At 68.8% G+C, this 114,263-nt stretch carries 101 protein-coding genes and 2 pseudogenes (2 of these 103 only partly in view); 55 read left to right on the forward strand and 48 right to left on the reverse strand.

Annotation, left to right across the window (positions count from 1 at the left end):
* From RGE_RS12350 to RGE_RS12425, 16 genes are all read left to right on the forward strand, one after another.
* Positions 1 to 414, forward strand: the end of a protein-coding gene (locus tag RGE_RS12350; RefSeq protein WP_014428739.1) for an aliphatic sulfonate ABC transporter substrate-binding protein. Its footprint begins 546 nt before the window's first position; only the last 414 of its 960 coding nucleotides appear in the window; its start codon lies beyond the left edge, outside the window; the stop codon is at positions 412 to 414.
* 109 nt (positions 415 to 523) lie between these two features.
* Entirely contained in the window at positions 524 to 742 is a 219-nt protein-coding gene (locus RGE_RS12355) for a TOBE domain-containing protein (protein WP_014428740.1), read from the forward strand.
* 1 nt (position 743) lies between these two features.
* Complete coding sequence (locus RGE_RS12360) at positions 744 to 1,397, forward strand: RBBP9/YdeN family alpha/beta hydrolase (protein ID WP_014428741.1); 654 nt, start codon at positions 744 to 746, stop codon at positions 1,395 to 1,397.
* Between the two features lie 87 nt (positions 1,398 to 1,484).
* A complete protein-coding gene (locus tag RGE_RS12365) occupies positions 1,485 to 2,477 on the forward strand; it encodes a sulfonate ABC transporter substrate-binding protein (RefSeq protein ID WP_014428742.1) in 993 nt (330 codons plus the stop codon).
* A gap of 10 nt (positions 2,478 to 2,487) precedes the next feature.
* Positions 2,488 to 3,657, forward strand: a complete 1,170-nt coding sequence (ssuD, locus tag RGE_RS12370) for an FMNH2-dependent alkanesulfonate monooxygenase (RefSeq protein WP_014428743.1) — start codon at positions 2,488 to 2,490, stop codon at positions 3,655 to 3,657.
* Positions 3,654 to 4,448 (forward strand): aliphatic sulfonate ABC transporter permease SsuC, encoded by a 795-nt coding sequence (ssuC, locus tag RGE_RS12375; protein WP_014428744.1) that lies wholly within the window; start codon positions 3,654 to 3,656, stop codon positions 4,446 to 4,448. The genes ssuD and ssuC overlap by 4 nt, the downstream gene beginning before the upstream one ends.
* Positions 4,449 to 4,457: 9 nt before the next feature.
* Positions 4,458 to 5,342, forward strand: a complete 885-nt coding sequence (locus RGE_RS12380; RefSeq protein ID WP_014428745.1) for an ATP-binding cassette domain-containing protein — start codon at positions 4,458 to 4,460, stop codon at positions 5,340 to 5,342.
* Positions 5,343 to 5,462: 120 nt separating this feature from the next.
* Entirely contained in the window at positions 5,463 to 6,332 is an 870-nt protein-coding gene (locus RGE_RS12385; protein WP_014428746.1) for a nucleotide-binding protein, read from the forward strand.
* Positions 6,333 to 6,341: 9 nt separating this feature from the next.
* Positions 6,342 to 7,742 (forward strand): nitrogenase component 1, encoded by a 1,401-nt coding sequence (locus RGE_RS12390; protein WP_014428747.1) that lies wholly within the window; start codon positions 6,342 to 6,344, stop codon positions 7,740 to 7,742.
* Positions 7,742 to 8,968 carry a nitrogenase component 1 gene (locus RGE_RS12395; protein WP_014428748.1) on the forward strand — a complete coding sequence of 409 codons (1,227 nt, stop codon included), beginning with the start codon at positions 7,742 to 7,744 and terminating at the stop codon, positions 8,966 to 8,968. The genes RGE_RS12390 and RGE_RS12395 overlap by 1 nt, the downstream gene beginning before the upstream one ends.
* Positions 8,969 to 8,999: 31 nt before the next feature.
* A complete protein-coding gene (locus RGE_RS12400) occupies positions 9,000 to 10,211 on the forward strand; it encodes a radical SAM protein (protein ID WP_014428749.1) in 1,212 nt (403 codons plus the stop codon).
* 113 nt (positions 10,212 to 10,324) lie between these two features.
* A complete protein-coding gene (locus RGE_RS12405; RefSeq protein ID WP_014428750.1) occupies positions 10,325 to 11,158 on the forward strand; it encodes an ABC transporter substrate-binding protein in 834 nt (277 codons plus the stop codon).
* Between the two features lie 102 nt (positions 11,159 to 11,260).
* Entirely contained in the window at positions 11,261 to 11,950 is a 690-nt protein-coding gene (locus tag RGE_RS12410; protein WP_014428751.1) for an amino acid ABC transporter permease, read from the forward strand.
* A gap of 13 nt (positions 11,951 to 11,963) precedes the next feature.
* Positions 11,964 to 12,665: an amino acid ABC transporter permease gene (locus RGE_RS12415; RefSeq protein ID WP_014428752.1), complete on the forward strand. Its 702-nt coding sequence runs from the start codon at positions 11,964 to 11,966 to the stop codon at positions 12,663 to 12,665.
* Positions 12,662 to 13,411: an amino acid ABC transporter ATP-binding protein gene (locus RGE_RS12420; protein WP_014428753.1), complete on the forward strand. Its 750-nt coding sequence runs from the start codon at positions 12,662 to 12,664 to the stop codon at positions 13,409 to 13,411. Before RGE_RS12415 ends, RGE_RS12420 begins: the two co-directional genes overlap by 4 nt.
* 104 nt (positions 13,412 to 13,515) lie before the next feature.
* Positions 13,516 to 15,489, forward strand: a complete 1,974-nt coding sequence (locus tag RGE_RS12425) for an alpha/beta hydrolase domain-containing protein (RefSeq protein ID WP_198408825.1) — start codon at positions 13,516 to 13,518, stop codon at positions 15,487 to 15,489.
* A gap of 76 nt (positions 15,490 to 15,565) precedes the next feature.
* Here RGE_RS12425 and RGE_RS12430 read toward each other — a convergent pair whose 3' ends face one another.
* From RGE_RS12430 to RGE_RS12450, 5 genes are all read right to left on the reverse strand, one after another.
* Positions 15,566 to 16,012 (reverse strand): GNAT family N-acetyltransferase, encoded by a 447-nt coding sequence (locus tag RGE_RS12430; protein WP_014428755.1) that lies wholly within the window; start codon positions 16,010 to 16,012, stop codon positions 15,566 to 15,568.
* A gap of 19 nt (positions 16,013 to 16,031) precedes the next feature.
* A complete protein-coding gene (gene hisC / locus RGE_RS12435; protein ID WP_014428756.1) occupies positions 16,032 to 17,123 on the reverse strand; it encodes a histidinol-phosphate transaminase in 1,092 nt (363 codons plus the stop codon).
* Positions 17,124 to 17,140: 17 nt separating this feature from the next.
* Entirely contained in the window at positions 17,141 to 18,169 is a 1,029-nt protein-coding gene (locus tag RGE_RS12440; RefSeq protein ID WP_014428757.1) for a glutathione S-transferase C-terminal domain-containing protein, read from the reverse strand.
* A 65-nt stretch (positions 18,170 to 18,234) separates the two neighbouring features.
* Complete coding sequence (locus RGE_RS12445; RefSeq protein WP_014428758.1) at positions 18,235 to 20,535, reverse strand: TonB-dependent receptor; 2,301 nt, start codon at positions 20,533 to 20,535, stop codon at positions 18,235 to 18,237.
* A gap of 50 nt (positions 20,536 to 20,585) precedes the next feature.
* Complete coding sequence (locus RGE_RS12450; RefSeq protein ID WP_070099455.1) at positions 20,586 to 21,911, reverse strand: MFS transporter; 1,326 nt, start codon at positions 21,909 to 21,911, stop codon at positions 20,586 to 20,588.
* Positions 21,912 to 22,165: 254 nt separating this feature from the next.
* On the opposite strand from RGE_RS12450, the gene RGE_RS23225 reads away from it, so the two are divergent.
* Together RGE_RS23225 and RGE_RS12460 are read left to right on the forward strand one after the other, a co-directional pair.
* Positions 22,166 to 23,188 carry an AraC family transcriptional regulator gene (locus tag RGE_RS23225; RefSeq protein WP_014428760.1) on the forward strand — a complete coding sequence of 341 codons (1,023 nt, stop codon included), beginning with the start codon at positions 22,166 to 22,168 and terminating at the stop codon, positions 23,186 to 23,188.
* Positions 23,189 to 23,477: 289 nt separating this feature from the next.
* A pseudogene (locus RGE_RS12460) lies at positions 23,478 to 24,428 on the forward strand (IS481 family transposase).
* A gap of 63 nt (positions 24,429 to 24,491) precedes the next feature.
* On the opposite strand, the pseudogene RGE_RS23710 reads toward RGE_RS12460, so the two are convergent.
* The 18 genes and pseudogenes from RGE_RS23710 to RGE_RS12535 form a co-directional block, all read right to left on the reverse strand.
* Positions 24,492 to 24,944, reverse strand: a pseudogene (locus RGE_RS23710) (phage baseplate assembly protein V); the annotation flags it as partial.
* Positions 24,945 to 24,982: 38 nt separating this feature from the next.
* Positions 24,983 to 25,729, reverse strand: a complete 747-nt coding sequence (locus RGE_RS12465) for a hypothetical protein (RefSeq protein WP_148280179.1) — start codon at positions 25,727 to 25,729, stop codon at positions 24,983 to 24,985.
* A gap of 4 nt (positions 25,730 to 25,733) precedes the next feature.
* On the reverse strand, positions 25,734 to 26,681 hold the full coding sequence (locus tag RGE_RS12470; protein WP_052310996.1) for a LysM peptidoglycan-binding domain-containing protein: 948 nt from the start codon (positions 26,679 to 26,681) through the stop codon (positions 25,734 to 25,736).
* On the reverse strand, positions 26,674 to 27,852 hold the full coding sequence (locus RGE_RS12475; protein ID WP_014428764.1) for a type VI secretion system Vgr family protein: 1,179 nt from the start codon (positions 27,850 to 27,852) through the stop codon (positions 26,674 to 26,676). Before RGE_RS12475 ends, RGE_RS12470 begins: the two co-directional genes overlap by 8 nt.
* Before the next feature lie 401 nt (positions 27,853 to 28,253).
* Positions 28,254 to 29,213: an IS5 family transposase gene (locus RGE_RS12480; protein WP_014428765.1), complete on the reverse strand. Its 960-nt coding sequence runs from the start codon at positions 29,211 to 29,213 to the stop codon at positions 28,254 to 28,256.
* Positions 29,214 to 29,614: 401 nt separating this feature from the next.
* Positions 29,615 to 30,247 (reverse strand): hypothetical protein, encoded by a 633-nt coding sequence (locus RGE_RS24080; RefSeq protein WP_148280180.1) that lies wholly within the window; start codon positions 30,245 to 30,247, stop codon positions 29,615 to 29,617.
* 194 nt (positions 30,248 to 30,441) lie between these two features.
* Positions 30,442 to 31,257, reverse strand: a complete 816-nt coding sequence (locus RGE_RS12485; RefSeq protein WP_014428767.1) for a hypothetical protein — start codon at positions 31,255 to 31,257, stop codon at positions 30,442 to 30,444.
* A complete protein-coding gene (locus tag RGE_RS23715) occupies positions 31,244 to 32,635 on the reverse strand; it encodes a LysM peptidoglycan-binding domain-containing protein (RefSeq protein WP_081528246.1) in 1,392 nt (463 codons plus the stop codon). Before RGE_RS23715 ends, RGE_RS12485 begins: the two co-directional genes overlap by 14 nt.
* A complete protein-coding gene (locus RGE_RS12490) occupies positions 32,625 to 35,675 on the reverse strand; it encodes a type VI secretion system Vgr family protein (RefSeq protein ID WP_014428769.1) in 3,051 nt (1,016 codons plus the stop codon). The genes RGE_RS23715 and RGE_RS12490 overlap by 11 nt, the downstream gene beginning before the upstream one ends.
* Positions 35,672 to 35,995: a hypothetical protein gene (locus RGE_RS23230; RefSeq protein WP_014428770.1), complete on the reverse strand. Its 324-nt coding sequence runs from the start codon at positions 35,993 to 35,995 to the stop codon at positions 35,672 to 35,674. Before RGE_RS23230 ends, RGE_RS12490 begins: the two co-directional genes overlap by 4 nt.
* Before the next feature lie 29 nt (positions 35,996 to 36,024).
* Positions 36,025 to 38,688 (reverse strand): type VI secretion system ATPase TssH, encoded by a 2,664-nt coding sequence (gene tssH / locus RGE_RS12500; RefSeq protein WP_014428771.1) that lies wholly within the window; start codon positions 38,686 to 38,688, stop codon positions 36,025 to 36,027.
* Between the two features lie 9 nt (positions 38,689 to 38,697).
* Complete coding sequence (gene tssG, locus RGE_RS12505; RefSeq protein ID WP_014428772.1) at positions 38,698 to 39,768, reverse strand: type VI secretion system baseplate subunit TssG; 1,071 nt, start codon at positions 39,766 to 39,768, stop codon at positions 38,698 to 38,700.
* A complete protein-coding gene (gene tssF, locus RGE_RS12510; protein WP_014428773.1) occupies positions 39,732 to 41,579 on the reverse strand; it encodes a type VI secretion system baseplate subunit TssF in 1,848 nt (615 codons plus the stop codon). Before tssF ends, tssG begins: the two co-directional genes overlap by 37 nt.
* On the reverse strand, positions 41,576 to 42,061 hold the full coding sequence (gene tssE, locus RGE_RS12515) for a type VI secretion system baseplate subunit TssE (protein WP_014428774.1): 486 nt from the start codon (positions 42,059 to 42,061) through the stop codon (positions 41,576 to 41,578). The genes tssF and tssE overlap by 4 nt, the downstream gene beginning before the upstream one ends.
* A 71-nt stretch (positions 42,062 to 42,132) precedes the next feature.
* A complete protein-coding gene (locus tag RGE_RS12520; RefSeq protein WP_014428775.1) occupies positions 42,133 to 42,672 on the reverse strand; it encodes an Hcp family type VI secretion system effector in 540 nt (179 codons plus the stop codon).
* 51 nt (positions 42,673 to 42,723) lie between these two features.
* Positions 42,724 to 44,202: a type VI secretion system contractile sheath large subunit gene (gene tssC, locus RGE_RS12525; RefSeq protein WP_014428776.1), complete on the reverse strand. Its 1,479-nt coding sequence runs from the start codon at positions 44,200 to 44,202 to the stop codon at positions 42,724 to 42,726.
* A 5-nt stretch (positions 44,203 to 44,207) separates the two neighbouring features.
* Positions 44,208 to 44,723, reverse strand: a complete 516-nt coding sequence (gene tssB / locus RGE_RS12530) for a type VI secretion system contractile sheath small subunit (RefSeq protein ID WP_014428777.1) — start codon at positions 44,721 to 44,723, stop codon at positions 44,208 to 44,210.
* A gap of 53 nt (positions 44,724 to 44,776) precedes the next feature.
* Complete coding sequence (locus RGE_RS12535; protein WP_014428778.1) at positions 44,777 to 45,349, reverse strand: hypothetical protein; 573 nt, start codon at positions 45,347 to 45,349, stop codon at positions 44,777 to 44,779.
* Between the two features lie 393 nt (positions 45,350 to 45,742).
* Here RGE_RS12535 and tssJ point away from each other — a divergent pair, with 393 nt between their 5' ends.
* From tssJ to tssA, 9 genes are all read left to right on the forward strand, one after another.
* A complete protein-coding gene (tssJ, locus tag RGE_RS12540) occupies positions 45,743 to 46,345 on the forward strand; it encodes a type VI secretion system lipoprotein TssJ (protein ID WP_014428779.1) in 603 nt (200 codons plus the stop codon).
* Positions 46,346 to 46,365: 20 nt separating this feature from the next.
* Positions 46,366 to 47,715 carry a type VI secretion system baseplate subunit TssK gene (gene tssK / locus RGE_RS12545; RefSeq protein ID WP_014428780.1) on the forward strand — a complete coding sequence of 450 codons (1,350 nt, stop codon included), beginning with the start codon at positions 46,366 to 46,368 and terminating at the stop codon, positions 47,713 to 47,715.
* A 6-nt stretch (positions 47,716 to 47,721) separates the two neighbouring features.
* The gene (locus RGE_RS12550) at positions 47,722 to 48,519 is read left to right on the forward strand and encodes a DotU family type IV/VI secretion system protein (RefSeq protein WP_014428781.1); all 798 of its coding nucleotides are present in this window, start codon (positions 47,722 to 47,724) and stop codon (positions 48,517 to 48,519) included.
* Between the two features lie 31 nt (positions 48,520 to 48,550).
* Entirely contained in the window at positions 48,551 to 51,346 is a 2,796-nt protein-coding gene (locus RGE_RS12555) for a type VI secretion system Vgr family protein (RefSeq protein WP_014428782.1), read from the forward strand.
* 1 nt (position 51,347) lies between these two features.
* A complete protein-coding gene (locus RGE_RS24580) occupies positions 51,348 to 52,715 on the forward strand; it encodes a hypothetical protein (RefSeq protein WP_052310998.1) in 1,368 nt (455 codons plus the stop codon).
* Positions 52,712 to 53,650, forward strand: a complete 939-nt coding sequence (locus RGE_RS24090; protein WP_014428784.1) for a hypothetical protein — start codon at positions 52,712 to 52,714, stop codon at positions 53,648 to 53,650. Before RGE_RS24580 ends, RGE_RS24090 begins: the two co-directional genes overlap by 4 nt.
* A gap of 69 nt (positions 53,651 to 53,719) precedes the next feature.
* Complete coding sequence (locus tag RGE_RS23725; protein ID WP_014428785.1) at positions 53,720 to 53,959, forward strand: VRR-NUC domain-containing protein; 240 nt, start codon at positions 53,720 to 53,722, stop codon at positions 53,957 to 53,959.
* A gap of 5 nt (positions 53,960 to 53,964) precedes the next feature.
* The gene (locus RGE_RS23240; protein WP_232505025.1) at positions 53,965 to 55,179 is read left to right on the forward strand and encodes a type VI immunity family protein; all 1,215 of its coding nucleotides are present in this window, start codon (positions 53,965 to 53,967) and stop codon (positions 55,177 to 55,179) included.
* The gene (gene tssA, locus RGE_RS12575; RefSeq protein WP_014428787.1) at positions 55,179 to 56,225 is read left to right on the forward strand and encodes a type VI secretion system protein TssA; all 1,047 of its coding nucleotides are present in this window, start codon (positions 55,179 to 55,181) and stop codon (positions 56,223 to 56,225) included. The genes RGE_RS23240 and tssA overlap by 1 nt, the downstream gene beginning before the upstream one ends.
* Positions 56,226 to 56,243: 18 nt before the next feature.
* Here tssA and RGE_RS12580 read toward each other — a convergent pair whose 3' ends face one another.
* Genes RGE_RS12580 through RGE_RS12605 form a run of 6 tightly spaced genes read right to left on the reverse strand, consistent with a single transcriptional unit; the run spans position 56,244 to position 64,542 of the window.
* Positions 56,244 to 57,023, reverse strand: coding sequence for an OmpA family protein (locus RGE_RS12580; RefSeq protein ID WP_158443093.1), 780 nt, complete (start codon positions 57,021 to 57,023; stop codon positions 56,244 to 56,246).
* Between the two features lie 5 nt (positions 57,024 to 57,028).
* The gene (gene tagF, locus RGE_RS12585) at positions 57,029 to 58,018 is read right to left on the reverse strand and encodes a type VI secretion system-associated protein TagF (protein WP_014428789.1); all 990 of its coding nucleotides are present in this window, start codon (positions 58,016 to 58,018) and stop codon (positions 57,029 to 57,031) included.
* A complete protein-coding gene (gene tssM, locus RGE_RS12590) occupies positions 58,015 to 61,824 on the reverse strand; it encodes a type VI secretion system membrane subunit TssM (protein ID WP_014428790.1) in 3,810 nt (1,269 codons plus the stop codon). The genes tagF and tssM overlap by 4 nt, the downstream gene beginning before the upstream one ends.
* Positions 61,825 to 61,849: 25 nt before the next feature.
* Positions 61,850 to 63,301, reverse strand: coding sequence for a hypothetical protein (locus RGE_RS12595; RefSeq protein ID WP_148280181.1), 1,452 nt, complete (start codon positions 63,299 to 63,301; stop codon positions 61,850 to 61,852).
* A gap of 37 nt (positions 63,302 to 63,338) precedes the next feature.
* A complete protein-coding gene (locus tag RGE_RS12600) occupies positions 63,339 to 63,605 on the reverse strand; it encodes a PAAR domain-containing protein (protein WP_014428792.1) in 267 nt (88 codons plus the stop codon).
* 31 nt (positions 63,606 to 63,636) lie between these two features.
* Positions 63,637 to 64,542, reverse strand: coding sequence for a M15 family metallopeptidase (locus RGE_RS12605; protein ID WP_232504926.1), 906 nt, complete (start codon positions 64,540 to 64,542; stop codon positions 63,637 to 63,639).
* Positions 64,543 to 64,642: 100 nt separating this feature from the next.
* Here RGE_RS12605 and RGE_RS24095 point away from each other — a divergent pair, with 100 nt between their 5' ends.
* The 6 genes from RGE_RS24095 to RGE_RS12630 all read left to right on the forward strand — a co-directional run bounded on the left by RGE_RS24095 (position 64,643) and on the right by RGE_RS12630 (position 74,187).
* The gene (locus tag RGE_RS24095; protein WP_148280182.1) at positions 64,643 to 65,473 is read left to right on the forward strand and encodes a hypothetical protein; all 831 of its coding nucleotides are present in this window, start codon (positions 64,643 to 64,645) and stop codon (positions 65,471 to 65,473) included.
* Positions 65,470 to 68,475 carry a type VI secretion system Vgr family protein gene (locus tag RGE_RS12610; RefSeq protein ID WP_014428795.1) on the forward strand — a complete coding sequence of 1,002 codons (3,006 nt, stop codon included), beginning with the start codon at positions 65,470 to 65,472 and terminating at the stop codon, positions 68,473 to 68,475. The genes RGE_RS24095 and RGE_RS12610 overlap by 4 nt, the downstream gene beginning before the upstream one ends.
* 3 nt (positions 68,476 to 68,478) lie before the next feature.
* Positions 68,479 to 70,551 (forward strand): T6SS effector phospholipase Tle3 domain-containing protein, encoded by a 2,073-nt coding sequence (locus RGE_RS12615; RefSeq protein ID WP_014428796.1) that lies wholly within the window; start codon positions 68,479 to 68,481, stop codon positions 70,549 to 70,551.
* 54 nt (positions 70,552 to 70,605) lie between these two features.
* A complete protein-coding gene (locus tag RGE_RS12620) occupies positions 70,606 to 71,808 on the forward strand; it encodes a hypothetical protein (RefSeq protein ID WP_081528248.1) in 1,203 nt (400 codons plus the stop codon).
* Positions 71,809 to 71,893: 85 nt separating this feature from the next.
* Positions 71,894 to 72,952, forward strand: coding sequence for a T6SS effector phospholipase Tle3 domain-containing protein (locus RGE_RS12625; RefSeq protein ID WP_014428798.1), 1,059 nt, complete (start codon positions 71,894 to 71,896; stop codon positions 72,950 to 72,952).
* 32 nt (positions 72,953 to 72,984) lie between these two features.
* A complete protein-coding gene (locus RGE_RS12630; RefSeq protein ID WP_014428799.1) occupies positions 72,985 to 74,187 on the forward strand; it encodes a hypothetical protein in 1,203 nt (400 codons plus the stop codon).
* A 169-nt stretch (positions 74,188 to 74,356) separates the two neighbouring features.
* Here the strand turns inward: RGE_RS12630 and RGE_RS12635 are convergent, their stop codons facing one another.
* Positions 74,357 to 75,415 (reverse strand): site-specific integrase, encoded by a 1,059-nt coding sequence (locus tag RGE_RS12635; protein ID WP_014428800.1) that lies wholly within the window; start codon positions 75,413 to 75,415, stop codon positions 74,357 to 74,359.
* 189 nt (positions 75,416 to 75,604) lie between these two features.
* On the opposite strand from RGE_RS12635, the gene RGE_RS23245 reads away from it, so the two are divergent.
* The 4 genes from RGE_RS23245 (at position 75,605) to RGE_RS24100 (ending at position 80,076) form a co-directional block, all read left to right on the forward strand.
* On the forward strand, positions 75,605 to 76,591 hold the full coding sequence (locus tag RGE_RS23245; RefSeq protein WP_014428801.1) for a DNA-binding protein: 987 nt from the start codon (positions 75,605 to 75,607) through the stop codon (positions 76,589 to 76,591).
* 531 nt (positions 76,592 to 77,122) lie between these two features.
* Positions 77,123 to 77,764, forward strand: a complete 642-nt coding sequence (locus RGE_RS12645) for a hypothetical protein (RefSeq protein WP_052311000.1) — start codon at positions 77,123 to 77,125, stop codon at positions 77,762 to 77,764.
* An 18-nt stretch (positions 77,765 to 77,782) separates the two neighbouring features.
* Positions 77,783 to 78,862, forward strand: a complete 1,080-nt coding sequence (locus RGE_RS12650) for a helix-turn-helix domain-containing protein (protein ID WP_014428803.1) — start codon at positions 77,783 to 77,785, stop codon at positions 78,860 to 78,862.
* Positions 78,863 to 79,437: 575 nt separating this feature from the next.
* Positions 79,438 to 80,076 (forward strand): hypothetical protein, encoded by a 639-nt coding sequence (locus RGE_RS24100; protein WP_014428804.1) that lies wholly within the window; start codon positions 79,438 to 79,440, stop codon positions 80,074 to 80,076.
* On the opposite strand, the gene RGE_RS12660 is transcribed toward RGE_RS24100, so the two are convergent.
* The 7 genes from RGE_RS12660 to mltG form a co-directional block, all read right to left on the reverse strand.
* Entirely contained in the window at positions 80,015 to 80,221 is a 207-nt protein-coding gene (locus tag RGE_RS12660) for a hypothetical protein (RefSeq protein WP_014428805.1), read from the reverse strand. The two genes, RGE_RS24100 and RGE_RS12660, sit on opposite strands and share 62 nt — an antisense overlap.
* 116 nt (positions 80,222 to 80,337) lie before the next feature.
* On the reverse strand, positions 80,338 to 80,919 hold the full coding sequence (locus RGE_RS12665; RefSeq protein WP_232504927.1) for an ankyrin repeat domain-containing protein: 582 nt from the start codon (positions 80,917 to 80,919) through the stop codon (positions 80,338 to 80,340).
* Positions 80,920 to 81,070: 151 nt separating this feature from the next.
* Positions 81,071 to 81,865 carry a TatD family hydrolase gene (locus RGE_RS12670; protein WP_014428807.1) on the reverse strand — a complete coding sequence of 265 codons (795 nt, stop codon included), beginning with the start codon at positions 81,863 to 81,865 and terminating at the stop codon, positions 81,071 to 81,073.
* Positions 81,866 to 81,916: 51 nt separating this feature from the next.
* A complete protein-coding gene (locus RGE_RS12675; protein WP_014428808.1) occupies positions 81,917 to 82,321 on the reverse strand; it encodes a PilZ domain-containing protein in 405 nt (134 codons plus the stop codon).
* Positions 82,318 to 83,337, reverse strand: coding sequence for a DNA polymerase III subunit delta' (locus RGE_RS12680; RefSeq protein WP_014428809.1), 1,020 nt, complete (start codon positions 83,335 to 83,337; stop codon positions 82,318 to 82,320). Before RGE_RS12680 ends, RGE_RS12675 begins: the two co-directional genes overlap by 4 nt.
* Positions 83,331 to 83,948: a dTMP kinase gene (tmk, locus tag RGE_RS12685; RefSeq protein ID WP_014428810.1), complete on the reverse strand. Its 618-nt coding sequence runs from the start codon at positions 83,946 to 83,948 to the stop codon at positions 83,331 to 83,333. The genes RGE_RS12680 and tmk overlap by 7 nt, the downstream gene beginning before the upstream one ends.
* Positions 83,945 to 84,961, reverse strand: coding sequence for an endolytic transglycosylase MltG (gene mltG, locus RGE_RS12690; protein WP_409077214.1), 1,017 nt, complete (start codon positions 84,959 to 84,961; stop codon positions 83,945 to 83,947). The genes tmk and mltG overlap by 4 nt, the downstream gene beginning before the upstream one ends.
* 44 nt (positions 84,962 to 85,005) lie before the next feature.
* On the opposite strand from mltG, the gene ygfZ reads away from it, so the two are divergent.
* On the forward strand, positions 85,006 to 85,932 hold the full coding sequence (ygfZ, locus tag RGE_RS12695) for a CAF17-like 4Fe-4S cluster assembly/insertion protein YgfZ (protein WP_043784067.1): 927 nt from the start codon (positions 85,006 to 85,008) through the stop codon (positions 85,930 to 85,932).
* Positions 85,933 to 85,944: 12 nt separating this feature from the next.
* On the forward strand, positions 85,945 to 86,205 hold the full coding sequence (locus tag RGE_RS12700; protein WP_014428813.1) for a DUF4936 family protein: 261 nt from the start codon (positions 85,945 to 85,947) through the stop codon (positions 86,203 to 86,205).
* 9 nt (positions 86,206 to 86,214) lie between these two features.
* Here RGE_RS12700 and RGE_RS12705 read toward each other — a convergent pair whose 3' ends face one another.
* Both RGE_RS12705 and RGE_RS12710 read right to left on the reverse strand, forming a co-directional pair.
* A complete protein-coding gene (locus tag RGE_RS12705; protein WP_043785370.1) occupies positions 86,215 to 87,075 on the reverse strand; it encodes a YbgC/FadM family acyl-CoA thioesterase in 861 nt (286 codons plus the stop codon).
* A 5-nt stretch (positions 87,076 to 87,080) separates the two neighbouring features.
* Positions 87,081 to 87,992 carry an alpha/beta hydrolase gene (locus RGE_RS12710; protein WP_014428815.1) on the reverse strand — a complete coding sequence of 304 codons (912 nt, stop codon included), beginning with the start codon at positions 87,990 to 87,992 and terminating at the stop codon, positions 87,081 to 87,083.
* A 51-nt stretch (positions 87,993 to 88,043) separates the two neighbouring features.
* Between RGE_RS12710 and RGE_RS12715 the strand changes: the two genes are divergently transcribed.
* Positions 88,044 to 89,192: an iron-containing alcohol dehydrogenase gene (locus RGE_RS12715; RefSeq protein WP_014428816.1), complete on the forward strand. Its 1,149-nt coding sequence runs from the start codon at positions 88,044 to 88,046 to the stop codon at positions 89,190 to 89,192.
* A gap of 1 nt (position 89,193) precedes the next feature.
* Here the strand turns inward: RGE_RS12715 and RGE_RS12720 are convergent, their stop codons facing one another.
* The 3 genes from RGE_RS12720 to RGE_RS12730 all read right to left on the reverse strand — a co-directional run bounded on the left by RGE_RS12720 (position 89,194) and on the right by RGE_RS12730 (position 92,506).
* Positions 89,194 to 90,105 carry an L-lactate dehydrogenase gene (locus tag RGE_RS12720; RefSeq protein ID WP_014428817.1) on the reverse strand — a complete coding sequence of 304 codons (912 nt, stop codon included), beginning with the start codon at positions 90,103 to 90,105 and terminating at the stop codon, positions 89,194 to 89,196.
* A gap of 169 nt (positions 90,106 to 90,274) precedes the next feature.
* Positions 90,275 to 91,570, reverse strand: coding sequence for an isocitrate lyase (aceA, locus tag RGE_RS12725; protein ID WP_014428818.1), 1,296 nt, complete (start codon positions 91,568 to 91,570; stop codon positions 90,275 to 90,277).
* 228 nt (positions 91,571 to 91,798) lie between these two features.
* Positions 91,799 to 92,506 (reverse strand): type 1 glutamine amidotransferase, encoded by a 708-nt coding sequence (locus RGE_RS12730; RefSeq protein WP_014428819.1) that lies wholly within the window; start codon positions 92,504 to 92,506, stop codon positions 91,799 to 91,801.
* A gap of 62 nt (positions 92,507 to 92,568) precedes the next feature.
* On the opposite strand from RGE_RS12730, the gene RGE_RS12735 reads away from it, so the two are divergent.
* Both RGE_RS12735 and RGE_RS12740 read left to right on the forward strand, forming a co-directional pair.
* A complete protein-coding gene (locus RGE_RS12735) occupies positions 92,569 to 93,525 on the forward strand; it encodes an agmatinase (protein ID WP_043785374.1) in 957 nt (318 codons plus the stop codon).
* Between the two features lie 78 nt (positions 93,526 to 93,603).
* Positions 93,604 to 94,128: a hemerythrin domain-containing protein gene (locus RGE_RS12740; RefSeq protein ID WP_014428821.1), complete on the forward strand. Its 525-nt coding sequence runs from the start codon at positions 93,604 to 93,606 to the stop codon at positions 94,126 to 94,128.
* A gap of 58 nt (positions 94,129 to 94,186) precedes the next feature.
* Here RGE_RS12740 and RGE_RS12745 read toward each other — a convergent pair whose 3' ends face one another.
* Entirely contained in the window at positions 94,187 to 94,678 is a 492-nt protein-coding gene (locus RGE_RS12745; protein WP_014428822.1) for an Lrp/AsnC family transcriptional regulator, read from the reverse strand.
* Between the two features lie 177 nt (positions 94,679 to 94,855).
* Here RGE_RS12745 and RGE_RS12750 point away from each other — a divergent pair, with 177 nt between their 5' ends.
* The 13 genes from RGE_RS12750 to RGE_RS12810 all read left to right on the forward strand — a co-directional run bounded on the left by RGE_RS12750 (position 94,856) and on the right by RGE_RS12810 (position 110,455).
* The gene (locus RGE_RS12750) at positions 94,856 to 96,163 is read left to right on the forward strand and encodes an aspartate aminotransferase family protein (protein WP_014428823.1); all 1,308 of its coding nucleotides are present in this window, start codon (positions 94,856 to 94,858) and stop codon (positions 96,161 to 96,163) included.
* 19 nt (positions 96,164 to 96,182) lie between these two features.
* Positions 96,183 to 97,484: an NAD(P)/FAD-dependent oxidoreductase gene (locus RGE_RS12755; RefSeq protein WP_014428824.1), complete on the forward strand. Its 1,302-nt coding sequence runs from the start codon at positions 96,183 to 96,185 to the stop codon at positions 97,482 to 97,484.
* A 12-nt stretch (positions 97,485 to 97,496) separates the two neighbouring features.
* Positions 97,497 to 98,276: a gamma-glutamyl-gamma-aminobutyrate hydrolase family protein gene (locus tag RGE_RS12760; protein WP_014428825.1), complete on the forward strand. Its 780-nt coding sequence runs from the start codon at positions 97,497 to 97,499 to the stop codon at positions 98,274 to 98,276.
* A 61-nt stretch (positions 98,277 to 98,337) separates the two neighbouring features.
* Positions 98,338 to 99,705: a glutamine synthetase family protein gene (locus RGE_RS12765; RefSeq protein ID WP_014428826.1), complete on the forward strand. Its 1,368-nt coding sequence runs from the start codon at positions 98,338 to 98,340 to the stop codon at positions 99,703 to 99,705.
* A gap of 14 nt (positions 99,706 to 99,719) precedes the next feature.
* Positions 99,720 to 101,102 (forward strand): aspartate aminotransferase family protein, encoded by a 1,383-nt coding sequence (locus RGE_RS12770; RefSeq protein WP_014428827.1) that lies wholly within the window; start codon positions 99,720 to 99,722, stop codon positions 101,100 to 101,102.
* Between the two features lie 47 nt (positions 101,103 to 101,149).
* Positions 101,150 to 102,250 carry a polyamine ABC transporter substrate-binding protein gene (locus tag RGE_RS12775; RefSeq protein ID WP_014428828.1) on the forward strand — a complete coding sequence of 367 codons (1,101 nt, stop codon included), beginning with the start codon at positions 101,150 to 101,152 and terminating at the stop codon, positions 102,248 to 102,250.
* Positions 102,251 to 102,401: 151 nt separating this feature from the next.
* Complete coding sequence (locus RGE_RS12780; protein ID WP_014428829.1) at positions 102,402 to 103,505, forward strand: ABC transporter ATP-binding protein; 1,104 nt, start codon at positions 102,402 to 102,404, stop codon at positions 103,503 to 103,505.
* Between the two features lie 8 nt (positions 103,506 to 103,513).
* On the forward strand, positions 103,514 to 104,434 hold the full coding sequence (locus tag RGE_RS12785; protein WP_014428830.1) for an ABC transporter permease subunit: 921 nt from the start codon (positions 103,514 to 103,516) through the stop codon (positions 104,432 to 104,434).
* Positions 104,431 to 105,270 carry an ABC transporter permease subunit gene (locus tag RGE_RS12790; protein ID WP_014428831.1) on the forward strand — a complete coding sequence of 280 codons (840 nt, stop codon included), beginning with the start codon at positions 104,431 to 104,433 and terminating at the stop codon, positions 105,268 to 105,270. The genes RGE_RS12785 and RGE_RS12790 overlap by 4 nt, the downstream gene beginning before the upstream one ends.
* 41 nt (positions 105,271 to 105,311) lie before the next feature.
* The gene (locus RGE_RS12795) at positions 105,312 to 106,712 is read left to right on the forward strand and encodes a DUF3138 family protein (RefSeq protein WP_014428832.1); all 1,401 of its coding nucleotides are present in this window, start codon (positions 105,312 to 105,314) and stop codon (positions 106,710 to 106,712) included.
* 55 nt (positions 106,713 to 106,767) lie between these two features.
* Positions 106,768 to 108,264 carry an aldehyde dehydrogenase gene (locus RGE_RS12800; protein ID WP_014428833.1) on the forward strand — a complete coding sequence of 499 codons (1,497 nt, stop codon included), beginning with the start codon at positions 106,768 to 106,770 and terminating at the stop codon, positions 108,262 to 108,264.
* Complete coding sequence (locus tag RGE_RS12805) at positions 108,261 to 109,556, forward strand: glutamine synthetase (RefSeq protein WP_014428834.1); 1,296 nt, start codon at positions 108,261 to 108,263, stop codon at positions 109,554 to 109,556. The genes RGE_RS12800 and RGE_RS12805 overlap by 4 nt, the downstream gene beginning before the upstream one ends.
* Positions 109,556 to 110,455, forward strand: coding sequence for a DMT family transporter (locus RGE_RS12810; RefSeq protein ID WP_014428835.1), 900 nt, complete (start codon positions 109,556 to 109,558; stop codon positions 110,453 to 110,455). The genes RGE_RS12805 and RGE_RS12810 overlap by 1 nt, the downstream gene beginning before the upstream one ends.
* 6 nt (positions 110,456 to 110,461) lie before the next feature.
* On the opposite strand, the gene RGE_RS12815 is transcribed toward RGE_RS12810, so the two are convergent.
* From RGE_RS12815 to dusA, 5 genes are all read right to left on the reverse strand, one after another.
* Positions 110,462 to 110,680, reverse strand: coding sequence for a glycine zipper 2TM domain-containing protein (locus RGE_RS12815; protein ID WP_014428836.1), 219 nt, complete (start codon positions 110,678 to 110,680; stop codon positions 110,462 to 110,464).
* Between the two features lie 107 nt (positions 110,681 to 110,787).
* Complete coding sequence (locus RGE_RS12820) at positions 110,788 to 111,450, reverse strand: class II aldolase/adducin family protein (protein WP_014428837.1); 663 nt, start codon at positions 111,448 to 111,450, stop codon at positions 110,788 to 110,790.
* Complete coding sequence (gene mtnA, locus RGE_RS12825; protein WP_014428838.1) at positions 111,447 to 112,538, reverse strand: S-methyl-5-thioribose-1-phosphate isomerase; 1,092 nt, start codon at positions 112,536 to 112,538, stop codon at positions 111,447 to 111,449. The genes RGE_RS12820 and mtnA overlap by 4 nt, the downstream gene beginning before the upstream one ends.
* On the reverse strand, positions 112,535 to 113,404 hold the full coding sequence (locus tag RGE_RS12830) for an S-methyl-5'-thioadenosine phosphorylase (protein ID WP_014428839.1): 870 nt from the start codon (positions 113,402 to 113,404) through the stop codon (positions 112,535 to 112,537). Before RGE_RS12830 ends, mtnA begins: the two co-directional genes overlap by 4 nt.
* 147 nt (positions 113,405 to 113,551) lie before the next feature.
* Positions 113,552 to 114,263, reverse strand: the 3' portion of a protein-coding gene (gene dusA, locus RGE_RS12835; protein WP_014428840.1) for a tRNA dihydrouridine(20/20a) synthase DusA. It continues 317 nt past the right edge of the window; 712 of the gene's 1,029 nt are visible here — the last part of the coding sequence; the start codon falls outside the window, past its right edge; its stop codon occupies positions 113,552 to 113,554.

Below are 114,263 nucleotides of genomic sequence, written 5' to 3' on the forward strand. Positions count from 1 at the left end.
GACGCCTGGGTGGTCTGGGATCCCTACGTCGCGATCGCCGAACGCCACTACGGCGCACGCGCCATCGCCGACACCTCGGACAAGCGCCTGGCCAGCGCCTCGTACTACCTGGCCTCGCGCGACTTCGCGACGCGCTACCCGCAGCTGCTGCAGGCCGTGCTCGACGAGATCGGCAAGCTGACGCAGCGGTCGACACAGCGCCGCGACGAGCTGGCCGCGGTGGCCGCCGAGGCCACCGGCATCGACCGCGCGACCTGGCAGACCGTCTTCGCCCGTGCCGAGGTCAGCTTCGGCCCGGTGACGCCGGCCAACGTGTTGCAGCAGCAGGAGCTGGCCGACAGCTTCTTCGCCCAGGGCGTGATCCCGCGGCGCATCAAGGTCGCCGACGCCGTCTGGACACCGCCGGCGCCTTGAGCGGGTGGCGACATTCGGCCGGCGCATGACCTATCGCGCTTTGATTCGTTTCGCGAGCACCGTGCGCCTTGCACAGTGAAGGCATCGCAGCAGTCAACCGCCTTCCGCCATGAGCGTCCAGTCGATCAACGTGCGCAACCAGTTCCGCGGCCAGGTGCGGGAGATCATCGAAGGCCCGGTGGTCTCGGAGATCGACGTAGAGACGCCGTCCGGCCTCGTCGTCACCTCGGTGATCACGACACGCTCGGTGAAGGAGCTGGGCCTGGCCGTCGGCCAGGAGGTCATCGCCCTGGTCAAGTCGACCGAAGTCGCCATCGCGGTGCCCTGAAATGAGCTGCACGGCCGCCGAACCCCCGATCCGGCTGCTCGTCGTGCCGGGCCTGCACGACAGCGGGCCGGCGCACTGGCAGACCTGGCTGGAATCGCTGCATCGCGATGCGCTGCGTGTGCGCCAGGACGACTGGAGCCGCGGCGAGGTCGAACGCTGGGCGCAGCGGCTGCTGCAGACCCTCGAGGGGCAGCCCCCGGCACGCTGGGCCGTGGCGGCGCACAGCTTCGGCTGCCTGACGCTGGCCCGTGTGGCGCAGTTGCGGCCCGAACTGCCGATCGTCGCGGCGCTGCTGGTGGCGCCCGCGTCGCCCGAGCGCTTCGGCATCGCCGGGCGGCTGCCGCACGAGGCGCTGCCGTTTCGCAGCACGCTGGTCGCGAGCCGCAACGACCCGTGGCTCGGCTTCGCCGAAGCCGAGCGCTGGGCGCTGCGCTGGGGTTCGCGCTTCGTCGACCTTGGCTACGCCGGCCACATCAACGCCGAGTCGGGCTTCGGGCCGCTGCCGCTGGCGCAGCGCTGGCTGTCCGCGGTGCGCCGCCACGCCGTGACGCCGCGAGCGCACGAGGCCGATGCCTGCGTCGCGCCGCGCTGGTGGCGGCTGACCGCGTCGTCACGCTCGGCGCTGGCCGAGGCGCGCCTCGCCCAGGACGCATGACTATCCCGGGGCACGCCCCGGCCACCATGCCCGCCGCGCCATCGGCGCCGGAGTGACGGGCCGACCACCCCACGAACGGAGCGCCGCATGAACCGTCCCCCGTCCTACACCCGCCGCCGCTGGCTCGGCCACGGCAGCGCGCTGCTCGCCGCCGCCACGGCGGGCGCGCCCTGGCGCCCGGCTTTCGCCGAGGGCCGCCCCGAGCAGCTGCGCATCGGCTACCAGAAGTCGGCCAGCCTGTTCGTGCACCAGAAGTCGGTCGGCTCGCTGGAGAAGCGCCTGGCGCCGCTGGGTGTCGCGGTGAAGTGGTTCGAGTTCCCGGCCGGCCCGCAGCTGCTGGAGGGGCTGAACGTCGGCGCGATCGACGTCGGCTACGTCGGCGAGGCGCCGCCGATCTTCGCCCAGGCCGCCGGCGCCAGGTTCGTCTACATCGGCTACGACCCGGCCGCGCCGCAGGCCGAGGCCGTCGTCGTGCCCAAGGACTCGGCGCTGAAGACCGTCGCCGACCTGAAGGGCCGCAAGGTCGCGCTGAACAAGGGCAGCAACGTGCACTACCTGCTCGTCAAGCTGCTGGAGAAACACGGCCTGAGCTATGCCGACGTGCAGCCGGTCTTCCTGCCGCCGGCCGACGCGCGTGCCGCCTTCGAGCGCGGCGCCGTCGACGCCTGGGCGATCTGGGACCCGTTCCTGGCTGCCGTCGAGAAGCAGACCGGCGCGCGCCAGCTGGCCGACGGCCGCGGCGTCGTCAACAACTACCTCTTCTACCTCGCCGAACGCGGCTACGCCGAGCGCTGGCCGCAGGTCGTCAAGGCGCTGTTCGACGACCTCGGCGAGCAGGGCCGCTGGGTCACGGCCAACGTGCGCCAGGCGGCCGAGAAGATCGCGCCGCTGCAGGGCCTGGACGTCGACGTCGTCGAGCGCAGCCTGCGCCGCTACCCGCTGGGCGTGCAGCCGTTGACGCCGGCCATCGCCGCCGAGCAGCAGAAGATCGCCGACGCCTTTCTCGAGCTGAAGCTGCTGCCGCGGCCGGTGCGCATCCTCGACGCGCTGCCGGCGGCCCGCTTAGCGGGCGCCGCCTGAGGAGCCGACGATGAAGATCCTCTGGTTCATCCCGACCCACGGCGACTCGCGCTACCTCGGCACGAGCAAGGGCGCACGCGTCGCCGACTTCGACTACTTCCGCCAGATCGCCATCGCCGCCGACAGCCTGGGCTACGAAGGCGTGCTGATCCCCACCGGGCGTTCCTGCGAGGACTCGTGGGTCGTCGCCTCCAGCCTCATCGAGGTGACGCGGCGGCTCAAGTTCCTGGTCGCGCTGCGCCCGGGGCTGGTGCAGCCGGCCCAGTCGGCGCGCATGGCCGCGACGCTGGACCGGCTCTCCGGCGGCCGCCTGCTGGTCAACCTCGTCACCGGCGGCGACGCCGAGGAGCTGGCCGGCGACGGCCAGTTCCTGTCGCATGCCGAGCGTTATGCCGAGTCGGCCGAGTTCATCCGCATCTGGCGCGAGATCCTGGCGCGCAGCCACGGCGGCGAGCCGCTGGACTTCGAGGGCCGCTACCTGCGTGTGCGCGGCGCCAAGCTGCTGTTCCCGCCGGTGCAATCGCCGTATCCGCCGGTGTTCTTCGGCGGTTCGTCCGAAGCCGCCCACGAACTGGCCGCCGAGCAGGTCGACACCTATCTCACCTGGGGCGAGCCGCCCGAGGCGGTGGCCGCCAAGGTGGCCGACGTGCGTGCCCGCGCCGCGCGCCACGGCCGCACGCTGCGCTACGGCATCCGGCTGCACGTCATCGTGCGCGAGACCGAGGACGAGGCCTGGCGCGCCGCCGCCGAGCTGGTGTCCGAACTCGACGAAGCGACGGTCGCCGCAGCCCAGGCACGCTTCGCGCAGATGGACTCCGTGGGCCAGCGCCGCATGGCCGAGCTGCACCGCGGCCGCTTCGACAAGAAGGACGTGCGCGCCGGGCTGGAGATCTCGCCCAACCTCTGGGCCGGGGTCGGCCTGGTGCGCGGCGGCGCCGGCACGGCGCTCGTCGGCAACCCGCGCCAGGTCGCCGACCGGCTGCAGGAGTACGCGGCGCTCGGGCTGGACCACTTCGTGCTGTCGGGCTACCCGCATCTCGAGGAGGCGCACCGCTTCGCGGAGCTCGTCTTCCCGTTGCTGCCGCTGGCGACGCGCCAGAAGCTGCCCGGGCAGACGCTGACCGGCCCGTTCGGCGAGATCGTCGCCAACAGCTTCGCGCCGAAGGCGGCCGCACGATGAGCGCCGCGCCCTCCTCGTGGCAGCGTTGGGGCCGGCGCGCCTTGCCCTGGGCGCTGCCGGTGGCCCTCGTGCTGGCCTGGGAGATCGCCTCGCGCGCCGGCTGGCTGTCCAGCCGCGTGCTGCCCGAGCCCTGGGCGGTGGTCACGGCGCTCGTCGGCCTGTTGAAGTCGGGCGAGCTGCTGCACCACGTCGCGATCAGCACCGGGCGCGCGCTCGCCGGGCTGGCGATCGGCGGCGGCCTGGGGCTGGCGCTGGGCCTGCTGACCGGCACCTTCCGCGTCTTCGAGACGCTGCTGGACACCAGCTTCCAGATGGTGCGCAACATCCCGGCGCTGGCGCTGATCCCGCTGGTCATCCTGTGGTTCGGCATCGACGAGACGGCCAAGCTGTTCCTCGTCGCGGTCGGCGTCTTCTTCCCGATCTACCTCAACACCTTCCACGGCATCCGCTCGGTGGACCGCGGGCTGATCGAGATGGCGCGCAGCTACGGGCTGTCGGGCTGGGCCTTGTACCGCCACGTCGTGCTGCCGGGCGCCTTGCCGTCGATTCTGGTCGGGCTGCGCTTCTCGCTCGGGCTGATGTGGGTGCTGCTGATCGTCGCCGAGACGATCTCGGCGCAGTCGGGCATCGGCTACCTGACGATGAACGCGCGCGAGTTCCTGCAGACCGACGTGGTGCTGGTCGGCATCCTGCTGTATGCGCTGCTGGGCAAGCTGGCCGACGTGCTGGCCAAGGGGCTGGAACGCTGGTGGCTGCGCTGGCACCCGGGCTACCAGGCGGCCGCGGCCTGAGGAGGGGAGATGATGCTGTCGGAACTGGACGTGCAGGCGGTGCACCACCTGGCGCAGGACGGCCTGCAGCGCCGCGCGCACGAGGCCGCCGAGCCGCCGCCGCGCCCGGCGCTGCCGGGCCTGGCGGTCGAGCTGCGCGGGCTGCAGAAGGCCTACGGCGAGCGCCGCGTGCTGGAGAGCCTGGACCTGCGCCTGGCGCCGGGCGAGTTCGTCGCCGTCGTCGGCCGCAGCGGCTGCGGCAAGAGCACGCTGTTGCGCCTGCTCGCCGGGCTGGAGCCGGCCTCGGCCGGCACGCTGCAGCTCGGCGGCGCGCCGCTGGTGTCGGGGCGCGACGACCTGCGCATCATGTTCCAGGACGCCCGGCTGCTGCCCTGGAAACGTGTGCTGGACAACATCGCGCTCGGCCTCGACGGGCCTGACGCGCGCGAACGTGCCCGCCAGGCGCTGGCCCAGGTCGGCCTGGCCGAACGCGGCGGCGACTGGCCGGCGGTGCTCTCGGGCGGCCAGCGCCAGCGCGTCGCGCTGGCACGCGCGCTGGTGCACCGGCCGCGGCTGCTGCTGCTGGACGAGCCGCTGGGCGCGCTGGACGCGCTGACGCGCATCGAGATGCAGCAGCTGATCGAACGCGTCTGGCGCGAGCACGGCTTCACCGCGCTGCTGGTCACGCACGACGTCTCCGAAGCCGTGGCGATGGCCGACCGCGTGATCCTGATCGAAGAGGGCGCCATCGCGCTGGACGAACGCATCGCCCTGCCACGCCCGCGCTCGCGTGGCGACGCCGCCTTCGGCGCGCTGGAAGAGCGGGTGCTGCAGCGGGTGCTGGGCGGGCCCTTGCCGGCCGAGGCACCGGCCGCGCCCGTCGTCGCCGGGAGGCCCTGGCGCTGGGCCGTGTAGCGCCGCCGGCGGGCATTCGCGCAAACGGGATGCTCATGCCGTTTGCTTCGTTCTCCGTGCTGGCGACATTGACCACGATGGCGTCATGGCGGTGCCCCGGCGCCGCGCGGAGAACCTCTGATGAGCACGCGTCCCCAGCACCTGGCCATCTACGGCAAAGGCGGCATCGGCAAGTCGACCACCACCTCCAACATCGCCGCGGCGCTGGCCGAAGCCGGCTACAAGGTCGTGCAGATCGGCTGCGACCCGAAGAGCGATTCGACGAACACGCTGCGCGGCGGCGCCTGGCTCAACACGGTGCTCGACCGCACGCGTGACGGTTCCGCACCGCGGCTGGAGGACATCGCCGCGGTCGGCTACCGCGGCGTCATCTGCGTCGAAGCCGGCGGCCCGGTGCCGGGCGTGGGCTGCGCCGGCCGCGGCATCAACGCCGCGATCTCGCTGCTGCACGAGCTGCACCTGTTCGAGGAGGCCAAGCCCGACGTCGTGCTCTACGACGTGCTCGGCGACGTCGTCTGCGGCGGCTTCGCGGTGCCGATCCGTGAAGGCCTGACCGACCGCGTCTACGTCGTTTCCTCGGCCGACTTCATGGCCGTCTACGCCGCCAACAACCTGTTCCGCGCGATCAACAAGTACGCGCCCTCGGGCGGCGCCCGGCTGGGCGGGCTGATCGCCAACAGCATCCAGCCCGGCTTCTCGCGGCCGCTGATCGACGACTTCGCCGCGCGCACCGGCACCCGTGCCGTCGAGTACGTGCCGCGCTCGCCGACCGTCGCCCAGTCCGAGCTCTGCGGCCGCACCGTCATCGAGGCCGCGCCGGCGTCGCCGCAGGCCGACGTCTACCGCGCGCTGGCGCGCACGATCGTCGAGGACACGAGTTCGGTGATCCCCAAGCCGCTGGCGCCGGCCGAGCTGCGCCAGTGGGCGCGCGACTGGGGCGACCTGCTGCTGCGCGACGGCGCCCCCCAGCCGGCCGCGGTGGCGGCCTGAGCGGCGGCGATGGCCGAACTCTTTCGCGCCCGCGTGGCGCCGACACGCGAGAAACGCAGCGCCGCGCTCGCCGCCTTCCACGGCACGCTGGCAGCGCTGGCGCGCGAGGCCGAGGCCCCGGTGCCGCGCCTGCGCAGCTTCGTGCACGACCACCCGAGCGACCTGCAGGCGGCGCTGGCGCTGCTGTCCGGCGTCGCCGGGCTGGGCGCCGTCGTGCACGGCCCGGCCGGCTGCGCCGCCGCGCTGCGCGGCGCGCGCGGCCCCTGGGCCTCGACCGGGCTGGACCAGCGCGACTCCATCCTCGGCGGCGAAGCCCGGTTGGCGCAGACCGTGCGGGCGCTGCACGCGGCGCACGCGCCGCAGGCGATCGCCGTCGTCGCGACGCCGGTGGTGGCGATCAACAACGACGACATCGAGACCACCGCCGTGGAGCTGCGCGAGGAGCTCGGCATCCCGGTGTTCGCGGTCGGCTGCGACGGCTTTCGCTCCCGGCTCGCAGGCACCGGCACCGACGTCGCGCTGCAGGCCCTGCTGCGCCAACTGTTGCCGCCGCGGCCGCGCGAGCGCGGCAACCAGCTGCTGCTGCTGACCACCGGCTCGTCGACTGCCGACGTGGCCGCGGCCGGGGCGCTGCTGGCCGAACTGGGGCTGGGCTGGAGCGCGCTGCCGCAGGGGCTGGCTGTCGGTACGCTGGAGGCCGTGGCGAGCGCACGCCTGGCCGTCGCGCTGGACGGCGAGGACGACGGCCATGCCGCGGCGCTGCTGCAGGAGGGCTACGGCGTGCCGGCCATCGCGCCGCCGCCGCCGATCGGCCGCGCCGCCAGCTCGCGCTGGCTGGCCGCCGTCGGCGACGCCACCGGGCACGGCGCCCAGGCCCGGCTGCTGGCCACGCGCCACGAACAGCGCCTGGCCGAGGCTGCGGCGCCGCTGGCGCGATTCGCCGGCGCCAGGGTGGCCGTCGCGCTGCCGGCGGCGCAGGCCGCGGCTTTCGACGGGCTGCTGAACGAACTCGGGCTGCGCGGTGCCGGTTTCGTGCTGCCCTCGGTGGCCGCCGGCGACCGGGCGGCCGTGGCCGCGCTGGCCCAGGCCGGCGGCGAGCGGCCGGTGATCGTCGGCGAGGGCCAGGGCTTCGAGGAAACGCACCTGCTGCGCCGCCTGGCGCCCGATCTGCTGGTCACGCGCGGCCAGCCGGCGGCGCACGCGCTGGCGCTGGGCATCCCGGTGCTGGACCTGCAGACGACGCCGATCACCGGCTACGACGGCTTCGCGGCCGTCGCCCGGGCCATCGAACGCCGCCTGGCGCGGCCGGCGCTGGCCGCCTTCCTCGGCGCCGGCCCGGCCCGCGAGGACTACACGCCGGGCTGGCTGGGCCGCAGCCCGAACTGGTACGTCAAGCAGGAGGCGCGCTGATGGCCGCGCTGCACGAACGCAACGGCTGCGCGCTGCAAGGCGCGGTGGCGCTGCTGCAGGCGGTGGACGGGGTCGTGCCGGTGCTGCACGCCAACGCCGGCTGCGGCGCTGCGCTGGGCCGCGGCCGGCCGCTGCCGTCGACGGCGCTGCTGGAGAAGCAGGTCGTCTTCGGCGGCACCTCGCGGCTGCGCGAGCAGCTGAAGAACGCCGTCCAGGTGCAGGCCGGCACGCTGTTCGGCGTGCTCGCCGGCTGCGTGCCCGAGGTCATCGGCGACGACGTGCCGGCGATGCTGAAGGAAGCACGCGAGCAGCGTTTCCCGGCTTTCTCGGTCGCGGTGCCGGGCTTCGGCGGCCACGGCTGGAGCGGCCACGCGGCAGCGGCGCGTGCCTTGCTCGAACACTCGACGCTCGCCGCGCCGTCGCCCGAGGCGGTGCCGGCGGACGTCAACCTGCTGGGCCTGGTGCCCGGGCTGGACCCGGACTGGGAGGCCGACCTCGACGAGGTTGCCGCCGTGCTGGCCGAAGCCGGCCTGGCGGCGCGGCGCCTGGCGGGCGAGGGCACGGCGGCCTGGCAGGCCGCGGCGCGCTCGCGGGCCAGCCTGGTGCTGTCGCCCTGGGGCGAGACGGCCGCCGACTGGCTAGAACGCGAACACCGCGTGCTGCGCGTGGACCTGGGCTGGCGCCCGGTCGGCAGTGCCGACGCAGCGCTGCTGCTGGAGCGCCTGGGCGAGGCCCTGGCGCTCGACGACGCCCGGGTGCAGGCGGCCGCAGCGCGGCTGCACGCCCGCCAGCGCCGCGCGCTGCAGGCCGCGGCCGAACGCGGCTGGCTGGCGGCGCTGCCCGAACGTTTCGCCGTCGCCGCGCCCTCGGCCACCGCCGTCGGTCTGGTGCGTTTTCTCGCCGGCACGCTGGGCCTGGAGCCCGCGGCCGTCGTCGTCACCGACCAGCCGCCGCCCGAGCGCCGGCCGGCGCTCGAAGCCGCCGCCGGCGTGCCGCTGCACTACGGCGCCGGCAGCGACGAGGTGGCCGCACTGCTGGCCGCGGCCGGCTTCGACGTCCTGCTGGCCAGCGCGCTGGAGGCCCCGGTGGCCGCGGCCGCCGGCGTGCCGCTGGTCGAGGTCGCGACGCCGCTCGCGCGCCGCCCGCTGGTGCGCAGCCATGCCGGCGTGCGCGGCGCGCTGGCGCTGGTCGAGGACCTACTCGCCGCGCCGGCGTCCCGGCGCTGATCCCCTGATTTTCGAACCCGAGGAGCCATCGATGCCGACCTTGAAGGAACGCCTGTACGACGAATGGGCGCTGAAAGCCGAGCTGACCCAGGACGGCGTGTCCGTGCACCCCGAGGTGCTGCGCCGCATCGCGCTGGGCAGCGCGGCGCAGGAGACCGTCAACTGCCTGTTCTCGTACAACCGCGACCTGGCCGCCGAGATCGACGTGCCGCCGTACTTCATCCTGCCGCACGGGCTGATCGCGCTGTTCCACGTCGACCGGCGCTCGGACTGGCGCCTGGAGCACGACGGCCGCGGCTTCTTCGTCGTCGACAGCGACGGCCGCGCGGTGCCGGTGCGTTTCCCCGAGCGCCCCGGCTACTACGCGCGCCAGACCTCCGACGGCACGCCGATGCGCACGGTGGCCGTGCACAACTCCGACGACGTGATCTTCGTCGCCTACAGCAACGAGTGCTCGCTGCAGGCCACCAGCCGCGACTGCCTGTTCTGCAACATCAACGCCACGGCGCGCAAGTACGGTGATGTCCAGGGCGTGAAGTGGAAGTACCCGCGCCAGATCGGCGAGACCGTCGCCGCCGCCTATGCCGAGGGCGCGCGCCACCTGACCATCAGCGGCGGCTTCGTGCCCGAGCGGCGCGAGGTCGAGTACTACCTCGACGTCGCCGACGAGATCCGCGCCGCCACCGGGCTGGACGACTTCAACGGCACGGCCTGCATCGGCGCGCCGCGCGACCTGGACGTCATCGCCAAGTACCGCGAAGCCGGCTACCGCACGCTGGCGATCAACATCGAGGTCTGGGACGAGCACTTCTTCCGCGCCTACTGCCCCGGCAAGGAGCAGGAGTGCGGCGGGCGCGACCACTGGGTGCGGGCGCTGGAGCACGCCGTCGGCGTCTTCGGCCGCGGCCGCGTGCGCTCGAACATGGTCGGCGGCCTGGAGAGCAAGGCGACGACGCTCGAAGGCATCGAGATCCTGTCGCGCAAAGGCGTGGTGGCGATGTCGCCGGGCTGGATCCCGAACCCCGGCTCGGCGCTGGAAGGCCACCGCTCGCCCGAGCCCGCCTGGCACCTGGACGTGGCGCGCAAGACCTACCAGATCTATCGCCAGGTCGGCTTCACGTTCGAGCAGGTCTACGACGCCACCGCGGTGCCGCAGACGCTGGTGCACGACCTCTACCGCATCGAGGAGGAGCGCCTGCCGGTCTTCGCCGAGGAGCGGGCGAAGGAGGCGGTGGCGGCCTGAGGCGGTGTTCCGCGGCGTTCAGCGGCGGCGCAAGCTCATGCGCATTGCTTCGTTGGGTTCGCCCCCGGCCGCCGCGACGATGGCTCATCTCCACTCCGAACCGGCATCCGTCCATGGCCCTGTCGCTTCCTCATCGCCTGCTGGCCCTCGTGGCCGCCACCGCCGCGTTCGCGGCACCCGTCGTGCATGCCGACCAGCTCGACGACATCAAGAAGAAGGGCGAGCTGGTTGTCGGCGTCCTGGGCACCGACGAGCCCAACAGCTTCGTCGACCCGAAATCGCGCGAGATCGTCGGCTACGAGGTCGACATCGCCAAGGCCATCGCGGCCAAGATCGGCGTCAAGCCGATCTTCAAGCAGCTGGCCGTGGCCGCCCGCATCCCCGAGCTGCAGCAGGGCAGGGTGGACATCCTGGCGGCCTCGCTGACGCACAACAAGGAGCGCGAGCAGCTCGTCGACTTCTCGCTGACGACCTTCGTCACCGGCCAGAAGGTGCTGGTGAAGAAGGCCAGCGGCATCGCCGACGTGCCGCAGCTGGCCGGCAAGAAGGTGCTGACGGTCAAGGGCGGCACGCAGGAGCCCAACATCCGCAAGGCCGTGCCCTCGGTCGAGGTCGTCACCTTCGAGACCACGCAGCAGGCCTTCCTCGCGCTGCAGCAGGGCAAGGGCGTGGGCTACGTCAACGACGAGTCCTCGCTGATCAACGACTTCGCCAAGCTCGGCCCGGCGAAGAAGGACTACGCCATCCTGCCGACCAACATCAGCGTCGAGCCGCTGGCGCTGGGGCTGAAGAAGGGCGAGACGCGCGTCAAGGCCGCGGTCGACGGCGTGCTGCGCGAGCTCGAGTCCTCGGGCGAAGCCGACAAGCTGTTCATCAAGTGGTACGGCCCGGACACGCGCCTGCAGTTCGACAAGCGCAGCTTCAAGATCGACAGCGACCGCATCTGAGCGTCGCCCTGCACCGTTCATTCACGGGGCTCCGGGGCCGCGAGGTCCCCCCTTCCAGCCCTGCCGCCGCTCGCGACGGCAGGGCTCTTTTGCGTTCCCCAGGTGTTCGACGCTGATCTGCTGCTGCACGGGCAGTACCACGACTGGCTGCTGCACGGCCTGGCCGTGTCGCTGAAGCTGACCGGGCTGGTCTTCGTGCTCGCGCTGCCGCTGGCGGTGCTGGTGGCGCTGCTGCGCCTGGCGCCGGTGGCGCCGCTGCGCGCGGCGGGCTGGTTCTACGTCGAAGGCATCCGCGGCGTGCCGCTGCTGGCGCACCTGCTGTTCTGGTACTTCGGCGCCCCGGAGCTGCTGCCCGACGGGCCCAAGGAGTGGCTGTACGCGCACGACGTCGAGTTCGCCAGCGCCGCCGTCGCGCTGACGCTGTACACCGCCGCCTACATGGCCGAAGACATCCGCAGCGGCATCCGCGCCGTGCCGGCGGTGCAGTTCGAGGCCGGGCGCTCGCTGGGTTTCGGCTTCCTGGCGACGATGCGCCTGGTGGTGCTGCCGCAGGCGCTGCGCATCACCGTGCCGCCGCTGCTGTCGCAGACGCTCAACCTCTGGAAGGACACCAGCATCGCCACCGTCGTCGGCGTCGGCGAGCTGATGTACCAGGCCGCACGCGTCGAGAGCGCGAGCTTTCGCAGCCTGGAAGCCTTCGCCTTCGCGTCGGCGGCCTACCTGACGGTGTCGCTGGTGCTGACGGCGCTGGCCGCGGTCGTGCAGCGCCGCTGGCCGGCGCGCCAGGCCTGAAGGGAAGGGCGCGATGCTGGACCTGATCCGCGACTACTGGCTGTACTTCCTGATCGGCCAGTACCCCCAGGGCCCGCTCGGCGGCCTGGCGCTGACGCTGGCGCTCGCGGCGCTGGCGCTCGTGCTGGCGCTGCCGCTGGGCGTGGTGCTCGGCGTCGCGCGCGTGAGCCCGCTGCGCTGGCTGCGCTGGCCGGTCACGGCGCTGGTGCACACGGTGCGCGGGCTGCCGCTGCTGATGGTGATCTTCTGGGCCTACTTCTTCCTGCCGGCCGTCACCGGGCACAAGACCGAGCAGTTCGGCACGATGCTCGCCGCGCTGGTGATCTTCGACGCCGTCTACCTCGCCGAGGTCGTGCGCGCCGGGCTGCAGGGCGTGCCGCACGGGCAGTTCGAGGCGGCGCGCTCGCTGGGTTTCGGCTACCTCGGCGCGATGCGGCTCGTCGTGCTACCGCAGGCGCTGCGCGCGATGCTGCCTTCGCTGGTCAACCAGTTCGTCGCGACGATCAAGGAGACCTCGCTGGGCTACATCATCGGCTTGAACGAGATCTCGTTCATCGCCGCACAGGTCAACGCCCAGGTCTTCACGCGCGCGGCCGAGGTCTACGGCCTGCTCGCCGCCACCTACTTCGTCCTCTGCTTCGGCCTGTCGCGGCTGGCCTGGGCGCTCGAGCGACGGCTCGCGCGCGGCCGTGCCCCGGGCCGCGTCACGCCATGATCCGCATCGAGAAGGTCAACAAGTGGTACGGCCGCTACCGCGCGCTCGTCGACGTCGACGAGCAGGTGGCGCGCGGCGAGGTCGTCGTCGTCTGCGGCCCTTCGGGCTCGGGCAAGTCGACGCTGATCCGCACGCTCAACCGCCTGGAGCCGATCGCCAGCGGCCGCATCCTCATCGACGGCCAGGACGTGCACCGGCGCGGCCAGGACGTCAACACGCTGCGCTCGCGCATCGGCTTCGTCTTCCAGCAGTTCAACCTGTTCCCGCACCTGACGGCGCTGCAGAACTGCACGCTGGCGCCGGTGAAGCTGCTCGGGCGCACGCCGGCCGAGGCGCGCGACGAGGCGCTGGCGCTGCTGGCGCGCGTGGGCGTCGCGCACAAGGCCGAGGCCTACCCGGCCCAGCTCTCGGGCGGCCAGCAGCAGCGCGTGGCGATCGCGCGGGCGCTGGCGATGCGCCCGCCGCTGATGCTGTTCGACGAGCCGACCAGCGCACTCGACCCGGAGATGGTCGGCGAGGTGCTGGCCGTGATGCGCGGCCTGGCGCGCGACGGCATGACCATGGTCTGCGTGACCCACGAGATGGGCTTCGCGCGCGAGGTTGCCGACCGGGTGCTGTTCATGAACGAAGGCCAGGTGCTGGAGCGCTCGAGGCCCGAGGAGTTCTTCAGCCAGCCGCGGCATCCGCGGGCGCGCAAGTTCATCGCCGACCTGCGGGCGCCGAACGAGCTGCGCGCCGTCGACTGAGCCTGCCGGCGCGGGGGCATTTGTTCATCTGAAGACCGTCGTTCCGCACGGCGCAGCTCGCCGCTAGCGTGCACGCGTCCCATCACCCGACCCTGGACGATTTCATGTCTTTTGCTTCCCGACGCCGACCGCGACTGCAGAACGTGGCGGCGCGCATCTCTCTGGCCTTCGCCGGCCTCGTGCTCGCCGCCGGCGCCGACGCCCGCGTCACGCGGCTCGAACTGGTCTCGGTTCAGCCGGCCTTCGAAGGCCGCAGTTTCGGCTCCGCCGGCCGCTACGAACACGTCGTGGCACGCGCGTATTACGCGGTGGCGCCCGGCGACGCGAAGAACGCCGGCATCGTCGACCTCGACGCGGCGCCGCGCAACGCGCAGGGCGAAGTCGAGTTCAGCGCCGACGTCGAGATCCTGCGCCCGCGCGAAGGCGCGCGCGGCAACGGCCGCCTGCTCTACGACGTGCCCAACCGCGGCGGCAAGCTCGGCCTGGCGCTGTTCAACGACGCGCCGTACACGAACAGCGTCGCCAAGGCCGCCGACGCAGGCAACGGCCATGTGTTCGAGCAGGGCTACACCGTCGTCTGGAGCGCCTGGCAGCCCGACGTGCAGGCCGGCAACGGCCGCTTGCTGCTGCGGCTGCCGGTGGTGCCCGACAGCCGCGGCCTCAGCCGCGAGGAAGCCATCTTCGACGGCACGGCGAACCCGGTCACGGTGGATCTGACTTACCCCGCCGCGAACCCGGACCCGTCCGCGGCGCGCCTGAGCGTGCGCAACAACGAGGCCGACCCGCGCAGCGCGCCGGCCGACCTGCGCTGGCGCTACCTGTCGCCGACGCGCATCGAGATCACGCGGCCCGAAGGCTTCCATCTCGGCGCGATCTACGAGTTCGTCTACCCGGCGCGCGACAGCACCGTCGCCGGCCTGGGCTTCGCCGCGGTGCGGGACCTGGTGTCCTACCTGCGCGAGGGTGGCGCCGCCGGCAACGCGCCGGCCGCCGGGCAGCCGATCCGCCGGGCCTATGCCTTCGGCTTCTCGCAGAGCGGCCGCTTCCTGCGCAGCTTCGTGCACGAGGGCTTCAACGTCGACGAGTCCGAGCGCAGCGTGTTCGACGGCGTGTTCGTGCACGCCGCCGGCGCCCGCGGCGTGATCCTGAACCAGCGCTTCGCGCAGCCGGGCCGCTACTCCCGCGAGCACGAGGATCACCTCTACCCGGCCGACCAGTTCCCCTTCGCCTGGGCCGAGACGCAAGACCCGGTCAGCGGGCGCCGCGACGGCCTGCTGCGCAGCCAGGGCGGCCTGCCCAAGGTGGTCCAGACCGACACGGCGCTGGAGGTCTGGCAGGGGCGCGCCTCGCTGCTGGCGAGCGACGGCGCCGGGCAGCCGGTGCCCATCCCGGCCGACGTGCGCCACTACCTGCTGGCCGGCCTGCCGCACTTCCCGGTGGTCGGCCAGGCTTCGACCATCAGCCCGGTCTGCCAGTACCCGACCAACACCGTGTTCCCCGGCGCAACGCTGCGTGCGCTGCTGCGCGACCTCGACGAGTGGGTCGCCGGCGTGCAGGCCCCGCCGGCCAGCCGCTTCCCGGACGCCGCCAAGGGCCAGTGGCGTTCGCCCGACGAGGTCCCGCCGGCCCTGTCGGCGGTACCGGGCTTCACCTGGACCGGCGTCATCAACCGCCTCACGGCCGTCGACCAGAGCGTCGTGCCGCCGCGGGAGGGCCAGCCGTACGCGGTGCGCGTGCCGCGTGTCGACGACGCCGGCCACGAGATCGACGCCATCCGCCTGCCGATCGTCGAGGCGCCGCGTGCGACCTACCTGGGCTGGAACACGCGCCGCTACGGCTACGGCGCGCCCCACCTCTGCGGCCTGGCCGGCAGCCGGCTGCCGCTGGCGGCCACCCGTGCCGAACGGGAGAAAAGCGGCGACCGGCGACCCTCCATCGAGGAGCGCTACCCGACGCCGGCCGACTACCTGAACCGGGTGCGCGCTTCGGCGGAGAAGCTGGTGCAGCAGCGCCTGCTGCTGCCGGCGGATGCCGAACGCTTCGTGAAGGAGGCGCAGGCCCGGGGCGCGCTGGACTGAGCCTGCAGGACGGGCCCGGAGCGGCGCGGCGTCTGCGCGCCGTTCCCGGGCTTGGGGCCGCCGAAGCCGAGAAGCTTCAGGCGGCGGGCGCCGCCGGCGTGCCGAGCGCCTTGCTCACGCGCACCAGCGAGAAGCGCCCGCCGTGAACGACATCGCCGTCGCGCACGTAACCCAGGCGCAGGTAGAAGTCCTCGGCTTCGGCCTTGCTGGTGATCACCGCCTCGCGGTAGCCAAGTTCGTGCGCCCAGTCCTCCAGCGCCAGGATCAGCCGGCTGCCGTGGCCCTGGCGCTGCTGCGTGCTGGCGACGGTGATGCGCTCGAACTTGGCTTGGCCGTCCAGGTGGCGCAGGCGCCCGGTGGCCAGCGGCCGGCCACCGTCGGTGATCAGCAGGTAGTCGACGCGGTCGCCTTCCTTCTCGTCGATCTCGCCGTCCAACGGGATGCCCAGGCTGAGCGCCACCTCGACGCGCAGGTAGTGCACCGCCGCCAGTTCCCAACGCTGCGTGACGCGCCGGATCTCCATGTCCTCGTCTCCTTCGGGATCAGTGCGCCGCGCCGTCGCGGCGGGCGGCCAGCAGGGTGTCGATCAGCTCGAACACCCGGCGGTTCTCGTGCTCCAGCCCCAGCGTCACGCGGATCCAGCTCGGCAGCCCGATCTCGCTGCCCGAGCGGATGACGATGCCCTGGCGCAGGAACTCCGTGGCCGCGGCGTCGCCGTCCTGGCCGAGGTCGATCATCACGAAGTTGGCGTGCGTCGGCACGTAGCCCAGCCCGCGCGAGGCGCAGAAGCCGGGGTAGGCGCGCGCCGCCTCGTGCACCGTGGCGACCGAGCGGCGCAGGAAGTCCTCGTCGCCCAGCGCCGCCAGCGCCGCCACCTGGGCCAGGCTGTTGACGTTGGGCGGGCTCTTCAGCTTGCCCAGTTCACGCACCGCCGGCGGCGAGGCGATCGCGTAGCCCACGCGCAGCCCGGCCAGGCCGAAGGCCTTGGAGAAGGTGCGCAGCACGATCAGGTTGGGATGTTCGTCGATCCAGTGCGCGCTGTCGGGCAGGTCCGCGGGCCGGGCGTATTCGGCATAGGCCTCGTCGAGCACGACGGCGACGTCGGCCGGCAGGCGTTCGAGCAGGCGGCGTATCGCGCCGGCGGCCACCAGGCTGCCCATCGGGTTGTGCGGGTTGCACAGCCACACCAGGCGCGTGGCCGGCGTCACCGCGGCGGCCACGGCGTCGAGGTCGATCGCGTGCGCGGCCAGCGGCACGGCGACGATGCGCGCGCCGGCGGCACGCGCCGAGATCGCGTACCAGCCAAAGGACGGCGTCGGGATCACGACCTCGTCGCCCTCGGCGACGAAGGCCTGGGTGATCAGGCCGAGCAGCTCGAAGATGCCGTTGCCGACGAGAAATCGGTCGGCAGCGACGCCGTGGCGGCGTGCCAGCGCCTGGCGCAGCGCGTCGCTGAAGGTGGGCGGGTAGCGGTGCAGCTGCGGCAGCGCGGCGGCCACCGCGGCGGCCACCGCCGGCGAGCTGCCCAGGCTGTTCTCGTTGAGCGCCAGGTTGAGCAGCGGTCGCGTCGTGTCGCGCAGCGCCGCCGGCGGGTCGAAGGCGCGCAGCTGCGCGAGCGTGGAGCGGAACTTCATCGTCGTGCGTCCCGGCCTCAGGCGGCCGTGCCCCAGCGCCACAGGTCCACCGTGCCGGCGCCGCCGGGGCCCGAGCTCACCGGCGAGCCGCCCAGCGCCTCGCGGCCGTGCGGCGCGAGCCATGGCGACAGCGGGTCGGCCGGCTGCTCCTCGCCTTCGGCGAAACCGCGCCGATAGCGCCCGTCGGGGCCTGGGCGCAGGCCGACGCCGACCTGCTCGCGCTCGTCGATGAAGCCCGGCGTGGCGAACAGGTCGCGGGCGTAGGCCCAGAGATGCGGGAAGTCGCTGATGCGCACCACCGGCCCCAGCTCGCGCGGGAAGCGCGGGCGGTAGTTGGTGTCGAACGAGGCCAGCGTGACGAACAGGCGCACGTCGGCGTCGGTGAGGCGCTCGCCGAACAGGTAGCGCCGCGACGCGAGGCGGAAGTCCAGGTCGGCCAGGCGAGCCTCGAACACGCGCTTGGCGGCTGCCGCGGCCTGCAGCGACTGCGCGAACAGCACCTTGTACGGGCCGTTGTTGACGTCGTCGAAGAGCTGCTGGTTGAGCAGGTCGATCGCCGGGCGCAGCGCCTCGGGGTAGAGATCGGGCGCGCCGGGGCGGTGCAGCGGCTTCCAGGCGGTCTCGAAGTCGATGCTCAGCGTGTGGTAATCGTTGCTGACGACGCGGCCGGTGTGCACGTCGGCCACCGTCGGCACGGTGCCGCGGCCTTGATAACCGGGCTCGGTGCGGCGGTACAACTCGTTCAGGCGCGGCACCTGGAACACGGCGTCGACGCCGCCGGGCTGGTCGCCGAACTCCCAGCCGTCGTCGCCGCGGTGCGAGGCGTAGCCGACCGAGATCGCGTTCTCCAGGCCGAGCAGGCGGCGCACGATGAGCTGGCGCCGCGACCAGCCGCAGCCCACCGAGACCAGCAGGCGGTAGCGCCCGGCAGCCACCGGCAGCTGGCCGGGGCCGCTGCCGAAGCGGGTGCGGAAACGGTTGGACTGGCGCACGAAGGCGCCGTCGGGGCTTTGTTCGACGGTCTTCTCGGGAAACACGGTGGCCACGGGGCTCTCCTCGGGATTGGGGGCCGCCGGCCGGGCCGGCGGCGGGCTGTGCGTCGCGGCGGCGCTCAGAAGCGGTAGGTGAGGTTGGCGCCGAAGGTGCGCGGGTCGCCGTAGGCAGTCGGGTAATGGCCGCCGCTGCCGTCGCTCAGGCCGCCCTGGTAAAGCATGGCCTGCACCTTGTAGCGCTTGTCGGCGACGTTGTTGACGTAGGCGCCGACGACCAGGCGCTCGTGGTCGAAGGCGTAGGACGCGTGCAGGCTGCCCAGCGAGTAGCCGGTCTGCAGCGCGTAGGGGTCGGTCTTGTCGGTGACGTTGAAGTTGACCTTGCTGGTGTAGGTCCAGTCGGCGCCCAGCGTCAGCAGGCCGCTGCCGACGGCCAGGCGGTAGTCGGCGCCGACCAGCGCGGTGGTCTGCGGCACGCGCGCGAAGTTGAAGCCGGCGTAGCTGCGGCCGTTGGCCACCAGCTCGTTGAAGCGTGTCTTCAAGCGGCTGAGGTTCAGGCGCAGCTTGAGGTCGCGCGTGGCGCGCCAGGCGGTCTCGAGCTCGACGCCGTCGACCTTGCCGCGGCCGGCGTTGGCCAGCGTCGGGTAGAAGACGCCGCCGTAGACCTGGTTGACCACCAGCTGCATGTCGCGGTAGTCGTAGTGGTAGGCGCTGGCGTTGAGCACCAGGCGCTTGTCCAGCCAGCTGCTCTTGTAGCCCAGCTCGTAGGACTTGAGCTTCTCCGGGCGCACCAGCGCGAACTGCGACACCGTCGCCAGCGCCGAGGCCGGGTTGATGTAGGTGTTGTAGTTGCCCGAGCGGAAGCCGCTGGCGTGGCGGAAGTACAGCAGCTGGTTGTCGTCGATCGTGTACTCGGGCGTCAGGTCGTAGCCCAGGTTGGACCAGGTGTTGGCGACGCGGCCGTTGGTGCTGAAGTAGGTCGCCAGCGGCGACTCCAGGTTCTGGGGCTGCCACCAGTGGCCGCTGAAGGCATAGGCGCTGGACGCTGCCGTCGCGCTGCGCGTGACGAGGTCGATGCCGACGGTCTCGCGCGTGTAGCGCGCGCCGCCGTTGAGCTTGAAGCGCTCGGCCACCGCGTAGGTCGCGTTGCCGAACAGCGCCGCGCTGCGCGTGTCCTGCTTGAAGCGCGTGTAGTAGTACTTCTGCGTCGCCGCGTTGCCGGTCAGGCTGGCGGTCGTGCCCAGCGAGCGGTTGGAGTCCTGGAAGTAGTACAGGCCGCTCTGCCAGCTGAGGTCGGCGTTGCGCGGCGAGGCGATGCGCAGTTCCTGGCTCACCTGGTCGACCGAGTTCTTGGCGTAGGCGCGGCCGCTGCCGCTGTACCACTCCACCGGCGTGTAGTCGGAGTCGACCGTGCTGCTGCGGCTGCCGCTGTCGAAGGCGGTGATCGAGGTCAGCGTGTAGCCGTCGAAGCGGTGGTGCACGACGGCGCGCACGCCGCTGGACTCGACCTCGATCGGCAGGTCGACGTTGTAGGCGACGTGGTCCAGGTCGCCGCTGCCGTCGCCCACCGGTGCGGTGTAGCCGTAGCGGTCGGGCGCGCCGCGGCGCGTCACCGAGTACCAGGGCCGCTGCGTGCCGTCGAGGTGGCGGAAGTGCGCCTCGACGAGCGCGTCGGTGTCGGCCGAGGTCACGGCCAGCAGCTGCACGCGGCCGGCCAGGTCGCTGTAGTCGCCGACCTCGTGGCCGGTGACGGTGTTGGTGGCCAGGCCGCCGCGCTTCTCGTAGTGCAGTGCGGCGCGGCCGGCGAGCACCTCGTCCTTCAGCGCGCCGCCCCAGGCGCCTTCGGCGACGCGGCTGCCCAGGTTGCCGGCCTCCAGGCGCAGGTAGCCGTCGGGGTCGAACTCGGGGGCGCGCGAGACGAAGTGGAAGGCGCCGCCGGTGGTGTTCTTGCCCCACAGCGTGCCTTGCGGGCCGCGCAGCACCTCCACGCGGTCGAGGTCGAACAGCGGCGCGCCGGCGAACAGCGTGTTGCCGTAATAGACCTCGTCGGCGTAGTAGGCGATCGGGTTGACGGCGTTGTTGGTCGCCTCGTTGGAGCCGACGCCGCGGATGAAGAAACGCGGCCGCGCCCGGCTCTCGGTGTTCCAGCCCTGCGCCGCCGGCACGAACTTGGCGACGTCCTTGGTCGTGCGCAGCGCGCCGTCTTCGAGGTCGCGGGCGGAGACCACGGTCACCGCGGTCGGCACCTTCTGCAGCGGCTCCTCGCGCCGGGTGGCGGTGACGACGATGCTCTCCAGGCCGGTGTCGGCGGAGGCGTCGGTCTCGGCATCGGCGGCATGCGCCGGCGCGACTGTCAGGCAGGCCAGGGCGCTGGCGATCGCCGTGGCTCGGGTGGCGGGACGGAATGTCGTTCTCGGGTTCAAGGTCCGCTCCAGGAGGAAGTGCTGGGTGAGAGGGAAGGGGAGGAGGGCGCTCAGCGGCGAGCCGCGTCGGCCTCTGGCGCCGGGGCGAAGGCACCGAGCGCGGCGGCGACGGCGTAGGCCAGCCAGACGACGCCGGCGATCAGGTAGCAGGCCGGGCCGACGAAGATCGCGCGCTGCAGGGTGTGCGCGTCCGACAGCAGGCCGACCAGCTCGGGGCCGACGATGCCGGCGATGCCCGAGGTCAGCACGATCTGCAGCGCGGTGGCGGCGCTGCGCAGCGGCGCCGGCACGGTCTCGACGACCAGCGTGGTCAGCGTGCCGGCGCTGAAGCCGAAGGCCGCGGTGCCCAGCGCGACGAAGAGCTGGGCGCGGCCCAGGTCGGCGGCCGAGTAGGCCTCGAAAAACGCGGCCGCGGCGAGCATCGAGGTCGCGGCCAGGAAGGCCGGGTAGCCCCAGCGGCGCTGCTGCAGCACCAGGCTGGCCAGCAGGCCGCCGACGATGCCCACCGGCAGCGTGAACAGCAGCACCTGGGCGAGGAAGGCCGAGGCCTGCTGGTTGGACAGCGCGTGCGCCCGGTGCAGGAAGGCCGGGATCCAGATCTGCAGCGACATCGCGGTGTAGAAGAACACCAGCGCCAGCACGTGCAGCAGGTAGCCGCGGTAGCGCAAGACGGCCAGGCTCTCGCGCAGGCCGATGCGCCGTGCCGCCGGTGCGGCGCCGCCGGCAGGCGCGTCGGTCGCGCCGATGGCCGGTTCGCGCACGCGGCCGAGCAGCAGCGCCAGCACGATGCCCGGCACCCCGGCGACGAAGAACGCGGTGCGCCAGCCGTACTCGGCCGCCAGCCAGCCGCCCAGCGCCAGGGCCAGCGCCGTACCGATCTTGTTCTTGACCATGTACAGCGAGAACACGAAGTTGCGCCAGCGCGGCCGGTACAGGTCGGCCAGCCAGCCCGGGGCGATGCTGTTGTAGGCCGCCTCGCCGAAGCCGGTGAGCGCGCGCCACAGCAGCAGGGCGGCCAGGCCGCCGGCGGTGCCGGTGAGCAGCGAGGCCACGCTCCACAGCAGCACGCCTGCCAGCAGCACCGGCTTGCGCCCCCAGCGGCCGGCCAGCAGGCCGAAGACCGGCGCTCCGGCGATGCCGGCCAGCGTGAAGAGCGAACTCATGCGGCCCAGCTGCTCGTCGCTGAAGCCGAACTCGGCCTTGATCGGCGTGATCAGCGCGCCGACGATCATCGCGTCCATCATCGAGACCACGCCCAGCGCCAGCATCAGCAGCAGCGACAGGTGGTGGGCGTAGGCGGGCACGGGACCGGCGGCGGCCGCAGGGGCTGCCGCGATCAGGGGTTCGCCGGCCGAGGGCTGGAACGGTCTGGACATGGATTCGCTCGGTGAGTGCGTCTGGGGCCGTCTGAAACGGTGGACGCATCGTCCGGGATGCCCCGTCCGCACGACAGGACAAAGTCCGCCACCGGGTTTGCGGATTCCGGCTGTCCTTATGCGCCCGCGTCGCTTGGGGCCCCGGCGAGCGGCTGTCTAGGATGCAGACGCCGCCGTCGGCGGAGCGCCGTGCGTTCCGCCCCCTCCCGCAGACGGCCACGACCCACCGTCGCGCAGCCGATCGAGAGCCCCTCATGCACCGCCCGCCCGAACCCGCCCGCCCCATCGTCCCGAGGCCGACGAGCACGGCCGCGACCCGCCCGCTGGCGCCCGACCAGCCGGCGTTCACGCTTTACCAGTTCGCCGGGCTGCTGGCCGAGCGAGGCGAGGGCGCGCCCGTGCACGGCGCCTTCGTCTCCTACGCCGAACTGCGGCAGTTGCTGGAGCGCCAATGGCTGCCCGCGGAGCGCACGCAGACGCTGTTCCGGCATGCCGCGGGTGTCAGCAGCCGCAGCTTCGGCCGCGTCGCCGAGGCCTCGCGGGCCATCGGCGACACCTACGAGCGCATGGCCTTCTGCGCCCGCAACTTCCGCGCGCCGTGGAGCGTGCGGCTGGAACGCCATGCCGACGGCGGACTCAGCCTGTTCCACTTCCCGAAGTTCCACGACCCCGAACTGAAGGCGACGCTGGAGCTCTTCCACTTCGTCAACTGCGTTTCGGTGTTCCGTTCGCACAGCGGGCAGGCGCAGCCGCTGACCGAACTCGGGCTGACCGGCGCTGCCGGCGTGTCGCGCTCGGCGATCGAGCAGTTCTTCGGCTGCCGCGTGCGCTTCGATGCCGACGAGGGCTATTGCCGCTTCACGCGCGAGGCGTTGCAGACCTCCGCCAGCACCGCCGCACCGGCGCCGATGGAAGTCTTGCTGCAGGCCTGCGAGACCGAGGCCGACGAGGGCGCCAGCCCGCGGCAGACGCTGCTCGAACTGCTGGCCGCCGACGTCGAGGAGCTGACGACCGCCGACGCGCTGGCGCGACGCCTGGGCATCAGCCGCCGCACGCTGGAGCGCCTGCTCGAGCGCGAAGGCGTGACCTTTCTGTCGCTACGGCGAGAAGTGGTCCAGTTGGCGGCCAAGCGCCTGCTGGCCCGCCGGCAGCCGCTGGAAGACATCGCGGCGGCACTGGGCTACTCCGACGCCCGCAGCTTCCGGCGCGCCTTCGCCAGCTGGACGGGCTCGACGCCGGCGCGCTACCGCGCTCGGCAGGCGGGAGCGGCGGCCTGAGCTGACGGCCTTCCTTCGCAGGGTTCCAGGGCCGCGGCGCTGCGGCGGCTTCGGGAGACCGACTTCGGTTGCACGCACCGACAGCCAGGGGCCAGTGTATGCCGGCAGAACAAATCGTCGAGAGGAATCAAGCCTAAGTCGTTGAGTTTCCTAATCGGCGACCAGATTCCTACCCAGCTAGGTGTGAAGCTTCAATAGGTTGTTTCGGCGCGTCGGGTGGCCCATTCGGGCCGGACTTGAGAGACTGGAAATCGCCAAACCCCCAGACCTCTCGAGGACCCGATCCCGAATGAACCACCACAAGAATGCCCGACTGACGTTCGCCCGTCGACTGGAGATGGTCCAAGACATGACGCAGCGAGGCGCCAGTGTCGCGCAGGCCGCGACGACTGCAGGCGTCAGCGAGACGACCGCGCGCAAGTGGCTTGGACGCTTTCTGGCCGGTGGCGAGGCGGCTCTAGCCGATTGCAGCTCCCGCCCGGCCAGCAGCCCGCAGCGCATCAGCGAGTCCAAGGCGCTGGCGATCGTGGAGTTGCGCAAGCGGCGTCTGACCCAAGCGCGGATCGCGTCGAGCCTGGGCGTCTCGGAGGCGACGGTCAGCCGCGTGCTGCGTCGTGCCGGGCTGTCCGAGCTGTCGGCTCTGCAGCCCAGCGAGCCCGTGCAGCGGTACGAGCACGCCGCACCGGGTGAGCTGCTGCACATCGACACGAAGAAGCTCGGTGTCATCGCTCGCGAGGGTCACCGCATCAACGGCGACCGTCGAAGCGCCGTGCGCGGCGTCGGCTGAGAGTTCCTGTTCGTGGCCGTCGACGATCACGCGCGCATCGGCTTCACGCAGATGCTCGCCGACGAGCGCGCGCCCAGCGCCGTGGCGTTCCTGCGCGCTGCGCTGGCGTACTACGCCTCGCTGGGCATGACGGTGCGGCGCTTGCTCACGGACAACGGCAGTGCGTTCGTCTCGCGTGCCTGGCGCTCGGCCTGTGCCGAGCTCGGTGTCATGCACAAGCGCACCCGCGCGTACCGACCTCAGACCAACGGCAAGGCCGAGCGCTTCATCCAGTCGGCGCTGCGCGAATGGGCCTACGGCATCGCTTACAACCACTCCAGCGAGCGCACCGCGATGCTCGACAAGTGGATGCACCACTACAACTGGCACCGGCCTCACGCCGGCATCGGCGGCTACCCGCCGATGTCTCGTCTCTCTGCGTCAGGCAACAACGTCTTGACGCTTCACAGCTAGGTGTCTGGGAAACGTGCGACAGACCGTGTCTCGTGCAGCCCGATGCTCCAAGAAACTTCGCTCCACGGCGCCGTGCTGGTGCGCCTGTAGCCGGCCTTCCGCAGCCGCGCCAGGAAACCAGGCCGGCGCGCAGCCACCAGCGCCAGCAGCACCGGCGCTGGTCTGGTTGCTCTGGGCATCGGGGCGGCCAAGGCCGTTGTAGACCGTCCCCATCACCACCGGGCGGTCGATGTCACCGCCGAGAAAGCCGACCAGCACTTCCTGGCCCAGGCGCGGGCTGAAGTGGCTGCCCCAGTTGGCGCCGGCCACGGCCTCCGATACCCGGACCCAGGTGCTGCTGGCGTCTGACGCCGGTGCGTTGTCGCCTGCCGGGTGTGCCAGCCGGTGGCTGGAGCGCGTGCCGCGCTGCCAGTGGAACTGGATCTTGATGCGGTGGTCGCGGTCGCTGTGAACCGGCTCGCCCAGGCCGACGACCAGGGCCGTCTGCACGCCGTGCACGCTGGGGCGCGGCGCCAGGCGGCCGACGAGGTGTTGGCTTCGAAGCCGGTCAAACGCTATCGGTGCCCCGGCTGCTTCTCGCACTGTCGAAGCTTGCGCCGAGCATCGTCGATCGTGCTGATCGAATTCGGGTTTCCGAGGCAAGAGTCGTCCTGCTCGACGCTGAAGCGCCCGTCTTTGTCTCGCGAGAGCTTGAGCCGCACAGCCATGCGCTGCCACCCAGAGCCGATTTCGCTGCGGGTAGTGGCGACTGTTGGTTCGTCGACACTGAAGTACTGAACGATCAGCAGCAGATCATTGTGCTTGCTGTCGTAGCGACCCATCGCAGGCACCGCGTTGCAGAAGACTGGCTGCGATTCGCGGATGGTTACGGTGTGCCAGCCCGCCTCCTCGAAATTGGCGTTATAGAGCCCGAGGTGACAGGCCAATGTGTACCTTTGACCCTGTTCGCAGCGATAAGTCGGCTGGCTCGTCTCTCGCTTGATTTTGCAGATCTCTTCCGGTCTCGTCTTGGGCATGAAGCCTAGGACCGTGGCGTAGTTCAGGTCGCCATCGAAGAACATGCGGTAGCCCTGCCCTGAGAACATGTTTCCCGATTTTCCGTCGGCGTTCAATGGCGTCGCTATACGACTACGCAGAGAGGTCCAGACGGCCGTATCCAGCTTCGTGCTCTCGCGCTCAGCACGTGGTGTGTACACGCCATGAACGTTTTCGAGCCAATCTGTAGTCAGGCGAATTTCGGCGCGGCCGGCTTCCGCGGCAAGTATCAACCCCATGAAGACCGCCACGCGGGCCAAGCGCATGCTCTTACCCCTTAGACTCTGACCGATATTTTTCATAAGCCGCCCTGAGCTTGATGTCGTACGAGTAGGTCTTGTAGCCAGGGCCGTTGTAGTTGAAAGCGATCATTGCCCAGTCCTTCTTGCGAACCGACTCAAGCAGGCTTGGGTGCTTGCCCTTCTTCGTGTCTTTTGCGTCGATCCATACGGGAGGCTTTTTCTGGATGAAGTTCGCCAGGAGCCCAATCTGCGCGGCTTCTGACATGCACATCTGATCCACGAATGCGACCGGCGTCGGGCGCCCGCACAACGAGTAGTTGGTGCCCAGTATCTGAAACTTTCCCCAGGACGCCGCCTCCAGCGCGGCTGTTGCATCCAGGGAATACGCTCGAATCAAGCGCAGGTAGGCGCTCGAATAGTCCCCGTACGCATCATCGGCATCGACCTGGCCGTCGTGCATCCTCTTGTCTTCCTCGCCGATTTTGCTCTTCTTGCGGTATGGCACGGGCCAGGACAGATCAGGATGGGCATTGTCAAAGCGACCTTTGGTGCGGCGGCTGAAGATGTGGCGCTCGAACAGCAGCGCGGGAATGTGCGCGCCCTCACCGTGGTTCAGGCGCCAGAACGAGGCTCGACCGCCGCTTTCGACAACGGCAATGGTCGAGTTTGCGTCCTTGCTGACCTGGCGCGAGGTCATGCCGTCCGCCCCTGTGGTGCCATTGAGGGTTCGGGTGTCGAACCTCAGGCGATACGCGAGATTGGCGATCGGTGCCCGCAGCGCGTCCAGGAACAACACGCTGAAGCCGAAAGCGGACTGATCCGATAGGTAAAGAGTCTGGCCCGCCTGCAGCCGGTTCGCGTCGGCGATCTTGTTCCAGCGCTGCAGGTCGGCAACACTGCAGCCAGCTCGCCTGGCCAAGGACCACAACGTATCGCCATGGCGAACTGCGTAGGGGTCGGGTAAGGATTCAGGCATCTTCAGGTGCCTCGGGTTCGTCAGCCGGCGAAGCCGGCTCGTCCGCAACGTCGATGTATTCCTCGAGGCTCCAGGGGGCGGCACGCGTCTCGTGTCGGTACACAATCGGCTGCGGCTCGGGCGTCAGCGTGATCACGGCCAAGGAGCCGCACTGACTTCGCGCCAGCAAGCGCCCGCCCTGTGTCCACACCGTGGTCGTGGCCACACCAAAGGGAAGCCAGGAAGCAGGAAAGTCGGCGTGGTCCAGCAGCTGCGCGCTAGGTGGCGTCTCCGGCTCGAGTGATAGCCCAAACGGTCGGGGAAACTGCGGGGCGCCCGCCGAAGCACTCTTCGGCCCACCAAGCTCCTTCTGGTTTGCCCTGAACTCCACCTTGCCCGGCGCCGAGAGCGTGATGTTTCCGCCCTCGATGCGTATGGCCGCCCCGGCGGCGGTCAGCAGGATGTGCTGGGGTGCCGTCACCTTCACCATGCCATGGGTGCTGGCCACGCTGAAGGCGCGGTCGGCGGTGAGCCGTGTCGCCCCTTGCTGGCTCTGCGTGTTCACGTTGCCGGTGGCCGCGTGCAGCTGGATGCCCGTCTCGGTGTTGGGCTTGCGCGGGTTCTGCGCTGTGCCGTAGGTGAAGAAGACGAGGCCATCCTTGACGACGGTGGCGCTGTTGGCCTGCGCCAACTGCTGCAGGTCCTGCCCGGCGACGAAGCTGGCGGTGTTGCCGGCGCTGGCGACGGTGTGCGCGGGTGTGCTGCCGGTGATGCCGCCCGGTGCGGCGATGACGATGTCCGGCCGCGTCAGCGTGGGCACGGTGCCTGCGCCGCCGCCGCTGCTGCTGCCGTCGCCGGTGGTATCGCTGCCCTTGAGGCTGTCCTGGCTGGCGAGCAGGCCCTTGGTGGAGCTCATCGCCGCGGGCTCGGGATCGCCTGGGAGCCGGGCGTCGCGCTGATGCGCGCTGTCGGCCAGGGTCCGGGCCAGTTCGGCAGACTGTTCGAGCTGGAATCGAGGCTCGCGGGTGTCCAGCTGCATGGCACCGGCGGTGCTGGCGGGCTTCCCGTGCGCGCTGATCAACAAGCCGCTGGCCGCACGCACGGCGCCCCAGGCTTGCGTGGCCAGATCCAGGCCGTGGCCGCGTGGCTGCTGGCGGCGGTTGTCGGTCTGCTGCTGCAGGTGGCCGATCAAGACGGGCTCAAGATTTCGGGCTCAGGGAAACGCCAGCTGATAGCAGAGGATTTCAAAAAAAACGTGCCACCCTGCCATATTGGTCTTCCGGCAGGCAGTATTCGGCAAAGAATGAAGCACTCTTTCGAGAGGCTTTTCCCACAACAGAGTAGCAGATTTGCTGTTGATAGAATTCAGCTAAGAACCCGCTCCAAGAAACGGTATTCACAGGCTTCGCAATTGAGTTGGATTGGTTCACTGCTAAGGAAGGTCTGCACAACACGCCGCGCGACCGGATCGGCGCGACATCGTTAGCGACGGCGTTGTGCAGGAGCGCATTGCGCACCCGAACCAGCGTTGTAGGACGGAGAAACGAAGCAAATGGCGCCCAGCGGGGGACGTTTGGCGCCCACCGGGCGCACTCATCCCAGGGCTCCCATGAGATGCCTTCGCGCCATCCACAGGTTCGCCAGAGCGAACAGCGTCTGGATCTGCGCCGTGTTCTTGACCAGTCCCCGGTACCGCACCTTCGTGAAGCCGAACTGCCGCTTCAACACGCGAAACGGGTGCTCCACCTTGGCTCGCACGCTGGCCTTGAGTTGTTCGATTCGCTCGGTGATCGCGTCCTGGGGATCGCGAGCATCGAGCAGGCGACGCAGCCCCGGGCGCAAGGCCACGTGCCAGGTCGGCCCTCGCGCCTCGGGCCTCTTGTGCACGCCCTGGTAGCCGGCGTCGCCGAAGGCGTTGCGTTCCTCGCCATGCAGCAGTTGTCCGGCCACGTTCAGGTCGTTGACGTTCGCCGGCGTGGCCACCACCGTGTGCACCAGCCCCGAGGCCGCGTCCACCCCGATGTGCGCCTTCATCCCGAAGTACCAGTTGTTGCCCTTGCGGGTCTGCTTCATCTCCGGATCGCGCTCGCCTTCGGCGTTCTTCGTCGAGCTGGGCGCCGCGATCAGCGTCGCGTCCACCACCGTGCCAGTGCGCAGCATCAGGCCCTTGTGCTGCAGCAGATCGGCCACCAGGCGCAGCATGTCGGCAGCCAAATCATGGCGCTCCAGCAAGTGGCGAAACCGCAGGATCGTCGTCTCGTCGGGCAACCTCTGCGTCGCACCATCGAGCCGAGCGAACTCCCGGTACAGCGGCACGTCGTGCAGCGCCTCTTCCATCGCCGGGTCGCTCAGCCCGAACCACTGCTGCAGGTAGTGGATGCGCAGCATCGTCTCCAGCGCAAACGGCGGCCGCCCGGTCCTGGCTCGCGGATAGTGCGGCTGCACGATCTCCACCAGCGCCGCCCACGGCACCACGCGGTCCATCTCCTCGAGGAACTCGCGCTTGCGCGTCTTCTTCGTCGACAGGTTCAGGCCAAGTCCGAGCTGCTTCATGTAGGGCATCCTCACCTGCCTACCCCGCACGGGCAAGCCGGCTTCGCGGGGGCGTTTTGCAGACTTTCCCTAACACCCAGCTTTCCGAAGTCTTCAGGAATCCAGCGTCCCGCGCAAGTTGGTCGAAATCAGCGTTGCCGCACTCAGAGCGAAGCTCAAGCTTCATCGGTAGGTGACCCTCTTCGCGCCAACTGACTTCCAGCCTGTCCCGGTCCAGCAAACGAGCTTCGATGTTGGACGTCCTGATGAACGCCAATCCACATTCAGACAATGCCACCGTAGCCGGGGCAGCCAACATATTTTCTTGCGGTACGGGAGCCTCTGGTTGCTCTGCGTACGCAAGTGCCGGGAGCCATAGAGCGGCAGCTAATGCGAGGATGGCGCCGGATTTCATCGTGATTCTACTTATCGCATTCGAACCGCAGAAGCCCTAGACGAGTGCGTGCGATCATCAAGGCTTCTGTTATGGATTCGCTGGATCGAATATACTCTGGCGTGAGTTGTTGGCTTGCTTTGCTCGAATAGCAGTAGCCCGATGTTGATGAATCGTTGGCTAAGTACACCATCGACTCCGTAACGTATGTGGCGTCGCGATTGGATTGAATTCTGACTGCATGAGCGATATCTATCAAGCCATTCCCATTCGCGTTTACTAGCCACTGACCTTGTACTTCCTTGCATGAGTCGTAGAGAGCGCCGACGGGCAGCGGAGCGAGTGCTGAGCCGAGAGACCCTTGCCTCATAACAGCCAGCCTACAATAGCTGTTGCCAAGATGCTTGTAGTAAATCCGGACGGGGGAAATCCAGGTGGTTCGTCCACCCGATTGTATCGGCGTCGCCTGATTGAGGCCGGAAACAATGGCCCCTTTTCCCGCCATAAACGCGTCCATTTCAGATAGACGACCAAGATCGTGGCTGAATCTATCTATTAGTTCTCGATTTGGTGCCTGCGCGCGAGCCGTGGGGGTCTGATCAGCGGCGGCAACAGAGGAAGTCGCGACAAATAAAAAGACGCTGAAGACGCCAAGCAGCATTCGCGTGACGCAGGTGAGATGGCGAACGACGGCTAGCAAGGCCGGGCGCCGTATCGCCAATTGGCAAACATTCTTTCGAATTCCACGGAGTATTTCCGGTGCCGCGAATATTTCTATGTTTCTGTCGGCGCATCGTTCGGGCGTCTTGGAACCTGCGTCACTGACGAAGCGCCAGCGAAATCGAGACGGAGGGATCAGCGAGTGGACTTTTCGCAACGGCGGATCGCGACACGGGCTTCGGGAATCTCTTCTTCGGTGTTCGGGTTGCCGAGGCAACGATCGTCCTGTTCGATTTCCACTCGACCGTCACCGGTCTTGCGTAGCTTCAAGCGTACTGTCATGCGATTCCAGTCGCTTCCGACCTCGCTGATCTTGCTGGCAAGCTTGCTTTCTTTGGCCACGCTAAAGTATTGCACGACGGCAAGCACATCGTCATGCTTGGCGTCCTGTCGCCCGAGGCCCGGTATCGCATTGCAGAATACCGGATAGCTTTCGTTGATGCGTACGGTATGCCAGCCGACCTCTTCGAACTGGCGGTTGTAAATAGCGATGTGGCAGGCTTGGGCAAAGCGCTGACCTTCAAGGCACTGATAGACGGTTTCCTTTTTGTAAGGCCCGAACGTGCATACTTCGTCGGCCCTGGACTTGGGCATGAAGCCAATTACCTGAAGGTAGAAAATATCGCCGTCGAAGTGCAGCCTGAACCCTTGTCCGAAGAATTTTCGCAGTGTCGTGCCGTCGGGCTCCAGTTTTGTCGCGATCCGCTTGCGAAGAGAGATCCAGTTGGCCTCTTCTAATCTCTCGGTCTCCGACTTAGGGCACGCCGGTCTGGGCTTCAGTCCCGCCTGTATGTCGTGCAAGTCGTCCATGGTCAGCGGCGGGCCCTCGCAAGGAGGGTCGGGCTCCCAATCACTAAGCAGCTTAATTTCGGCGGCAGCGTTCAGGTGCACGATGGCGAGCAAAGCCAGCGCGCCCCATCGCCATGCGGCGATATTTCTATCGGTTTTCATCACTGAGTTTCTTGTGACGGGCATAAGCTTGCTCCATCTTCTGGTCATAAAAGTTCTTTTTATACGACGATCCGTTGTAATTGAATGCGATCATCTGCCAGTTCTTGGCGCGTACCGCCTGCAACAGGCTGGCGTGCTTGCCAAGTTTTCGGTTCTTGGGGTTGATCCATGCCGCCGGTTTGTTTTCGATGAAGCTCGCCAGCATGCCCAGTTGCGATTTTTCGGAGGAGCACATCTTCGATACCAAATCTTCCACTCTCCTCTGTCCGCATAGCGTATAGTTCTCGCCGAGAATCTGGAATTTTCCCCAGGAGCAGGCCTTTAGAGCGCCCGCACTGTCCAGTGCGTAGGCACGAACGAGTCGCAGATAAGAACTGGCGAAATCGCTATAGATATCGTTCTCGTCCACCCGGCCGTCGGACATCTTCGCGTCCGCTGCGCCGAGTTCGCTGCGTTTCCGGTATCCTGTGGGCCACGAAAGATCAGGATACTTGTCAAAACGTCCTTTCGTGCATTTGCTGAATATGTGTCGTTCGTACAAAATGGCGGGCACGGTATGACCTTCGCCTTGATTCAATCGCCAAAAAGCGCGGCCCTTGCTTTCCACCTCCGCGATGGCCTTGAGGACCTCCGGCTCGCACTTAATTTGCGCTGCGAGATTTTCCCAGTCAGCCTGTGTAATGGGATCTTCCTGGTATAGGCCGAACATCTTGACCAGATTGGCCGGCAGCTCGATCCCGACCTGAATCACCGGCTGGCCCTTGTTGCTTTGCATCTTGCGCACACGCACCAAGGCCGGGTCGTTCTTAGACGGCGAGCCCACCGGCTTAGGCTGCGGTGGAGCGCCGAGAGCGGGTGCCGACGGCGCTGACTCAATCGTCCGGGGCAAAGGATCACGCAAGTGCGGCCGGACATCGGCCAGCACCGGTTCGGTCTGGCCTTTGAAGGCGATGGCGCTGCTCACCAGCGTGACGAGCTTGTGGCCGTAACCGGAGACCGTGTCGAGCACCAACTGCCATCCACCATCGGGGCGGCGTATCTCCACGCTGATCGTGGACGCTGCCTGTGCAGTCTGATGGCGCGGCGCTAGCCCGGTCGAACCTGTCGTTCCTTCGACGGTGCGACCGTCGAATCGCAGTCTGTAGGGCAGCTTGGCGATCGGCGCTCGCAGAGCGTCGAGAAACAACACACTGAAGCCGAAGGCCTCCTGTTGGGTGAGGTACAGGGTCTGACCGACCTCAAGGCGATGGGGGTCACGCAGGCCGTTGACGCGCTGCAGCTCGGCCACTGACGTTCCGCAGCGGGCCGCAATGTCCGACAAAGTGTCGCCCGGCCGAACACGGTACGGGTCGTTGATGGAAGTGGCATTACTGCTCATCGTCGACCGCCTCCGTGTCGTCGTCTGCAGGGGGCTCGTCGATGTACTCTTCGACAAGCCAGGACGTTCCGCTGTCGGACGTCAGCCGGTATGCAATAGGTTCTGTCCGTTCGGTCTGAACGACATTCGCCATAGGCTGGCTCAAGGAATGCCGGCCGAGCCGCTTGCCGGACGCATCCAGAACGACAGCAGCGGAGAACGCCGTCGGCAGCCAGTCCGCCGGAATGCCTTGCGCATCGAGCAATTCGGCGTGGATCGGATCGGAGGGGCGTAGCGTCAAGGCCTGCGGCCGTGGAAGTTGCGGCTTGTCGAGTGACGCGCTCCTGCCCGCCCCCAGCTCTTTCATCGCGGCCCTGAACTCCACCTTGCCCGGCGCCGAGAGCGTGATGTTCCCGCCCTCTATGCGTATGGCCGCCCCGGCGGCGGTGAGCAGGATGTGCTGCGGTGCCGTCACCTTCACCATCCCATGGGTGCTGGCCACGCTGACGGCGCGGTCGGCGGTGAGCCGTGTCGCCCCTTGCTGGCTCTGCGTGTTCACGTTGCCGGTGGCCGCGTGCAGCTGGACGCCCGTCTCGGTGTTGGGCTTGCGCGGGTTCTGCGCTGTGCCGTAGGTGAAGAAGACGAGGCCATCCTTGACGACGGTGGCGCTGTTGGCCTGCGCCAACTGCTGCAGGTCCTGCCCGGCGACGAAGCTGGCGGTGTTGCCGGCGCTGGCGACGGTGTGCGCGGGTGTGCTGCCGGTGATGCCGCCCGGTGCGGCGATGACGATGTCCGGCCGCGTCAGCGTGGGCACGGTGCCTGCGCCGCCGCTGCTGCTGCCGTCGCCGGTGGTATCGCTGCCCTTGAGGCTGTCCTGGCTGGCGAGCAGGCCCTTGGTGGAGCTCATCGCCGCGGGCTCGGGATCGCCTGGGAGCCGGGCGTCGCGCTGATGCGCGCTGTCGGCCAGGGTCCGGGCCAGTTCGGCGGATTGTTCGAGTTGGGTCCGAGGCTCGCGGGTGTCCAGTTGCATGGCGCCAGCGGTGCTGCCGGGCTTGCCGTGCGCGCTGATCAACAAGCCGCTGGCCGCACGCACGGCGCCCCAGGCTTGCGTGGCCAGGTCCAGGCCGTGGCCGCGCGGCTGCTGGCGGCGGTTGTCGGTCTGCTGCAGCAGGTGGCCGATCTGCAGCCGCGTCTGCGCGCTGCTACTGGACAGCTCGATGCGGCCCTGGCCCGGGCTGTCGTCGAGTACCAACTGGTTGCAGCCGCCGCTGCCGCTCGCGCTGCTGGCGAGTTCCTGGCTCTTGTGGCCGCTGAACACGGCGCCGTGCTGGTGCGCCTGCAACCGGCCTTCGGCGGCCTCGCCTGGGAACCAGGCCGGCGCGCAGCCACCAGCGCCAGCAGCACCGGCGCTGGTCTGGTTGCTCTGGGCATCGGGGCGGCCAAGGCCGTTGTAGACCGTCCCCATCACCACCGGGCGGTCGATGTCACCGCCGAGAAAGCCGACCAGCACTTCCTGGCCCACGCGCGGGCTGAAGTGGCTGCCCCAGTTGGCGCCGGCCACGGCCTCCGATACCCGGACCCAGGTGCTGCTGGCGTCTGACGCCGGTGCGTTGTCGCCTGCCGGGTGTGCCAGCCGGTGGCTGGAGCGCGCGCCGCGCTGCCAGTGGAACTGGATCTTGATGCGGTGGTCGCGGTCGGTATGCACCGGCTCGCCCAGGCCGACGACCAGGGCCGTCTGCACGCCGTGCACGCTGGGGCGCGACGCCAGGCGCGGGTCGGGCAGGCCGGCCTCGTCGTCCGCGGCCAGGCGCACCGGCACCGCGGCGCGCTGGGCAGTGACGGTGCTCTGGTAGAGCGGCTCATCGCTGTCATTGGGCAACTCGGCGCTGCGTCCCGCGGCATCTCGCCGGATGGTGCCCAGCAGGCTGTCGATGCCGGCCTTGACGTCGGCGCGCAGGTTGTTGCGAGCTCGGTGCCGCACCGCCAGGATGGCGAAGCGGTCGCGGCTGTCGTCGCTGCCGTCGTGCACGGGATGATCGGTCAGCGTGAAGGTGCTGCCCGGCGCTGCGCTGCGCCAGCTGCCCGAACCCTGCACACGCTCGCGCCGTGCGTCCAGCGCTTCCATCTGGCGGCGCGCCAGACGCTCGCCCTGGGCGCCGTCTTCGTAGGCGTACTGCCCCGGCACGTCGCTCAGGCCGAGTGCGTCCACCGGCGCGCTGCTGCCGACGGCGCTCGCCCGGCGCAGCGCGGCGTCTTGCGGGCCGGCCCGGTAGTCGGGGCTGGCCAGCGCCAGCCGCGCGGCCTGCACGCTGACGCTGCGCTGCCAGCGCACGAGGCTGTCCTCGGACAGGCTGGCGCCAGACTGGGTGTAGCGCACGCGGGGCTGCCGGTTCGTCGCGAATGCGGTGTTGTGGTCGGCGATGACGAAGGTGTGCCCGCCCAGGGTGTCGTCGTCGGGGGCTGCAATGTGCTCGAACCAGCCGAACAGGCCTTCTTCGCGCAGCAGGCGCAGCACGAAGGCGAGGTCGGTCTCCTGGAACTGGATGCACAGGCTGCGCCGCGGGTAGACGCTCTCGTCGGCCAGGTCCCAGCGCCAGGCGGGCGCCAGCCTGCCTTGTCCCTGGTAGTCGGCGAACACCTCGTCGACGATCTGCATCACGCTTCGGTCCTGGAACACCCAGCTGTCCTGCCGATGGCCCAGGAACGCGAGCCAGGGCTCGACCGTGAGGCGGTAACGAGCCAAGCCGCCGTCGCTGCCTTCCAACCCCACCGCCGTGACGTGGCCGTGCCACGGTCGCAGGCTGGCGTCGGCCAGCTCCAGCTCCAGCAGTACCGGCTGGCCGATCAGCTGCTTGAAGTCGAGGTGGGCGCTGGTGGCCAGTGCGTGCACCGTGAAGCGCAGGCCGGCCGGGACATCGGCCGAAGGTGCGACGGCCTCGATGCCATCCAGCCGTTCGGCCAAGAGCACGTTCGCGCCCAACGGGGTGTGCAGGCGCAGCAGCCGTTCGTTCTGCGTTGGTGCGCCCAGCAGCGTGGCGATCAGCTCGTCGGCGAGGCTCATGTCGACGACACCCGCCAGGTGGCCGGCCGGTGCGCCGGTTGCGGCATCAGCCGCCAGACCCGGCCGCCTGCCTGCAGCGTCAGCGAGCCATCGGCGGCCCCGGCCACGGACCACAGGTGCACGCTCATGGCGCGCAGCGCCTTGTCGGCGTCATGCCGGCTGCCGGCGCCGGCGGCTAGCAGCCAGTCCAGCACCGTGTCGGGGCCGGCGTCTGCGGCATGCCCCAGACGCTGCAGCATCGGCCGCAGCTGCGCCCATCGGCCGGGCCGGTACGTGGCCGCGATTTGCTGTCGCAGCGTCTGATCGGTCTCGGTGCTCATGTCTTGTGCCCTGCGCGTGCGGATCTCCGCTAGCTGACCGCATAACGGAAGTCGCCGTTGCGCACCGCGGTGACCTTGATGCGCTCGATCGCCGTGCCGTCGGCCATGCGGGCCAGCACCTGCTCGGCCACCTCGGGCAGCAGCGTGCCGTTGAGGATGTGGTCGATGTTGCGGGCGCCGGTGTCGACCTCGGTGCAGCGCGCGAGAACCGCCTCGACCAGCTTGTCGTCATACCGGAAGTCGGCCCGGTGGTTGCCGGCTACGCGGCGCGCGATGCGGTCGAGCTTGAGGCGGATGATCTGCTCCAGCACGGCGTCGCCGATAGGGTAGAAGGGCACCACCTTCAGACGTCCCAGGAACGCAGGCTTGAAGCTCTTGTACAGAACCGGGCGCAGCGCCTCGGCCAGCGCATCGGCCGCTGGCAAATCGGCCGGTGCCTTGTTCAGGCAGGCCTGCATGATCTGGCTGGAGCCGACGTTGCTCGTGAGGACGATGATCGTGTTGCGGAAGTCGACCTCGCGACCTTCGGCGTCTTCGAGCACGCCCTTGTCGAAGACCTGAAAGAAGAGCTCCAGCACGTCAGGGTGGGCCTTCTCCACCTCGTCGAGCAGCACCACGCTGTACGGGTTGCGGCGTACGGCCTCGGTGAGCACACCGCCCTCGCCGTAGCCGACGTAGCCTGGCGGGCTGCCCTTGAGGCCGCTGACTGAGTGCGCCTCCTGGTACTCGCTCATGTTGATAGTCACAAGCTTTCTCTCGCCGCCGTAGAGCAGGTCAGCGAGGGCGAGCGCGGTCTCGGTCTTGCCGACGCCACTGGGCCCGACGAACAGGAACACGCCCTTGGGCTTGCCCGGGTCTTCGAGGTTGGCGCGCGCGGTGCGCACGCGCTGGGCGACGGCGGCGAGCGCGTGGTCCTGGCCGATGACGCGCTCCTGGAGCAGCGCCTTCAGGTTCATGACGGTGGCGATCTCGTTCCTGACCATCTTGCCCAGCGGGATGCCGGTCCAGGCGGAGACGATCTCGGCGACGACCAGCCCGTCGACCTGCATCGGCACCAGCGGGGTCTCGCCTTGCAGCGCCGCGAGCTCGTCGAGGCGGGCGTGCAGGGCGGTGGGCCCGGCGCCGGGCTTCTTCGCGCTCTTCTTCCTGGCCGCCGGATCGGCCGCACATGGAGGCGCGGCTTCCAGCTCCGCACGCAGCGCCTGGATCTCGGCGACCAACGCCTTCTCGGCCTCGAAGCGGGTCTTGAGCGCGTCCAGGTCCGCCTGCACCGAGTCGCGCTTGGCGGCCAGTTCGGCCAGCTTCGCCTCGTGGTCGGCGCCGGCGGCGGCTTCACGCCGCAGCGCGACGGCTTCGGCATCGAGCCGCTCGATGCGGCGCGCGGCGTCCTCGATCGGTGCCGGCGTCGAACTCTGCCCCAGTGCGACCTTTGCACACGCGGTATCCAGCACACCGATCGCCTTGTCGGGCAGTTGCCGGCCGTTGATGTAGCGCGCCGAAAGCCGCACGGCTTCAGTTACGGCCTCGTCGAGCACGCGGACCTTGAAGTGCTGCTCCATCAGCGCTGCCATGCCGCGCAGCATCGCTGCGGCGATGGGCTCGCTCGGCTCCTCGACCTTCACGACCTGGAAGCGGCGGGCGAGCGCGGCGTCTTTCTCGAAGTACTTTTTGTACTCGCTCCACGTGGTCGCGGCGACGGTGCGCAGCTCGCCCCGGGCCAGCGCGGGCTTCAGCAGGTTGGCGGCGTCGTTCTGGCCGGCGGTGCCGCCGGAGCCGATCATCGTGTGCGCTTCGTCGATGAACAGGATGACGGGATGCGGGCTCTTCTTGACCTCGTCGATCACGGTCTTCAGGCGGTTCTCGAACTCGCCCTTGACGCTGGCGCCGGCCTGCAGCAGGCCCAGATCCAGCACATGCAGGCTCACGCCCTGCAGCGCAGGCGGCACGTCCCCCGCGGCGATGCGCAGTGCCAGCCCCTCCACCACGGCCGTCTTGCCGACACCCGCCTCGCCGGTGAGGATGGGGTTGTTCTGGCGTCTGCGCATCAGGATGTCGATGACCTGACGGATCTCGGCGTCTCGGCCGATCACCGGATCGAGCCGGCCCGCAGCAGCGCGTTGCGTGAGGTCGGTGGTGAACTGGTCCAGTGCCGGCGTCCGGCCCGCCAAGGCGGGCTCGCCGCCGGCTGCTGCATCGGGTACGCGCACGGCGCCGTCGGATTCGGCTGAGCCGTCGGTCAGCTCGGCCAGGCGGTGCTTCAGGTCGTCGACCCGAAAGCGCGCGAAATGACTGCTGGCTCGCTGGGCGACTTGTGCGAGCGACGACTCGGTCAGCAAGGCCAGCAGCAGGTGCGCACTGCGGATGCGCGGCAGATGTGAGTCGAGCGACGCCACGAGCCAGGCATGTTCCAGCAGCACAGGCACGCGCGGACTGAACACCGGCGTGCGCGTGTTGCCGCTTCGAAGCCTCGCCAGTTCGGCCTCCAAATCTCGCTGCAGTGCGCTGGTAGACACGTCGTGGCGCCTGCAGATCAGCGCAAGGTCACTCTGCGGCTGTTCCAGCAGGGCCAGGAAGATGTGTTCGACATCCACCTCGTAGTGGCCGCGCGCCAGGCACAGGCTGGCGGCGCGCTCGGCAGCACGCCGGCAGCCGTCGTCGAGTTTGGCAATCAGGGTCTTGAGCTTGTCGGGCATGGGAGGAGGTCAGGCCAGAGCCAGCAGGTCGTAGCCCAGATCGCTACGGTCCTGTCGAACGGGTTCGGTGACGAGAAAACTGTCCCAGCCCAGACGGGCGGACGAACTGCCATCGAGGGTGATGCCATGCACATCTTCGGCGCGCAGCGTCAGGCGGACTTCGTATTCGAGCGTGCCGCCAGTCATCAGCCCCAGCAGTTCGGCCAGCGCCAGCGCTGCCGGGCCGCCGGGCAGGAAGCGGGCGAAGCGACGGCGCGTCAACGGGCCGAAGGTCAGGCGCAGCCGCAGATCGCGCTGCCAGACACGCTCGCCCATCACCACGTCGTGGCCCAGCCGCATGTTCTTCAGGCCCAGGTGCGACTGGTTGGCTCGCGGCAGCGTGAACCAGCGGCCGATGAACTGCTCCAGCCGCACCGGCACGCCGAAGTGCTGCTGCAGCACGCGCTGCAGTGCCACGGCCGACAGCGGCCGGCGCTGCAGGGTGCCGGCAAAGAAAGCCAGCGCGTCGTCGGCCACGCCGCCCTTGCTGGCCTGCAGGCGTTGGCGCACGCCGGCATGGCCGAGGCCGGCCAGCGACAGCACCAGCGGCAGGTAACGGTTGCTGCGGTCGGCCTCGAACTGCACCGGCAGACGGTGCTTCTGCCAGCCTTGGTAGAAGAGCACCGTCGCGCGGTGGAGGAAGATGTCCAGGAAGGCGCGGCCCGCGCGATCGCGGTGGTAGGCCTCGCGTTCGGCGAGGAGTTCGGTGTAGTAGTGGGGCAGGGCACCGCCGGCGCCCAGCAGTCCGATGAAGGCCGGCGTGAGCGCGATGCGTCGCAGGCCGAGCGACTGCGGCACGCCGTCGTCGGAGTGCAGATCCCCTTCCATCGACAGGTGGGCGATCTCGCTGGCGGGAAACGACAGCGACAGCGGGTTGCGTACCGCCAGCCGCTGCCCCAACACCTGCGCGGAAGACAGTCCTTCTTGCCGGCGAAACCATCGCTCCAGCAACCGCAGCGCCTGAAAGAAGCCGAAACCGTGCGGCTCTTCCAGCAGCCGCGTGATTACAGCAGGGGGCTGCCGCCGCTGCGCCGGGGGCACGTGACGAGCTCCTCCTGCGTGCGATCCGACACCAGCTTCAACTGGGTGAAGCTGTTGGCGTGCACGTACAGGCCGAAGAAATGGTCCAGCACCTGCGCGAACAGGCGCAGGCCGCTGCCGGCGAAGCGCTGTTCTTCGACCAGCAGTCGCACCTCGATGCCCCGCACGAAGCAGGGAAAGGGGTCACCCGGCAGGCAGGCCGTGGCCGCCCGGTAGTCGATGCCGCGCAGGCCTTCCAGCACGCTGCGGTTGCTGGTGCTACGCGGCAGGTCGTAGAGGCGCAGCATCTCCTTCAACGCCTCGATGCCACCGCCCGACAGCGACAGATGGTTCAGGGACAGGTGCGATATCAGCCGCCACAGCGCACCACGCCCGCGCTCGAAGCGCACTGTTGGCGTGGGTTTGCGCAGCAGGCGAATCTCGCGTGCGATGCCGCCTCCGTCCTGGAAGAGATCGCCGCCAGGGTTTGCGATCGACAGCTGGCTAGGCAGGTCCCTGTTGGTCGCCATCACCTCAAGCGACAAGGTGTCGGTCTGCGGCTGTGCGGGGTCGAAGTCGACGTCGACGATGGCCAGTTCGGTCTCGAAACCCGGGCTGGCCTCGGCCACCACCTCATTGCGTCGCACGTACCAGTAACGGCCAGCGGCCTCGCCGTCGGCCAGTAAATCGTCGTGCTGCAGCGAGTAGAACGGGCGGAACTCGTCGATTGCCTCCCCCTGCGCAGACTGGCGCACGCGCCAGACCCGTTCAACCGAGTGGACCTCGAAACCGAAAGCGCGCCGTGCGTCGGGCAACACCGGGTAGGCCTCGGCGCTGTGCGTCACGCGGATCGGCTCGGCGCGCTGGCGAAACAGGTTGACCACCGGGGTGCAGCCCAGCAGAAGGTTGCGCTCCGTGAGTGTTTCAAGAAGACGTGCCTCATCGGAATCGCTGCGCACGCCGCTCAGGGGGAAATGCAGCGTGACGCTGCGAGCGGCGCAATCCCTTAGCGCAGCGGGCAGCGGCAGGTCGACGAAGTTGAACTTCTCCGGGAAGGCGAAGTACTCGGTGAGCAGGCGGTACGCGGGATGGGAGCGCGCGTCGAAATCGATCAGAGCCTCGTCTTCGGCGAAGCCCACCTCGCGCGGCCATGCATCGGCTGCGGCCTGCCAGGGGCCGTGGGGGGAGGTCTGGAGCAACGCGCCCTGCACGCGGCCGAAGAAGGCTTCGCGCACCGCGGCGACCTGCGAAGCCTCGCCATCGATGTGCAGCCGGATCGCCTCGGCGCCCAGCGTCGACCAGCGGGCCTGCGGCGACACCAGCGCCAGTTCCACCGATAAAAGTGTGGTCGCGCCGGGCGGCACCGGCGTGCCGTCGGGTGCCTGCACGGCCCCGCGAAAGGCGGCCGACACTACGCGCAGCGGCAGCAGTGCCGTGGAGAAGGCGGTTCGGAACCGGCACGTGACGCCATGCACCGGCCGGCTGCTGAGCAGGCTGCCTCGCGGCAGCACGCCGCCTTGCGTGAGCTGCGCCGCACCGCCGCCCACATCCAGACGCGCGACCGCACAGGACGGGAAGGGCCGCAGATAGTGCGGGTACAGCACCTCCAGCAATGACTCGGTGAACAGCGGGAAGTCGTCGTCCAACCGCTTGTGGATGCGCGAGGTCAGGAGGGCGAAGGCCTCGATCAGGCGTTCGACGTGCGGGTCCTCGCCGACGTCTCCGCTCAGCATGAGCCGGCCGGCGATCTTGGGGTAGCGCTGCGCAAAGTCGCCCGCGTGCTGGCGTAGAAACGCCAGTTCGCGCTCGTAGTGCGGCAGCAGATCTTTCATGGCGCAGTCTCGGCCGCAGGGCGGCGGGCGGCGGTCACCGCATACTGCTGCGTGCTGGTCTGAAGCATGGCGTCGAAGTTGACCGGCGCCTGCATCGGGTGCACCTTCAGCATCGCGCGGATAGTGAACTTCAAGTTCTGCTTGGACACTTCGCGCGGATTGAGCTGGACACGGACATTGCGAAGCCGAGGCTCGTGGTCGTCGATGGCCCGTTCTATGGCGTGGCAGATGAACGCCTGATCGGTGGTGCTGGCCATCGAACGGGCCGCGAAGTCATCGAGGCCGAAGGCCAGAACCGAACGCCGTGCGAGCACATGGCCGCGCATGTCATCCGCGCCGCCGCCGCGACGAGAGTTCAGGAGCGCCTCCACGTCGCGAGCGACGGTGTCCTTCAGCTGTTCGAGCGTGAGCATCGGTCGCGTCGCGTCTTCGGGCGAGGCGTCGATGAGCCGGTCGAGCAGGTACGGCGCAAAGCGCTGCATGGCGGCGAGGAACTAAGCGAGACAGAGCGGCATGTCTGCCGCCCTTTGCACGGTTCAGAGGATGCCGGCGCTCAGCCCGCGAACGAAACGTCGTTGGTCTTGAGGTTCCACATGCCTTGGACGTTGGTGTTCTTGGCCGAGGCGCCGTCGAGCGGGGCCTCGTTGTAGGTCCATTGCACCGCCGAGTACTTGAGGCCAAAGACCTCGGTCGGCAGCTCGGTGCCGCTGACGATGTTGGTGGATACCGATGACACCACCACGTTCTTGAGCTGGATCTTCAGGTAGTTCACGCGCTTCGTGCCGCTCTGCGTCTTGTCTTGGCCGCCGAAGGCACGGTAGAAGTAGATGTCCACGTCCTTGTAGACGGTGCCGGCCGAACTGGCTTGCCAGAGCTTGGTGCTGGCGGAATCGATCTCCTTCGTGAAGATCATCTCCCCATGCTCGGTGCGTTCTGCGGTGTGGCCGCCTGAGGATGAGGCGGCAGCCGACTTCGGCTGCTGGATTCGGTGCTCGAACGAACCGACCTCGATGCCGTACTCCGCGGCATGCTTGGAATCGCGGGTCTCGCCCTTGATGTCGGAATTCTTGAAAACGACGTAGATGTCCTTCATTCAATTACCTCCGCTAAGCTTGTTCGGAATTCGCTGGTCACGGCCGAGTGGCTAACCCTTGCGCCCCTGCGGTAACTCGGCCACCAGACGCAGGGATACTGTCAGTTCGTCGAGCTGGAAGTGGGGACGGATGAAGCTGACGGCCCGATACACGCCTGGGCGGCCAGGAACCTCGCTCACCTCGACGCTGGCCTCTCGCAGCGGGTAAGCGGCTTTCACTTCCTGCGTGGCGTTGTCGTCGGTGGTCACGTACTGCCGGATCCAGGCATTCAGAAACTCCTGGACATTGCTTGCCGACGCGAAGCTGCCGATCTTGTCGCGCATCATCGCCTTCATGTAATGCGCGATGCGGCAGACCGCGAACATGTACTGCAGCTGGGACGACAGCACGGCATTCGCGTTGGCGCTGTCGCTGTCGTACTTCCGGGCCTTCTGCGACGACTGAGCACCGAAGAACGCGGCGTAGTCGGTGTTCTTGCAGTGCACCAGCGGGATGAAACCGAGGTCGCTCAACTCCTTCTCGCGGCGATCGGTAATGGCGATCTCGGTGGGGCACTTCAGCGCCACCTCGCCGTCATCGGTCTTGAAGGTGTGCGTCGGCAAGTCTTCCACCAGCCCCCCGCCTTCGACGCCGCGAATGGCCGCGCACCAGCCGTACTTCTCGAAGGCCGAAGTCAACCGGGCGCCCATCGCGTAGGCAGTGTTGACCCACAGGTACTTGCTGTGGTCGGAGCCGTCGACGTTCTCGATGAAGTTGAAGCCTTCGGTCGTCGTACCGTCCTTCGGGTTGTACGGCAGCCGGCCCAGAAAGCGTGGAACCGTGAGGCCGACGTAGCGAGAGTCCTCGGATTCGCGCAGCGAGCGCCACTTCGCATACTCGACCGAGTCGAACACCTTGGACAGGTCGCGCGGCCGCCCCAGTTCGTCGAAGCTCTCCAGACCGAACAACTGGGGCGATGCAGCGCTGATGAACGGCGCGTGCGCGGCCGCGGCCACATGCGACATCTGCTCCAGGAAGTACATGTCTTCGGGCTGGCGCGTGATGGCGTAGTCGCCAATGAGGGCCCCGAACGGCGCGCCGCCGAAGGTGCCGTACTCTTCTTCGTAGACCTTCTTGAAAAGTGCGCTCTGGTCGAAGTCGACCGCAGCCTGGAAGTCCTTGACCAGTTCTTTGCGGGTCGCGTTGAGGACTTGGATCTTCAGCGTCGAGCCAGTGGAAGTCTGCTTGCAAAGGTAGTGCAGACCTCTCCAGCTCGACTCGAGATTCTGGAAGTCGACGTGGTGCATCACCTCCGACAGCTGCTCGGAGATCAGGCGGTCGAGTTCGGCCACGCGGGCATCCAGCGTGACGCTCAGGTTCTCCGAAACGACGACCGTGCCTCCGAGCACCTCGCGCACGAGTTCGGCGATGATGTCCTTCGCGTGCGTGTGCTCGGCCTCGGAGCGCGCAACCTTGCTGGCGCTGACGATCTGGTCGAGCAGGCTGCCTTCGGCCGCGGGGGGCTGGACTTGGAGTGCTGCTTGAGACATGGCGCTCATTCCCCGGACGACTGGGTCTCGGTGCCGAGCATGTGCAACTGCTCGGTGTTGCGTAGCACCTCGCCCAGCAGGTCTTCGAGCTTCTCGTTGCCAGCGAGCTTGTTGCGCAGGTCGGCGAGCTTGGCGCGCGCTTCCAGCAACTTCCTCAGCGGCTCGACCTGTTGGACCACGGCCTCGGGGCGGAAGTCATCGAACTTGTCGAACCTCAGGTTCACGGCGAACTCTCCGCCTTCTTCGCTGAGCGTGTTCTTCACCCGGTAAGAGGCCTGCGGCGCCATGCCCTTGAGGACGTCGTCGAAGTTGTCGAGGTCGACGTTGACGAACTTGCGGTCCTTCAGCTTGGGCAGCGGCTTGGCCGGGTCCTGCTTGCCGGTGAAGTCGCCAAGAACGCCGACCACGAATGGCAGTTCCTTCTGCTCGATCGCATCACCCACTTCGACGTCGTAGGTGAGTTGCACGCGAGGCGGGCGAATCTTCTCGAGGCGCTTTTGGACGCTCTCTTTCTTGGCCATGGATTCCTCCTGGAAGGTGCCTGTGTTCGAAGGTGAGGCGGGTTGGAGCAGGCCTACTTCAGCGCGTCAAAAGGGCTCTTGGGTGCCACCTGTTTGGACGGCGAAGACGCCGGGTTGGCCGGCTTGGCCGACGTGGCCACCGGTGCCGCTATGGGCGCAGGTGCGACAGCGGTCGGCGTCGCTGCAGTCGCCGGTTGTTTGGGCACTGCCTGCCGGTTCGCGGCGCGGCGGCTGGACGAAGCTGGGGCCGCGGTGTTCTTGCCCGTAGGCGGAACGAGAACCGTCTCGCCCAGCAGCTCGCGCAGGGTCTTGGTCAAACCCTCGGCCTGCAGTCTGGAGTCGTTGGGCAGCTTGTTGTTCTGGGCGCGCAGGGCCGACAGCGCCTGCGTGGACACGCGCAGCCCGCTGACGGCGAGCACGCTGGTGGCTATGGGGTCGGCGGCGTCGCGTTGCAGCACTTCCTGCGCCGCGAGGATCGCGTTGCCGTAGTCGCCTTCCTCGAAATAGCTCTCGGCCAAACGCGACCAGGGCTCCTTGGCGGTGGGGTAGGCGCGAGCCGCGCTGCGGTAGATGTCCCGCTCCTTGCCGGCCATGTTGTCAGCGCGAGCCTTCGAGGCCTCGGTCATGTATTCCTGCAGTGGCATCACCTGAGGCGCGGGGGCGGGTGGCACTTGGGGCTCGGTCGCGCAGCCGGCACCCAGTGAAGCGACAGCAACAAGACCCGAGACACATAGAACACGGAGTCGGTTCACGGCAGACCTACTGCTCTCTGAAAGTTGATCTCATTCGGGATTAGAGCGCTGCTGAATTTGCTAGAAATGACGCTTCTTGCCACGCGCTCACGGCCCGAGACGTCGCGAATGTAGTCGAACGTTCTGTCGTCCGTCCTCATCAAACAGATTGACGAACTTGGAGTTCCTGTGGGGGCCGTTAGCTAGACTTTCAATTCGCACTTGATGTGCTGCATACGTTCCGTCATTTTGGCAAACGAGCTCCCTCAATAGCCAACACATCATCTCGTGTCAACCCTCAAAGCGCTGGCTCTCAGGGCATCATTCTCGGGGGCCGTGCTGCTCACTGGCTGCGCCTCTTCCCAGGGAGTTTTGGCACTCGACAAGCCGCTCGAATGGCTGGGGATGAAGAAGCCGGAGTTGCCGCCAGCCGCTGTCATTCCGCTCGAACGGAAAGTGACGCTTCGCTTGCACGCAGGCGACAGACTGAACACCGATTCGGGGGGGCGTTCTCTTTCGATTGTTGTCAGAATTTACAAGTTGAAAGATGTTGATTCCTTCATGGCTTCGCCGCTGGCAGCTTTCCAGGACGACAAGGCAGAGAAAGCTGCTTTCGGGGAATCGCTCATCGCGGTTCGTGAAGTCGTGCTCACGCCCGGCCAGAAGTACGAAGTTGTGGAAACGCTCGCACCCTCGGTCTCGAACCTGGCCGTGGTGGCGCAGTTTCGCGCGCCTGCCGATGGCCGCTGGCGCTTCGCCTTTTCCGCCCAGGCGGCTGAGAAGACCGGCATCACACTGGGCTTGCACGGCTGCGCCATGAGCGTGGCCACCGGCGAGCCCGTGAACACGGCCCCCGAACTGCTGCGCCTGGCGGGGGTGCACTGCCGCTGATCCCTTGTCGAGAGAAACTCGTGCTGCCATCTTCCAAAGTTCTCTGGGGTGAAGGCCTCTTCCTGCGGCCGCAACACTTCCAGCGCCAGGACGCCTACCACGAGTGGCGCCTGGCCGAAGGCATGCGCACGCTGCATCCGTACGCCTGGGGCGTTCGCAAGTGCCGTGTCGACACCGACGCGCTGGCCAGCGGAGTTCTGCGTTTCGCCGAACTGCAGATCGTCTTTCCTGACGGTGAGATGTACGCCGCGCCAGGCGAAGACGACCTGCCCGCGCCGGTCAGTCTGGCGACGCTGCCGACGGGCTCGACCGAGTTCGTGTTCCACGCGGCGATGGCGCCGTTGCGCAGCGCTGGCAGCAACAGCGCGCGAGGCGATGCACCTGCCGATGCGTCTACGCGTTTTCGCCAGGCGGCTCAGGACGCGGCCGACTGGTTCACCGCCGCGGCCGGCGCCGACGTGGTGCTGCTCAAACGCGTGGTGCGTGTCGTCGCCGAGCATGAGCCGCGCGAACACCTGGTGAGTCTGCCGCTGCTGCGCCTGCGACGGCAGGCGGCCGGCGGCTTCGAGTACGACGGTCGCTTCATGCCGCCGTGCGTGGCGCTGCAGGCATCGCCCATGCTGGTGTCGATGCTGCGGCGGCTCATCGAGATGCTGCAGGCCAAGGTCGATGCGCTGTACGGCTTTCACCGCGAGCCGTCCAAGCACGTGATCGAGTTCCGCTCGGGCGACGTCGCTTCGTTCTGGCTGCTGCATACCGCCAGCTCGGCCTGCGCGGCGCTCACGCACTACCAGCACAACCCGGCCCTGCACCCCGAGCGCCTGTTCGAGCGCCTGCTTGAGCTGGCAGGGGCGCTGATGACCTTCTCCAAGAGCTTCACGCTCGCCGATCTGCCGCCGTACCGCCACGATGCGCCCGGGCCGGCCTTCCTGAAGCTCGACACCATCGTGCGTGAACTGCTGGAGACCGTGATCTCCACGCGCTACTTCGCGATTGCACTGGCCGAGGTGCGGCCGTCATTCCACGTCGGCCGGCTCGACAGCGAGCAGATCACGCTTTCCACCACGCTGGTGCTCGGCGTCAGCGCCGCAATGCCGGCTGCCGAGTTGGTCGACGCGGTGCCGCTGCGCCTGAAAGTCGGCGGCCCCGACGACGTCGCAAAGCTCGTGCTGTCGGCAATGGCCGGCGTGCGGCTGGTTCATATGCCTCAGGTCCCGGCCGCCATCCCGGTGCGCCCTGGCAGCTACTACTTCCAGTTCGAGGCGCGCGGGCCGCTCTATGAACGCATGTTGCAGAGCCAGTCGGTCACGATCTACGTGCCGTCGGGCATCGAGGAAGTGCGGCTCGAACTCTTCGCCCTCAACGCATAAAGAACCATGGCCGACACCCCTGCCGCTCCTTCGCTGATGCCCGGCTTGCGGCCAACCCCCAGAGCGGGCGGCAGCACGCACGAGGCCCGCTCGCTGCTCGACCTGATGGTCGACGGGTTCTACATGCTCTTTCTTCTGAAGAACCGCTATGTGCCCAGCGGTGCCGACGAGTTCCGCGAGCGCATCCGCGATTTTCTCGACGGCGTCGAGCGCGGTGCCAAGAAGCTGGGGCAGGCCGGCGTCGAGACGCCGGCCGAGGACATCTACCTTGCCAAATACGCCTATTGCGCGCTGGTCGACGAGATCGTGTTGAGCTCGCAGGGGTCGATGCGAGACACCTGGGCGCGCAAACCGCTGCAGCTGGAGCTGTTCGGCGAGCAACTGGCCGGCGAGAACTTCTTCGTCCGCCTGGAGGAGCTGCGCCGCCAAGGTGCGGCCCGAGTGCAGGCCCTCGAGGTCTTTCACATGTGCCTGCTGATGGGCTTCCAGGGCAGGTACATGCTGGAGCAAGGGTCCGAGAAGCTGGGTTATCTGTGCGACCGCCTGGGCGACGAGATTGCCAACCTCAAGGGCCGGCGGGCGCCATTCGCGCCGCACTGGCAGGCGCCCGATTCGGTGATGAACCGTCTGCGAGGTGAAGTACCGCTGTGGGTCGTCGGAGCGCTATTCGCACTAGCGGGGCTGGCGGCTTTCATCGGCATGCGCTGGTCGCTGGAACGCGAGACGAAGGGCGACCTGGCGGGCTACGCGCAGATCGTCAAGCTCCCGCCCCCCACGGCCCACATCACCATTACGCTGCCGTAGCGCGGTGGGAAGGCGCCAAGAGCACACGCAGATGTCATCGAAGCAGCGGGCGAGCCGCCTGGACTTCACGGCCCTGCTGGATCAGCAGGGCCGCATGCTGCAACTGGAAAGCGCGCTGCCCGCGCTGGCACTCGTGCCCGAACGCATGGTGCTCCAGGACGCGGTCAGCCAACCCTTCGAGCTGGTGCTCGACGCCATCGGTTCGAGTGCGTTCTTCGAGCTGAAGACCTTGGTGGGCGAGCAGCTCAGCGTGCGCCTGCTGCAGCCCGACGGCCGTGGCAAACCGTTCCACGGTTATGTGTTCGAAGCCGCGCAGCTGGGCAGCGACGGCGGTCTCGCGCGCTACCGGCTGGTGATGCGGCCTTGGCTGTCTTTTCTTGCGCTGCGGCGCGATGCATTCGTCTTCCAGGACAAGACCGCGCAGCAGATCGTCGAAGAGGTTTTCTGTCACTACCCGAGCGCGAACTTCCGCTTCGAGCTGAGCGATGAGCTGCGCCAGCGCAGCCTGTGCGTGCAGTACCGCGAGACCGATCTCCAGTTTGTGCAGCGGCTGCTGGCCGAAGAGGGCCTGAGCTGGCATTTCGAGCACCTGGACGACGGCGCATCCGATGCCCACGCGGAGGGGCATGCGAAACACGTGCTCGTCGTCACCGACCGCATGGCCACGCGGCCGGCGCTGGGCGACGCGCGTTTCACCAGCCAGCATCCCACGGCCAGCGTGCGCGGCCAGAAGGACGCCGTGACGGCCTTCATGGCGCAACGCCAGCTGATGCCCAACGCGGTGACGCTGGGCAGCTGGGACTACAAGCACTTGTGTGGCACGGCGGCCGAGGACAGCACGGCGCTGGCCATCGGCGAACTGCCCGTGCTGGAGGTCTATGACGGTGCCGGCGCCTACCACCATGCCGACAGCGACCGAGCTGCACGCGCCGCAGCGCTTGCACTGGCCGCGCTGGAACTGGACTTCGAGCGGTTCGAAGGGCAGGGCAGCACGCGCCACTTCGATGCCGGGCGCACGTTCAGGCTCGTCGACCATCCGCTGTTCGGCGCCAACACCACGGCGCTGAACTACGCCGGTGCGCTGCTGCACGAAACGGCCGACAACGAGTTCGTCCTGCTGGCCGTGGAACACCACGCGACCAACAACCTTGGCGCGCAGGTGGCCGAGTTGCTAGGCGGCACAGAACTGGAGCACGGCAGCTACAAGAACCACTTCCACGCCGCGCGCGCGTCGACACCGGTGGTGCCGCGCTTCATCCGCAAACCCAGCGCACACGGCCTGCAGACGGCCTTGGTCGTGGGCGTGCAGGGCGAGCCCGTCACCACCGACCGCGACCTGCGGGTGAAGATCCAGTTCCCCTGGCAGCGTGGCGGCAACGCACCGGGAAACGAGACCTCGGGCACCTGGGTGCGTGTGGCCCAGAGCGCCGCCGGCGCCAACTGGGGCCAAGTTTTCGTGCCGCGCATCGGCTCCGAGGTTGCGGTGGCCTTCGTCGAAGGCGACATCGACCGCCCGGTGGTCACCGGCGGGCTCTACAACGGCCAGGATCTGCCGCCGTTCTCCGCCGGCGTGGACTCGGGCATCAACCACCCCGGCGTGATCGACGGCTGGCACAGCCAGGCGCTGGACGGTGCTGGCTTCAACCAATGGGCGCTGGACAACAGCACCGGCCAGTTGCGCCTGCGCCTGCACGCCAGCTACGGTGCCGGCGAGCTGGGTCTGGGCCACCTCATCCAGCAGCCCGGGGAAAGCGCGCAGCGCGGCGCCTGGCGCGGCGCGGGTTTCGAGGCCGGCACGCAAGGCTGGGCGTCGCTGCGCGCGGGCAAAGGGCTGCTGTTATCGACCTCGGCGCGGCCCGGCAGCTACGGCTCGGCACAGGGCACGCAGATGGACGCAGCCGAGGCCGTGACGCAGCTGAAGGCCGCACGCGACCTGGGTGCCCGGCTTTCGGGCGCAGCGCGTTCAGGCATGGCCGCGCCGCTACCCACGCACGACGAGGGCCAGGCGCTGGCGCGTTTCGTCCAGGCGATCGATCCGCAGCAAGACGGCCGGCACGCCGGGCCCGTCAACGGCCAGCAGGCGCAGAAGGCGGACGGCCGCACTCCGGGCGAGCCGGTGGAGACCTTCGCCCAGCCAAACGTGCTGCTGGACACCCCGAGCACGCTGCTAATGGCAAGCGAGGCGAGCATCGCGGCCTTTGCCGGGCAGGACTTCAGCGCCGTGGTCCAGGGCGACATCCAGCATACGGCGGCGCACACCTACGCCGGCGTCTCGGGGCAGACGACGAGCTGGTACACGCACCAGGGCGGCGCCAAGCTGCACGCGGCCAACGGCCCGGTGTCGATCCAGGCCCACACCGACGCTCTGCAGATCCTGGCCGACCGCGAGGTGACGGTCATCTCGGTCAACGACGAGATCACCGTCAGCGCGAAGAGCCGCATCGAGCTCGTGGCCGGCCAGAGCGCCATCGTGCTCGACGGCGCCAACATCGACTTCTCGTGCCCGGGCAAATGGCAGGTCAAGGCCTCCAGCCATGGGTTCCAGGGTGGCGCAAGCCAGGCGGCGAGCTTGCCGGCCTTGCCGGACGGCCGGGCGACACTGTTCCAGGAGCAGTTCGTGGCAAGAAATGCGATCAGCGGCCGGCCCGTGGCCGGCATGCCCTACCGCATCGAGCTCAGCGACGGCGAGGTCATCACCGGCGTGACCGACGAGTACGGCAAGACGGAGGTGCTCGCCACGGCCGATCCGCAGGGGGTCAAGCTCTACTGGGTGCCCGCCGTGGACGGCGGCATCTCGAGCGATGAGCCCGACACAGAGATTTGCTGACATGGGCGGCAACAACACGGCGCCGGCGGCCATCAGCCAGACCAAGCCCCACAACCGCGGGGCGCTGACGCCGGTCGACGTCACTCCGCCGCGCAAGGTCAGCTACGTCTTTCAAGCGGTCAGCGCCGGCGGTCTCAGCATCCCGTATGCCGTAGCCGTCGACGGGGTGGTGCTGGCGGAGTTCGCCCAGAAGGCCCGGCGCGTGAGCGGGGACCGAGGGCGCTTCAGCGTGACCGTTCGCCAAGGACAGCGTGTGAGCCTGTACCTCAACAGCGACGCCGCGGCACAGTGGCGGCAGCACCCGGTGTACGCCGTGACGGCTGGCGAGCGTGACGTCGTCGTGCAGGTGACCGAGAAGATGGGCAAGCATGCCGACACCGACACGCCCGTGCGGCAGAACCCAGACGCCGATGCCGGCGCAGTAGACCTCTACGCCGCACCGCTGACCGGTGACGTCTGGATGAAGGTGTCGCACCTGTACACGCCGAGCGAGATCGACGCGCGGCTGCCGGCCAACGTCAGCGAGGCCGTGAAGGCCGCCGTCAAACGCATCTACAGCGGACTGGGCAGCGCAACTCTGGTCATTGACGAGCCGCCCACAGCGCAGCACCCGGCGCGCCGGCTGCAAATCACTTTCACGGACTCCGAGAACCCACGACAAAACATCAGCCGTTACAGCCTGCTCGCCGACGGTCTGCCGCGTTCACATCCGGCCGGTTATGCAGCCCTATTCTCGGCCGCCCTGGAAGCGGACGTCGGCCAGATCACGCTGGCATCGTGCTGGCGCCCGATGCTGGGCAGCATCGGGCACCGGGCGGGTCTGGGCCTGGATGTTTCGGTGCTGGGCGGCACCGTGCTGAACAGGCAGGAGTTGCGGCGGGCGTTCGAAGGCAAAAACGGCACCCGGCGTGGGAACGGCAATGACCGCGACAACGTCACGGACGCCGAAGTGGCGGCGTTTGGGGCGCATGAGGAGGCAACCAAGCTCGACGATATATCACAAGCAGAAGTCAAGGCTGCTCGTGCCGCATTGAAGAATGCAACTGAGGCAGGAAATGCCTCGGTGATTTCGGCTGCCAAGGATAGGCTGGCGAAGGCCAGCGATGCTGCTGATAAGACTAACGAAGCTCAAATCAAAACAAGAAACGCCTGGGACGAAACCCGAAAAGCAGGCGAACCCCATCACGTTCAGCGCTACCGTGCCTCCTTGCTCAAGTGCACCTGCGTGCGTCAGCTTTTTGATCCTTGGGTCATGGATATCGACACGCGCGACGCCGCGGAACCGGAGCCCAATATGCAGAAGACCAGAAACGAGACGACGCACGCGCACCACCTGCACATCACGGTTGACGAGCCGAGGATCCTATGAGCAAGATATTTCATCGAACGCGATGCCAGCTATATCGCGCCTTCATTATTTTCCTGGCTCAGCTGTATGCGTCCTTCGGTGCCTCAGCGCAGACCGATGACGATCGCTTTGGATGGCTAGATCGTCCATGGGAGCTTCAGTATGTTGTGTATGTGACCGAGCGTTGGGGAAGGAGTGTCCGTGTCGCCAAGGAACTTACGGAAACGAACGCTCCAGATGATCTCGAGCTATACTGGAAAACGCTATTTGAGCCCGTTTCTTTTCACCAGTCTCGCCACAAATGGGCCAGCCCGGGCGAAGGATTGACCGTCGTATTGATCGAGTTCGAACGCGATGGCAAGGTCAAGACCCCGCACCATTTTGATCGGCCGCTCTATGGCAGGATCGATAAGAGGTTGTACGTGCGGCTGTCACCTGGCGACTACGCCACCCAGCCGCGCTTTAGCCTGGGAGAGTGGTTCATGGGTCTGGGCGACATCAGCACGCATTGGGCTCCGGGACTCTGTAATTCCAAGCAGATGCCGTCCCCTTTCGCCAGGACATATTCTGGCTATCTCTATGGGCCTGCCTACAGTCCATCCTGGGGAACTGCCAGTTTCGGCTGCCGGGAGTGGGCTTACCAGCTAGGCGATCCTGGGCGTCCATACATCGATATCACCAGTTACTTCCCGAAGAACGCCGACCCCGGCGGCAGCGGCACCTACGTGTTCAGCACGATGGGCTGGGCCCGCTTCAACGACGACCGCAAGCCCATCATCGGCCGCCACGAGGACGACTGGTTCTGCCTGCACGACTGCCCGGGCGGCGACAAACCCGGACTGATCCCCGACATCAAGGCTTGGGCCGCCAAAAACGGCTGGCCCGTGCCCAAGCCCCCGACACGCATTCCCGTCTTCCCGGACCCGCCGGCCAAACCAGGCCGTTATCCCCAATAGGGTCCGCATGCGGTAATCAGTGAGGATTTTCCGTTCTGGCCCTGTCCCCGCGGCAGTCTGGCGCCGGACATGGCGATCGTCGAGTATCGACAGCAGCCCTTCGAGGTGCCCAACGTGTTCGCCGCGGTGGAGGTGAAGTTTCCGGGAGATTGGGTCAAGAAGGAACAACTTCGCGACTACGTCGATTTGATGCGAAGTGACGACAAGGTAGCGGTGCTTCGGGTTCCGGAAGACTGCACAGACCTCGTGCCCGGAGACGGACGCACCAGACTATCGGTTCCTTCGCTGGGCGGAAGGAGAAATAATTGACGACAGTGGGTTCGTTGTTCGATCACGAGTTCGTGAACAGTTACGCGGTCGCCCTTCGGGACTGGCCTGCTGCCGAGGTAAACCACGGGGATTTCGTGCTCTCTCCGACGGTTTTCACTACGCTTTACTTCCATTACCCGGATAAGCATGCCTCCAAAGCTGCGGTATCGCTTGTCCATCTCTTCGATAATTTCGAGCGGCTAGTCGATGCCCGGTTCAAGCTGGAAACGCATCCAAAGACAGAACGACCCCACCCCTATGGGTCGAAGAAGCTTCCGCCCAGACTGGAGTGGGCACAGAAGTGTCCCGAGACAAAGAACTTTCTTTTTGAAGTCTCGGACGAGCTCAACACGGCGTCGTCGCCATCCGTCTACGCCCAACTGTGGCGCAGTTCTAGCTGGACTGCTGGACAAAACAACGCGTACTCGTTCGCGCAGTTCTACATTGGTCTGAACTGGCTTGGCCGGAACAAAGAGGCATGGCGCGGCTTCATCGCATCGGCCGCCGAGAGGCTGTGCGCAGATCAGATCTACGCCGGTCTGGCATTCGCAAACCCGATGGACACCGGGTGTCGCTACGAAGTGGCAGCCTGGGAACGCGCCCTTGCTCCCCACTTCCTTGGTCTGGACATCGACTTCCCGCTCAGCATGGCGCGCACGCTGCAAGACGGTATCCGCCCCCCCACCTGGGCCTTTCTGCTGTCTGACCACTGGCGCAGCAAGCTCGGCCTCACACGGGCCCAGGTGCGCGCCGCGCTGGACGACCCGCGCATCCGCGTCGACGACCTCGGCTGCGGCCAGTGGATCGAACTCGGCGACAAGCCCGATCTGCTGCCGGTCGAGAACGGCGTGCCAGAACTACAGATGCGCCTAAACCGCCTGCTCAAGCCTATCCGCAACGACGACCTCGGCCTGGTCGGCTTCGGCCAGTGGGACGGCGACCCCAATGTGCGCTTCGACCGTGCCGACAGCCGCCGCTGGCTTGCGCGCTTCGACGACGACAGCGATTGGCCCGACGCGGCCACGCGGCGCGCTACCACTCCGGTGGTGGCTCGCCCGGGCTCGGTGCTGGCGAAGAGCACTTGTACTCGCAGCGGCTGGTGGTTCAGCCCGGCGCAAGCCGGCAGCCGCCGGCACTTCCAACAAGGCGATGTGATGCCGGAACTTGGTGGCGACTACGGCACCACCATCTGGCAATGGGACGACAAACAGGACCCGTGATGTCCGTTGAGAACCTGCTTTCACCGCTGGCCGGCGATGCCCCCACCGGCGCCAACCTGAGCTTCTCCCGCGACTTCGATGCCATCGCCGAAATGCGCCGCGCTGACGACCCGACGCTGTCGCAAGGCGAATGGGTCAGCGAGCTCAAGACCGCAGACTGGCCCGGAGTCGCGTCCACCTGTGAAAACCTGCTGGCCCAGCGCACGAAGGATCTGCGCGTCGTCGGCTGGCTGGCCGAGGCCTGGGCTCAGCTGCGCGGCTACGCCGGCCTGGCCGACGGAATCGCGCTGGCGCAGGGCTTGTGCGAGCGCTACTGGGCCAGCCTGCATCCGCTGCCCGAAGGCGAAGACTTCGACCTGCGCCGCGGTGCGTTGGCGCACCTGCTCACGCAGGTGGTGCAGCTGGGATCCGCGCTGCCGGTGCTGCGGCGCGGCGACGTGGCCTACTCGCTGCTCGACATGGACGCGGCACGCGCGCTGGGGGCGGTGCTCGCCACGGCGCGCGATCCGGGCGCCGTGCCCACAGCCGGTAAGGTGACCCCCGAGGACATCGCCAAAGCGCTGCGCGAGACACCTGCCTCGGCGCTTGTCGAGCACCTGGAACACGGCCGCCGCGCCCGCGAAGCGCTGCTGGCGCTGCAGTCCGTGGTCGACGGCCACCTGGGCGCCGACGGGCCGGCTTTCGGCGCCGCCCGAAGCGCGCTCGACGAGGCCGTGCATGCGCTGGAGCGTCTGGTGCGAGGCGTGAGCCCGCCCGCCACCGCAACGCCCTTGGCAGCAGCTTCACCGGAGGCTCCCGTGGCCGAACCCTTGCCGGCGCCCAACTTCGGCGCGCAACCCACGACCCGTGCCCAGGCACTGGCTCAGCTGCGGCTGGTGGCCGAGTACTTCCGCACCCACGAACCCCACAGTCCCGTGGCCTACCTGGCCGAACGCGCAGCGCACTGGGGCGAACTGCCGCTGCACGAGTGGCTGCGCCTCGTCATGAAGGACGGCGGCTCGCTCGCACAACTCGAAGAGCTTCTGGGCGTGGAAACCAGGAACTGAGTGCCTTGGCGCTCGCGCTTACTGGCTGATCGCCCGTACTTCGATCCGGCGGTTGCGCGCCCGGCCTTCGGCCGTGTCGTTGCTGGCCACCGGTCTGTCCGGCCCGGCGCCAGAAGTACCCAGCAGCGCAGCGGGCACGCCCTGGGCGGTGAGGTAGCTCTTCACGGCATCGGCGCGCGCAGCCGACAAGGCCAGGTTCGACAACCGGGCGCCTTGCGCGTCGGTGTGGCCGATGATCTCGAAACGCCGGTCGGGCATGCGCTTGATCACGCCGGCCAGGTCGTTCAGTACCTGTTGGCCCGTGGCGGTGAGCGTGGCGCTACCGGGCTCGAACTCGACTATGCGGTTGGCCAGCGCCGCATCCAGCTGCTCCTGCCCGGCGGCGGTGACACGCAATCCGTTGCGCACGGTGTAGGTCGGGTTGCTGAGCTGGCTGCGCAGTTGCGAGAGCACCTGCTGGCGTTGCGCGTCGCTCGTCACCTCGCCGCGGATCTCGACGACGTTGCCCCGGATGTCCAACTGGCCTCGCGTCACGTTCTTCAGGTCAGGATGCAGTACCCGCTGCACGTGCTGGGCCCAGTTCGGCGGTGCGGCCAGCGAGCGCACGCCGAGCTGATCGATCACGCGGTCGGGACCGTAGAGCTCGCGCACCCTGGCCAGGATCGCCTGGCGGGTCGACTCGTCGGGCACGTCGCCGGCCACGACCACCTTGCCCGGAGCGACGGACTGGGCCTGCACCACGGGACCGGCCAGAGCGAGCATCGCGGCCAGGGTGCCGGCACGGAGGAGGAATCGCATGCGCATCAGCTCCCGAGAAAGGCTTCCTTGAACGTCGCGACGGCTTGGCGCAGCGACAGCGAGGGCTGTTCGAGGTAGCTCGACAGCTTCTTCACGCCGTAGTCCTGGTCGACGAAGGACTCCACCCAATCGGCTTGCATGGTGTCGATGAAGACATCGGGCCGGCGTTCAGTGTCGATCAGGGCCTGCAGACCGCGCGCAGTGGGCCCGTCGAAGCCTAGCGCCAGCACGGCGCTGCCCGGGGCGCTGGGTTGCGGCAGGAACAACACCAGCTCGAAGGCAGCGCGCGATAGGAAGCCGCTGACCAGCTCCATCCACAGCGTGGCGACGTAGGGCCGCACCATCGGGTCCTGCGGCAGCGGCAGCAGCAGCCCTTTGTCCAGCCGCTGCAGCCCGCTGGCGGGAACCTTTTCCAGCAGCAAGCCGATGCCCAGCAGCAGCGTACGTAGCGACAGCGCGTGCCCGGCCTGCCGCAGCAGCGCCTCGGTGCTGGCCAGGGTCTGCATTTCCAGGAAGTCGCGGAAGTTGGCTTCATAGGCCAAGACCGAACTCTCGAGCTCGACTTCGGTCTGGCTGATGTCGGCGAGCAGCGGCGTGGCGTCGGCCGCCGCGTAGCTCTGCCTGGCGGCTGCTTCGAAGCGCTGCCATGGGCGCGCCAGCAGCAGCGGGCTGCGCGCCAGGAACGCCAGCGAATCGGATACCTCCAGAGCCCCGGCGACGATGAACGGGAAGCGCCTGCCCGAGGCGTCGTTGCTGGCGATCAGGTGACCGGCCAGGCCGCGCGTCGCGCGGCTGCCGAGGAACGCGAACTGCGCCGGCATTGCGCGGTCGTACAGCAGCTTCCAGCGGGGGTCGGCGGACAGCGCTTCGATGCCGCCGGCCAGCCAGTCGTCCAGCGTCTGCAGCAGCGCCGCGGGCTGGCCGCTGCGAACGAAGTCGCCGCGAGAAGGCAGCTTGCCGAAGTGCAGCATGCGCAAAGGCACCGTGGCGCTCATGGCGATGCCTTCGGCGAGGACGCCGCCGCTGCGCTCGCTTCGACCCCTGCCACCAGCGCCGGCAGTTTGAGCCCTTGCAGCCGGCTGGTGCCGATCGGCGCCGCGCCTGGCGCGGCGCCGGCACGGCTGCTGGTCGGTGGCGATTCCCCGGGCTGGCGCAGCACCCGCAAATGCACCGTGACGGAGTAAGGCCCCTGCGTCCACTTCAGTTCGTTGACGCCGCCGTCCAGCCTCTTCTTCTGCGCCAGCTCCATGAACTTCCCGAGCCCGGCACTGCCAGGCTCGTTGACGAACTCGACGGTCTTGCCATCGTGGGTGACGCCGCTGAGCCGCGCGCCTGCCACGCCGGCACGGTTGGGCCAGACCATGTCGGTCCACTGCGCGGCGGCATTGCGGTAGCGCAGCGACTGGCCGTCGATGGTCACCGTGTACTCGACGAAGCCGGGCGCACCCTGCGGCAGGATCTGGAACAGCGTCTGGTCCGCCGCCACCGTCACCGCCCCGCTGCTGCCGGCCGTGGTGACTGCGCCGCCGCCGCCGCTGGCGGCGTCGAGTTGCGCGACCCAGTTGCCGAAGCCGGTGGTGAACTCCGGACGCAGCCGCACGCCGATCTCGGCCCACTGGCGCGGCTCGATGGCGTCGCCGCGGCGTACCACCAACGGCCCTAGCGCCTCGTTGGAGAACTTCGCGATCGCGCCGTCAGGGCCGAAGATCTTGGCGATGTCCTGCGGCGCAGCCTCCACGGTCGAGCGGGTGTCGAACGGGTACTTCGATGCGAGCGTGCGCTGGAAGGGTTCGGAGACCTGTGCGGCCCAGAAGCGGTTGAGCTCGGTCTCGGCCGGTGGCACCACCACCGCCAGCGCCTGGATCAGCGGGCGCACCAGCAGCGGCCGCAGCGTGGCCTTAGCGCTGTCGGTCATGCCCAGCAGCAACTGCTCGTCGACCAGCTTCAGCGCCTCGGCCAGCTCGGAGCCGGGGCCTTCGAGCGTGGCGGCCAGCAGCGCGCGCGAGCCGGGGCCGGGATCGCCCTGGTTCTTGATCTGGTTGAAGCGCGTGCGGACCTTCGACAGGCTCTCCAGGTACGCCTTGATCGGCGGCGGCGTGCTGTCGCGCGACATCATGATGCGCGACAGCGCCGCGAACTCGCGCCCGATGGGCCCCATCGGTACGCCGGCATTGGCGCCGGTCACGTCGACCTTCACTTCCACGCGCTGCGGCGCCTGCCGCAGGATGGTCTGGCGGATCCAGTCGACGAAGCCCTTCTGCGCCTTGCCCAGGCGCTCGTTCAGCAGCGACGGGTTGTCCCAGGATGTCTGGTCGAACAGCGTCGTCAGCAGGATACGGATCGGCGAGTCCGCCGGGTCGCCCAGCCGGTTCATGCGCTTGACCGCCTCGTCGAAGCTGCCGAACTCGGCGATCGAGATGCCCTGCATGAAGCGCTGCCACTCGCGCACGTACTCGGTCTTGTACAGCTCGGTCAGCTGCTTCTGGATCTGCTCCGGGCTGCCTTCGAGCGTGAGGTCGTCGCGGGCGGCGATGTTCAGCACCCAGTCGGTGCTCTGCAACTCCTGCGTGGCCGCATCCTTGAAGGCCTTGGCGATGTACCCCTCCCAGGCCTCGCGGGTGAAGGTGCCGGGGATTGCATGGCTGCCAGCGATGACGTCCTTGTCGCCATCGGCGATCAGCCGCGCGACGGTCATCGGCGGGTAGCGGGTGGACGCGCGGGTCTTGATGTCCGCGTACACGCGCTCAACCCCCTTCACCCCGCGACGCTGTTCGCGCAGCAGCTCGCGCATCTGGTCGACCAGAGCGAGCTTGTTGGCGACGGTCGGGAAGGCGGGGTCGCGGCTGAGCCCGGCAGTGAAGCTGATCATGCGCTCGGCGCTCTGCATCAGGCGCTCGCGCGGCATGCTGCCGCGGTTGCTGTCGAGCCAGCCGCGCCAGAACCGGGTGATCTGCTCGGCCAGATGCACCGGCTCGATGCGTTCGCGGTCGGCGAGCATCAAGTAAGTCTTGAGCGCGTTGTAGGCATCGCCCGCATCCTCGACCGATGCATCGACGTAGCGGCCGGCGGTGCTCGGCGCGGCTGCCGTCGCCGCGGCGGACTCGGGTGGCTTGCCCAGCGGCTTCAGGCGGCCGGGGTTTGCGCTGACCTCCGCGAGATAGGCCTCGATCGCCGCCGCCGCCGGCTCCAGCATCACCTGCCGGATGCCGGCGAAGTACTCTTGGCGCAGCTTGGCCTCGATCTCCTCGCCCTGGTACAGGCCGAGGCTGATGCCCAGCGGCCTGTCTTGGCGGTAGCGCTGCAGTTGCTCTATGCGGTCTTGCAGTGTCTCCAGCGCCTGCATGCGCGATCCGAGGTCGGGGTTCTCGGCCTGCAGGCGTACGGCATGGTCGAGATCGGCGCGCACATTGGCCATCAGCTGCCGGTTGCCCACGTACGACCATGTCCAGCCGCCGGTTGCCAGCGCCAGCAGCAGCAGCGCCGCCGAGAAGGTCGCCAGCCGCAGCCGCTGCTTTGTGCGGCTGGCGTGCTGCTGCACCAAGCCCTTGTCGGCGAAGATGACCTTGCTGAACAGGTCCTTCAGGAAGAACCCGTTCTCGGCGACGACGAGGCCCGAGAGGCGATCGGCACGCGGCTCGAGCGCGAACTGCTGTGCCACCCGCTCGCTAGCCTTGCTCGCCGAGCTTCCCTCCTGCACGCTGCTCGTGAAGTAGAAGCCCCGGAACACCGGCTGGTACTGGTACGGGTTCTCTTCGAACAGTGTGGCCACGAAGGCGCGCAGCGCCGTCTTGCGCTCGGCGAACTCCAGCGGGAAGGTCAGCACGCCGGGGGGCAGCGCCTTCCCGCGCTCCATCGCCATGCGCGCCAGCGTCATCTGCTTCAGGCCATCGTAGAGTTCGTCGAAGTGGCGGTCGAACGCGGCCACCGCGTCACCGCGCTGCGCCTGGGCATAGGGCAGGGTGGCGCCCCACACGCGCTCGCGCTCGCTGCGGTCGCGGTCTTCGAAGAACTCGGCAAAGCCGGCGATCAGGTCGGCCTTGGTGAAGACCAGATACACCGGCGCGATGACTTCCAGCGTCTCGGTGAGCTCCTGCACGCGCTGGCGCAGGTTCTTCGCCAGCTGGATGGCGGCCTCGGGCCGTCCGCTGCCTAGTTCGGCCAGGCTCGCAGCGATGAGGATGCCGTTGATCGGTGCCTTCGGCCGGTGGCGCTTGAGCAGCCCCAGAAAACCCAGCCACTCCTGGCGGTCCTCCTCGTGCACGGCGTAGCGGCCGGCGGTGTCGAGCAGGATGCCTTCGCTGGTGAAGAACCAGTCGCAGTTGCGCGTGCCGCCGATGCCCTGGACTACCGCATCGCCGCCATCGGCGAACGGGAACTTGAGCCCGCTCTTGACGATGGCCGTGCTCTTGCCTGCGGCCGGGTTGCCGATCACCATGTACCAGGGCAGCTCGTACAACGCGGCGCTGCCGGAGAGCTGGCCGAGTTTGCTCTTTTGGATGGTCTTGACCGCGTCCACCAGGCGCGCGCGCAGCGCAGACACGTCGGCGCGCGGAACCTGTTTCTCGGCCTCGCCCGGAACTTCGATTGCCTGTTCCAGCGCTCGTGCGGCCCGTCGAGCGCGCAGCTTGCGGACGCCCCACACCGAGAGCCCGACGGCAAGGAGCACGCCGAGCGCGATGCCGGCCCAGACCAGCGCGAGCTGCAACGTGTTGGCGCCGAGGAACAGGAATGCTGCCAGCGCCGCAAGACCGATCACGCCGAGCACTCGCGGATTGAGCAGGAAGGTCCAGATTCGGTTCATGGAGAGCGGTAGGTGGAGGCGGCCTTCATGCGGGGGCCTGCGTCGCTGCTGTGGGATCGGAAGCGGCGGGACGGGCGACCAGCGCCAGCCGCAAGCGGGTGTCGTCGACCGACAGCGCCAGACAGGGCCTGCCCAGGTGCTGCGCCTGGTGCGCCGCCAGCGCGATGACCAAGAGTGGCGCGGCCACGCCGGCCTGGCCGTTGAGCATGCCGGTCTGGCGCATGTCGTCGGCCGGCTGCAGATGAGGCAGGCCATTCAGCAGCGTGGTCAGCGCCTCGGCGGCACGCGGGGTGTGCTGGTCGGCGTCGTGCACGGCGGCGGCAATGGCTTCGGGTGCGAACAGGCCGCTGGCCAGCGCCTGCTCTACACAGGTCTGCGCGGCCTGGGCGCCGGTGCGCCCGTCTGCGTCGATCGACTTGTCGCGCGCGACGATCGCGGCACGGTGCAGGTGCACGGGCAACCCGTCTTCGGTGGCGATCGGCCAGCTCGCCGGTGCCAGCACGAGCGTGGCCGCCGCCTCGCCCGCAATGGGCCGCGTCGCCGTGCGCGACGTGAAGAGCCGGCCTTCGGCCTGAAGGCGAAGCACGCTCGCGTCGCCGATGTCGCTGTGGCACGCGGTGACGAGCAGCAGGTCGGCGCGGTCTTCTCGCTCGAGCGTGCGTACCACTCGTTCAGCTTCCAGCCAGCCGCAGCCCGGTGCCAGCGGCAGCTCGGCGATGCGGTGCGGCGCCACCAGTTCGGCCGCCTGCAACTGCGCCAGCAACCACTGGCGGGCGACGGCTGTCTCGTTGGCGGTCCAGTTGGGCGGCCACAGCGGCAGCAAGCGCAGCATCGACTGGCTCGCAGGCCCCGAAGGAGCGTCTTCCAGGCCCAAGCGCTCGCGCCATGGGCGCAGTGCGGCAAGCGTGTTCTCCAGTGGCCGTTGCAGGGCGGCCAGCGCGCGCCGCATCTCGGGGCGCAGCGCCTCGTACTGCCTCGCAGCCGCGCGCGCTCGCACTGCCTCTTCGGCTGCGTCCAAGTCCAGCGCATCAGCGTCCAAGTCGCGAATCCGAGCCGTCATCAGCGGCAGGCCATCGTCATCGCGCAGCACAGGGTCCAGTTCGGGGCGGGGCGCGCCTTCCTCGGCCGCCTTCAGCACGGCCGCCGGACTATCGCCGGCTGGGCAGTTCAGGTGCGCAGCCAGCAACTGGAGGGTGGCGCGGCGCTCGGTCTCATCGGGTGTGATCAGCGTCGGGGCGGGGCAGGGCACGGCGGCCGCGCTGGCCTCGCGTTCGTGCGCCTGACGCACCGCGCCGCGCCAGGCCCAACGGCCAAGCAGAGCCAGTGCGAACAGCGTCAGCGGTAGCGCCACCAGATACACAGCGATGTCCTCCTCGGACATGTCTCGCTGCGTGGTCTGCCAATGCCACAGCACCCCCACCCACACGAAGCAGGCGGTGGCGACAAACAACGCGATTGTTTGGAAGAGACGGTTCATCGGGAGAAGCCGACATGCCGCCGGCCACGGACCGGGGTTAGTCGGTCGTGAACGCTTGCGAGGAGATGAGCGTCGCTCCGCATGCGGTCTTGTCGCCATGCCGGGCGGCGGCCTTGCCGTCGATGATGCAGGTGGGGTCGCCGGTGGCGATCACGGTCTCGCCGCGGTGTCCCTTCTTAGGACAGGTCACTTTGTCGCCGACGCGGGCGATGGGCTTGCCGCCGGTGTCGGTCAAGGCTGAGCCAGCCACGACTACGCCGCCATGGTCGGTTTTGTCTCCGACGACGATGAAGGGTCTGCTCATGCTCTCTGTTCCCTGATATCGATCCTGGGATTCATGCCGATGCGGAACGCCGGGGCAACACGCCCGTGCGGGGCAGTTCCACGTGCCCGAGGTCCACGAGCGTCCGCCAGGCGCCACCCCAGCTCAGGCCGACGGCCTCGGCAACGGCACCGAAGTGCTCGTAGCCCCTGGCGGCCCATGCGTCGCGCTCGCTGATGACGATGCGGCCGTCGCGCATGAACGCGCAGTCAGCGGCCAGCCCGTACTGGTGGTAGCTCTGGCCCGCGCCAGCGTGCGTGACGGCCGGCCCCAGGCTTGCGAGTTGTGCTTGGCGTTCGGGACTGCGATAGCCCTCTAGAAGCACCATTTCGTAGCCGTGCTGCTCGCGCATGAGTTTGAAGGCCATCAGCAGGCGCTGGCGGAAATCGGCGTCCAGAAGTTCCCATTGACGGCTGGCACTGTCGGCCAACGGATGCGCCTGTTCGACCTCGCGCGTCGTGAACAGATCCGGTGGCAGACGGGGCGGCGGCACGAGTTGTTCGCCCTGCAGCAGCTCGGCGATGCGGGCATTCTTATCGCGCGAATAGGTATGGTCGAAACCGTCGTACGCGTGCCAATGGCGCAGGACGACTGCAAGCGCGGGCGCCAGCAGCAAGAGCAGCAGCGATAACAGCCACCACGGGCTGAACGAAGGCATTGCTACCCGTGCATCGCGCGCGGCATTCCGCAGCGCGCCCACACTGCGCTGCAGGCGGCCGCCTCCTTGCCGGAACATCCCGCTGGCCGGGACGCGAATGCGATCTGCCATGCGTTGTCCGAAGACCTGCATCGGCTCGCGCATAAACGGAAAGCACAGAAAAGCCAAGCCCAGCGTGACAGCGACGACGTATACGACGACAAAAATAATTACCAAATGTATCTTCCTGCGTCGCGCATCCCAAAGGGTATGAGTCTGCACCGTGTGGGCGTGAGGCCGCATCCTCTGAATTTATGGTTCGCCTAATGCGGGAGCCCATTAGCGCAACCCTAGAATTCGCCCCTTCCCAGGAGAGCGACGCTTGCCCATCAGTCCTGGCTCACTAAACGATTCGTCTGCGACGCCGCGCCGTCCGTCCCTGACCGACGGGATGCAGGCCGGTGCGGTGCCGCAGAAGCAGCTTTCGGTGTTGGCCGCGCTTGACGCCATGCCGTCGCCGCCGGCTCGTCAAGGGATGCCTAGCGTGAAGCTGTGGCTGTTGGGGTTGGGTGGCTTGGCTATCGCGGTGCTGGTCGCCACGATGATGGTGCGGGCGCCAGCAGCCAAAACACCGCAGGTCCCGCCCACGGCGCTGGCATCAGCGCCCGTTCCGTCACCCGCGGCCGAATCGATGGCAACTGAACCCGTCGCACGTCCCTCGTCCGGTGTGTTGGTTGCCGCACTTGAGAACTTGCCCATCCATGAGTCGGCCGCTGTTGCGGCGACCGCTGCCGTGCCGACCCAGCCCGCTCAGGTGGAGTCGGTACACCAAAAGCCCAAGCCTGCAAATGCCGCGCGCGGGTTGGCGGGCCCGTCCAAGCCCCGGGCAACAGCCAAAGTTAAAACCAAGGCAAAGCCTCCTGCTGCAGCCAAGCAAGCGAAGGGCGCGTCCTCTGGATCTGCCGCGCCACCTGGCAAGGGCGGCGATGCCGATGTCGACCTCATCGCCGCGATGGTGCAACACATGAACCGCCAGGAGGCCAACGCCGGCGACCGCGGCGAGATCTCCATCGCTGACCTCGTGCGTCGCTGCAAAAGCCTGGCTGGCAACGACGCGCTGCGATGCCGTCGTCGTATCTGTGAGAACTACTGGGGAAAGGCGGACGCTTGCCCGCGCTCGCTGGCGCCCGGCAAAGCGGCGGTGAGGCCATGAACCTGTTCGACCCCGCGGCGTGGTTCGACTCCAGCCGCCGGCTGTACGAGTTGAAAGGGGAGGGCCCTCTGGTCGGTCTTCAGGTGGAAGCCTGGGGCCAGCGCGAAGCGCTCAGCGATCCCGGCGAACTGCACATCAGCTGCCTTGCCCAGCGTGCCGATCTCGACATCGAGGACATGCTCGGCCGGCGCGTGGACCTGCTCACCACGCAAGCCGACGGTGCCCGCGGCGTGCGCGGCGGTCTGGTGATGGCGGCCCATGCGCTGGACGGTGACGGCGGCTTCGCGCGCTACGCGCTGGAAGTGCGGCCCTGGATCGCGCTGCTGGCCCACACCCGGCGCAGCCAGGTGTGGCAGGAACGCAGCCTGCGCCAGATCGTCGACGCGGTGTTCCGCGACTACGCGGCCTACGCCGCCTGGCGCTGGGCTGCGGATGTCGACGCCCACCTGGCTGCCAGCGCCTTCACCGGCACCGACGGCGTGCGCAGCTACTGCGTGCAGTACCGCGAGACGGACCTGGCGTTCGTGCAGCGCCTGCTGGCCGAAGAAGGCCTGGCCTGGCGCATCGAGCCCGACGACGCGGCGCCGCTGGGCCATGCGCTGGTCATCTTCGCCGACAGCGCGCAGGCCGAGTCTTGCCCCGAGGACACGGTCTCGGCCGCTTCAGGCGGCGTGCGCTTTCACCGCGAAGCCGCGGTCGAGGAACAGGACAGCATCCAGGCCTTCGGCGGGTTGCGAACGCTGCAGTCCACCACTGTCTCAACGGTGGCCTGGGACTACAAGGCCCACCGCAGCGTCGTGGCCAGCGTGCCCACCGCCTTCGCGTTCGGTGGCGGCTCCTCAGGCGCACTGGCGGACCTGCTGGAGAGCTACCAGCCCGCCGGCGCCTATGCCTTTGCCGACACCTCCCGTGCCGAGCGCGCCGCACTGCTGCTGCAGCAGACGCTCGAAGCTCGCCACAAGCGCTGGCTGGGCCGCGGCACCGTGCGCAGCTTCAGGCCCGGGTGCACCTTTGCGCTGCTCGATAGCCCGCTGGACCTGCTGCCTGAGCTGGGGGCCAGCCACAGCGAGCGTGACCGCCAGTTCCTGCTGACCCAGGTCGTGCACGCCGGCATCAACAACCTGCCCAAGGACACGAGCGAGTACGTCGCCCAGGCGCTACCCGACTGGGTGCCCGCCCCCGTGCGCGCCCAGGCCGCCGCCAGCGGCTACGGCAACGCCTTCGAAGCCCTGCGCGCCAACGTGCCCTGGCGGCCCTGGCGCTGGGACGACAGCGGCGCGCTGCTCAACCCGCGCCCGCAGGCGCCGGGCCTGCAGACGGCCACCGTCGTCGGCCCCGAGGGCGATGCCGCCTCGGCCGAAGAGATCCACACCGACCGCCAGGGCCGTGTGCGCGTGCGTTTTCCTTGGCAGGACGGCGAGCACCGCGCGGCCGACACGAGCCGCTCGTCCACCTGGGTGCGCGTCATCCAGCGCTGGGCCGGCGCCGGCCACGGCGTGCAGTGGATCCCGCGCATCGGCCAGGAAGTGCTGGTGGGCTTCGTCGAAGGCGACATCGACCGGCCCCTGGTGCAAGGCGCGCTGTACAACGGCCGCGGCGAGGCCGGCGTGCCGGCCACGCCGGGCGGAGCACAGGCCCTGGCCGATCGGGCGCCGCTGTCCGCCAGCAGCGACCACGCGCCTGGCGCGCAGGGCAACCTCACGTCGGGCCACAGCCCGGCCTGGCACGGCGCCGGCCCGGGCGAAGCCGCCGAAGGCCAGAACACGCAGAACAACGCCGCGGCGCTGTCGGGCTTCAAGACGCGCGAGTTCGGCGGCGTCGGCTTCAACCAGCTTGTCTTCGACGACAGCGACTCGCAGCTGCGGGTGCAGCTGGCGACCACGCAGCACGCCACGCAGCTCAACCTTGGGCACCTCGTCCACCAGGCCGACAACCACCGCGGCAGCTTTCGCGGTCTGGGCTTCGAGCTGCGCACCGACGCCTGGGGCGCGATCCGCGCGGCCCGGGGCATCCTGCTGACCACCTATGGCCAGCCCGAGGCCGCGCCGGCCGGCGACAACGCTGCCGGGCTGGCGCTGGCCAAGCAACTGGCCACGCTGATCAAGACCTTCAGCGACGCGGCCAGGACGCACCAGACCACGCAGCTGGCCGCCCACATCGGCAGCTTCGAAGCCGGCAAGGCGGCCATCAGCGACAGCGAGGCCCCGGCCCACGCGATGCTCACCAGCCTGAAGGGCATGGTGGCCGACACCAGCCTGGACGAAGCCCTGGGCGATGCCGCGGCCAGGAGCACCCGCACCGCCGAAGGCAAGCTGCCGCACATGGCCGACCCGATGGTGGCAATCAGCGCCAAGGCGGGCCTGGGCCTTGTCGCCGGGCAAGACCTGCAGATGGCCGCCGGCGAGACCCTCACGCTGGCGGCGGGGCAGAACCTGGAGCAGGCCAGCGGCGGCGCGCTGCGCATCCACACCGGCCAGAGCATCGGCGTGCTGGCCGGAGCGGTGAAACCGGGTGAAGAGACCGCCGGCAAAGGCATCACCTTGATCGCCGGCCAGGGCGACATCAGCGTGCAGGCGCAGAGCGACACGCTGCGCGTGGCGGCCAAGCAGGACGTGAGCGTCCAGAGCGCCAGTGCGCATGTGGACTGGGCCGCGGCCAAGAAGATCACCCTGGCCACCGCCGGCGGCGCCCGGCTCACGCTGGAGGGCGGCAACATCGTCTTCGAGTGCCCGGGCAAGCTCTCGGTGTGGGCGGGCAAGAAGAGTTTTGCGGGGCCGCAGCAGACCCGCTACGCGATGCCTGAGCTTCCCCCCGGTGCCGGCTTCATGCGCCGGTACGTCATCCGGCGGCGGTCCGATGCGCGACCCATTGCACACCAGAAGTACCGCATGACGCTCGATGATGGCCGGGTCTTCGAAGGCGTCACCGACGCCCAGGGCCAGACCAGCCTGGCGCAAAGCGACGGCATGCAGCACGTGCGCATCGAACTCCTCTTCGACTGAGCCATGGCCGTTTTACGCAGCCTCGAGTTCCTGAACGACCGCGCCAACATGTCCGTGCAGGGCATGGAGGTCGCGTATGCCGACGTTGCCCACATGCCCGGCTTCGTCATCTTCGTGCACGGCGTCAACTCCGACGGCGAGTGGTACGAGGCCGCGGAACGGGGCCTGGTCGCCGGCCTGAACCGGCGGCTGTCGCTGCTGGGGACCGGCGCGGAGTTGAGCGAGACCTCGTATCGGGACGAACTGCGACCCAACGGCAGCTTGAGCGACGCCATCGACGGGCAGAGCTTCGTCGTCGACCCGGGGCGTTCGCCGGTCATCCGCTTCCGTTGGGGCTACAAAGCTGCCGGCAGCGACGGCACTCCGGGCTCGCAGGACGAGCGGGCGGTGTACGGCAGCAAGATCTACCTGAACGAACTGGACGCCTGGGGTGGCGGCCCTTTCCAGAACGGCACCTCGGCGCTGCCGTACATGTGGGGCGACGGCCTGGATGACCGGGTGTTCTGGTGGCTGTACGCCAACATGTTCCCCGTCGACGGGCGCGAGGTCTACGCCTGCCCGCCGCGCGCCTACTTCGCCCACGCAGCGCACCGGCTGAAGGAGCTGATTGCGGCGATTCGCGCCAAGCAGGCCGATTGCCCCATCACGGTGGTCTGCCACAGCCAGGGCAACATGGTCACGCTGGCCGCGGCGCTGATGGGTGAAGCGACCGGGGCCATCGCCGACACCTACGTGCTGTGCAACCCGCCGTACAGCCTGGAGAGCCTGGCGATGGACCAGATCGTCAACGAGGACGGCAAGTCCGCCACTGGCCAGTTCGGCGGCGTGACCACGGACGCGCGCATCGCGACGTTCAAGAACTTCCTGGCGGCGGTGAAGCGTCGCGCCGACACCAGGCAGCCGCTGGAGCTGATCAACCGCTACCACAGCTTCAAGGATCGTCACACGGGCGAGACGCGCTTCGAGCTGAAGGCCTTTCCCGGCGACCCGAAGGCGGTGCCCGCGCCGGGCAGCGACCGCGACAACCGCGGCCGCGTGTTCCTGTACTGCAACCCCCACGACCAGGTGATCGGCGTGGCGCCGGTGCAAGGCATCGGCTGGCGCGGCGTGAACGCGGCGCAACTGGACAAGATCGGCGCCGCGGGCGTCTTCTACCAGCGCGTGTGGGCGATGCCCGGGGGCAAGCAGTCACCCGAGTTCGCCGTCGGTTCACCCGACTGGACGGGACGCGCCTACCGCTACCGTGACGACAACCACGACCCTTCGCAGTTCTGGCTGCCGCGTCCGCCGATGATGCGATTCGCCCTCGCCACCACCGAGGAGCAGGGGTTCTTCTCGAAGATCTTCACCCTCGTGACGGCGCCGTTTGTGTACATCGTCACGCGCATGTTCGACATCCCGATCAACGCCGATCCGCCGAAGGACTGGGCCGTGCCGATCACGGCGCCGGCCTTGCCTCAGCCGGTCACGCCCATGTCCACGCGCTACGGCAAGACAGGGCCGTTCGATGAGGGCAAGGATCCGGCGCGCGATGCGCTGGCCGCGGCCGAGCACAAGGAAGTCGTCGCCGACGATCCGCATGCCGAGGTCTACCAGCAGACCGGCCAGGGCACTGCGGCCAGTGAACGTTCGCTGCGCTACGAGCAGGCGGCACGCCTGAAGCGCCTGCAGCGGGCAGCGGCCAAAGCGGGCCAGACGCTGTCGGCCGAAGAGCAGCGCTCCGAACTGCGCAAGATGATGGAAGAGAACCCAAACGCGACCGACCACTCCACCATCCTGACCAACGCCCTGCACGCCGAGCGCGTGCTGGCCTACGACGTGGCCATCGGCTGGGTCAACCCCAGCCGCATCAAGCCGGAGGATGTGCAGGTGTTCAGGCAGTTCGCGCACTGGATGTTCGTGGACAAACTGCTTGCCAAGGAGTTGGTCCCAGCGAAGGCGTTCATCGACTACTGGAAGCAGGGCTTCTATGAAGATAAGCAACTGCACCTCACTTACACCATGCAGCACATGGCGGCCACAGCCCCGGGAATCGTCGATGTGCGCGAACGCCACTGGGCGGGCGCCCTCAAATGAAACCTGGCATATCCTTCAATGAATCGGCGTCCGTTCATCACAGGAGCACTCAGCATGGGCCTGCTTGAACTGCTGGGCATCAAGCCGGTGACGGCGGACGCGCGGCCGACCACCTCCCCAACGGTACGCGCGGCGTCGTGGCCACCGGGGACCGTCGCGCAACTGGTGGGGGGCAACGCCATCTCGACCATGTTTGCTCCGAGATTCGGCGTGGAGAAGCATCTTGCCTTGCTGCTGGCCCAGTCGCCGGATGCGGGGCCGCTTCCGTACTACAAATCCATTACTGGCAGTGATGGATCGGTGACCGATCCCCTGGCGCGACCCGACTTCGAGGAGGCTTTGCTAGTCGAACTGACCCTGAGCTTCCAGTTCGTCGTCACCTACTACGGCCAGGACGTTGAAGGCTTCAACATGTTCATGTGGAACGGCGTCCGCATGAACGGCTTGCCCCTTGTCGCCGGCTTCGTGCCTGAGCGCAGCGACGCCGACGCGCAGGCAAACTGGCGCAAGGCCTACCAATCCTTCGGCCTGACCTCCAAGCCCGCATTGACCATCGCCAACGGCAACGCCGGCTGGACCACGATGGAAGCGGGCCTGAAGATGATCGCCTCCCCCGAAGGCAAGGTGATCTGGCAGGCCACCGTCGACTTGCCGAGCTTCCCCAAGGGCAGTGCCCCCAACGAAGCCGCCGTGCTGCTGATGCTCGCCCACCCCGCCTACGACACCGGTCGCAAGCCGCTGGCGTACCTTGGGGCCCCTCAGGTGGTCGAGGTGGATCAGGTCCAGCGTAGGGAAGGCGAACAGCCGCGCGTCACCGCGCTGCGCGAAGCCGCGCTGCGCGCCTGCGCCGCCGCAGACCTGGATCCCAAGCGCATCGGCTCGCTGGCCACCGACTGCGGCAAGGGCTCGCCGCAGTCGGCTCACCGTCTGGCCGAAGTGGGCTCCGCGATGCACGACCTGGCCCCCGACATCGATGCGGTGCACCAGCGCGTGGACCTGGCTGCGGTGCTGGGCGAGTTGGGAGCCAACACGGTGAACTACACGCTGCTGCTGGCCGCGTATGCCGCCTACGAGCGCAACCACCCGGTGCTGTACCTGTCCAACGTCGACCACGCCGCCGCACGGGCCATGCTGGTCCTTCCTCCAGCCGGACATGTGCCGCCGGACCCGGCACGCAAGTTCCCGGAGCACAACTACCGCGGCCAGTGGTACGCGCCCTGGTGGGGCCAGCGGCTGGACGGCAAGAAGGACTATTGACGCGCCGCGCCGGAGCGGCTTCAAGGATCGGCACACGGGCGAGACGTGGTTCGCACTGAAGACGTTCCCCGGCGACCCGAAGGCGGTGCCCACGCCGGGCAGCGACCGCGACAACCGCAGCCGGGTGTTCCTGTACTGCAACCCGCACGACCAGGTGATCGGCGTGGCTCCGGTGCAAGGCATCGGCTGGCGCGGCGTGAACGCGGCGCAACTGGACAAGATCGGCGCCGCGGGCGTCTTCCACCAGCGCGTGTGGGCGATGCCCGGGGGCAAGCAGTCACCCGAGTTCGCCGTCGGTTCACCCGACTGGACGGGACGTGCCTACCGCTACCGTGACGACAACCACGACCCTTCGCAGTTCTGGCTGCCGCGTCCGCCGATGATGCGATTCGCCCTCGCCACCACCGAGGAGCAGGGGTTCTTCTCGAAGATCGTCACCTTCGTGACAGCGCCCTTCGTGTACATCGTCACGCGCATGTTCGACATCCCGATCAACGCCACGCCCCCGAAGGAGTGGGCCGTGCCGATCACGGCGCCGGCCTTGCCTCAGCCGGTCACGCCCATGTCCACGCGCTACGGCAAGACAGGGCCGTTCGATGAGGGCAAGGATCCGGCGCGCGATGCGCATGCCGAGGTCTACCAGCAGACCGGCCAGGGCACTGCGGCCAGTGAACGTTCGCTGCGCTACGAGCAGGCGGCACGCCTGAAGCGCCTGCAGCGGGCAGCGGCCAAAGCGGGCCAGACGCTGTCGGCCGAAGAGCAGCGCTCCGAACTGCGCAAGATGATGGAAGAGAACCCAAACGCGACCGACCACTCCACCATCCTGACCAACGCCCTGCACGCCGAGCGCGTGCTGGCCTACGACGTGGCCATCGGCTGGGTCAACCCCAGCCGCATCAAGCCGGAGGATGTGCAGGTGTTCAGGCAGTTCGCGCACTGGATGTTTGTGGACGATCTGCTTGCCGACCAATTTGCTCCTGCGCAGGCCTTCGCCAGCTATTGGCAGGCCGGGTTCTATGAGAAGAAGCAACTGCACCTCACGTACACCATGCAGCACATGGCCGCCAACGCCCCGGCATCGTGGATGTGCGCGAACGCCATTGGGCGGGCGCCCTCAAATGAAACCAGGCATATCCTTCAATGAATCGGCGTCCGTTCATCACAGGAGCACTCAGCATGGGCCTGCTTGAACTGCTGGGCATCAAGCCGGCGACGGCGGACGCGCGGCCGGCCACCTCCCCAGCGGTACGCGCGGCGTCGTGGCCGCCGGGGACCGTCGCGCAACTGGTGGGGGGCAACGCCATCTCGACCATGTTTGATCCGGGATTCAGCGTGGAGAAGCATCTTGCCTTGCTGCTGGCCCAGTCGCCGGATGCGGGTCCACTTCCCTACTACAAGTCGATCACTGGCAGTGATGGATCCGTGACCGATCCACTGGCGCGACCCGACTTCGAAGCGGCTTTGCTGGGAAAGTTGACCTTGAGCTTCCAGTTCGTGGTCACCTACTACGGCCAGGACGTCGAAGGCTTCAACATGTTCATGTGGAACGGCGTCCGCATGAACGGCTTGCCCCTTGTCGCGGGCTTCGTGCCGGAGCGGACGGAGCTGGATGCACGGGACAGCTGGAAAGAGGCCTACCAAGCCTTCGGCCTGACCTCCAAGCCCGCGCTGACCATCGCCAACGGCAACGCCGGCTGGACCACGATGGAAGTGGGCCTGAAGATGATCGCCTCCCCCGAAGGCAAGGTGATCTGGCAGGCCACCGTGGACCTGCCGAGCTTTCCCAAGGGCAGCGCCGCCAACGAAGCCGCCGTGCTGCTGATGCTGGCCCACCCCGCCTACGACACCGGTCGCAAGCCGCTGGCGTACTTGGGAGCCCCTCAGGTGGTCGAGGTGGACAAGGTCCAGCGCAGGGAAGGCGAACACCCGCGCGTCACCGCGCTGCGCGAAGCCGCGCTGCGCGCCTGCGCCGCCGCGGACCTGGATCCCAAGCGCATCGGCTCGCTGGCCACCGACTGCGGCAAGGGCTCGCCGCAGTCGGCTCACCGCTTGGCCGAAGTGGGCTCCGCGATGCACGACCTGGCCCCCGACATCGATGTGGTGCACCAGCGCGTGGACCTGGTCGCGGTACTGGGCGAGTTGGGGGCCAACACGGTGAACTACACGCTGCTGCTGGCCGCCTATGCCGCCTACGAGCGCAACCACCCGGTGCTGTACCTGTCCAACGTCGACCACGCCGCCGCACGGGCCATGCTGGTCCTTCCTCCAGCCGGGCACGTGCCGCCGGACCCGGCACGCAAGTTCCCGGAGCACAACTACCGCGGCCAGTGGTACGCGCCCTGGTGGGGCCAGCGGCTAGACGGCAAGAAGGACTATTGACGCGCCGCGCTGGAGCTGATGAAAGGATCTTCATGGTGGAGTCGATGGCAGCATCCCCGGCATCCGCTTCACCAATCGACCGCTGGCATCCGCGCCCTGCGTCAGACTGCGCGATGACGTCGCCGCCAGGATCTGCCTCAGCCCTCCAGCGACGACCTATGACCAGAAGTTAGGGTTGGTCTGAGGCACGAGCAGACGGTTCGTCGTCTAGTCGCTCCAAGAGCTTGGCAGCCCGGCTGGACACGGCGGCCGCCGTGCGAAAGTACCCCACGACCGAAGCGACAGATGCGTGACCGGTCATCTCCATCGTCTCGGCCATAGGGACGTTCTGCCTCGCCGCCTCTGTCACGAAGCCCGAGCGTAGCGAATGCGCCGAGAAGCCATCTGCCAGGCCGGCCAGCGCGGCTCGTTCTTTCACGATCTTTCGCACTGCCGCGCTTGCCAGGCCACTCGAGCTGAGCTTCTCACCGCGTAGCACCCTCCGGAACACCGGGCCGTCGACAACGCCGCTGCGAGCGAGCCAGGCCGCCAACGCAACGCCCGCCATGCCGACGACGGGCTTGTCAGCTTGGGCGGCCGCGCTGCCCGACTGGTCGGTTTTCGACCGGTGTAAACGGTAGACGAAGGCCGCAGGCCCAACCCGGGTCAGGTTTTCCATCCGCGCGTCGGCGACCTCCGAGCGGCGACGCCCTCCGCTTGCCCATGCGAAGAGCAGAAGGGCGCGATCACGCACACCGCGCAAGCTGTCGTCGCACGTTTGCAGCAACGCTTCGAGTGGCTCGCGGGTCAGGGCAGGCTTGCGATCTGGTGCCACCCCGCGCTTGGCGTAAGCGCGGCGGGTCTTGGACACCAACTCCCGTACTGCGACGTCCTGGCACGGGTTCGCCAGGCGATGCAACTGGTGCGCCTTGGACAGCACGCTCAGGCGATGCAGCAACGTCGCCAGTGAAGGCGGCCCTAAACGCGCCTTGAAGCCCCGGGCGACAAGTGCTTCATCGATCTCCCGGGGAAGCTCGCAGCTCAGGCCGCTGTCGGTCTTGCGTTGCGCGTGGTCAACGACGAACTGGACGACAGCGGCCGTCGGTACAGGCATTTCGATGCTGCGGTGGTAGCGCATCGCGAACCACGCCGCCCAGTAGCGAAGGGCGGCCTGGTAGCTGCGCACCGTGTTGTCCGACTCGCCTTCGGCCATCAGCGCCTGCACGGCGTCCTGCGCAAGCGCATCCAAGCCCGCCGGGTCTAGCGGCGCGACCAGCTGACCAGGGACCGTGCGCTCTCGTTGCGCCCTTGGAGATATGTTTGCTGTCATACGTAACGCGTACGATATCTAACGTACGCATGACTTGAGCACCGATAACTTTCAATTATCGTTCCTAAGCGTGGTGGTGTAGGGCGCACAAATCAAGGAGTGGGAAGGATGGCTCGCGGAATCCAAGAGCACGAGGTGTGGCAGGCGGCAGACGCGCTCTTGCTGGAGGGCCTCAGGCCCACGATCGAGCGGGTGCGTCAGAAGATCGGCCGGGGTTCGCCCAACACGGTGAGTCCAATGCTTGAGACCTGGTTCAAACACTTGGGCACACGAATCAAGGATCCAGGCGCGTTCTCTGCGCCAGCGACTCTGCCAGACCCCGTCTTGCAGGCCGCTCAGCACTTCTGGGACGTTGCGCAGGCCGACGCCAGACGCGACATCGACGCGCGCGTGAGAGATGGCCTAGCTGCGGCCGCCGCCAACGTTGAGGCCGAGAAGGAAAAAGCGGCCATCGCAGAAGCGACGGCACTGTCCGCCACCACCAGGGCAAATCAACTGCAGACCCAGCTCGCCGAGTTGCGGGCTGCCCTTGAGGGCGAGCGCATCCAGCACGCCAGCACCGCCGCCCAGGCCAGTGCCGCGAGCGAGCGCTGCCATACGTTGCAGACGGAACTCCTGGCCACCCAGCAGGCTTTGGTGGAGGAGCGCATGCGAACCGACAGGGCGATCGCGCTGGCCGACGAACGTACCGCAGGGGCAGAGCGTCGTGCAGCTCTGGAAATTGACCGCGAGCGCGTCCTTCGGACCAAGGCAGAGAAGGCAACTGAGTCGGTCGCCAAACGCTTCGAGGCAGCACTCAAGGCCGAGGTCGCCGCGACGAGCCAACTCAATGCCGCGGAAGACCGATTGACCCAGTGTCAGGTTGAGGCAAACAGGCGTGAGAAGGAACTGCTGGCGGCCAGGGGGCGAGTCGAAGCACGCGTGCGCGAGCTCGAGACAGCCTTGTCCGAGGCCAACCAGCAGCTGTCGATCTCGACAGCTTCCGACGCTCTGGTCGAGCAGATCGTGGGCAGGTTGGTCGCCGTCGACAAGCAGCGGAACGAGTTGCCACCTGCAGCGCCGAGTCGATCAAGGAAGAAAAAGCTCGCAGCCTGAGCCGGAAAAGAGAAGCCCCGGACACAGCCGGAGCGTCAATGCCTTTTCGCTGTCATCACGAGCGTGCTCCTGCTCGAGGAGGGAAAGCAGGGAGGCATGGACGAGCCGAGCCTCAAAAACTAGCAGTCACCCCTGGATCGCTTGCCGAAGCGGACCCGGCATGCAAGGAGCACCTCTGCTTTCTGTTCGCCGTTGGTCGGGCCGGCTAGGCTGAGGCGCGAGGCGTGACCAAGCCGACGCCCAAGGTGCCCTCTTTGGTCTGAGGCACCATTTCGTGATGACAACAGCAAGCTGGTGTTCCAGGAGGTCAAGCGAGCTCGACGGCCACATACACAAGGCGTTCAACCTCACGAGCGGAACGGTCAACATCGCACATTGAGGTTGCAGGTGGGCGAACTGCCTCCTGGCCCGTGCCCTCTTTGGGATCCGGGTGGCCCTAGCACGCGAGCGCGCAAATTTCCGAACGAAGTTGCGCGATTGTTGATTTTTCTCGCCTACAATGTAGGCGTTGAAAATCAACATCCTCGGCCCATGCCACAGCCTAAACCCGTCGTCATCAACGAAGGCTTCCAGGTCCACCAGGAGTTGCGAGCGCTTGGACTGACGACCGACATCGTCACGTCCATCGCTCGCAAGGCTTCAGCTGCCAAGGCCGAAGCACTGGAGATCGACCCCTCCAGCACGCCGGGCATGCTCGCCTACATCAAGGGCGTTCGCGCCATCCGCATGGAGCTGATGCCGAAGGGCTGGCGGCTCAGCCGCACCGGCAATGTGGAATCGACGGTCAACGACCAGTTGGGGATCCAGCTCTGTTTCCAGAACGTCGATGTCGCCTGCACGGAGCGTCATCCCAAGGCCATCTCCGGCAAGGGCGCCGGGTCGCGCAAACTCATCCAAGACGGTCAGTCCGAACTCTTCGATCGCGAGGCGCCGGAGGCAGTGGACGCCTTCGGCAGTGCGCCGACGGTGTGGGTGGTGTGCGTGAGCACAGATGGCAAGAAGCTGCGCGCCGAGGTCTCGTGCCCGGAGGCCTTCGCGGGCAACCAGTTCGAGGGCTTCAGCAAGCGCATCTGGGTCGTGGACGAAGACTTGGAACCCACGCCTGGTCATATCGACCAGCGCGACGACGGCAGCGGCCCCGTGGAGCACGAGGTCCGCATCGCGAAGAAGTGACGATGAACGAAGCAGCGTATGTTTAACGGGAGCAGGCTCACGCTTGCTCGAAAGCGCAGACAGCTCACAAAGAAGGAACTGGCAGAGAAGGCGGAACTGACGGCCCTGACGCTGACGCGCTTAGAGGCAGGCGATACCCCAGAACCGGGCAGTGACACCGTGCGTGCGTTGGCGCGGGCATTGAACTATCCAACGGAGTTCTTCTATCTCAACGACAGCGAGGCGCTGGGCACTGAGGCTGTGAGCTTTCGCAGCCTGTCGTCGCTGACGGCGCGCCAACGGGACGCGGCCTTGGGGGCAGGGGATCTGGCGTTCGAGTTGCATGCCTGGGTGTCCGACCGTTTCGAGCTTCCCGCAGTGCAATTGCTCGACCTGCGCGACGAGGACCCGATCGCGGCCGCCGAGGCCTTGCGCAGCCATTGGGGCATCGGAACCAAGCCGATCGAGCACATGATCAAGCTGCTCGAGTCCAAGGGCGTCCGGGTGTTCTCGCTGGCCGAGCAGCACAAGCACGTCGATGCCTTCTCCTGCTGGCGAGGCAACGTCCCCTTCATTTTCCTGAACACCTTCAAGTCCGCGGAGCGCAGCCGGTTTGATGCGGCCCACGAGCTTGGCCATCTAGTGCTTCATATCCATGGCGTGACGAATGGCGGCCGGGACGTGGAGCGCGAGGCGGACATGTTCGCGTCGGCGTTCCTGATCAATCGCGGTGACCTGATCGGCCACCTGAGCCGCGTCAACGGGCTGTCGCAGCTCGTCTCGGCCAAGAAGCGCTGGGGCGTCTCGGTGGCCGCGCTTGCGCGGACGGCATTCGATGCCGGGCTGATCTCGGACTGGCACTACCGCGACCTGTGCAAGCAGATGAGCCACCTGGGGTACCGGACGAGCGAGCCGCATGGCCTCGAGCGTGAGAAGTCCGTGCTGTGGAAGATGATCTTTGACGAGCTATGGAAGGATGGCATCACGAAGGACCGCATCGCGGCCGAGCTGCACATACCGCTCGACGAGATCGAGTCGCTGGTCGGTGAACTGATCACCCAGGCGCCGCCGCCGCCCATGCCGGGCAACAAGAGGCCCGTGCTGAAGATCGTGTCCTAGCCGCGCTTCGAGGGACCCGCCCCAGGAGCGGCTGGTGTTTGACGTAGGGAGCAACAGAAGATGGCATTCAGGATACCCACGGCCGCTACTACCGTGCCGGAAAGAATAGTGCTAGACGCGCCAGCATGCGATCCACAAGTGACAGGCGTGGCAAGCATCGCTGGATTCCGAGGGCAATTTCGTCGCAGCAGGCAGTTCAGCTGAGCTGCGTCGCAAGCCATGAATGCGACAGCAAAGGCCTCAACTGCTGCAGACGTCAAAACGAGGGGAATGCTGTCGCGTTTTGGGGCTTTTCAGGTGGAGCTTTGCGTCGGACGACTCCAGCAGCCAGCCCCGAACGCAACATCCACCGTACAGTTGACATAATATACATTGTCGCTTCTTTGACGACGATCCGACTCCCCATCGCCACCCGCGCACGCCTCGTCCCCCAGCCGGTCGATGTCGGAATTCGTTACAACTCCGGCGCCATTCCTCAAGTCCGCCGCCCAAGTCTTTGCCGTACAAGGAGTTTTTCTCGGGGCTCGCGTCTTGCTTCAGGGCGCGCCGTTCATGAACCCTTGCCGCGACCTTCGATGATCCGTGTCTCCGGCCTGATGACCGCCGCCGTGCTCGTCGCCGCGTGCCTGCCTGGTGTCGTGCGGTCCGCGCCCGCCGAGTTGCCGTCCGCTACCGGCGACCTGCGTCCCGTTCCGGCCGCGGGCCCTTCGTCTGCCGCGGCGACGCCGGGCGCTGAAGTCGTTCCCGGAACCTCGGCGACGATCAAGCTGCTGCTGGACCTTCAGACCGCCCAGCCTTCGGCGACGCCTGCCGAAGCGCAGCGGCCTACGCGCAGCGCCACGGGCTTGCGGGCGGCCAGCCAGCCGCGGCTTGAGTCCGGCGTGGGCGACCTGTCCGACGCGGAGAACTCGCGCAACACGAACTCCGAGAACGGCCCGCCGCCCAGCGTCAGCTGGTCGACTTCACCGCCGCCGGCGAACCCGGAGGCCGGCACCGCGCCCAAGCCCGAGGCCCGGCCGTCGATGCTGCGTTCGATGGTCAGCTATCTGCGCGAACACCGGCTGCAGGTGTTCGTCGGTGGCCTGGCCATCCTGGCGCTGGCCGCCATCGGCACCATCGTGTCCACGCGCCGGCAGCGCGCCGGCCGGCGGGTCACTGCAGATCGGATTCCTCCGAGTCGTCATCGTCGATCTGGGGCGGTTCGCCCCCGTTGACCGCGCCTAGCAGCGGGCGGTCCAGCGGCCGGCAGATGCGCCGGTTGAGCTGACCCAGGCGCTCCGAGCGCTCGATCGCGGCAAGCACGATCTCCGGGTTCATCATCAGCGTGAACGGATTGCTGCGCGACGTGATGCGAGCCATGGCGGACCTCCCGTGGGCCTGTGAAGCGGCCGATTCCAATGTACGGGGAGGCTGCGCGGCTGCCGAGTCGTCCCGCCGCCATCCGCGCTGTCAGCGCGATTCCGACAGTCCTGCTGTCAACGCCCGGAAAGCGCGCGTTCGGCCGCCGCGGCCTCCAGTTGGGCGGCGAGTTCGTCGTAGCCTGCCTGACGAGCGAAGTCGGCGGCCGAGAGCCCGCGGTCGTTGCGCAGCGTCGGGTCGGCGCCCAGGCCCAGCAGCACCTGGGCGTTGCGCTGGTCGCCGTAGCCGGCGGCCAGCATCAGCGGCGTCGAGCCGTTGGGCGAACGTGCGTTCGGCGCGGCCCCCAGTTCGAGCAGCCGCGCCACGATGCGCGGATCGGGCCCGCTGGCGGCGTAGTGCAACGGCGTCCAGCCGGCCCGGTTGACGGCCGCGCCCCGCTGGACGAGGCGCTCGACCCAGTCCAGCCGGCCGTGGATCGCGGCCATCATCAGCGCCGTCTCGCCGCGTGCGCTGGCACGGTCGACCTGGATGCCCGGCTGGGCCATCAGCCGACGCGCGACCTTGTTGGAGCCTTCCTTGATCGCCAGCGCCAGCGCCAGTTCGCCGGTCGGGCCGACCGAGTTCGGATCGAAGCCACGATCGAGCAGTTCGGCGACGGTGCTCTCGTTGTCGATCTGCAGGGCGCGGAAGAAGTCCACGTACGAGTCTGCTCGAGCCGCCGAAAATCCAATCAGCACGACAACATAGAACGCTTTTCTCAGAATCTGCTCGAGCATTTGAGGAGAGCGCCTTTCGTGCATTGAACTTCTTTCCCGACAAGCAGTTGTGTGCAGAACTTCGAGTACCGGATCAGCTCAGCTCGGAGCCGAGATCGAGACCGAACAAGGCCTCGAAGTTGCGCGTGCTGGCCTCGGCGATGCTGTCCGTCGTGAGGCCCTTCACTTCGGCGATCTTGGCCGCGACCTGCGGCACCCAGGCCGGGCTGTTGGTCTTGCCGCGGTGCGGCACCGGCGCCAGGTAGGGACTGTCGGTCTCGATCAGGAAGCGGTCCAGCGGCACCTCGCGCGCGACCTCGCGCAGTTCTTCGGCGTTGCGGAAGGTCAGGATGCCGGAGAACGAGACGTGGAATCCGAGGTCCAGCGCGGCACGCGCGACCTCGCGCGTCTCGGTGAAGCAGTGGAAGACGCCGCGCACCTTGCCGGCGCCCTCTTCCTTCAGGATCGCCAGCGTGTGCTCGGCCGACGAGCGCGTGTGCACGACCAGCGGCAGGCCGGTCTCGCGCGCGGCGCGGATGTGCACGCGGAAACGCTCTCGCTGCCACTCCATCTCGGCCAGGCTGCGGCCGTTGAGGCGGTAGTAGTCCAGGCCGGTCTCGCCGATCGCGACGACACGCGCGCGGCACGCCAGCGCCACCAGCGTCGCCTGGTCGGGCTCGGCCTGGCCTTCGGTGTCCGGGTGCACGCCGACGCTGCACCAGAGGTTGCGGTGCGCCATCGCCAGCGCGTGCGCGGTCTCGAACTCCTCGAGCGTGGTGCAGATCGTCAGCGCGGCGCGCACGTCGGCCGCGGCCATGTCAGCCAGGATGGCTTGGACGCGGTCGTGCAATTCGGGAAACGTCAGGTGGCAGTGCGAGTCGACAAACATGCGAAACAAAACCGGAAGAGGCCGTGCTCGCGCCGGCCGGGGGAACGACGGTCAGATCGTCTGCGTCGGCTTGGACGAGGAGATCGAGGTGCCCAGCACTTCTTCGATCTTCAGCCGCAGCGCGCGCGACTTCTCGTCGGCCGGGAAACGCACGCCGACACCCTGGGTGCGGCCACCCGACGCGTTGGCCGGGGTGATCCAGGCGATCTTGCCGGCCACCGGATAGCGCTGCGGGTCCTCCGGCAGCGACAGCAGCAGGTAGATGTCGTCGCCGAGCCGGTAGTCGCGCGTCGTCGGTACGAACAGGCCGCCTTCGCTGAGAAACGGGATGTAGGCGGCATAGAGCGCGCCCTTCTCGCGGAACACCAGCTGGATGACGCTGGGACGGCTCTGCTGCCCGGCCGGCGCGGTGGCCGGGGCGAGCCCACCGTGTCTCGACGGCAGCCGATCTGTCATCCGCGCAGTGTAAGCGCGGCGCTCGCCTGGGCCACCAGCGCCTCGATCAACAGCGCTTCGTGCCACGGGTGTTCGTCGTGGCGCGCGACACGCTGCAAGGCCTCGTGCCACTCGTGCAGCGCCTGGGCACTGCGTGCGCGCGGCACGCTGCCTTCGGGGAAGTAGCGCGGTGCGGCGCCGGCCCCGACCGCCGCGGCGTCGTGGCAGAGCTTCTGCAGCGCGTCGACGACGCGCGGCACCGGCCAGCCGGACAGCGCCTGGGCCTGGCCACGCGCCAGCGCCGCGGGCAGCGCGCGCCAGGCGGCGGCGCTGACGCCGTCCTTGGCCAGCGCCTGCGCGTCCAGCGGCCGGCCGGCGGCGGCGGCCAGCAGCACCTCGGGTTCGGCCACGCCCTGCCCGGCCAGCCAGTCGCGCGCCTGGTCTGCCGGCGGCGCGGCGAGCGCGACGCGGTGGCAGCGGCTGCGCACCGTGGGCAGCAGATGCTGGGGGTCGCCGGCGCCCAGCAGCAGCCGGGTACCGGCAGGCGGCTCTTCCAGCGTCTTCAGCAGCGCGTTGGCGGCCTGCAGGTTGATCGCCTCGGCCGGGTGCAGCACGACGACCTTGCCGCGGCCACGCGAGGTGGTGCGCGCCACCCAGTCGATCGCATGGCGGATCTCGTCGATGCGGATCTGGCGGCTGGGCTTCTTCTTGCCTTCGTCCTCGGGCTTGTCGCCCGGGAACGGCCAGGCATGGGCCTGGCGCAGCGTCTCGGGCATCAGCACCAGCAGGTCCGGGTGCAGCTTGCTCTGCACGAGATGGCAGCTCGGGCAGCGGCCGCAGGCCGGGCGCGGGTGGCCGTCGTGGCCTTCGCAGAGCCAGCTCTGCGCCAGCGCGGCGGCGAAATGCAGCGTGCCGATGCCGGCCGCGCCGTGCAGCAGCAGCGCATGGCCACGCTGGCGAGCCAGCGCATCGGCCAGCGGCGCGGCCAGCCAGGGCAGCGGCGGCGCGCCGTGCTCGTCGACGACCAGATTCACCACGGGCCGCGCGACTCCAGCACGGCTTCGAGCTGCACCCGCACTGCCTCGGGCGTGGCCGCGGCATCGAGGATCGCGAAGCGCCCCGGGTCGGCCTCGGCGCGGCGCGCGTAGCCCGCGCGCACGCGCTCGAAGAAGGCCTCGTCCTGGCTCTCGAAGCGGTCGGGCGCGCGCACCGCGGCGCGGCGCGCGGCGGCGACCGCCGGCGGCAGGTCGAACCAGACGGTCAGGTCGGGCTGGCGACCCTGCTGCACCCAGGACTCGAGCGTGGCGAGCACGCCGAGGTCGAAGCCGCGGCCGGCGCCCTGGTAGGCGAAGGTCGCGTCGGTGAAGCGGTCGCAGAGCACGACGGCGCCGGCGGCCAGCGCCGGTTCGATGCGCGTGACGAGGTGGTCGCGGCGCGCGGCGAAGACCAGCAGCGCCTCGGTCAGCGCGTCCATGCCCTGGTGCAGCACCAGCTCGCGCAGGCGCTCGGCGAGTTCGGTGCCGCCGGGTTCGCGCGTCACCAGCACCTCGCGGCCGCGCGCGCGCAGCCAGCCGGCCAGCCACTCGATGTGCGAGCTCTTGCCGGCGCCGTCGATGCCTTCGAAGCTGAGGAAGCGGCCTGCCCTCACTTGCGGCCGCGCTGGAACTGGTTCACCGCGCGATTATGGGCGTCCAGCGTTTCGCTGAACTGGCTGCTGCCGTCGCCGCGCGCGACGAAGTACAGCGCCTTGGTCGGCGCCGGCTGCACCGCGGCGCGCAGCGAGGCGCGGCCCGGCATCGCGATCGGCGTCGGCGGCAGGCCGGGCCGGGTGTAGGTGTTGTACGGCCCGTCGGTGTCCAGGTGGGCGCGGCGCAGGTTGCCGTCGAAACGCTCGCCCAGGCCGTAGATCACCGCAGGGTCGGTCTGCAGCGGCATGCCCACGCGCAGGCGGTTGCTGAAAACGCCGGCGACCAGCGCGCGGTCGGCTTCGCGCCCGGTTTCCTTCTCGACGATCGACGCCAGCGTCAGCGCCTGTTCGGGCGTCTTCAGCGGCGAGTCGGAGGCGCGCTCGGCCCAGGCCGCGTTCAGCTCGCGCTGCATCTTGGTGTAGGCGCGCTTGAGCACCAGCAGGTCGCTGACGCCGACGCTGTAGGCGTAGGTGTCGGGGAAGAAGCGGCCTTCGGGCGCGATGCCGGGCGCACCGATCGCGGCCATCAGCTCGGCGTCGCTCATCAGCGCCGTGGTCGGCTTCAGGCGCGGCGCCTTGGCCAGCTCGGCGCGGAACTGGCGCCAGGTCCAGCCTTCGATCAGGCGCACAGTGGCGAGCTCCTCGTCGCCCTCGACCATCTTGGACAGCAGCGTGCGCGGCGTCGCGCCGGGCTCGACGGCGTAGCTGCCGGCGCGGATGCGGCGCGCCTCGCCCGACCAGCGGAACCACTCGTAGAGCAGGCGCGGCGAGGTGACGACGCCGGCGCGCACCCAGGCCTCGGCGATCTGCCGCGGCGGCGTGCCGGCTTCGATCGAGACTTCCACCGTCGGCGCGGCCAGCTCCAGCGGACGGCCGAGCCACCACAACGCGATGCCCACGCCGATCAACGGCAGCAGCAAAAAGGACAGGAGCGCGGCCTGCCACCGGCCAGAGCCGGACCCCCTTCTAGACATGGGCGGCGATGATAATGGGCCGCATGAAGTCAACCGTCGCTGCCATGTCAAAGCTCCAAGGTGCCGTGCGTCTGAGCGATTGGGGCGTCATCCGGGCCACCGGAAACGACGCCGCAGCCTTCCTGCACGGCCAGCTGACCCAGGACCTCGTGCGTCTGGACGCCGGCGCCGTGCGCCTGGCCGGCTACTGCTCGGCCAAGGGCCGGCTGCTGGCCAGCTTCGTCGTCTGGCGCCGCGGCCCGGCCGAGTTCCTGCTCGCCTGCAGCGCCGACGTGCTGCCGGCCGTGCTCAAGCGCCTGAAGATGTTCGTGCTGCGCGCCAAGTGCCAGCTCGAGGACGCCAGCGCCGAATGGCCGCTGTGGGGCCTGGCCGGCGACGCGGCGGCCGCCGCGCTCGGCAGCTCTGGCCCGGCGGCGGCCTGGCAGCGTGTCGCGCCCGACGAGGCCAGCGAAGTGCTGCGCCTGGACGACGTGCAAGGCGTCGCACGCTGGCTGTTCGCCGGCGCCGAGCCGCCCGAGCTGCCGGCGCTGGCGCCCGAGGCCTGGGCCTGGCTGGAAGTGCATAGCGCGGTGCCGCGCATCGTCGCCGCCACCGTCGAGCAGTTCGTGCCGCAGATGGTGAACCTCGAGCTCGTCGGCGGCGTCAACTTCCAGAAGGGCTGCTACCCGGGCCAGGAGATCGTCGCGCGCAGCCAGTACCGCGGCACCTTGAAGCGCCGCGCCTACCTGTTCGACGCCGACGCGCCGGCCGCTCCCGGCCAGGACGTCTACGCCGCCGAAGACCCGGCGCAGCCGGCCGGCATGGTGGTCGCTGCGGCGCCCGCGCCCGACGGCACCGGCACCTGGGCGGTGCTCGCCGAGACCAAGATCGCGGCGTTGGCCGACGGCGTCGCGCTGCACCTGGGTGCGGCCGACGGCCCGGCGCTGCGCCCGGCCGCCCTGCCCTACGCCATCCCGGCGGCCGAAGCCTGAGGGGGCGCGCCGGTGCGGCGCTACGTCTATTACCGCGTCGCCGAGGGCGAGGTCGGGGCCTGCGCCGAGGCGGCGCGCGCCGTCATCGCCTCGCTGCCCTTCGGCGTCGAGCTGCTGCGCCGGCCCGAGACGCGCGACGGCCTGGCGACGCTGATGGAAGTTCATCAGGCGCCCGACGAAGACGCGGCCACCGACGCCGAGGCCCGGCTGGCGGCAGCGCTGGCGCCGTGGATCGTCGGCAAGCGCCACGTCGAGCGTTTCGTGCCGCTCTGACGCGCTGAATCAGAGCCTTCGCCGCATCTCCTGGTGCGGGATGCCGGCCTCGACGAACTCCGGGCCGACCGGCTCGAAACCGGCGCGGTGGTAGAAGGCCACCGCGCTCGCCTGGGCGTGCAGCATCAGCGCCTCGCGCCCGGCTTCGCGCGCCGACGCGACCAGCGCGTCCAGCACCGCGCGGCCGACGCCGCCGCTGCGCAGCGGCGCCAGCACCGCCATGCGGCCGATGCGGGCGACGCCGGGCTCGTCGGTGTCGAGCCAGCGGCCGGTGGCGACCGCGGCACCGACCCCGTTGATCGCCACCGCGTGCATGGCGCCGGCGTCGGCGGCGTCCCACTCCAGTTCGGCGGGGATGCCCTGCTCCTGGACGAAGACGGCGCTGCGGATGGCCTGGGCGTCGCGGCCGAGCTCGGCCCAGCGGCCGACCTTGACCTCGACGGCCGGCGCGCCGGCCTCGTAGCGTTCGAGCGCCGTGCGCAGCGCCGCCGGCACCGGCCGCGGGACCTGCCCCGCGACGTCGGTGAAGACGTAGACCAGCTCGCCGGCGACGACCGTCGTCGCGCCGCGCCAGGCCACCGCATCGAAGCTGATCGACGAGTTGCCGATGCGCCGGCAGCGGATGCCGACGTCCAGCAGGTCGTCGTAGCGCGCGCTGCTGCGGTACTCCAGGCTCGCCTTGCGCACGAACAGATCGCCGTCCAGCGCCGCCAGCGTCGCCTCGTACGGCAGCGCCAGCGCGCGCCAGTAGCCGGCGATCGCGGTGTCGAAATAGCTCAGGTAATGGGCGTTGAAGACGACCTTCTGGGCGTCGACCTCGGACCAGCGCACGCGCAGGCGTTCGCTGAAGCGGAAATCGGTTCGGTTCAGGTTGTTCACGGGTTCCAGGCCTCGCGCAGGGCCGCGGCGGCAGCGTCGAGCGCCGCGTGGGCGTCGGGCAGCGCGCGGCCCATCTTGATGAAGTCGTGGGTCATGCCTCGGGCGATCTCCAGCGCCACCGGCACGCTGTGCAGGCGCAGCCGGTCGGCGTAGGCGATGCCTTCGTCGACCAGCGGGTCGCACTCGGCCAGCAGCAGGCAGGCCGGCGCGACGCCCTCCAGATCCTCGGCCTCCAGCGGCGCGAAGCGCCAGTCGTGGCGGTGGTGGTAGTCGATGTAGTGGTCGAAGAACCAGGCGATCGTCGCGGCGTCGATCAAAAAGCCGTTGGCGAAGAGCTTGTGGCTGGCGGTGTCGGCGTGCGCCGTCGTGCCCGGCGTCACCAGCAGCTGCAGCGCCAGGGGAAGGCCGATGTCGCGGGCGTGGATCGCGCTGGCCGCGGCCAGCGTGCCGCCGGCACTGTCACCACCGACGGCCAGCCGGGCGCCGTCCAGCCCCAGCGTGGCGGTGTTCGCTGCTAGCCAGGCCATCGCCGCCCAGGCGTCGTCGACCGCGGTCGGAAAGCGATGTTCGGGCGCGAGCCGGTAGTCCAGCGCGACGACGGCGCCGCCGCTGCGCCGCGCGAGTTGGCGGCACAGGCTGTCGTGGGTCTCCAGGCTGCCGATGACGAAGCCGCCGCCGTGCAGGTACAGCAGCGGCGGCAGGCGCTCGTGCGAGGGCGCGTACAGCCGCGCACGCAGCGGCGTGCCGTCGGCGGCGGGGATCGTGAAGTTCTCGACACGGGCCAGCGGCGCACGCGGCAGGTCCAGCACTTCGGCGGCAGTTTCGTAGGCGGCGCGGGCGGCCGCGGGTTCCATCGCATGGAAGGGCCTGCGTTCGGCGCGGCGGATGCGTTCGAGCAGGCCCGCCATTGCGGGTTTCAGCAGATGCGTTCCCAAGGTGGCCGCGAGGATACTGGGCCGATGGCCCGAATGCTCTACGTCACCCAGATCGACCTCGATTTCGGCGCGGTGCGCCTGCTGCGCGGCGAGTGCGAACGCACCGGCATGCGCCGCCCGCTCGTCGTCACCGACGTCGGCGTGCGCGCCGCCGGCGTGCTGCAGCCGGCGCTCGACGCGCTCGGCGACCTGCCGCACGCGGTCTACGACGGCACGCCGTCCAACCCGACCGAAGCCGCGGTGCGCGACGCCGTGCGCGTCTGGCGCGAACACGGCTGCGACGGGCTGGTGGCCGTCGGCGGCGGCTCGTCGATCGACCTGGCCAAAGGCGTCGCGATCGCGGCGACGCACGAGGGCCCGCTGGCGCACTACGCGACGATCGAAGGCGGCAGCGCACGCATCAGCGAGCGCGTCGCGCCGCTGATCGCGGTGCCGACGACCGCCGGCACCGGCAGCGAGGTCGCACGTGGCGCCATCGTCATCGTCGACGACGGCCGCAAGCTGGGTTTCCACAGCTGGCATCTGGTGCCCAAGGCCGCGCTGCTCGACCCGGAGCTGACGCTGGCGCTGCCGCCCAAGCTGACCGCGGCCACCGGCATGGACGCGATCGCGCACTGCATCGAGACCTTTCTCGCCCCGGCGCCGATCCCGCCGGCCGACGGCATCGCGCTCGACGGCCTGGCGCGCGGCTGGGCGCACATCGAACGTGCGACCCGCGACGGCGGCGACCGCGAGGCGCGCTGGAACATGATGAGCGCCAGCATGCAGGGCGCGCTGGCCTTCCAGAAAGGCCTGGGCTGCGTGCACTCGCTGAGCCACGCGCTGGGCGGCGCCGACCCGCGGCTGCACCACGGCAGCCTGAACGCCGTCTTCCTGCCGGCGGTGCTGCGTTTCAACGCCGAGGCCGAGTCGGTGCGGCGCGAAAAGCGCGTGCAGCGCCTCGCCCAGGCGATGGGCCTGCCGGGCTGCGGCGACGATGGCGCCGAGGTCGCCGACGCCGTGCGCGCGCTCAACGCCCGCCTCGGCCTGCCGTCGGGACTGGCCGAGATGGGCGTGACGCGGGCGCTGTTCGACAAGGTCGTGGCCGGCGCGCTGGCCGACCACTGCCACAAGACCAACCCCCGGCTGGCGAGCGCCGAGGATTACCTGGCGATGCTCGAAGCCTCGATGTAGCTCAGGCCGGCGCGAGCTGCGACCAGGCGTCGCGCAGCACCTGGGCCGAGTGCGCCAGCGCCTGGGCTTCGTCGTCGTCGAGCGAAGGCGGGATCACCGTCGTCGCCCCGTTGCGGCCGACGATCGCCGGCAAGGACAGCGCGACGCCGTCCAGCCCTTCGCCCGTATGGCAGCGCGTGACGGTCAGCACGCGGTGCTCGTCGCGCACGATGGCGCGCACCAGGTCGGCCGTCACCAGGCCGATCGCGTGGTTGGTGACGCCCTTTCTCTGGATGATCTCGTAGGCCGCGCGCTTGACCTCGTGGCCCAGGCGCTGCTCGTCCTCGCGCGTCCAGCCCGGCCAGTCGCGCAGCGGCCGGCCGCCGACCTGGGCGCCGGACCATTGCACGATCTCCGAGTCGCCGTGTTCGCCCAGCACCTGGGCGTGCACCGAACGCGAGTCGACCGCCAGCCGCTCGGCCAGCGCCTGGCGCAGGCGCGCGGTGTCGAGCATCGTGCCGGTGCCGAAGACACGCTCCGGCGGCAGGCCCGAGGACTGCTGCAGCACGCGCGTCAGCACGTCCACCGGGTTGGAGATCGCGACAATGATCCCGGCGTGCTGGCCGACGACGCGGCCGACCTCGCTGGCGACGCGGAAGTTGTCGGCCAGCAGCTGCAGCCGCGACTCGCCGGGGCGGCCGTTGCGGCCGGCGGCGAAGACGACGACGTCGCACCGAGAGACCTCGTCCAGGTCGACCGCACGCACCGTGGCGCGTGGGTAGTACGGCGCGCCCTGCGCGAGGTCCATCGCCTCGCCTTCGGCACGCGCGGCGTCGCGGTCGTGCAGCAGCAGTTCACGCGTGACGCCGCCGTGCAGCAGCGAGACCGCCACGCTGGCGCCGACATAGCCGACGCCGATGATTCCGACTTTCATCGAGTCACCTCCTGGCGACCCATGCTACGCCGCCGGGCTTCCCGCGGGGCAAATCCCGACTCCGCATGGCAAAACGGCACGACCCTCGCGGGCCGTGCCGTTCGCCTGTCTCCTCTGGCTTCCTCTCGGAACCGGTCAAGCCGGGCTCTGCGGCCCGGCGCGGGGCGCGTCAGTGCGCGCCGTCGAGGAACTGCTCGTCCTCGGTCGAACCCTTCAGCGCGGCCGTCGAGGCCTGCTTCTCGATCGTCGTCGTCACGGCGTCGAAGTAGCCGGTGCCGACCTCGCGCTGGTGCTTCACCGCGGTGAAGCCACGCTCGGCGGCGGCGAACTCCTTCTGCTGCAGCTCGACGAAAGCCGTCATGTTCTCGCGGGCGTAGCCGTAGGCGAGGTCGAACATGCCGTAGTTGAGGCTGTGGAAGCCGGCCAGCGTGATGAACTGGAACTTGTAGCCCATCGCGCCCAGCTCGCGCTGGAACTTGGCGATCGTCGCGTCGTCGAGGTTCTTCTTCCAGTTGAACGACGGCGAGCAGTTGTAGGCCAGCAGCTTGCCCGGGAACTTGGCGTGTATCGCCTCGGCGAAGGCCTTGGCGAAGGCCAGGTCGGGCTTGCCGGTCTCGCACCAGATCAGGTCGGCATACGGCGCGTAGGCCAGGCCGCGGCTGATCGACTGCTCCAGGCCGTTCTTCGTGCGGAAGAAGCCTTCGACGGTGCGCTCGCCGGTCAGGAAGGGCTGGTCGTTCTCGTCGACGTCGCTGGTCACCAGGTCGGCGGCTTCGGCGTCGGTGCGCGCCAGCAGCACGGTCGGCGTGCCCATCACGTCGGCGGCCAGGCGGGCGGCGACGAGCTTGCTGATCGCTTCACGCGTCGGCACCAGCACCTTGCCGCCCATGTGACCGCACTTCTTGACCGCGGCGAGCTGGTCTTCGAAGTGCACGCCGGCGGCGCCGGCGTCGATCATCGCCTTCATCAGCTCGAAGGCGTTGAGCACGCCACCGAAGCCGGCTTCGGCGTCGGCGACGATGGGCGCGAAGAAGTCGATGTCGTTCTTGCCTTCGCTCCACTGGATCTGGTCAGCGCGCTGGAAGGTCGCGTTGATGCGCTTGACGACCTTGGGCACCGAGTCCACCGAGTACAGCGACTGGTCGGGATACATCTCGCCGTTGCTGTTGGCGTCGCCGGCGACCTGCCAGCCCGACAGGTAGATCGCCTTCAGGCCGGCCTTGACCTGCTGCATCGCCTGGTTGCCGGTCAGCGCGCCCAGCGCATTGATGAAGGGCTCGTTGTTGATCAGCGTCCAGAGCTTCTCGGCGCCCCGCTTGGCCAGCGTGTGCTCGATGGCGAGCGAGCCGCGCAGGCGCACCACGTCGGCAGCGGTGTAACCGCGCTTGATGCCTTTCCAGCGCGGGTTCTCCGCCCAGTCTTTTTCGAGGGCGGCGGCTTGTTGTTCGCGGGTCGGTTTCGTCATCGGAAGACTCCTGGTCCAAGGGAGAAACGATGACGCAAGCGTACCCGTCGCACGGCCGGATGCCAAGACTTCTGTCTTATATAAGACAAAAGATAGAGCTCAATAAAATCAAAAGCTTAGAGCTTCACTTTCACGATTCGGAACGTCGTTTTCTCATCTGATGGATTTTGCTGCGGTGCAGCGTGGCCCTATCCCGCAATGCGGTAACGTGTTTCCACAAGATGCAAGTCAGCGGACGGCACCGAGCCAGCGCCGGTACAGACGGTCGGCGAGACGCTGCTGCGACGCCAGGGCCGACACGCCGTCGCGACGCATCGCGTCGCCGGTTTGGACGCTGGCGTGGTCCGCCAACGCGCGCAGGTAGCGCTCGCCGTCATCCGTGGACCAGCGGGCGAGCTTCTCGGCGTCCTGCTCGACGTGGAACTGCAACGCCAGATGGGGCCCGTACGCGAAGGCCTGGTTCGGGCACGCGCGGCTGCCGGCCAGGCGTTCGGCGCCACGCGGCAGTTCGAAGGCTTCGTAATGCCACTGGAAGACCGTCTGCCGCGGCGCGGCGCCGAACCAGGCACGGGCCATGTCCGAGTCGCCGATGTCGATCGGCTGCCAGCCGATCTCCGGGGCCGGCGACTCGACGACACGCGCGCCCAGCGCCCGCGCCATCAGCTGGCCGCCCAGGCAGTGGCCGATGACCGGGCGCGAGCGCTCCATCGCGTCGAGGATCAGGCGCTCGCCGGCACGCAGCGCCGGCAGCGGGTCGTTGGCGCTCATCTCGCCGCCAAGCACGGCCAGCGCCGAGTACGGCGCGATCGAATCCGGGAAGGCATCGCCGGCCTCGGCGTTGCGCAGTTCGAAGGCGACGCCGCGCGCGCCCAGCCACGAGGCGAGGAAGGCCGGCCCGTCGGCCGACAGGTGCTGCAGCACGAGCAACGGCTTCATCGCCCGCCCTTCCTTATGATGGTTGCCGCCGCGGCGCGATGCGCGTGCCGCCCGCCCGACCGATGAGCCACTTCGCCTTCCTTTCCGACCACGCCTCGTTCCTCAAGGTGCCGACGCGCGAGGCCGCCCCGGCAATGCCGTTCTGCGTCGCCGGCGTCGCCTGGGACGGCGCGGTGACCAACCGCCCCGGTGCACGCTTCGGGCCACGCGCGATCCGCGCCGCCAGCCACATGCTCTGCGACGCGACGCACCCGCTGTTCGGCAGCTCGCCGATCGGCGCGCTGGCCGACGCCGGCGACCTGCCGCTGCCCAACACCTCGATCGAGGGCATGCGGCGTGCGCTGCAGCCCGCGGCCGCCGAGCTGATCGCCGCGCACCACATGGCCTGGCTGGGCGGCGACCACTCGATGACGCTGCCGCTGCTGCGCGAGTACCGCGCCCGCTTCGGCCGGCCGCTGGCGGTGATCCACTTCGACGCCCACTGCGACACCTGGGAAGACCATTTCGGCGAGCCCTCGGGCCATGGCACCTGGGTGCACGAGGCCTTCGTCGAGGGGCTGGTCGATCCGGCGTGTTTCGTCCAGGTCGGCATCCGCTCGGCGGCGGTGCGCGAGGCGCGCGACTACGTGCCCGACCGCGGCGGCCTGTTCTTCGGCGCCCGCGAACTGCGCGGCCTGGAGAGCCCGGGCCAGCTCGCGCCGGTGCTGGCCGCGGTGCGCGAGCGTTTCGCCGCGCACGGCATGCCGCCGGTCTATCTGTCGCTGGACATCGACTGCCTGGACCCGGCTTTCGCGCCGGGCACCGGCACCCCGGAACCGGGCGGCATGAGCACCAACCAGGTGCTGACCCTGCTCGAAGAGTGGGCGGAGCTGCCTTTCGTCGGCATGGATTGCGTCGAAGTCGCGCCGCCGTACGATCATGCGGAACTCGCCTCGTCGGCGGCCGCCACCTTCGTCTGGACTTACCTGGCCGGGCGCCTCGCGCAGGCCGCAGCGGGAGCAGGGGCGGCGCGCCGCTGACGGCGAACCGAACTTGATCCCGCGCAAGTCCGACACTTTGCTCGCTCGAACAATCAGGAAAACCCTGAAGGAGTCGCGATGGCTGCAAGCTCTGGAACCAAAGCCCGTCCCGCCCGCGCCCCGGCGCCGCCGGTCCCCCCCTTCGAAGCGCTCGACCGCACGCACGCCCGCGTCATCGAGGTGCTGGGCCAGTTCGACCGCCTGCTCGCGCACATCGACGAAAACGGCGCCGACGAGGTGGCACGCGGCAGCGCCGCCGAGATCCTCGAGTTCTTCAACGGCCACGCCCGCCAGCACCACTCCGACGAGGAGCGTTTCGTCTTCCCGCAACTGCTGGCCAAGGGCGACGCCGAGCTGGTGCAGAGCATCAAGCGCCTGCAGCAGGATCACGGCTGGCTGGAGGAAGACTGGCTCGAGCTCGCGCCGCAGATCGAAGCCATCGCCGAGGGCTACAACTGGTACGACCTGGTGATGCTGCGCCACGCGCTGCCGGTCTTCACCGCGCTCTATTACGAGCACATCGGCCTGGAGGAGTCGCTGGTCTACCCGGCCGCCCGACGCCACCACGCCTCGCTGGAGGAAGGGGCGAAGTCGCGCGGCTGAGCGGCCTCGTTTCCAGCCGATGCGGGCGCCCTGCGGGGCGCCCGTTTTCGTTCCGGCTTCACAGTGGCAAGGCGCTGGTCTTCTTCACGGTGCGCAGCACCAACATGGAGTTGGAGCGCACCACGCCGGGCAGGCGCGGCAGCACCTCGGCGTGGAAACGCTCCAGGTCCTCGGCGTCGCGGTAGGTGAAGCGCACGAGGTAGTCGTTGGCGCCGGCGACGTAGAAGCAGTCCAGGATCTCCGGCGTGTCCTTGACCGCCTGCTCGAAGGCTTCGAGCTTGCCCGGCTGCGTGCTCTCCAGGTTGACGATGGTGTAGCTGGTGCCGTGGCGGCCGATCGCCCGCGGATTGAGCAGCGCCACGTAGCGGTCGACGACGCCCTGCTCTTCCAGCGCCTTCACGCGTCGCAGGCACGCCGACGGCGACAGGTGCACGCGCTGCGCGAGGTCGACGTTCGACAGCCGGCCGTCGATTTGAAGTTCCTGCAATATGGCCCGGTCGATCGCATCGAGTTTGGCAGGCCATTGCGATGAAGCTTCCGTGTTTCGCATGAAGTTGCGCCTCTCGCCGTTTTGCTCGCATCATTGTGCGCGATCGCGGGCGAACCCGCATCGACCGAGCACGCACATTGCTAACGGTCGTGGCTAGACTGGGGTCGGGTTCTCCAACCCGCCGTCCTTGTCGAAACACCCCGGCGCCGGAGCTGTGGCGCCACCCGAGAAAACGCCATGACCCAGGATCTCTCCGCTTACTGGATGCCCTTCACCGCCAACCGGCAGTTCAAGAAGGCGCCGCGCCTGCTGACCCGTTCGGAAGGCATGTACTACTGGGACGACCGCGGTCGCCAGATCCTCGACGGCGTCGCCGGGCTGTGGTGCGTCAACGCCGGGCACGCGCGGCCGAAGATCGTGCAGGCCATCCAGGCCCAGGCCGCCGAGTTGGACTACGCGCCGCCGTTCCAGATGGCGCATCCCAAGGCCTTCGAGCTGGCCGACCGCATCGCCAAGCTGGCGCCGGCCGGGCTGGACCACGTGTTCTTCACGAACTCGGGCTCCGAGTCGGTCGAGACGGCGCTGAAGATCGCGCTGGCCTACCACCGCGTGCGCGGCGAGGGCAGCCGCACGCGGCTGATCGGCCGCGAACGCGGTTACCACGGCGTCAACTTCGGCGGCATCTCGGTCGGCGGCATCGTCGGCAACCGCAAGATGTTCGGCACGCTGCTGGGCGGCGTCGACCACATCCGCCACACCCACGACCCGGCGCGCAATGCCTTCAGCGTCGGCCAGCCCGCGCACGGCGCCGAACTCGCCGACGACCTGGAACGCCTGGTCGCGCTGCACGACGCGTCGACGATCGCCGCGGTCATCGTCGAGCCGGTCGCCGGCTCCACCGGCGTGCTGCTGCCGCCCCAGGGCTACCTGCAGCGCCTGCGCGAGATCTGCGACCGCCACGGCATCCTGCTGATCTTCGACGAGGTCATCACCGGCTTCGGCCGCACCGGCCAGCCCTTCGCGTCGCAGACCTTCGGCGTGACGCCGGACCTCGTGACGCTGGCCAAGGGCGTGACCAACGGCACCGTGCCGATGGGCGCCGTGCTCGTGAAGGACACGATCCACGACACCTTCATGAACGGGCCCGAGCACCTGATCGAGTTCGCGCACGGCTACACCTACTCGGCCCACCCGCTGGCCTGCGCCGCCGGCCTGGCGACGCTGGACACCTATGCCGAGGAAGGCCTGCTGACGCGCGCCGGCGAGCTCGGCGGCTACTTCGCCGAAGGCCTGCATTCGCTGAAGGGCGAGCCGCACGTCATCGACATCCGCAACGTCGGCTTCGTCGGCGGCATCGAGCTGGCCGCACGCCCGGGCGAGCCCGGCAAGCGCGCCTTCGAGGCCTTCCTCGACTGCTACGAGCAGGGCGTGCTGATCCGCACCACCGGCGACGTCATCGCGCTGTCGCCGCCGCTGATCGTCGAACGCGCGCAGATCGACCGCATCGTCGAGTCGATCCGCACGGCGCTGCGCCGCCTGGCCTGAGGCACCGGAGACCGCCGCGATGCCGCTGCTCGACACCGACCAGGACCTGGCCCGCGACTCGTATTACGCGGCGACCGCGGTGCGTAGCCCCGGCCATGCGCCGCTGGCCGGCACGACGAGCTGCGACGTCGCCGTCGTCGGCGGCGGCCTGGCCGGGCTGTCGGCGGCGCTGGAGCTGCGCCAGCGTGGCTTCGACGTCGTGCTGCTGGAGGCCCGGGAGCTCGCCTGGGGCGGCAGCGGCCGCAACGGCGGCCAGGCGATCCACGGCCTGGCCTGCGACCAGGCGACGATCGAGGCCCAGCTGGGCCTGGACGAGGCCAAACGCGTCTGGGCGATGTCGATCGAGGCGCTGGACCTGATCCGCGAGCGCATCGCCCGCCACGGCATCGACTGCGAATGGCGCGACGGCTACCTCGGCCTGGCGACCAACGCGCGCAAAGGCGCCGAACTCGCCGAGTGGGCCGACCGTATGGAATCGGTCTACGGCTATGCGCTGACGCGCGTCGGCCCGGCCGAGGTGCGCAACTGGATCGACAGCCCACGTTTCCACAGCGGCGTGCACGACCCGCGTTCCGGGCACCTGCACCCGCTGAAGTACGCGCTGGGCATCGCGCGCGCCGCCGCCGAGGCAGGCGTGCGCCTGCACGAACACAGCCCGGTGGTCTCGATGACGCCCGGCGAGCCGGCGGTGCTGCGCACGGCCGGCGGCGAGGTGCACGCGCAGCGCGTGCTGCTCGCAGGCAACGTGTACCTCTCGGGACTGGCGCCGGCGCTGGAGCCGCGCATCATGCCGGTCGGCACGTACATTGCGTGCAGCAGCGTGCTCGACGACGCGGTGGCCGACCGGCTGATTCCGTCGCGATCGGCGGTCTGCGACACCAACTTCGTGCTCGACTACTTCCGCACCACCGACGACAACCGCATGCTCTACGGCGGCCGCGTCAGCTACAGCACGCTGACGCCGTCCAACCTCGCGGAAAGCATGCGCCAGCGCATGGTGCTGAGCTTCCCCCAGCTCGCGTCGACCAAGGTCGATTACGCCTGGGGCGGTTTCGTCGACATCTCGATGAACCGCGCGCCCGACTTCGGCCGCCTCGCCGGCGCGCCCAACGTCTATTACCTGCAAGGTTTCTCCGGTCACGGCCTCGCGCTGACCGGCATGGCCGGCCGCCTCGTCGCCGAGGCGATCGCCGGCGACGCGTCTCGCTTCGACGTCTTCGCCAGGCTGCGCCACCGGGCCTTCCCCGGTGGCCGGATGCTGCGTACACCCGCATTGGTGCTCGGCATGGCCTGGTATAGGCTGCGAGACATCCTCGGCTGACCCCCGTACTTCATGAGCCAACGCCCCCCCGTCGTTCTCGTCACCAGCTGCAATCGCCCCTCGGGCGAACACCCCTTCCACGTCGCCGGACGCAAGTACGTCGACGCCGTGCGCCTCGCCGGCGCCTTGCCGCTGATCGCACCGCCCTTCGGGCCCGACGAGATCGACGCGCTGCTGGACACCTGCGACGGTGTCCTGCTGACGGGTTCGCAATCCAACGTGCACCCCTCGCACTTCAACGAGACGGTGCTCGACCCGACGCTCCCGCTGGACCCGGACCGCGACGCCTGGACGCTGCCGCTGATCCGGCGCGCGCTCGAGCGCGGCGTGCCGCTGTTCGGCATCTGCCGCGGCTTCCAGGAAGCCAACGTCGCGCTCGGCGGCACGCTGTACCAGGCGGTGCACCAGGCCGAGGGCCGCCACGACCACCGCGCCCCGGCGGACCAGCCGGCGGCCGTGCAGTACGACCTGGCGCACCGCGTCGACGTCGTCGCCGGCGGCGTGCTGGCGGCGATCACCGGGCGCGAGCACTTCGAGGTCAACTCGGTGCACGGCCAGGGCGTGCGCGAACTGGCCCCCGGCCTGCGCGCCGAGGCCCATGCGCCCGACGGCCTCGTCGAAGCCTTCACCCAGCCCGCCGCACCGGGCTTCAACCTCTGCGTCCAGTGGCACCCCGAGTGGCGTGCCGCCGACAACCCCGTCTCCGTCCAGCTCTTCAACGCGTTCGGCATCGCCGTGCGCGCCTACCGCGACCGGGTGCGCGGGCCCTTGCCTCGCATCCCTGCCGTCTGAGGACAGGGTTTCGTGCGCCGCCCCTTGAACGCGGCGCGCCGACAGCGAAGACAGGTGCCCCATGGTTGAAAGAGATCCCTACACGTTCAGCGAGCTCGAACAGTGGCTCAACAAGAACCGCGTCACCGAGATCGAGTGCCTCGTGCCCGACCTCACCGGCGTGGCCCGCGGCAAGATCCTGCCGCGCGAGAAGTTCACCGAAGACCGCGGCATGCGGCTGCCCGAAGCCATCGTGGCGATGGGCGTGACCGGCGAGTTCCCCGAGGAGGGGCCGTACTACGACGTCATCACGCCGACCGACCGCGACATGCATCTGCAGCCCGACCCGAGCACGGTGCGCATCGTGCCCTGGGCGACGGACCCGACGGCGCAGGTCATCCACGACTGCTACGACCGTGACGGCAAGCTGGTGCCGTTCGCGCCGCGCTCGGTGCTGCGCCGCGTCTGCGACCTGTACGCCGAGCTCGGTCTGGAGCCGGTGGTCGCGCCCGAGCTCGAGTTCTACCTCGTCGCGCGCAACACCGACCCCGACGTGCCGCTGAAGCCGCCGGTGGGCCGCAGCGGCCGCAGCGAGACCTCGCGCCAGGCGTACTCGATCGACGCGGTCAACGAGTTCGACCCGCTGTTCGAGGACGTCTACGACTACTGCGAGAAGATGGGCCTGAACGTGGACACGCTGATCCACGAGATCGGCGCCGGGCAGATGGAGATCAACTTCTTCCACGCCCACCCGCTGGGCCTGGCCGACGAGGTCTTCCTCTTCAAGCGCACGGTGCGCGAGGCGGCGCTGCGCCACGACATGTTCGCCACCTTCATGGCCAAGCCGATCGCCGGCGAGCCGGGCAGCGCGATGCACGTGCACCAGAGCATCGTGCGCAAGGCCGACGGCCGCAACATCTTCAGCAACGAGGACGGCACGCCGAGCAAGGAGTTCTACTGGTACATCGGCGGGCTGCAGAAATACATCCCGGCGGCGATGGCGCTGTTCGCGCCCTACGTCAACAGCTACCGCCGGCTGGCGCGCTTCACCGCGGCGCCGATCAACATCCAGTGGGGCACCGACAACCGCACCGTCGGCATCCGCAGCCCGGTGGCGTCGCCGAACGCGCGCCGCATCGAGAACCGCGTCATCGGCGCCGATGCCAACCCCTACGTCGCGCTGGCCGCGACGCTGGCCTGCGGCTACCTCGGCATCCAGCACCGCATCGAGCCCTCGGCCGAATGCAAGGGCGACGCCTACCTCGGCGAGTACGCCCTGCCCCGCAGCCTGGGCGAGGCGCTGACGCTGCTGCGCGACGAGCGCGAGCTCGCGCGTGTGCTCGGCGAGGACTTCATCACCGTCTACACGGAGGTGAAGGAGATCGAGCACGCCGAATTCATGAAGGTGATCTCGCCCTGGGAGCGTGAACACCTGCTGCTCCACGTCTGAAGGAAGCCACCACGATGTCCACGCAACGCACGACCCGGGAATGGCAGGCCGCCGACGCGGCGCACTTCCTGCACCCGTTCACCGACTTCCAGGCGCTGTCGCGCAAGGGAGCCCGCGTCATCGAACGCGCCGAGAACATCTACCTCTGGGACACCGAGGGCCACAAGATCCTCGATGCGATGAGCGGGCTGTGGTGCGTCAACGTCGGCTATGGCCAGCAGGCCCTGGTCGACGCGGCCACCGCGCAGCTGAAGCAGCTGCCCTTCTACAACGCCTTCTTCCAGACCGCGACGCCGCCGGCCATCGAGCTGGCCGAGCTGCTGGCCGAGGTGACGCCACCGCAGTTCAAGCACGTCTTCTTCAGCGGCTCGGGCAGCGAAGGCAACGACACCGTCGTGCGCATGGTGCGCCGCTACTGGGACCTGCTCGGCCAGCCCGAGCGCCAGGTCATCATCAGCCGCGACAACGCCTACCACGGCTCGACGATGGCTGGCGCCTCGCTGGGCGGCATGAGCGGCATGCACGCCCAGGGCGGGCTGCCGATCCCCGGCATCGTGCACATCGGCCAGCCCTACCGGCACGAGAACGGCAAGGGCCTGTCGCGCGACGAGTTCGGCCTCGTCGCAGCGCGCTGGCTCGAAGAGAAGATCCTCGAGGTCGGCCCCGAGCGAGTCGCCGCCTTCATCGGCGAGCCGATCCAGGGCGCCGGCGGCGTCATCATCCCGCCGGCGACCTACTGGCCCGAAGTCCAGCGCATCTGCGACCAGTACGGCATCCTGCTGGTCAGCGACGAAGTCATCTGCGGCTTCGGCCGCACCGGCCGCTGGTTCGGCTGCGAGACCATGGGCACCAAGCCCGACCTGATGACCTTCGCCAAGGGTGTGACCAGCGGCTACATCCCGCTGGGCGGCGTGATGGTCGGGGAGCGCGTCGCCAAGGTGCTGATCGAGAAGGGCGGCGAGTTCGCCCACGGCTACACCTACAGCGGCCATCCGGTGGCCTGCGCGGTGGCCCTGGCCAACATCAAGCTGATGCGTGAGCTCAAGCTCGTCGAGCACGTTCGCGACGACGTGGGCCCGTATCTTGCGAGCCAGTTCGCGACGCTGCGCGACCATCCGCTGGTCGCCGACGCGGAAACCTGCGGGCTGATGGGTGCGATCCTGCTGGCCAAGGACAAGGCGACGGGCACGCCCTTCCCCGAGTCCCTGGAGATCGGCATGGTCTGCCGGGGCCACTGCTTCCGCGAAGGCCTGATCATGCGGGCGGTCGGTGACCGGATGATCATCGCGCCCCCGCTCGTGATCACCCGGGCGCAGATCGACGAGATGATGGGTCTGATCCGTCGATGCCTGGATCTGACGCTCGCCGATGCCAAGGCGGGTGGCTGGCTGTCTTAGACTCGCGCGCTGTTCACGATTCCCCCCCATTCATCGGAGGTTTCCTCATGAACTTGAAGTCCGTCCTGGCGATGGCTGGCCTCGCCCTGGCCTGCTCGACCGTGTTCGCCCAGGAAGAAGAAAAAGTCCTGAACATCTACAACTGGTCGGACTACATCGCCGAGGACACGATCAAGAACTTCGAGAAGGAAACGGGGATCAAGGTCCGCTACGACAACTTCGACAACAACGAGATCGTGCACGCCAAGCTGGTGGCGGGCAAGACGGGTTACGACATCGTCGTGCCCTCGTCGAACTGGGCCAAGCTGCAGCTCGAAGGCGGGCTGCTGCGCAAGCTGGACAAGTCGCAGATCCCGAACCTCAAGAACCTCGATCCCGCGGTCGAAGCGGCGCTGGCCAAGATGGACCCGGGCAACCAGTACATGGTCGACTGGCTCTGGGGCTACACGACGGTCGGCATCAACGTCGACAAGGTGAAGGCGGCGCTGGGCTCGACGCCGATGCCCGACAACGTCTGGGACCTGGTCTTCAAGCCCGAATACATCTCCAAGCTCAAGAGCTGCGGCGTCAGTTTCCTGGACTCGGCCTCGGAAGTCGTGCCGGCCGCGCTGCACTACCTGGGCAAGCCCTCGTTCAGCAAGACGCCCAGCGACTATGCCGCCGCCGGCCAGGTGCTGAAGGCCGTGCGCCCGTACATCACGCTGTTCAGCTCGTCGGGCTACATCAACGACATGGCCAACGGCTCGATCTGCCTGGCGCTGGGCTGGTCGGGTGACATCAACATCGCGCGCCAGCGCGCGATCGACGGCAAGACCGGTCAGAAGATCGAGGCGCTGATCCCGAAGACCGGCGGGCTGCTGTTCTTCGACGTGATGGTGATTCCGGCGGACGCACCGCGCCCGGGCAACGCGCAGAAGTTCATCAACTACATCCTGCGCCCGGAAGTGCACGCGTCGCTGAGCAACAAGGTCTTCTACGCCAACCCGAACGCCGAATCGCGCAAGTTCGTGAAGCCCGAAGTGGCCAACAATCCGACCGTCTTCCTGTCGCCGTCGGACATGGCCCGCATGGTCCCGCCGGATTCGCTGAACAACGACCTGCGCCGGCTGATGACCCGCACCTTCACCTCCTTCAAAACCGGAATGTGAGCCCAGGGACTTGAGCCCCCCGTAGCGCCTGCGGCGCTCCCCCCCGAGGGGGGCGCCGCCAGCGGATCGGCACAGCCGGTCCGCGGCGGCAGCTTGATGCGTTTCTCGACAGTCATTTCTCCAATTAGATAGACACAGGCCCGCCGCTGAGATGGTTGCCACCGACAAAGAAAAGCAGTTCCTGCAGATCCAGGACGTCGTCAAGGACTTCGACGGTCACCGCGCGGTCAATCACGCGAACGTCGACATCGCCAAGGGCGAGATCTTCGCCCTGCTTGGCCCCTCGGGCTGCGGCAAGAGCACGCTGCTGCGCATGCTCGCCGGCTTCGAGACGCCGACCTCGGGCCGCATCCTGCTGAACGGCGTCGACCTGGCGACGCTGCCGCCGTACGAGCGGCCGATGAACATGATGTTCCAGAGCTACGCGCTCTTCCCGCACCTGACGGTGTGGGAGAACATCGCCTTCGGCCTCAAGCGCGAAGGCCAGCCCAAGGACCGCATCGCCGAACGTGTCGAGGCGATGCTCAAGCTGGTGCAGCTCACCAAGTACGCCCAGCGCAAGCCGCACCAGCTCTCCGGCGGCCAGCAGCAGCGTGTCGCGCTGGCGCGCAGCCTGGCCAAGCAGCCGCAGCTGCTGCTGCTCGACGAGCCGCTGGGCGCGCTCGACAAGAAGCTGCGCGAACAGACCCAGATCGAGCTCGTCAACATCATCGAGCAGGTCGGCGTGACCTGCGTGATGGTCACCCACGACCAGGAAGAGGCGATGACGATGGCCACCCGCCTGGCCGTCATGTCCGAGGGCCGCTTCCTGCAGGTCGGCCAGCCCAGCGAGATCTACGAGACGCCGGCGACGCGTTTCGTCGCCGACTTCATCGGCAACGTCAACCTGATGGACGGCACGCTGACGGTCGACGAACCCGACCACGTCGTCATCGCCTCGGCCGACTGCAAGCACTACGTCGGCCACGGCATCACCGGCACCGAAGGCATGCCGGTCACGGTGGCGCTGCGCCCCGAGAAGATCCACATCTCGCACCACAAGCCGGCCGAAGACGAGTTCAACTGCGCGCCCGGCAAGATCAAGGAGCTGTCGTACTTCGGCATGTTCACCGTCTATCACGTCGTGCTGCCCAGCGGCGCGCTGATCAAGGTGAGCATGGCCAATACGCAGCGCCATCGCGACGAGCTGTACACCTGGGGCGACGAGGTCTGGGTGCACTGGTCGCGTTCGGCCCACGTCGTCCTCACCCAGTGAGCGCGGCCGTGCAACGCTTCAAGTCCTGGTTCACCGGGCGGCGGCTGGTCATCGCGGTCCCGTACGCGTTCCTGCTGCTGTTCTTCCTGTTCCCGTTCCTGATCGTCGGCAAGATCAGCGTCTCCGAGATGGAGGCGGTCGCCTTCAAGGACGTGATCACCTTCGCCGACGGCGTCTTCCAGCTGACGCTGAAGTTCGGCAACTACCTCTACATCGCCGAGGACAGCCTCTACTTCAAGACCTACCTGAGCAGCGTGCACTACGCGGCGCTGACGACGGCGCTGTGCCTGTTCATCGGCTACCCGTTCGCCTACTTCATGGCGCGCGCACGCAGCACGGTGCAGCCGGCGCTGCTGATGCTGGTGATGCTGCCGTTCTGGACCTCGTTCCTGCTGCGCGTCTACGCCTGGAAGGGACTGCTGAGCGACGGCGGCGTCGTCGCCCAGTTCGTCATCGGCACCGGGATCGACCAGCTGCTGGCGGCACTCGGGCTGATCCCGGCGCCGGGCAAGCTGATGAACACGCCGTTCTCGCTGATCCTCGGCATGGTCTACACCTACCTGCCGTTCATGATCCTGCCGCTGTACGCCAACCTGTCCAAGATGGACCTGCGGCTGCTGGAAGCGGCCGCCGACCTGGGCGCCTCGCCCTGGGTGGCGTTCTGGAAGATCACCGTGCCGCTGTCCAAGGCCGGGATCATCGCCGGCTCGATGCTGGTGTTCATTCCCTGCGTCGGCGAGTACGTGATTCCCGAACTGCTCGGCGGTCCCGAGACGCTGATGATCGGCCGCGTCATCTGGGACGAGTTCTTCTCCAACAACGACTGGCCGATGGCCTCGAGTGTCGCGGTCATCATGATCCTGCTGATCATCGTGCCGCTGGCGATCTTCAACAAATACCAGGCCGAGGCGCAGGAGACCGTGCGATGAAGGCCTCGCGCTTCAACCTGTGGTTCGGGCGCGCCTGGCTGGCGGCGGGCTTCTTCTTCCTGTTCCTGCCGATCGTCGCGCTGGTCGTCTACTCGTTCAACGACTCGCCGCTGCCCAACGTCTGGCGCGGCTTCACGCTGCGCTGGTACCAGTCGCTGCTCAACGACGGCGAGATCATCGCCGGCTTCGTGCTGAGCCTGAAGGTCGCCTTCCTGACGGCCTGCGGCTCGGTGGTACTGGGCACCGTCGCGGCCTTCGTGCTCGTCAAGTACAAGCGCTTCGCCGGCCGCACGGTGTTCAGCGGCATGGTCAACGCGCCGCTGGTGATGCCCGAGGTCGTCGTCGGCCTGTCGCTGCTGCTGATGCTGGTCAGCGTGCAGCGCGCGCTGGGCTTCCCCGAGCGCGGCCTGGTGACGATCTGGATCGGCCACCTGCTGCTGGGCATGGCTTACGCGACGGTGGTCGTGCAGTCGCGGCTGCAGGACCTGAACCCGCGGCTCGAAGAAGCGGCGATGGACCTGGGCGCACGCCCGGCGCAAGTCTTCTGGCTGGTAACGCTGCCGATGATCGCCCAGTCGCTGGTCTCGGCCTGGCTGCTGACCTTCACGATCTCGCTGGACGACGTCGTGCTGTCGAACTTCCTGTCGGGCCCGGGCGCGACGACGATGCCGCTGGTCATCTTCTCGCGCGCCCGCCTGGGGTTGAACCCGAGCGTCAACGCCGTCGCCGCGATCACCGTCGCGGTCGTGTCGATCGGCGTCATCGTCGCCAGCTACGTCATCGCCCGCCGCGAGCGCCAGCGCCTGCTGGACGCGGCCGCGGCCGCCCGCGCCTGAGCATCGCAACGGATCCGAACACCACCCGAGGAGGAATCCTGATGAAGCCCGTCCGCCTGACCGCCCTCGTGCTCGCGATCGGCGCCGCCTTCCCGGCGGCCGCGCAGAGCAACGAAGACCTGCTGAAGGAACTGCGCGCGCTGCGCGACCGCGTCACCGAGCTGGAGAAGAAGCTCGCCGCGCAGCCGGCGGCCGCGCCGGCGCCGCAGGCCGGCCAGTGGGGCATGACGCCCGAGCAGGCGCAGGAGCTGGCCCGCATCGGCACCAAGACCGAGGCGCTGCAGGACAACTTCGAGGCCCAGGGCTTCAAGGGCCTGAAGATCACCGGCCAGATCGACCCGACCTGGATCTACAACCGCCGCGCCAACGACGCGTCCTTCGTGCTGCTCAACCGCGAGGACGGCCGCTACACCTACGACAACTCGTACTTCGGCATGGCCGTGCTCGACATCCTGAAGGAGACCGAGAGCGGCACGATCTGGCACCTGACGCTGGCGCCCGAACGCGGCACCGGCGCGCTGATCAACGGCGGCTCGATCATCCACGAAGCCTCGGTCGCGATCCCGCTGGAGGACCTGCAGACGCGGCTGTGGGTCGGCCAGATCCCCGACTGGACCGGCTACGAGATCACGCTGCCGGCGGGCAACAAGCTGGTCACGCACAACCTGCTGTTCGACTTCATGGCGCCGACCGCCTACACCGGCGCGGTCTACATGACGACCGTCGGCAAGTGGCAGCTCAAGGGCGGCCTGGCCAACGTCAACACCGCGCGCAACAGCTCGGGCAACAAGACGCCGTCGCTTATCTTCCGTGCCGACTACGCCAAGGGTGAGTTCAGCGGCTTCGGCTTCAGCGGCCTGCACGGCAAGCTGCACAACTACGCGACGGATGACACGGACGCCGACGGCAATGCGGTGTTCTCCGATCAAGGCCGCAACACGCTGGCCACGCTGCTCGAGGCCGACGCCTATTTCGTGCGCGGCGACCTGTCGCTCTTCGGCCAGCTCAGCTACGGCCAGCAGAAGAAGGCCGCGATCTACAGAGAAAACGGATTGCGCGACGCACGCTGGTGGGGCCTGTCGACGACCGCCGCCTACAAGCTGACGCCGCGCATGGAAGGCGTCGTGCGCGCCGACTACGTCTACAACCGCAAGAACGGCGGCGGCCTGCTGGGCTACAGCAGCGACGACGGCGCCAACGGCATCGGCCGCGGTCTGGCGCTGGATGCCGACGGCAACGTCGTGCTGGCGGGCGACCCGTCCAAGGGCGCCAACCGCTACGCGCTGACCGTCGGTGCCAACTACCGCTACGACGAGAACACGCTGTTCAAGCTCGAATACCGCTACGACGGCGCGACGCAGGCGGTGTTCGAGGACCTCAAGGACGGCGGCTACAGCAAGAACAACCACCTGCTCGGTGCCTCGGTGGTCGTCAGCTTCTGACGCCGCGCCGCCCGGCGGGCCCGTGCGGCCCGCGCCTTGCCCACCAGGAGACGCGATGAACAACCCGACCCCGAACTGGCGCGAACGCGCCGCGGCGCTGGCCCTCGACGGCCGTGCGCTCGTCGACGGCCAGCGTGTCGCCGGCGTCTCCGGCGAGACCTTCGAGAAGCGCTCGCCGATCGACGGCCGCCGCCTGGGCGACGTCGTGCGCGGCCGTGCCGAGGACGTGGACCGCGCGGTGGCCGCCGCCCGCGCGGCCTTCGACGACCGCCGCTGGGCCGGCAAGGCGCCGGCGGTGCGCAAGAAGATCCTGCAGCGTTTCGCCGACGGCATCCTCGCCGCCAAGGAGGAGCTGGCCCTGCTCGAGACGCTGGACATGGGCAAGCCGATCCGCTGGTCGCTGGCGGTCGACGTGCCGGCGACGGCACGCTGCATCACCTGGTACGCCGAGGCGGTGGACAAGGTCTACGACGAGATCGCGCCGACCGCCGACAACGCGCTGGCGCTGATCACGCGCGAGCCGATGGGCGTCGTCGGGGCGATCGTGCCTTGGAACTACCCGATGATCATGGCCGCCTGGAAGCTCGGGCCGGCGCTGGCGGCGGGCAACTCGGTGGTCTTGAAGCCCAGCGAGAAGAGCCCGTTCACCGCGCTGCGCCTGGCCGAGATCGCCATCGAGGCCGGGCTGCCGCCGGGGGTCTTCAACGTCGTGCCGGGCTACGGCGGCGAAGCCGGCGAGGCACTGGCGCTGCACCCCGACGTCGACGCGATCGGCTTCACCGGCAGCACGCGCATCGGCCGGCGCATGCTGGAGTACGCGGGGCGCTCGAACCTGAAGCGCGTCTACAACGAGCTGGGCGGCAAGTCGGCCTTCCTCGTCTTCCCCGACGCCGACCTGGGCCGCGCCGCCGAGACGGTGGCCGACAGCATCTTCTTCAACCAGGGCGAGAGCTGCAACGCGCCCTCGCGCCTGCTGGTGCACGACAGCATCGCCGACGAGTTCGCCGCGCGCGTGGCGGCGCTGGCGCCCAAGTACACGCCGGCCGACCCGCTGGACCCGGCCACGGTGATGGGGGCGCTGGTCGACGAGCAGCAGATGTCCACCGTGCTCGGCTACATCGACGCCGGCCTCGCCGAAGGCGCGAGCTGCCTGGCCGGCGGCCGCCGCGCGCGCGCCGACAGCGGCGGCTTCTACGTCGAGCCGACGGTCTTCGCCGGCGTGACGAACACGATGCGCATCGCGCGCGAGGAGATCTTCGGCCCGGTGCTGTCGGTGCTGCGCTTCGCCGACGAGGCCCAGGCGGTGGCGATGGCCAACGCCAGCGCCTACGGCCTGCAGGCCAGCGTCTGGAGCGACAACGTGCACCGCGCGCACCGCGTCGCGCGTGCGCTGCGTGCCGGCACCGTGCACGTCAACCAGTACGACGAGGACGACATGACCGTCCCGTTCGGCGGCTACAAGCAAAGCGGCAACGGCCGCGACAAGAGCCTGCACGCCTTCGACAAGTACACCGAGCTGAAGACCACCTGGCTGCGCATCAACCCGGCATGAAGCCGCTGCGCGAGCGGCTCGAAGCCGCCGGCGTGCACACGCTGCTGGTCCAGTTCACCGACGTGCACGGCGTCGCCAAGGGCAAGCTGGTGCCGCTGGCGCACCTGGACGAGGTGCTGGCCACCGGCGCCGGGTTCGCCGGGCCGTCGATCTGGGGCACGGCGCTGCCGCGCTGCGGCCCGCGCTCGGAGTACTACGCGCGCGGCGACGCCGCGACCGCCCTGCCCCTGCCCTGGTGGCCGGGCGTCGCGCGCCTGGTCGGCAACGGCGTCGTCGCCGGCGAACCCTTCGACGCCTGTCCGCGCCAGGTGCTGCGCCGCGCGCGCGAGCGCCTGGCCGCGCACGGCCTGACGATGCAGACCGGCATCGAGCCCGAGTTCTTCCTGCTGAAGCGCGACGCCGCCGGCCGCTGGCTGCCGGCCGACGACGCCGACCGCCTGGACAAACCTTCGTACGACCTGAAGTCGCTGCCGCGCCAGCATGGGTTCCTGCATGCGCTGTCCGGCGCGCTGGCCGATGCCGGGCTGGACGTGCTGCAGATCGACCACGAGGACGCGCAGGGCCAGTACGAAGTCAACTTCGCCCACGACGAGGCGCTGGCGAGCTGCGACCACCTGATGCTGTTCAAGCTGGCCGCGCACGCGCTGGCCGAAGCGCGCGGGCTGGTCTTCTCGATGATGCCCAAGCCCTTCGCCGACCAGCCGGGCAGCGGGCTGCACTTCCACGTCTCGCTGTGGCGCGGCGCCGAGCCGGCGGCCGAGGTGCTGCCGGCCTTCGTCGCCGGCGTGCTGGCGCACGCGCCGGCGCTGGCGGCACTCGCCGCGCCGACCGTCAACTCGTACAAGCGCCTGACCGTCGGCGAATCGCTGTCGGGCACGACCTGGGCGCCGGCCTACGTCGCCCACGGGCCGAACAACCGCACCGCCCTCGTGCGCACCCTGCCCGGCCGCTTCGAGTGGCGGTTGCCCGACGCCAGCGCCAACCCGTACCTGGCCACCGCGGCGCTGATCGCCGCCGGGCTCGACGGCCTCGAACGCGGCCTGGTGCCGCCGCCCGCGGTCGACGACGACCTGTTCGCGCTCGACCTGGGGACGATCCGCGCGCGCGGCATCGCCCTGCTGCCGCAGTCGCTGGCCGAGGCGCTGGACGCGCTGGCCGGCGACCCGGTGGTGCTGGGCGCGCTCGGGCCCACGCTGGGTCCCGAGTTCCTGCGCCTCAAGCGCGCCGAATGGACCGAGTACGCGCGCCAGGTCAGCGGCTGGGAGCTGGAGCGCTACGCCGCCTGTTTCTGATGTCCCCGTCTCGTGTTCCGCTGCTGGCCTATGCCAGCCTGGCCTCCGGCATGGCGCTGGTCGGCTGTTACGTCGGCCTGTCGCGCCTGCTGGTCGCGGCCCTGCCCGTGTTCCTGCTCGCCTGGTTGCGTTTCGGCATCGCCGCGGTGGCGATGGCGCATTGGGTCAGGCGCCCGGCCGACGAAGCGCCCTTGTCGGCGCACGACCGCAAGCTGCTGTTCTGGGAGAGCTTCCTCGGCAACTTCCTGTTCAGCATCTGCATGCTGTTCGGCGTCAAGGCGACCTCGGCGCTGGCTGCCGGCGTCGTGATGGCGGCGATCCCCGCGGCGGTGGCGATCCTGTCGCGGCTGTTCCTCGGCGAGCGCATCTCGCGGCGCGTGATGGCGGCCATCGTGCTGGCGGTCGCCGGCATCGCGCTGCTGGCGCTGGCCAAGGCGCCGGCCGGCAGCGCCGAGGCGGCGGCGCCCTGGTGGGGCTACGCGCTGCTGCTGGGGGCCGTGGTCTGCGAGGCGAGCTACGTCGTCATCGGCAAACGCCTCACCGGCAACGTCTCGCCCAAACGCATCAGCGCGCTGATCAACCTCTGGGGGCTGGCCCTGGTGACGCCTTTCGGCGTCTGGCAGGCGCTCAGCTTCGACTTCGGCGAAGTGGCGACGTCGACCTGGGCGCTGCTGGTGTTCTACGCCATCGCCGCCAGCATGGTGACGGTCTGGCTGTGGATGGCCGGGCTGCGCCACGTGCCGGCCTCGCAGGCCGGCGTGTTCACCGTGATGCTGCCGGTCGCCGCGGCGCTGGTCGGCGTCGTGTTCCTCGGCGAGCACTTCGGCGCCGGCCATGCGGCGGCTTTCGCGCTGGCGCTGGCCGGGCTGCTGCTCGCCACCTGGCCGGCGCGGCGCTGAGCCGGCTTACTTCTTGTCCTTGCTGGTCTCGTGGCCGATGACGCCGCCGACCGCGGCGCCGCCGATCGTGCCGGCGGTGCTGCCGCCGGTCAGCACCGAGCCGGCGACACCGCCGATGCCGGCACCGATCGCGGTGTCGCGCTGCTGCGTCGACATGCCGGAACAGCCGGCGAGCGCTGCGGTGGCAGCGAGGGTGGCGATGGCCAGGGATCGGGTCGTGTTCATGGTTCCACTCCTATGGGAAACCGGGGGCGGAGCCCCGATGGAACCAGTGTGGGCCGCCGGCTCCGCGCCCGGTGTCGGCGCGGTCCGAAGCGGGTGTGCGGGGCGTCCTACGCGTCGCGGCGGGCGCTGCGGCCGTAGCTCCTGAACTTGGCGATCACCTCGTCCATCTCGGCATGGCCCAGCACGCGCGGCTCGGCCACCGCCAGCGCCTTCAGGTAGACCTCGCACAGCGACTCGATCTCCTGGCAGACCTTCATCGCCTCGGCCAGCGTCGCGCCGGCGGCCACCAGGCCATGGTGCGCCAGCAGGCAGGCCTTGCGCTCGGCCATCGCCTCGCCGACGGCCGCCGACAGCGCCTCGGTGCCGAAGGTGTGGTACGGCACCAGCGGCACCGTGTCGCCGCCGGCCACCGCGATCATGTAGTGGAAGGCCGGCAGCGGCCGGTCCAGGCAGGCCAGCGCGGTGGCGTTCGGCGAATGCGTGTGCACGACGGCGTTCAGGTCCGGCCGGGCGCGGTAGACCGCCTGGTGGAAATGCCATTCCGACGACGGCTGCCAGGTGCCTTCGACACGACCGTCGGCGAGGAAGACACGCACGAAGTCCTCGCCGCAGACTTCCGAACCCATGCCGGTCGGCGTGATCAGCATCGCGTCGCCGCAGCGCACGCTGAGGTTGCCGGTGCTGCCGCGGTTGAGGCCACGCGCGTCCAGCAGGCGCACCGCGGCGGCGGCGTCCTCGCGTGCGGCGACCTCGACGAAGGGCACGTTCATCGTGCGCTCCGGGCGGCCAGCGCGCGCAGCGCCGTCTCGTCGGCGGGGAAGACGCCGTGTTCGGTGACCAGACCGCTGACCAGGCGCGCCGGGGTGACGTCGAAAGCCGGATTCGCCGCCGTCGTGCCCTTGGGCACCAGGCAGACCTCGGCCAGCTCGCCGGCGGCCGTCAGCCCGGCGATGTGCGTCACCTCGCGTGCGCTGCGCTCCTCGATCGGGATCTCGCGCACGCCGTCGGCGAGCTTCGGGTCCAGCGTCGAGGTCGGCATCGCGACGTAGAACGGCACGCCGTTGTCGTGCGCGGCCAGCGCCTTCAGGTAGGTGCCGATCTTGTTGCAGACGTCGCCGCGGATCGTGACGCGGTCGCAGCCGACGATGCACAGATCGACCTCGCCGCGCTGCATCAGGTGGCCGCCGGCGTTGTCGGCGACCAGCGTGTGCGGCACGCCGGCCTTGCCCAGCTCCCAGGCCGTGAGGCTGGCGCCCTGGTTGCGCGGACGGGTCTCGTCGACCCAGACGTGCAGCTCGATGCCGCGCTCCTGGGCGCGGTAGATCGGCGCCGTCGCGCTGCCCCAGTCGACGGTCGCCAGCCAGCCGGCGTTGCAGTGCGTCAGCACCTTGACCGGGCCGGGGCGACGGGCGGCGATGGCTTCGATCAGCGCCAGGCCGTGCTCGCCGATCGCGCGGTTGACGGCCACGTCCTCCTCGGCGATGGCGTCGGCCAGCGCCCAGGCGGCGGCGCGGCGCTGGGCCGCGGGCAGCGGGCGCAGGTGGCTCAGCATGCGGTCGACGGCCCATGCCAGGTTGACGGCGGTCGGGCGCGCGGCGCGGATGCGCTCGCAGCCGGCTTCGAGCGCGGCATCGCCGGCGTCGGCGTTCATCAGCAGCGCGACGCCGTAGGCGGCGCTGGCGCCGATCAGCGGCGCACCACGCACCCACATGTCGCGGATAGCGACGATCATCTCGTCGGCGCTGGCGACCCGTTCGATGACCAGGCGGTGCGGCAGCAGGCGCTGGTCGATGATCTCGACCGCCTCGCCGCCGGCGACGGCGCGGATGGTGCGCAGCGGGGTTCCGTCGACCTTCATCCGAGCACCCGGCCGGCGATGGGTTGAAGGCGCGCGACGACCTCGGGGTCGCGGGCGGCGGGCGCGGTGATGATCGCGTTGTCCAGCGCGTGGCGGCAGCGGCAGGCAGCGGCGTGTTCGTCGTGGGCGACGTCCTCGGCCAGGCCACGCACCATCTGGCGCGCGTTCTCGGCGTTGGCCAGCAGCACCTTGACGATCGCGTCGACGGTCACCGCGTCGTGGCCGACGTGCCAGCAGTCGAAGTCGGTGACCATGCTGACCGAGCAGTAGCAGAGCTCGGCCTCGCGCGCGAGCTTGGCCTCGGGCATGTTGGTCATGCCGATGACGCTGCAGTTCCACGAGCGGTACAGGTGCGACTCGGCGCGCGTCGAGAACTGCGGCCCTTCCATCGTCAGGTAGGTGCCGCCGCGAACGTGCGGCACGCCCTGCTCGGCCAGGCGCTTCTGCACGTGGTCGCCCAGGCGCGGGCAGGTCGGGTCGGCCATCGAGACGTGGGCCACGCAGCCGGTGCCGAAGAAGCTCTTCTCGCGCGCGAACGTGCGGTCGATGAACTGGTCGACGATGACGAAGGTGCCCGGCGGCAAGTCGGCACGCAGGCCGCCGACGGCGCTGCAGGACAGCACGTCGGTGGCGCCCAGCTGCTTCAGCGCGGCGATGTTGGCCCGGTAGTTGACCTCGCTCGGCGGGATGCGGTGGCCGCGGCCGTGGCGCGGCAGGAAGGCCAGTTCGGCGTCGCCCAGGCGGCCGAGGAAGATCTCGTCGGAGGGCGCGCCCCAGGGCGTGTCGACCGAGACCCAGCGGGTGTCGGTGAGGCCGGGCAGGTCGTAGAGGCCGCTGCCGCCGATGATGGCGAGTCGTTTCGTCATAAGTCGTCGAAGCGCCGCGGCACGCGGCGGAGTCGGGAACGAGGAAGGCCGGCGCCTGCAGGGCGGCCGGCCTCGTGCCGCCGGCGTTGGCCCGCCGGCGATGCTGCGCATCCTACGTCGCGGCGCCGCGTTTGCGGCTGCCGAATGTCAAGCCGCCGGGACGCCCTGCTCCGCCGCGACACGTGCCGGGCGCTGCGCCAGCGCGTGCACGACGGCCGCCGGCTCGCCCTTCAGGCGATGGTCCGACCAGACCTGGCGCCAGCGCCGCGCGCCGGCTTCGCCGTTCCACAGCCCCAGCATGTGGCGCGCGACGTGCGCCCAGGGCACGCCGGCGGCGGCCTGGCGCTCCATGTAGCGCACCATCGCCAGCTCCACGGCCGCACGGTCCTGCGCCGGCGCGGGCTCGCCGAAGAAACGTTCGTCCCAGGTCGCGAGCGTCCAGGGCTCGTGATACGCGGCGCGGCCGACCATCACGCCGTCGACGTGGGCGAGTTGCGCGGCGATCGCCTCGTCGCCGGCGATGCCGCCGTTGACGACGATCGTGAGCGCCGGGAACTCGGCCTTCAACCGGTGTGCGACCTCGTAGCGCAGCGGCGGGATGTCGCGGTTCTCCTTCGGGCTCAGGCCTTCGAGCCAGGCGTTGCGCGCGTGCACGATGAAGACCTCGCAGCCGGCGGCGGCCACGGTGCCGACGAAGTCGCGCACGAAGGCGTAGCTCTCGTCCTTGCCCAGGCCGATGCGGTGCTTGACCGTGACCGGCAGCGAGACCGCGTCGCGCATCGCCTTCACCGCGTCGGCGACCAGCGCCGGCTCGTTCATCAGGCAGGCGCCGAACGCACCGCGCTGCACGCGCGGGCTG

Origin of the sequence: Rubrivivax gelatinosus IL144 (genome assembly GCF_000284255.1) — a bacterium.
Taxonomy (GTDB): Bacteria; Pseudomonadota; Gammaproteobacteria; order Burkholderiales; family Burkholderiaceae_C; genus Rubrivivax; species Rubrivivax gelatinosus_A.

Bases quoted from the DNA above. Each gene is read 5' to 3' on its own strand.
- RGE_RS12355 (WP_014428740.1), top strand. From the start codon at position 524: ATGAGCGTCCAGTCGATCAACGTGCGCAACCAGTTCCGCGGCCAGGTG.
- RGE_RS12360 (WP_014428741.1), top strand. From the start codon at position 744: ATGAGCTGCACGGCCGCCGAACCCCCGATCCGGCTGCTCGTCGTGCCG.
- RGE_RS12365 (WP_014428742.1), top strand. From the start codon at position 1,485: ATGAACCGTCCCCCGTCCTACACCCGCCGCCGCTGGCTCGGCCACGGC.
- ssuD (WP_014428743.1), top strand. From the start codon at position 2,488: ATGAAGATCCTCTGGTTCATCCCGACCCACGGCGACTCGCGCTACCTC.
- ssuC (WP_014428744.1), top strand. From the start codon at position 3,654: ATGAGCGCCGCGCCCTCCTCGTGGCAGCGTTGGGGCCGGCGCGCCTTG.
- RGE_RS12380 (WP_014428745.1), top strand. From the start codon at position 4,458: ATGATGCTGTCGGAACTGGACGTGCAGGCGGTGCACCACCTGGCGCAG.
- RGE_RS12385 (WP_014428746.1), top strand. From the start codon at position 5,463: ATGAGCACGCGTCCCCAGCACCTGGCCATCTACGGCAAAGGCGGCATC.
- RGE_RS12390 (WP_014428747.1), top strand. From the start codon at position 6,342: ATGGCCGAACTCTTTCGCGCCCGCGTGGCGCCGACACGCGAGAAACGC.
- RGE_RS12395 (WP_014428748.1), top strand. From the start codon at position 7,742: ATGGCCGCGCTGCACGAACGCAACGGCTGCGCGCTGCAAGGCGCGGTG.
- RGE_RS12400 (WP_014428749.1), top strand. From the start codon at position 9,000: ATGCCGACCTTGAAGGAACGCCTGTACGACGAATGGGCGCTGAAAGCC.
- RGE_RS12405 (WP_014428750.1), top strand. From the start codon at position 10,325: ATGGCCCTGTCGCTTCCTCATCGCCTGCTGGCCCTCGTGGCCGCCACC.
- RGE_RS12415 (WP_014428752.1), top strand. From the start codon at position 11,964: ATGCTGGACCTGATCCGCGACTACTGGCTGTACTTCCTGATCGGCCAG.
- RGE_RS12420 (WP_014428753.1), top strand. From the start codon at position 12,662: ATGATCCGCATCGAGAAGGTCAACAAGTGGTACGGCCGCTACCGCGCG.
- RGE_RS12425 (WP_198408825.1), top strand. From the start codon at position 13,516: ATGTCTTTTGCTTCCCGACGCCGACCGCGACTGCAGAACGTGGCGGCG.
- RGE_RS12430 (WP_014428755.1), bottom strand. From the start codon at position 16,012: ATGGAGATCCGGCGCGTCACGCAGCGTTGGGAACTGGCGGCGGTGCAC.
- hisC (WP_014428756.1), bottom strand. From the start codon at position 17,123: ATGAAGTTCCGCTCCACGCTCGCGCAGCTGCGCGCCTTCGACCCGCCG.
- RGE_RS12450 (WP_070099455.1), bottom strand. From the start codon at position 21,911: ATGTCCAGACCGTTCCAGCCCTCGGCCGGCGAACCCCTGATCGCGGCA.
- RGE_RS23225 (WP_014428760.1), top strand. From the start codon at position 22,166: ATGCACCGCCCGCCCGAACCCGCCCGCCCCATCGTCCCGAGGCCGACG.
- RGE_RS12465 (WP_148280179.1), bottom strand. From the start codon at position 25,729: ATGCGCTTGGCCCGCGTGGCGGTCTTCATGGGGTTGATACTTGCCGCG.
- RGE_RS12470 (WP_052310996.1), bottom strand. From the start codon at position 26,681: ATGCCTGAATCCTTACCCGACCCCTACGCAGTTCGCCATGGCGATACG.
- RGE_RS12480 (WP_014428765.1), bottom strand. From the start codon at position 29,213: ATGAAGCAGCTCGGACTTGGCCTGAACCTGTCGACGAAGAAGACGCGC.
- RGE_RS24080 (WP_148280180.1), bottom strand. From the start codon at position 30,247: ATGCTGCTTGGCGTCTTCAGCGTCTTTTTATTTGTCGCGACTTCCTCT.
- RGE_RS12485 (WP_014428767.1), bottom strand. From the start codon at position 31,257: ATGAAAACCGATAGAAATATCGCCGCATGGCGATGGGGCGCGCTGGCT.
- RGE_RS23715 (WP_081528246.1), bottom strand. From the start codon at position 32,635: ATGAGCAGTAATGCCACTTCCATCAACGACCCGTACCGTGTTCGGCCG.
- RGE_RS12490 (WP_014428769.1), bottom strand. From the start codon at position 35,675: ATGAGCCTCGCCGACGAGCTGATCGCCACGCTGCTGGGCGCACCAACG.
- RGE_RS23230 (WP_014428770.1), bottom strand. From the start codon at position 35,995: ATGAGCACCGAGACCGATCAGACGCTGCGACAGCAAATCGCGGCCACG.
- tssH (WP_014428771.1), bottom strand. From the start codon at position 38,688: ATGCCCGACAAGCTCAAGACCCTGATTGCCAAACTCGACGACGGCTGC.
- tssF (WP_014428773.1), bottom strand. From the start codon at position 41,579: ATGAAAGATCTGCTGCCGCACTACGAGCGCGAACTGGCGTTTCTACGC.
- tssE (WP_014428774.1), bottom strand. From the start codon at position 42,061: ATGCAGCGCTTTGCGCCGTACCTGCTCGACCGGCTCATCGACGCCTCG.
- RGE_RS12520 (WP_014428775.1), bottom strand. From the start codon at position 42,672: ATGAAGGACATCTACGTCGTTTTCAAGAATTCCGACATCAAGGGCGAG.
- tssC (WP_014428776.1), bottom strand. From the start codon at position 44,202: ATGTCTCAAGCAGCACTCCAAGTCCAGCCCCCCGCGGCCGAAGGCAGC.
- tssB (WP_014428777.1), bottom strand. From the start codon at position 44,723: ATGGCCAAGAAAGAGAGCGTCCAAAAGCGCCTCGAGAAGATTCGCCCG.
- RGE_RS12535 (WP_014428778.1), bottom strand. From the start codon at position 45,349: ATGACCGAGGCCTCGAAGGCTCGCGCTGACAACATGGCCGGCAAGGAG.
- RGE_RS12550 (WP_014428781.1), top strand. From the start codon at position 47,722: ATGGCCGACACCCCTGCCGCTCCTTCGCTGATGCCCGGCTTGCGGCCA.
- RGE_RS12555 (WP_014428782.1), top strand. From the start codon at position 48,551: ATGTCATCGAAGCAGCGGGCGAGCCGCCTGGACTTCACGGCCCTGCTG.
- RGE_RS24580 (WP_052310998.1), top strand. From the start codon at position 51,348: ATGGGCGGCAACAACACGGCGCCGGCGGCCATCAGCCAGACCAAGCCC.
- RGE_RS24090 (WP_014428784.1), top strand. From the start codon at position 52,712: ATGAGCAAGATATTTCATCGAACGCGATGCCAGCTATATCGCGCCTTC.
- RGE_RS23725 (WP_014428785.1), top strand. From the start codon at position 53,720: ATGGCGATCGTCGAGTATCGACAGCAGCCCTTCGAGGTGCCCAACGTG.
- tssA (WP_014428787.1), top strand. From the start codon at position 55,179: ATGTCCGTTGAGAACCTGCTTTCACCGCTGGCCGGCGATGCCCCCACC.
- RGE_RS12580 (WP_158443093.1), bottom strand. From the start codon at position 57,023: ATGCGATTCCTCCTCCGTGCCGGCACCCTGGCCGCGATGCTCGCTCTG.
- tagF (WP_014428789.1), bottom strand. From the start codon at position 58,018: ATGAGCGCCACGGTGCCTTTGCGCATGCTGCACTTCGGCAAGCTGCCT.
- tssM (WP_014428790.1), bottom strand. From the start codon at position 61,824: ATGAACCGAATCTGGACCTTCCTGCTCAATCCGCGAGTGCTCGGCGTG.
- RGE_RS12595 (WP_148280181.1), bottom strand. From the start codon at position 63,301: ATGAACCGTCTCTTCCAAACAATCGCGTTGTTTGTCGCCACCGCCTGC.
- RGE_RS12600 (WP_014428792.1), bottom strand. From the start codon at position 63,605: ATGAGCAGACCCTTCATCGTCGTCGGAGACAAAACCGACCATGGCGGC.
- RGE_RS12610 (WP_014428795.1), top strand. From the start codon at position 65,470: ATGAACCTGTTCGACCCCGCGGCGTGGTTCGACTCCAGCCGCCGGCTG.
- RGE_RS12615 (WP_014428796.1), top strand. From the start codon at position 68,479: ATGGCCGTTTTACGCAGCCTCGAGTTCCTGAACGACCGCGCCAACATG.
- RGE_RS12620 (WP_081528248.1), top strand. From the start codon at position 70,606: ATGGGCCTGCTTGAACTGCTGGGCATCAAGCCGGTGACGGCGGACGCG.
- RGE_RS12630 (WP_014428799.1), top strand. From the start codon at position 72,985: ATGGGCCTGCTTGAACTGCTGGGCATCAAGCCGGCGACGGCGGACGCG.
- RGE_RS23245 (WP_014428801.1), top strand. From the start codon at position 75,605: ATGGCTCGCGGAATCCAAGAGCACGAGGTGTGGCAGGCGGCAGACGCG.
- RGE_RS12645 (WP_052311000.1), top strand. From the start codon at position 77,123: ATGCCACAGCCTAAACCCGTCGTCATCAACGAAGGCTTCCAGGTCCAC.
- RGE_RS12650 (WP_014428803.1), top strand. From the start codon at position 77,783: ATGTTTAACGGGAGCAGGCTCACGCTTGCTCGAAAGCGCAGACAGCTC.
- RGE_RS24100 (WP_014428804.1), top strand. From the start codon at position 79,438: ATGATCCGTGTCTCCGGCCTGATGACCGCCGCCGTGCTCGTCGCCGCG.
- RGE_RS12660 (WP_014428805.1), bottom strand. From the start codon at position 80,221: ATGGCTCGCATCACGTCGCGCAGCAATCCGTTCACGCTGATGATGAAC.
- RGE_RS12670 (WP_014428807.1), bottom strand. From the start codon at position 81,865: ATGTTTGTCGACTCGCACTGCCACCTGACGTTTCCCGAATTGCACGAC.
- RGE_RS12675 (WP_014428808.1), bottom strand. From the start codon at position 82,321: ATGACAGATCGGCTGCCGTCGAGACACGGTGGGCTCGCCCCGGCCACC.
- mltG (WP_409077214.1), bottom strand. From the start codon at position 84,961: ATGTCTAGAAGGGGGTCCGGCTCTGGCCGGTGGCAGGCCGCGCTCCTG.
- ygfZ (WP_043784067.1), top strand. From the start codon at position 85,006: ATGTCAAAGCTCCAAGGTGCCGTGCGTCTGAGCGATTGGGGCGTCATC.
- RGE_RS12710 (WP_014428815.1), bottom strand. From the start codon at position 87,992: ATGGCGGGCCTGCTCGAACGCATCCGCCGCGCCGAACGCAGGCCCTTC.
- RGE_RS12715 (WP_014428816.1), top strand. From the start codon at position 88,044: ATGGCCCGAATGCTCTACGTCACCCAGATCGACCTCGATTTCGGCGCG.
- RGE_RS12720 (WP_014428817.1), bottom strand. From the start codon at position 90,105: ATGAAAGTCGGAATCATCGGCGTCGGCTATGTCGGCGCCAGCGTGGCG.
- aceA (WP_014428818.1), bottom strand. From the start codon at position 91,570: ATGACGAAACCGACCCGCGAACAACAAGCCGCCGCCCTCGAAAAAGAC.
- RGE_RS12730 (WP_014428819.1), bottom strand. From the start codon at position 92,506: ATGAAGCCGTTGCTCGTGCTGCAGCACCTGTCGGCCGACGGGCCGGCC.
- RGE_RS12735 (WP_043785374.1), top strand. From the start codon at position 92,569: ATGAGCCACTTCGCCTTCCTTTCCGACCACGCCTCGTTCCTCAAGGTG.
- RGE_RS12740 (WP_014428821.1), top strand. From the start codon at position 93,604: ATGGCTGCAAGCTCTGGAACCAAAGCCCGTCCCGCCCGCGCCCCGGCG.
- RGE_RS12745 (WP_014428822.1), bottom strand. From the start codon at position 94,678: ATGCGAAACACGGAAGCTTCATCGCAATGGCCTGCCAAACTCGATGCG.
- RGE_RS12750 (WP_014428823.1), top strand. From the start codon at position 94,856: ATGACCCAGGATCTCTCCGCTTACTGGATGCCCTTCACCGCCAACCGG.
- RGE_RS12755 (WP_014428824.1), top strand. From the start codon at position 96,183: ATGCCGCTGCTCGACACCGACCAGGACCTGGCCCGCGACTCGTATTAC.
- RGE_RS12760 (WP_014428825.1), top strand. From the start codon at position 97,497: ATGAGCCAACGCCCCCCCGTCGTTCTCGTCACCAGCTGCAATCGCCCC.
- RGE_RS12765 (WP_014428826.1), top strand. From the start codon at position 98,338: ATGGTTGAAAGAGATCCCTACACGTTCAGCGAGCTCGAACAGTGGCTC.
- RGE_RS12770 (WP_014428827.1), top strand. From the start codon at position 99,720: ATGTCCACGCAACGCACGACCCGGGAATGGCAGGCCGCCGACGCGGCG.
- RGE_RS12775 (WP_014428828.1), top strand. From the start codon at position 101,150: ATGAACTTGAAGTCCGTCCTGGCGATGGCTGGCCTCGCCCTGGCCTGC.
- RGE_RS12780 (WP_014428829.1), top strand. From the start codon at position 102,402: ATGGTTGCCACCGACAAAGAAAAGCAGTTCCTGCAGATCCAGGACGTC.
- RGE_RS12790 (WP_014428831.1), top strand. From the start codon at position 104,431: ATGAAGGCCTCGCGCTTCAACCTGTGGTTCGGGCGCGCCTGGCTGGCG.
- RGE_RS12795 (WP_014428832.1), top strand. From the start codon at position 105,312: ATGAAGCCCGTCCGCCTGACCGCCCTCGTGCTCGCGATCGGCGCCGCC.
- RGE_RS12800 (WP_014428833.1), top strand. From the start codon at position 106,768: ATGAACAACCCGACCCCGAACTGGCGCGAACGCGCCGCGGCGCTGGCC.
- RGE_RS12805 (WP_014428834.1), top strand. From the start codon at position 108,261: ATGAAGCCGCTGCGCGAGCGGCTCGAAGCCGCCGGCGTGCACACGCTG.
- RGE_RS12810 (WP_014428835.1), top strand. From the start codon at position 109,556: ATGTCCCCGTCTCGTGTTCCGCTGCTGGCCTATGCCAGCCTGGCCTCC.
- RGE_RS12815 (WP_014428836.1), bottom strand. From the start codon at position 110,680: ATGAACACGACCCGATCCCTGGCCATCGCCACCCTCGCTGCCACCGCA.
- RGE_RS12820 (WP_014428837.1), bottom strand. From the start codon at position 111,450: ATGAACGTGCCCTTCGTCGAGGTCGCCGCACGCGAGGACGCCGCCGCC.
- mtnA (WP_014428838.1), bottom strand. From the start codon at position 112,538: ATGAAGGTCGACGGAACCCCGCTGCGCACCATCCGCGCCGTCGCCGGC.
- RGE_RS12830 (WP_014428839.1), bottom strand. From the start codon at position 113,404: ATGACGAAACGACTCGCCATCATCGGCGGCAGCGGCCTCTACGACCTG.